The 112,334-nt window shown below is 66.4% G+C and carries 100 protein-coding genes and 1 pseudogene (2 of these 101 running past the window's edge); 40 read left to right on the top strand and 61 right to left on the bottom strand.

Features of this window, described 5'->3' with window-relative positions; genetic code table 11:
* Positions 1 to 7,292, top strand: the 3' portion of a protein-coding gene (locus ACQY8M_RS22775) for a GH36-type glycosyl hydrolase domain-containing protein (protein WP_428660090.1). The gene continues 1,432 nt to the left of window position 1, outside the view; only the last 7,292 of its 8,724 coding nucleotides appear in the window; its start codon lies off the left edge, out of view; the stop codon is at positions 7,290 to 7,292.
* Here ACQY8M_RS22775 and ACQY8M_RS22770 read toward each other — a convergent pair.
* The 4 genes from ACQY8M_RS22770 to ACQY8M_RS22755 are packed head-to-tail and all read right to left on the bottom strand — an operon-like array spanning position 7,289 to position 11,687.
* Positions 7,289 to 8,059 (bottom strand): ABC transporter ATP-binding protein, encoded by a 771-nt coding sequence (locus ACQY8M_RS22770; protein ID WP_428660087.1) that lies wholly within the window; start codon positions 8,057 to 8,059, stop codon positions 7,289 to 7,291. The two genes, ACQY8M_RS22775 and ACQY8M_RS22770, sit on opposite strands and share 4 nt — an antisense overlap.
* Positions 8,049 to 8,939, bottom strand: a complete 891-nt coding sequence (locus ACQY8M_RS22765) for an ABC transporter permease (protein ID WP_428660084.1) — start codon at positions 8,937 to 8,939, stop codon at positions 8,049 to 8,051. Before ACQY8M_RS22765 ends, ACQY8M_RS22770 begins: the two co-directional genes overlap by 11 nt.
* Before the next feature lie 53 nt (positions 8,940 to 8,992).
* The gene (locus tag ACQY8M_RS22760; RefSeq protein WP_428660081.1) at positions 8,993 to 10,567 is read right to left on the bottom strand and encodes a hypothetical protein; all 1,575 of its coding nucleotides are present in this window, start codon (positions 10,565 to 10,567) and stop codon (positions 8,993 to 8,995) included.
* A gap of 16 nt (positions 10,568 to 10,583) precedes the next feature.
* Entirely contained in the window at positions 10,584 to 11,687 is a 1,104-nt protein-coding gene (locus ACQY8M_RS22755; RefSeq protein ID WP_428660078.1) for a tetratricopeptide repeat protein, read from the bottom strand.
* 108 nt (positions 11,688 to 11,795) lie between these two features.
* On the opposite strand from ACQY8M_RS22755, the gene ACQY8M_RS22750 reads away from it, so the two are divergent.
* Positions 11,796 to 12,995: an HAD-IIIA family hydrolase gene (locus tag ACQY8M_RS22750; RefSeq protein WP_428660075.1), complete on the top strand. Its 1,200-nt coding sequence runs from the start codon at positions 11,796 to 11,798 to the stop codon at positions 12,993 to 12,995.
* A 105-nt stretch (positions 12,996 to 13,100) separates the two neighbouring features.
* On the opposite strand, the gene ACQY8M_RS22745 is transcribed toward ACQY8M_RS22750, so the two are convergent.
* The 3 genes from ACQY8M_RS22745 to ACQY8M_RS22735 form a co-directional block, all read right to left on the bottom strand.
* Positions 13,101 to 13,691 (bottom strand): hypothetical protein, encoded by a 591-nt coding sequence (locus ACQY8M_RS22745; RefSeq protein ID WP_428660072.1) that lies wholly within the window; start codon positions 13,689 to 13,691, stop codon positions 13,101 to 13,103.
* Positions 13,688 to 14,200, bottom strand: a complete 513-nt coding sequence (locus ACQY8M_RS22740) for a hypothetical protein (protein ID WP_428660069.1) — start codon at positions 14,198 to 14,200, stop codon at positions 13,688 to 13,690. Before ACQY8M_RS22740 ends, ACQY8M_RS22745 begins: the two co-directional genes overlap by 4 nt.
* A 150-nt stretch (positions 14,201 to 14,350) precedes the next feature.
* Positions 14,351 to 16,324 carry a B12-binding domain-containing radical SAM protein gene (locus ACQY8M_RS22735; RefSeq protein WP_428660066.1) on the bottom strand — a complete coding sequence of 658 codons (1,974 nt, stop codon included), beginning with the start codon at positions 16,322 to 16,324 and terminating at the stop codon, positions 14,351 to 14,353.
* Between the two features lie 247 nt (positions 16,325 to 16,571).
* Between ACQY8M_RS22735 and ACQY8M_RS22730 the strand changes: the two genes are divergently transcribed.
* Positions 16,572 to 17,588: a lysylphosphatidylglycerol synthase transmembrane domain-containing protein gene (locus ACQY8M_RS22730; RefSeq protein WP_428660063.1), complete on the top strand. Its 1,017-nt coding sequence runs from the start codon at positions 16,572 to 16,574 to the stop codon at positions 17,586 to 17,588.
* Positions 17,589 to 17,590: 2 nt separating this feature from the next.
* Here the strand turns inward: ACQY8M_RS22730 and ACQY8M_RS22725 are convergent, their stop codons facing one another.
* The 3 genes from ACQY8M_RS22725 to ACQY8M_RS22715 all read right to left on the bottom strand — a co-directional run bounded on the left by ACQY8M_RS22725 (position 17,591) and on the right by ACQY8M_RS22715 (position 20,798).
* Positions 17,591 to 19,168, bottom strand: a complete 1,578-nt coding sequence (locus ACQY8M_RS22725; protein ID WP_428660060.1) for a B12-binding domain-containing radical SAM protein — start codon at positions 19,166 to 19,168, stop codon at positions 17,591 to 17,593.
* Positions 19,169 to 19,279: 111 nt separating this feature from the next.
* Positions 19,280 to 20,257, bottom strand: coding sequence for a Rieske (2Fe-2S) protein (locus ACQY8M_RS22720; protein WP_428660057.1), 978 nt, complete (start codon positions 20,255 to 20,257; stop codon positions 19,280 to 19,282).
* A complete protein-coding gene (locus ACQY8M_RS22715; RefSeq protein WP_428660054.1) occupies positions 20,226 to 20,798 on the bottom strand; it encodes a hypothetical protein in 573 nt (190 codons plus the stop codon). The genes ACQY8M_RS22720 and ACQY8M_RS22715 overlap by 32 nt, the downstream gene beginning before the upstream one ends.
* 98 nt (positions 20,799 to 20,896) lie before the next feature.
* Between ACQY8M_RS22715 and ACQY8M_RS22710 the strand changes: the two genes are divergently transcribed.
* Positions 20,897 to 21,475, top strand: coding sequence for a hypothetical protein (locus tag ACQY8M_RS22710; RefSeq protein WP_428660051.1), 579 nt, complete (start codon positions 20,897 to 20,899; stop codon positions 21,473 to 21,475).
* Complete coding sequence (locus ACQY8M_RS22705) at positions 21,472 to 21,708, top strand: hypothetical protein (protein ID WP_428660048.1); 237 nt, start codon at positions 21,472 to 21,474, stop codon at positions 21,706 to 21,708. Before ACQY8M_RS22710 ends, ACQY8M_RS22705 begins: the two co-directional genes overlap by 4 nt.
* Here ACQY8M_RS22705 and ACQY8M_RS22700 read toward each other — a convergent pair.
* Positions 21,705 to 23,576, bottom strand: coding sequence for a hypothetical protein (locus ACQY8M_RS22700; protein ID WP_428660045.1), 1,872 nt, complete (start codon positions 23,574 to 23,576; stop codon positions 21,705 to 21,707). The two genes, ACQY8M_RS22705 and ACQY8M_RS22700, sit on opposite strands and share 4 nt — an antisense overlap.
* A 187-nt stretch (positions 23,577 to 23,763) precedes the next feature.
* On the opposite strand from ACQY8M_RS22700, the gene ACQY8M_RS22695 reads away from it, so the two are divergent.
* From ACQY8M_RS22695 to ACQY8M_RS22685, 3 genes are all read left to right on the top strand, one after another.
* Positions 23,764 to 24,513 (top strand): glycosyltransferase family 2 protein, encoded by a 750-nt coding sequence (locus ACQY8M_RS22695; protein WP_428660042.1) that lies wholly within the window; start codon positions 23,764 to 23,766, stop codon positions 24,511 to 24,513.
* 54 nt (positions 24,514 to 24,567) lie between these two features.
* The gene (locus tag ACQY8M_RS22690) at positions 24,568 to 25,683 is read left to right on the top strand and encodes a hypothetical protein (protein ID WP_428660039.1); all 1,116 of its coding nucleotides are present in this window, start codon (positions 24,568 to 24,570) and stop codon (positions 25,681 to 25,683) included.
* A gap of 97 nt (positions 25,684 to 25,780) precedes the next feature.
* Complete coding sequence (locus ACQY8M_RS22685) at positions 25,781 to 26,860, top strand: hypothetical protein (RefSeq protein ID WP_428660036.1); 1,080 nt, start codon at positions 25,781 to 25,783, stop codon at positions 26,858 to 26,860.
* On the opposite strand, the gene ACQY8M_RS22680 is transcribed toward ACQY8M_RS22685, so the two are convergent.
* The 7 genes from ACQY8M_RS22680 to ACQY8M_RS22650 are packed head-to-tail and all read right to left on the bottom strand — an operon-like array spanning position 26,857 to position 34,027.
* Positions 26,857 to 27,831, bottom strand: coding sequence for an aldo/keto reductase (locus tag ACQY8M_RS22680; RefSeq protein ID WP_428660033.1), 975 nt, complete (start codon positions 27,829 to 27,831; stop codon positions 26,857 to 26,859). The two genes, ACQY8M_RS22685 and ACQY8M_RS22680, sit on opposite strands and share 4 nt — an antisense overlap.
* Positions 27,828 to 28,796 carry an NAD-dependent epimerase/dehydratase family protein gene (locus ACQY8M_RS22675; protein ID WP_428660031.1) on the bottom strand — a complete coding sequence of 323 codons (969 nt, stop codon included), beginning with the start codon at positions 28,794 to 28,796 and terminating at the stop codon, positions 27,828 to 27,830. The genes ACQY8M_RS22680 and ACQY8M_RS22675 overlap by 4 nt, the downstream gene beginning before the upstream one ends.
* Positions 28,796 to 29,797: a galactokinase gene (locus ACQY8M_RS22670; protein WP_428660028.1), complete on the bottom strand. Its 1,002-nt coding sequence runs from the start codon at positions 29,795 to 29,797 to the stop codon at positions 28,796 to 28,798. The genes ACQY8M_RS22675 and ACQY8M_RS22670 overlap by 1 nt, the downstream gene beginning before the upstream one ends.
* 10 nt (positions 29,798 to 29,807) lie before the next feature.
* Complete coding sequence (locus tag ACQY8M_RS22665; protein WP_428660025.1) at positions 29,808 to 31,094, bottom strand: DegT/DnrJ/EryC1/StrS family aminotransferase; 1,287 nt, start codon at positions 31,092 to 31,094, stop codon at positions 29,808 to 29,810.
* 32 nt (positions 31,095 to 31,126) lie between these two features.
* A complete protein-coding gene (locus tag ACQY8M_RS22660; RefSeq protein WP_428660022.1) occupies positions 31,127 to 32,191 on the bottom strand; it encodes an alpha-ketoacid dehydrogenase subunit beta in 1,065 nt (354 codons plus the stop codon).
* Positions 32,175 to 33,131 carry a thiamine pyrophosphate-dependent dehydrogenase E1 component subunit alpha gene (locus tag ACQY8M_RS22655; protein ID WP_428660019.1) on the bottom strand — a complete coding sequence of 319 codons (957 nt, stop codon included), beginning with the start codon at positions 33,129 to 33,131 and terminating at the stop codon, positions 32,175 to 32,177. Before ACQY8M_RS22655 ends, ACQY8M_RS22660 begins: the two co-directional genes overlap by 17 nt.
* Positions 33,131 to 34,027 carry a GDP-L-fucose synthase family protein gene (locus ACQY8M_RS22650; protein WP_428675448.1) on the bottom strand — a complete coding sequence of 299 codons (897 nt, stop codon included), beginning with the start codon at positions 34,025 to 34,027 and terminating at the stop codon, positions 33,131 to 33,133. Before ACQY8M_RS22650 ends, ACQY8M_RS22655 begins: the two co-directional genes overlap by 1 nt.
* A 218-nt stretch (positions 34,028 to 34,245) precedes the next feature.
* On the opposite strand from ACQY8M_RS22650, the gene ACQY8M_RS22645 reads away from it, so the two are divergent.
* Positions 34,246 to 35,226, top strand: a complete 981-nt coding sequence (locus ACQY8M_RS22645) for a GDP-mannose 4,6-dehydratase (protein WP_428660016.1) — start codon at positions 34,246 to 34,248, stop codon at positions 35,224 to 35,226.
* Here ACQY8M_RS22645 and ACQY8M_RS22640 read toward each other — a convergent pair.
* From ACQY8M_RS22640 to ACQY8M_RS22630, 3 genes are read right to left on the bottom strand one after another with little or no spacing between them, the layout of a single operon-like run.
* Complete coding sequence (locus ACQY8M_RS22640; protein WP_428660013.1) at positions 35,215 to 36,177, bottom strand: NAD-dependent epimerase/dehydratase family protein; 963 nt, start codon at positions 36,175 to 36,177, stop codon at positions 35,215 to 35,217. The genes ACQY8M_RS22645 and ACQY8M_RS22640 overlap by 12 nt on opposite strands.
* Positions 36,174 to 37,307, bottom strand: a complete 1,134-nt coding sequence (locus ACQY8M_RS22635) for an AGE family epimerase/isomerase (protein ID WP_428660010.1) — start codon at positions 37,305 to 37,307, stop codon at positions 36,174 to 36,176. The genes ACQY8M_RS22640 and ACQY8M_RS22635 overlap by 4 nt, the downstream gene beginning before the upstream one ends.
* Positions 37,308 to 37,313: 6 nt before the next feature.
* The gene (locus ACQY8M_RS22630; RefSeq protein WP_428660007.1) at positions 37,314 to 38,312 is read right to left on the bottom strand and encodes an FkbM family methyltransferase; all 999 of its coding nucleotides are present in this window, start codon (positions 38,310 to 38,312) and stop codon (positions 37,314 to 37,316) included.
* A 199-nt stretch (positions 38,313 to 38,511) separates the two neighbouring features.
* Here ACQY8M_RS22630 and ACQY8M_RS22625 point away from each other — a divergent pair, with 199 nt between their 5' ends.
* Genes ACQY8M_RS22625 through ACQY8M_RS22610 form a run of 4 tightly spaced genes read left to right on the top strand, consistent with a single transcriptional unit; the run spans position 38,512 to position 42,457 of the window.
* Positions 38,512 to 39,777, top strand: coding sequence for a peptidylprolyl isomerase (locus ACQY8M_RS22625; protein WP_428660005.1), 1,266 nt, complete (start codon positions 38,512 to 38,514; stop codon positions 39,775 to 39,777).
* Between the two features lie 26 nt (positions 39,778 to 39,803).
* The gene (pdxA, locus tag ACQY8M_RS22620) at positions 39,804 to 40,769 is read left to right on the top strand and encodes a 4-hydroxythreonine-4-phosphate dehydrogenase PdxA (protein ID WP_428675446.1); all 966 of its coding nucleotides are present in this window, start codon (positions 39,804 to 39,806) and stop codon (positions 40,767 to 40,769) included.
* A 2-nt stretch (positions 40,770 to 40,771) separates the two neighbouring features.
* Positions 40,772 to 41,605: a 16S rRNA (adenine(1518)-N(6)/adenine(1519)-N(6))-dimethyltransferase RsmA gene (rsmA, locus tag ACQY8M_RS22615; RefSeq protein WP_428660002.1), complete on the top strand. Its 834-nt coding sequence runs from the start codon at positions 40,772 to 40,774 to the stop codon at positions 41,603 to 41,605.
* Between the two features lie 21 nt (positions 41,606 to 41,626).
* Positions 41,627 to 42,457: a lysophospholipid acyltransferase family protein gene (locus tag ACQY8M_RS22610; RefSeq protein ID WP_428659999.1), complete on the top strand. Its 831-nt coding sequence runs from the start codon at positions 41,627 to 41,629 to the stop codon at positions 42,455 to 42,457.
* On the opposite strand, the gene gmk is transcribed toward ACQY8M_RS22610, so the two are convergent.
* The gene (gene gmk / locus ACQY8M_RS22605) at positions 42,422 to 43,072 is read right to left on the bottom strand and encodes a guanylate kinase (RefSeq protein WP_428659996.1); all 651 of its coding nucleotides are present in this window, start codon (positions 43,070 to 43,072) and stop codon (positions 42,422 to 42,424) included. The two genes, ACQY8M_RS22610 and gmk, sit on opposite strands and share 36 nt — an antisense overlap.
* Positions 43,062 to 43,946 carry a YicC/YloC family endoribonuclease gene (locus tag ACQY8M_RS22600; protein WP_428659993.1) on the bottom strand — a complete coding sequence of 295 codons (885 nt, stop codon included), beginning with the start codon at positions 43,944 to 43,946 and terminating at the stop codon, positions 43,062 to 43,064. Before ACQY8M_RS22600 ends, gmk begins: the two co-directional genes overlap by 11 nt.
* A 61-nt stretch (positions 43,947 to 44,007) precedes the next feature.
* Here ACQY8M_RS22600 and ACQY8M_RS22595 point away from each other — a divergent pair, with 61 nt between their 5' ends.
* On the top strand, positions 44,008 to 44,760 hold the full coding sequence (locus tag ACQY8M_RS22595) for an SDR family NAD(P)-dependent oxidoreductase (protein WP_428659991.1): 753 nt from the start codon (positions 44,008 to 44,010) through the stop codon (positions 44,758 to 44,760).
* An 81-nt stretch (positions 44,761 to 44,841) separates the two neighbouring features.
* Here the strand turns inward: ACQY8M_RS22595 and ACQY8M_RS22590 are convergent, their stop codons facing one another.
* Positions 44,842 to 45,522: a VWA domain-containing protein gene (locus ACQY8M_RS22590; RefSeq protein WP_428659988.1), complete on the bottom strand. Its 681-nt coding sequence runs from the start codon at positions 45,520 to 45,522 to the stop codon at positions 44,842 to 44,844.
* Between the two features lie 61 nt (positions 45,523 to 45,583).
* Between ACQY8M_RS22590 and ACQY8M_RS22585 the strand changes: the two genes are divergently transcribed.
* Positions 45,584 to 47,116, top strand: a complete 1,533-nt coding sequence (locus ACQY8M_RS22585) for a hypothetical protein (protein WP_428659985.1) — start codon at positions 45,584 to 45,586, stop codon at positions 47,114 to 47,116.
* 213 nt (positions 47,117 to 47,329) lie between these two features.
* Here the strand turns inward: ACQY8M_RS22585 and ACQY8M_RS22580 are convergent, their stop codons facing one another.
* From ACQY8M_RS22580 to ACQY8M_RS22565, 4 genes are read right to left on the bottom strand one after another with little or no spacing between them, the layout of a single operon-like run.
* Positions 47,330 to 50,422, bottom strand: coding sequence for an efflux RND transporter permease subunit (locus ACQY8M_RS22580; RefSeq protein ID WP_428659982.1), 3,093 nt, complete (start codon positions 50,420 to 50,422; stop codon positions 47,330 to 47,332).
* A 60-nt stretch (positions 50,423 to 50,482) separates the two neighbouring features.
* Positions 50,483 to 51,613 carry an efflux RND transporter periplasmic adaptor subunit gene (locus ACQY8M_RS22575; protein WP_428659979.1) on the bottom strand — a complete coding sequence of 377 codons (1,131 nt, stop codon included), beginning with the start codon at positions 51,611 to 51,613 and terminating at the stop codon, positions 50,483 to 50,485.
* Positions 51,614 to 51,638: 25 nt separating this feature from the next.
* Entirely contained in the window at positions 51,639 to 53,174 is a 1,536-nt protein-coding gene (locus ACQY8M_RS22570; protein ID WP_428659977.1) for an efflux transporter outer membrane subunit, read from the bottom strand.
* Positions 53,175 to 53,192: 18 nt separating this feature from the next.
* Positions 53,193 to 53,891 (bottom strand): TetR/AcrR family transcriptional regulator, encoded by a 699-nt coding sequence (locus tag ACQY8M_RS22565; protein ID WP_428659974.1) that lies wholly within the window; start codon positions 53,889 to 53,891, stop codon positions 53,193 to 53,195.
* A 402-nt stretch (positions 53,892 to 54,293) separates the two neighbouring features.
* On the opposite strand from ACQY8M_RS22565, the gene ACQY8M_RS22560 reads away from it, so the two are divergent.
* Complete coding sequence (locus tag ACQY8M_RS22560; RefSeq protein WP_428659971.1) at positions 54,294 to 55,556, top strand: MFS transporter; 1,263 nt, start codon at positions 54,294 to 54,296, stop codon at positions 55,554 to 55,556.
* Here ACQY8M_RS22560 and ACQY8M_RS22555 read toward each other — a convergent pair.
* Together ACQY8M_RS22555 and ACQY8M_RS22550 are read right to left on the bottom strand one after the other, a co-directional pair.
* Positions 55,471 to 56,388: a division plane positioning ATPase MipZ gene (locus ACQY8M_RS22555; RefSeq protein WP_428659968.1), complete on the bottom strand. Its 918-nt coding sequence runs from the start codon at positions 56,386 to 56,388 to the stop codon at positions 55,471 to 55,473. The genes ACQY8M_RS22560 and ACQY8M_RS22555 overlap by 86 nt on opposite strands.
* A gap of 124 nt (positions 56,389 to 56,512) precedes the next feature.
* Entirely contained in the window at positions 56,513 to 58,636 is a 2,124-nt protein-coding gene (locus ACQY8M_RS22550) for a molybdopterin-containing oxidoreductase family protein (protein ID WP_428659966.1), read from the bottom strand.
* Between ACQY8M_RS22550 and ACQY8M_RS22545 the strand changes: the two genes are divergently transcribed.
* The 5 genes from ACQY8M_RS22545 (at position 58,637) to ACQY8M_RS22525 (ending at position 66,630) form a co-directional block, all read left to right on the top strand.
* The gene (locus tag ACQY8M_RS22545; protein ID WP_428659963.1) at positions 58,637 to 59,875 is read left to right on the top strand and encodes a hypothetical protein; all 1,239 of its coding nucleotides are present in this window, start codon (positions 58,637 to 58,639) and stop codon (positions 59,873 to 59,875) included.
* Positions 59,872 to 61,506 carry an AMP-binding protein gene (locus ACQY8M_RS22540; RefSeq protein ID WP_428659960.1) on the top strand — a complete coding sequence of 545 codons (1,635 nt, stop codon included), beginning with the start codon at positions 59,872 to 59,874 and terminating at the stop codon, positions 61,504 to 61,506. The genes ACQY8M_RS22545 and ACQY8M_RS22540 overlap by 4 nt, the downstream gene beginning before the upstream one ends.
* 439 nt (positions 61,507 to 61,945) lie before the next feature.
* On the top strand, positions 61,946 to 63,067 hold the full coding sequence (locus tag ACQY8M_RS22535) for a sugar ABC transporter substrate-binding protein (RefSeq protein WP_428659957.1): 1,122 nt from the start codon (positions 61,946 to 61,948) through the stop codon (positions 63,065 to 63,067).
* Between the two features lie 11 nt (positions 63,068 to 63,078).
* Entirely contained in the window at positions 63,079 to 64,617 is a 1,539-nt protein-coding gene (locus ACQY8M_RS22530) for a sugar ABC transporter ATP-binding protein (RefSeq protein WP_428659954.1), read from the top strand.
* A 27-nt stretch (positions 64,618 to 64,644) separates the two neighbouring features.
* Positions 64,645 to 66,630 (top strand): ABC transporter permease, encoded by a 1,986-nt coding sequence (locus ACQY8M_RS22525; protein ID WP_428659951.1) that lies wholly within the window; start codon positions 64,645 to 64,647, stop codon positions 66,628 to 66,630.
* A 186-nt stretch (positions 66,631 to 66,816) separates the two neighbouring features.
* On the opposite strand, the gene ACQY8M_RS22520 is transcribed toward ACQY8M_RS22525, so the two are convergent.
* From ACQY8M_RS22520 to cyaY, 3 genes are all read right to left on the bottom strand, one after another.
* The gene (locus ACQY8M_RS22520; protein ID WP_428659948.1) at positions 66,817 to 66,969 is read right to left on the bottom strand and encodes a hypothetical protein; all 153 of its coding nucleotides are present in this window, start codon (positions 66,967 to 66,969) and stop codon (positions 66,817 to 66,819) included.
* 143 nt (positions 66,970 to 67,112) lie between these two features.
* On the bottom strand, positions 67,113 to 68,867 hold the full coding sequence (locus tag ACQY8M_RS22515; protein WP_428659945.1) for an ABC transporter transmembrane domain-containing protein: 1,755 nt from the start codon (positions 68,865 to 68,867) through the stop codon (positions 67,113 to 67,115).
* A complete protein-coding gene (gene cyaY, locus ACQY8M_RS22510; RefSeq protein ID WP_428659943.1) occupies positions 68,864 to 69,181 on the bottom strand; it encodes an iron donor protein CyaY in 318 nt (105 codons plus the stop codon). The genes ACQY8M_RS22515 and cyaY overlap by 4 nt, the downstream gene beginning before the upstream one ends.
* Positions 69,182 to 69,312: 131 nt before the next feature.
* Between cyaY and rpmE the strand changes: the two are divergent.
* Together rpmE and ACQY8M_RS22500 are read left to right on the top strand one after the other, a co-directional pair.
* Positions 69,313 to 69,516 (top strand): annotated as a pseudogene (gene rpmE, locus ACQY8M_RS22505) (50S ribosomal protein L31); the annotation flags it as partial.
* A 144-nt stretch (positions 69,517 to 69,660) separates the two neighbouring features.
* Positions 69,661 to 71,706 (top strand): molybdopterin-containing oxidoreductase family protein, encoded by a 2,046-nt coding sequence (locus ACQY8M_RS22500; RefSeq protein WP_428659940.1) that lies wholly within the window; start codon positions 69,661 to 69,663, stop codon positions 71,704 to 71,706.
* Positions 71,707 to 71,793: 87 nt separating this feature from the next.
* On the opposite strand, the gene ACQY8M_RS22495 is transcribed toward ACQY8M_RS22500, so the two are convergent.
* The 4 genes from ACQY8M_RS22495 to ACQY8M_RS22480 form a co-directional block, all read right to left on the bottom strand.
* A complete protein-coding gene (locus ACQY8M_RS22495; RefSeq protein ID WP_428659937.1) occupies positions 71,794 to 73,203 on the bottom strand; it encodes an MFS transporter in 1,410 nt (469 codons plus the stop codon).
* A 16-nt stretch (positions 73,204 to 73,219) separates the two neighbouring features.
* On the bottom strand, positions 73,220 to 73,630 hold the full coding sequence (locus tag ACQY8M_RS22490) for a nuclear transport factor 2 family protein (protein ID WP_428659934.1): 411 nt from the start codon (positions 73,628 to 73,630) through the stop codon (positions 73,220 to 73,222).
* Positions 73,631 to 73,759: 129 nt separating this feature from the next.
* Complete coding sequence (locus tag ACQY8M_RS22485; RefSeq protein WP_428659931.1) at positions 73,760 to 74,071, bottom strand: putative quinol monooxygenase; 312 nt, start codon at positions 74,069 to 74,071, stop codon at positions 73,760 to 73,762.
* Positions 74,072 to 74,145: 74 nt separating this feature from the next.
* A complete protein-coding gene (locus ACQY8M_RS22480) occupies positions 74,146 to 75,711 on the bottom strand; it encodes an ABC transporter substrate-binding protein (protein ID WP_428659929.1) in 1,566 nt (521 codons plus the stop codon).
* A gap of 60 nt (positions 75,712 to 75,771) precedes the next feature.
* Between ACQY8M_RS22480 and ACQY8M_RS22475 the strand changes: the two genes are divergently transcribed.
* Entirely contained in the window at positions 75,772 to 77,229 is a 1,458-nt protein-coding gene (locus ACQY8M_RS22475) for an amidohydrolase family protein (protein ID WP_428659926.1), read from the top strand.
* A 154-nt stretch (positions 77,230 to 77,383) separates the two neighbouring features.
* Here the strand turns inward: ACQY8M_RS22475 and ACQY8M_RS22470 are convergent, their stop codons facing one another.
* The 3 genes from ACQY8M_RS22470 to ACQY8M_RS22460 form a co-directional block, all read right to left on the bottom strand.
* Positions 77,384 to 77,548, bottom strand: a complete 165-nt coding sequence (locus ACQY8M_RS22470; RefSeq protein ID WP_428659923.1) for a DUF3309 family protein — start codon at positions 77,546 to 77,548, stop codon at positions 77,384 to 77,386.
* Between the two features lie 86 nt (positions 77,549 to 77,634).
* A complete protein-coding gene (locus ACQY8M_RS22465) occupies positions 77,635 to 77,898 on the bottom strand; it encodes a DUF1488 domain-containing protein (RefSeq protein ID WP_428659920.1) in 264 nt (87 codons plus the stop codon).
* Positions 77,898 to 78,962, bottom strand: coding sequence for a sensor histidine kinase (locus ACQY8M_RS22460; RefSeq protein WP_428659918.1), 1,065 nt, complete (start codon positions 78,960 to 78,962; stop codon positions 77,898 to 77,900). The genes ACQY8M_RS22465 and ACQY8M_RS22460 overlap by 1 nt, the downstream gene beginning before the upstream one ends.
* A 315-nt stretch (positions 78,963 to 79,277) precedes the next feature.
* On the opposite strand from ACQY8M_RS22460, the gene ACQY8M_RS22455 reads away from it, so the two are divergent.
* From ACQY8M_RS22455 to ACQY8M_RS22430, 6 genes are all read left to right on the top strand, one after another.
* Entirely contained in the window at positions 79,278 to 79,490 is a 213-nt protein-coding gene (locus ACQY8M_RS22455; protein WP_428659915.1) for a hypothetical protein, read from the top strand.
* Between the two features lie 70 nt (positions 79,491 to 79,560).
* Positions 79,561 to 80,634 carry a bifunctional transcriptional activator/DNA repair enzyme AdaA gene (locus ACQY8M_RS22450; protein WP_428659913.1) on the top strand — a complete coding sequence of 358 codons (1,074 nt, stop codon included), beginning with the start codon at positions 79,561 to 79,563 and terminating at the stop codon, positions 80,632 to 80,634.
* Positions 80,627 to 81,148 carry a methylated-DNA--[protein]-cysteine S-methyltransferase gene (ogt, locus tag ACQY8M_RS22445; protein WP_428659910.1) on the top strand — a complete coding sequence of 174 codons (522 nt, stop codon included), beginning with the start codon at positions 80,627 to 80,629 and terminating at the stop codon, positions 81,146 to 81,148. Before ACQY8M_RS22450 ends, ogt begins: the two co-directional genes overlap by 8 nt.
* Positions 81,145 to 81,498, top strand: coding sequence for a nuclear transport factor 2 family protein (locus ACQY8M_RS22440; protein ID WP_428659908.1), 354 nt, complete (start codon positions 81,145 to 81,147; stop codon positions 81,496 to 81,498). Before ogt ends, ACQY8M_RS22440 begins: the two co-directional genes overlap by 4 nt.
* Before the next feature lie 47 nt (positions 81,499 to 81,545).
* Positions 81,546 to 81,914 carry a hypothetical protein gene (locus ACQY8M_RS22435; protein ID WP_428659905.1) on the top strand — a complete coding sequence of 123 codons (369 nt, stop codon included), beginning with the start codon at positions 81,546 to 81,548 and terminating at the stop codon, positions 81,912 to 81,914.
* A 75-nt stretch (positions 81,915 to 81,989) separates the two neighbouring features.
* On the top strand, positions 81,990 to 82,361 hold the full coding sequence (locus ACQY8M_RS22430) for a hypothetical protein (protein WP_428659902.1): 372 nt from the start codon (positions 81,990 to 81,992) through the stop codon (positions 82,359 to 82,361).
* Positions 82,362 to 82,406: 45 nt separating this feature from the next.
* Here ACQY8M_RS22430 and ACQY8M_RS22425 read toward each other — a convergent pair whose 3' ends face one another.
* Genes ACQY8M_RS22425 through cysG form a run of 4 tightly spaced genes read right to left on the bottom strand, consistent with a single transcriptional unit; the run spans position 82,407 to position 86,115 of the window.
* Positions 82,407 to 82,808, bottom strand: coding sequence for a DUF934 domain-containing protein (locus tag ACQY8M_RS22425; protein ID WP_428659900.1), 402 nt, complete (start codon positions 82,806 to 82,808; stop codon positions 82,407 to 82,409).
* Entirely contained in the window at positions 82,795 to 84,468 is a 1,674-nt protein-coding gene (locus tag ACQY8M_RS22420) for a nitrite/sulfite reductase (protein WP_428659897.1), read from the bottom strand. Before ACQY8M_RS22420 ends, ACQY8M_RS22425 begins: the two co-directional genes overlap by 14 nt.
* Positions 84,461 to 84,775, bottom strand: a complete 315-nt coding sequence (locus tag ACQY8M_RS22415) for a DUF2849 domain-containing protein (RefSeq protein WP_428659894.1) — start codon at positions 84,773 to 84,775, stop codon at positions 84,461 to 84,463. Before ACQY8M_RS22415 ends, ACQY8M_RS22420 begins: the two co-directional genes overlap by 8 nt.
* Positions 84,775 to 86,115 (bottom strand): siroheme synthase CysG, encoded by a 1,341-nt coding sequence (cysG, locus tag ACQY8M_RS22410; RefSeq protein ID WP_428659892.1) that lies wholly within the window; start codon positions 86,113 to 86,115, stop codon positions 84,775 to 84,777. Before cysG ends, ACQY8M_RS22415 begins: the two co-directional genes overlap by 1 nt.
* Positions 86,116 to 86,452: 337 nt before the next feature.
* On the opposite strand from cysG, the gene ACQY8M_RS22405 reads away from it, so the two are divergent.
* The 3 genes from ACQY8M_RS22405 (at position 86,453) to ACQY8M_RS22395 (ending at position 87,981) form a co-directional block, all read left to right on the top strand.
* Positions 86,453 to 86,902, top strand: a complete 450-nt coding sequence (locus ACQY8M_RS22405; RefSeq protein WP_428659889.1) for an Hsp20 family protein — start codon at positions 86,453 to 86,455, stop codon at positions 86,900 to 86,902.
* A gap of 129 nt (positions 86,903 to 87,031) precedes the next feature.
* Entirely contained in the window at positions 87,032 to 87,223 is a 192-nt protein-coding gene (locus ACQY8M_RS22400) for a hypothetical protein (protein ID WP_428659886.1), read from the top strand.
* A 2-nt stretch (positions 87,224 to 87,225) separates the two neighbouring features.
* A complete protein-coding gene (locus ACQY8M_RS22395) occupies positions 87,226 to 87,981 on the top strand; it encodes a Hint domain-containing protein (protein WP_428659883.1) in 756 nt (251 codons plus the stop codon).
* Positions 87,982 to 88,095: 114 nt separating this feature from the next.
* On the opposite strand, the gene ACQY8M_RS22390 is transcribed toward ACQY8M_RS22395, so the two are convergent.
* The gene (locus tag ACQY8M_RS22390; protein WP_428659880.1) at positions 88,096 to 89,028 is read right to left on the bottom strand and encodes a fumarylacetoacetate hydrolase family protein; all 933 of its coding nucleotides are present in this window, start codon (positions 89,026 to 89,028) and stop codon (positions 88,096 to 88,098) included.
* On the bottom strand, positions 89,025 to 89,363 hold the full coding sequence (locus ACQY8M_RS22385) for a carboxymuconolactone decarboxylase family protein (RefSeq protein WP_428659878.1): 339 nt from the start codon (positions 89,361 to 89,363) through the stop codon (positions 89,025 to 89,027). The genes ACQY8M_RS22390 and ACQY8M_RS22385 overlap by 4 nt, the downstream gene beginning before the upstream one ends.
* 53 nt (positions 89,364 to 89,416) lie before the next feature.
* On the opposite strand from ACQY8M_RS22385, the gene ACQY8M_RS22380 reads away from it, so the two are divergent.
* A complete protein-coding gene (locus ACQY8M_RS22380; protein WP_428659875.1) occupies positions 89,417 to 90,364 on the top strand; it encodes a hypothetical protein in 948 nt (315 codons plus the stop codon).
* A 107-nt stretch (positions 90,365 to 90,471) separates the two neighbouring features.
* On the opposite strand, the gene ACQY8M_RS22375 is transcribed toward ACQY8M_RS22380, so the two are convergent.
* The 14 genes from ACQY8M_RS22375 to ACQY8M_RS22310 form a co-directional block, all read right to left on the bottom strand.
* The gene (locus tag ACQY8M_RS22375) at positions 90,472 to 91,338 is read right to left on the bottom strand and encodes a fumarylacetoacetate hydrolase family protein (RefSeq protein ID WP_428659872.1); all 867 of its coding nucleotides are present in this window, start codon (positions 91,336 to 91,338) and stop codon (positions 90,472 to 90,474) included.
* A 30-nt stretch (positions 91,339 to 91,368) separates the two neighbouring features.
* Positions 91,369 to 93,702 carry a xanthine dehydrogenase family protein molybdopterin-binding subunit gene (locus ACQY8M_RS22370; RefSeq protein ID WP_428659869.1) on the bottom strand — a complete coding sequence of 778 codons (2,334 nt, stop codon included), beginning with the start codon at positions 93,700 to 93,702 and terminating at the stop codon, positions 91,369 to 91,371.
* Positions 93,703 to 93,711: 9 nt separating this feature from the next.
* Positions 93,712 to 94,680 (bottom strand): Bug family tripartite tricarboxylate transporter substrate binding protein, encoded by a 969-nt coding sequence (locus tag ACQY8M_RS22365; protein WP_428659866.1) that lies wholly within the window; start codon positions 94,678 to 94,680, stop codon positions 93,712 to 93,714.
* Between the two features lie 105 nt (positions 94,681 to 94,785).
* Positions 94,786 to 96,018 carry a VOC family protein gene (locus tag ACQY8M_RS22360; RefSeq protein WP_428659863.1) on the bottom strand — a complete coding sequence of 411 codons (1,233 nt, stop codon included), beginning with the start codon at positions 96,016 to 96,018 and terminating at the stop codon, positions 94,786 to 94,788.
* Between the two features lie 109 nt (positions 96,019 to 96,127).
* The gene (locus ACQY8M_RS22355) at positions 96,128 to 96,889 is read right to left on the bottom strand and encodes an FCD domain-containing protein (protein ID WP_428659860.1); all 762 of its coding nucleotides are present in this window, start codon (positions 96,887 to 96,889) and stop codon (positions 96,128 to 96,130) included.
* Between the two features lie 4 nt (positions 96,890 to 96,893).
* Positions 96,894 to 97,601: an ABC transporter ATP-binding protein gene (locus tag ACQY8M_RS22350; RefSeq protein WP_428659857.1), complete on the bottom strand. Its 708-nt coding sequence runs from the start codon at positions 97,599 to 97,601 to the stop codon at positions 96,894 to 96,896.
* On the bottom strand, positions 97,591 to 99,339 hold the full coding sequence (locus tag ACQY8M_RS22345; protein WP_428659854.1) for an ABC transporter permease subunit: 1,749 nt from the start codon (positions 99,337 to 99,339) through the stop codon (positions 97,591 to 97,593). The genes ACQY8M_RS22350 and ACQY8M_RS22345 overlap by 11 nt, the downstream gene beginning before the upstream one ends.
* Positions 99,336 to 100,187, bottom strand: coding sequence for a branched-chain amino acid ABC transporter permease (locus ACQY8M_RS22340; protein WP_428659851.1), 852 nt, complete (start codon positions 100,185 to 100,187; stop codon positions 99,336 to 99,338). Before ACQY8M_RS22340 ends, ACQY8M_RS22345 begins: the two co-directional genes overlap by 4 nt.
* A gap of 190 nt (positions 100,188 to 100,377) precedes the next feature.
* A complete protein-coding gene (locus ACQY8M_RS22335) occupies positions 100,378 to 101,601 on the bottom strand; it encodes an amino acid ABC transporter substrate-binding protein (protein WP_428659849.1) in 1,224 nt (407 codons plus the stop codon).
* 190 nt (positions 101,602 to 101,791) lie between these two features.
* Positions 101,792 to 102,514: an ABC transporter ATP-binding protein gene (locus ACQY8M_RS22330; RefSeq protein ID WP_428659845.1), complete on the bottom strand. Its 723-nt coding sequence runs from the start codon at positions 102,512 to 102,514 to the stop codon at positions 101,792 to 101,794.
* Positions 102,507 to 103,256: an ABC transporter ATP-binding protein gene (locus tag ACQY8M_RS22325; protein WP_428659843.1), complete on the bottom strand. Its 750-nt coding sequence runs from the start codon at positions 103,254 to 103,256 to the stop codon at positions 102,507 to 102,509. The genes ACQY8M_RS22330 and ACQY8M_RS22325 overlap by 8 nt, the downstream gene beginning before the upstream one ends.
* A complete protein-coding gene (locus ACQY8M_RS22320) occupies positions 103,256 to 104,221 on the bottom strand; it encodes a branched-chain amino acid ABC transporter permease (RefSeq protein WP_428659841.1) in 966 nt (321 codons plus the stop codon). The genes ACQY8M_RS22325 and ACQY8M_RS22320 overlap by 1 nt, the downstream gene beginning before the upstream one ends.
* A gap of 10 nt (positions 104,222 to 104,231) precedes the next feature.
* Positions 104,232 to 105,089, bottom strand: a complete 858-nt coding sequence (locus ACQY8M_RS22315; RefSeq protein WP_428659838.1) for a branched-chain amino acid ABC transporter permease — start codon at positions 105,087 to 105,089, stop codon at positions 104,232 to 104,234.
* A gap of 107 nt (positions 105,090 to 105,196) precedes the next feature.
* On the bottom strand, positions 105,197 to 106,363 hold the full coding sequence (locus tag ACQY8M_RS22310; RefSeq protein WP_428659836.1) for an ABC transporter substrate-binding protein: 1,167 nt from the start codon (positions 106,361 to 106,363) through the stop codon (positions 105,197 to 105,199).
* 51 nt (positions 106,364 to 106,414) lie between these two features.
* Between ACQY8M_RS22310 and ACQY8M_RS22305 the strand changes: the two genes are divergently transcribed.
* The 4 genes from ACQY8M_RS22305 (at position 106,415) to ACQY8M_RS22290 (ending at position 110,344) form a co-directional block, all read left to right on the top strand.
* Entirely contained in the window at positions 106,415 to 107,467 is a 1,053-nt protein-coding gene (locus tag ACQY8M_RS22305; protein ID WP_428659833.1) for an alcohol dehydrogenase, read from the top strand.
* Positions 107,468 to 107,663: 196 nt separating this feature from the next.
* Positions 107,664 to 108,671, top strand: coding sequence for a class I SAM-dependent methyltransferase (locus ACQY8M_RS22300; RefSeq protein WP_428659831.1), 1,008 nt, complete (start codon positions 107,664 to 107,666; stop codon positions 108,669 to 108,671).
* Positions 108,672 to 108,694: 23 nt separating this feature from the next.
* The gene (locus ACQY8M_RS22295; RefSeq protein WP_428659828.1) at positions 108,695 to 109,501 is read left to right on the top strand and encodes a class I SAM-dependent methyltransferase; all 807 of its coding nucleotides are present in this window, start codon (positions 108,695 to 108,697) and stop codon (positions 109,499 to 109,501) included.
* A 54-nt stretch (positions 109,502 to 109,555) separates the two neighbouring features.
* Positions 109,556 to 110,344: a class I SAM-dependent methyltransferase gene (locus tag ACQY8M_RS22290; RefSeq protein ID WP_428659825.1), complete on the top strand. Its 789-nt coding sequence runs from the start codon at positions 109,556 to 109,558 to the stop codon at positions 110,342 to 110,344.
* A gap of 8 nt (positions 110,345 to 110,352) precedes the next feature.
* Here the strand turns inward: ACQY8M_RS22290 and ACQY8M_RS22285 are convergent, their stop codons facing one another.
* Positions 110,353 to 111,096: a TlyA family RNA methyltransferase gene (locus ACQY8M_RS22285; protein WP_428659822.1), complete on the bottom strand. Its 744-nt coding sequence runs from the start codon at positions 111,094 to 111,096 to the stop codon at positions 110,353 to 110,355.
* Between the two features lie 24 nt (positions 111,097 to 111,120).
* On the opposite strand from ACQY8M_RS22285, the gene ACQY8M_RS22280 reads away from it, so the two are divergent.
* Together ACQY8M_RS22280 and ACQY8M_RS22275 are read left to right on the top strand one after the other, a co-directional pair.
* Positions 111,121 to 111,864, top strand: coding sequence for an SDR family NAD(P)-dependent oxidoreductase (locus tag ACQY8M_RS22280; RefSeq protein WP_428659819.1), 744 nt, complete (start codon positions 111,121 to 111,123; stop codon positions 111,862 to 111,864).
* Between the two features lie 56 nt (positions 111,865 to 111,920).
* Positions 111,921 to 112,334: the 5' portion of a peroxiredoxin gene (locus ACQY8M_RS22275; RefSeq protein WP_428659816.1), read on the top strand. The gene runs 246 nt beyond the window's last position; the window shows 414 of its 660 coding nt (coding positions 1-414); the start codon lies at positions 111,921 to 111,923; its stop codon lies off the right edge, out of view.

The raw sequence follows: 112,334 nt of genomic DNA, 5'->3' as shown, positions 1-112,334 counted from the left end.
GGCTCGGCGTCAAAGGATGGCCCCTCGCGGTCCTGGCCTTCGTGGGTATCCTGCCGGCGATCGATGCGGCCCTGATGCTGGTCAACCGGGCGATCACCGGCGGCTTCGGCGCGACACAGCTGCCGGCAATGGCCCTGCGCGACGGGGTACCGCCCGAGTCTCGCACCATGGTCGCGATACCGATCCTGCTGTCGACCCGCGCCGCGATCGACGAGCAGATCGGGCGGCTCGAGGTTCATCATCTTTCCAATCCGGCCGGCGAGATCTATTTCGCGCTGCTGTCCGACTGGACCGATGCGCTTACCGAATCGACGGTGGATGACGCTGGCCTGCTTGGCGCGGTCACGGACGGCATCACCCGACTGAATGCCCGCTATCCGAATCCTTCCGGTCCGGACCGCTTTTTCCTGCTCCATCGCCGCCGCGGCTGGAACGAGGCGCAGCGACGGTGGATCGGCTGGGAACGAAAGCGCGGCAAGCTCCATGAGCTCAATCATCTGCTGCGCGGCTCGAGCGAAACGACGTTTCTCGAAGCGAGCGACAGATCGTTGCCTGCCGACGTGCGCTACGTGGTGACGCTCGATTCCGACACAAGGCTGCCGCGCGACACGATCTCGCGCCTGGTCGGCAAGATGGCACACCCGCTCAACCGGCCGCGCCTCGATCCGCGCGAGCACCGCGTGACCGAGGGCTATGGCGTACTGCAGCCCCGCGTCACACCCTCGCTGCCGGTCGGCGCGGAAGGCTCGCTGTTCCAGCGCATCTTCTCGAGCAACAACGGGATCGATCCCTATTCGTCGGCGGTCTCCGACGTCTATCAGGACCTGTTCGGCGAGGGCTCCTACTCGGGAAAGGGCATCTACGACATCGATGCTTTCGAGAGCGCCCTGCAGGGCCGCGTCCCCGACAGCACGATGCTGAGCCACGATCTGTTCGAAGGCGTGTTCGCCCGCTCCGGTCTCGCGTCCGATATCGAGGTGGTCGAGGAATTCCCCGCCCGCTACGACGTGGCCGCGGCGCGCCAGCATCGTTGGGCGCGGGGCGACTGGCAGCTTCTGCCGTGGATGCTCGGCCTGATGAAGGGAACCGGCCGGCACGAGCGCCCGGGCTTCGTGCCCGCCATCGGCTTCTGGAAGATGTTCGACAATCTCCGGCGCACCGTGTCGCCGCCCGCCGCGATCGTGGCGCTACTGGGAGGCTGGACCTTGCCTCTGCCGGCTGCCCTGCTCTGGACGGGTTTCGTGCTGCTCGTCATCGGCCTGCCGACTCTCCTGCCCGTTATCGCCGCGCTGCTGCCTCGGCATACCGGCATTACCGCACGCAGCCACATCTCGGCCCTCGGCACGGATATCGCGTCGGCGTTGAGCCAGACAGCGCTTCTCGTCGTTTTCCTGGCCCACCATGCCTGGCTGATGATCGATGCGATCGGCCGAACGCTGTTCCGTCTGCTCGTCACCCAGCGGCGGATGCTCGAATGGATCACCGCCGCCCAATCCAAGAGCAGCCTGCGCGCCGGCTGGTTCGGTCTCTATGTCCAGATGGCGGGAAGCGTCGCGATCGGCATTCTTGCCGCACTCTTCGTGTGGTACTTCGGCGCCGCGGCCGCGCCGATCGCTGTTCCGTTCGTCCTTGCCTGGCTCTTCGCCCCGGCGATCGCACGCTGGGTGAGCCTGCCGCCTGGAGACGCTGGCAGTCTTTCAATGTCCGCGGCCGATGCCCTGTCGCTTCGGCTGATCGCCCGGCGGACATGGCGCTACTTCGAGACCTTCGTCACCGAGACAACCAACATGCTGCCGCCGGACAACTTCCAGGAGGATCCGAAGCCTGTCATTGCCCAGCGGACATCGCCAACCAATCTCGGCCTGTTGCTCCTGTCGACCGTCGCCGCCCGGGATTTCGGCTGGATAGGTACTCTGGAGACTGTGGAGCGGCTCGAGGGAACGTTGGCAACAATGGGGCGTCTGAGGCGCTTTCGCGGACACTTCTTCAATTGGTATGACACCAGCGATCTTCGCCCGCTGGAACCGCCCTACATCTCGTCCGTCGACAGCGGAAATCTCGCCGGCCACCTCATCGCCCTCGCCAACGCTTGCGCGGACTGGCGCAGCAGGCCTGTCGACGCGTCGCGAGTCGCTGCCGGCGCCGCCGACAGCCTGACGCTCGCCCGCGAGGTGCTGTTCGCGTTGCCCGACGACCGCCGAACGCATCTCGTGTCTTCGTCCGAGCTCGACCATGCGCTCAAGGGTATTGCCGCGGCCCTGTCGGGCCCGCTCGACGAGCTCTCGCGGCACGCCGAGACGGCCGCCGACCTCGCCCGGGCGCTCGGCAGCGAACGCGGCGATGAAGGCAGCGCCGACATGCTGTTCTGGGTCGAGGCCACGCAACGATCGGTCGAGAGCTGCCGTCGCGACATCGCGCAGACCGCGGCCGCGACGGCAGCGCTCCAATCCCGGCTGCAGGCGATCGAGACGACGGCGCGGGCCTTCGCCGACGAGATGGAGTTCGCGTTTCTGCTCGATCCGGAGCGCAGGCTGCTGTCGATCGGCTATCTCTGCGCCGAGGACCGGCTCGACCACAATTGCTACGACCTGCTCGCCTCGGAGGCGCGGCTCGCGAGTTTCGTGGCCATCGCCAAAGGGGAGATCCCGGCCCGGCACTGGTTCCGCCTGGGACGCGAGGTGACGCCGGTAGGACGCGGCGCAGCTCTCGTCTCGTGGTCGGGCTCGATGTTCGAGTACCTCATGCCGTCGCTGATCATGCGCGCGCCGCACGGCAGCCTGATCGAAAAGACCAACGACCTCGTCGTGCAAAGGCAGATCGACTACGCGCGCGGCCTCGGTCTGCCCTGGGGCATCTCCGAGTCGGCCTACAACGCACGCGACAAGGAATTCACCTACCAGTATTCAAATTTCGGCGTGCCCGGCCTCGGCTTCAAGCGAGGCTTGGGCGAAAATGCCGTCATCGCGCCCTATGCGACGGCGCTCGCCGCCATGGTCGATCCCGCGGCCGCCACGATCAACTTCGCCTTGCTGGCGCAGAAAGGCGGGCGCGGCCGGTACGGCTTCTACGAGGCGCTCGATTTCACGCCCACGCGCGTCCCCGATGGCCAGTCCCAGGCGATCGTGCGGGCCTACATGGCGCACCATCAGGGCATGACGGTGGTCGCCATCGCCAACGCCCTGCTCGACGGGATCATGCGCACCCGCTTCCACGCCGAGCCGATGGTCCAGGCGACCGAGCTGCTGTTGCAGGAGCGCACCCCGCGCGACGTCGCGGTGGCCCATCCGCGAGCCGAGGAAGTCAGCGCCGGCGCAACAGGAAGCGATCTCGAACCGACGCCTGTGCGTCGCCTGCGCAATCCAAACGCCGCCAGCCCGTCGGTGCACCTGCTGTCCAACGGCCGCTACGCCGTGATGCTGACCGCGGCCGGCTCGGGCTACAGCCGCTGGAATGATCGCGCCGTCACGCGCTGGCGCGAGGACACGACTCGCGACGATTGGGGCAGCTACATCTTCCTGCGCGATGTCGAGCGTCATGAGGCATGGTCCGCGACCTGGCAGCCGTGTGGCCAACGGCCCGATAGCTACGACGTCATGTTCGCCGAGGACCGCGCGGAATTCATCCGGCACGACGGCAGCCTCACCACCACTCTGGATGTCGTTGTGTCCCCCGAGGACGACGCCGAGGTGCGCCGCGTGTCGATCGCCAATTCGGGCGCCGGCGCACGCAACATAGAGCTCACCTCCTATGCCGAGATCGTGCTCGCCCAGCCGGCAGCCGACCAGGCCCACCAGGCGTTCTCCAAGCTCTTCGTCGAGACCGAGTACCTCGTGGGGGCGGACGCCATCCTGGCCACACGCCGGCGGCGCGGCGCGGACGAGCCCGAGCTTTGGGCCGCCCACCTGGCGGTCGTCGAAGGCGAGGCGATCGGCGACTTCGAATTCGAGACCGACCGCGCCCGCTTCCTCGGCCGCGGCAACGACATCGGCAACGCAATCGCCGCGAACGACGGGAGGCGATTGTCCAATACGGTGGGCCATGTGCTCGATCCCGTGTTCGCGCTGCGCCGGCGGCTGCGAATTCCCGCAGGCGGCACGGTGCGGGTTGCGTTCTGGACCATGGTCGCCTCCTCGCGTGAAGCGCTGCTCGACGCCGTCGACAAGCACAAGGATGCCAATGCCTTCGAACGCGCTGCCACGCTGGCCTGGACGCAAGCACAGGTGCAGCTGCGCCACCTCGGCATCGGTCCGAGCCAGGCGAGCCTCTACCAGCGCCTGGCGGGGCATGTCGTCTATGCCAACCCCGCGCTGCGTTCGTCGTCCGACACGATCCGCCGCGGCCTGGCGCCACCGCCGGCCCTGTGGGCGCAGGGCATCTCGGGCGACGTGCCGATCGTGCTCGTGCGGATCGACGAACTCCAGGATGCCGACATCGTGCGCGACATGCTGCGTGCCCACGAATACTGGGGACTGAAGGGCTTGCCGGTCGACCTCGTCATCCTCAACGAGCACGGTGCCTCGTATGCCCAGGATCTGCAGATCGCCATCGAGACGCAGGTACGGATCCGCCAGTCGACGATCCATCCCGCCGCCGAGCGGCAGCCGGGCGGCGTGTTCGTCCTGCGCAGCGATCTGATTTCAGCCGACACCCGCACCTTGCTGTATGCCGTGGCGCGCGTCGTCCTGCTCGGCCGTCGCGGCAGCCTGGCCGATCAGCTCGGCCGGCTGCAGACGCCGCGCGGCGTGCTGCCCTCGCCGCCGCTCAAGCAGGTGACCGATGCTGCGGCCAAAGCCGATGCGCCGCCGCCGCCGCCGCCCGATCTGCAGTTCTTCAACGGACTGGGCGGATTCTCTCCCGATGGCCGGGAGTACATAATCGTGCTCGGCCCCGGCCAGTCGACGCCCACGCCGTGGATCAACGTCGTCTCCAACGCCTCGTTCGGCTTCCAGGTCGCCGCCGACGGCGGCGGCTACACGTGGTCGCAGAACAGCCGCGACAACCAGCTCACACCGTGGTCGAACGATCCGGTCGGCGATCGGCCCGGCGAGATCCTGTATGTGCGCGATCTCGATACGGGTGACGTCTGGACTCCGACGGCGCTGCCGATTCGCCTCGAGCCGGCACGCTACATCGCGCGTCACGGACGGGGTTACAGCCGTTTCGAGGTTGCCGCCAACGGGGTCGCGCTCGAGCTGCTGCAGTACGTGGCACTCGACGATCCGATCAAGATCTCGCGCCTCACCTTGCGCAACATCTCGGGCCGATCGCGCCGCCTGTCGGTCACAGCCTACGTCGAATGGGTCCTCGGCCTCGCCCGCGGCGTGGCCGGACCGACCATCGTGACCGAACGCGACTCCGTCACCGGCGCGATCTTTGCCCGCAATCCGTGGAACATCCATCAGGGAACCCGCGTGGCCTTCGCCGACCTCGCCGGCAAGCAGACGGGGTGGACCGGAGACCGCGGCGAATTCATCGGCCGCAACGGCACCACCGGAAGTCCCGCGGCCCTGAGCGGCACCCACTCGCTTTCGCAGCGAGTCGGCGCCGGCCTCGATCCGTGCGCCGCGCTGCAGACCACGATCGAGCTCGAGCGCGACGGCATCACCGAGATCGTTTTCTTTCTCGGTCAGGCAGGCGGCGCGGCCGAAGCGCAGGCCTTGATCGCACGCTATCGCGACATCGACCTCGCCTCAGTGCATCGCGACGGCACGGGCTTCTGGGATGAAACGCTGGGTACCATCCAGGTGAAGACGCCCGACCCGGCTCTGGACATTATGCTGAACGGCTGGCTGCTCTACCAGACGCTCGCCTGCCGCTACTGGGCACGCTCCGCCTTCTACCAGGCGAGCGGCGCCTACGGTTTTCGCGACCAGCTCCAGGACGTCATGTCGCTGATGGTCGCCAAGCCGGACCTCGCGCGCATGCACATCCTGCGCGCCGCGGCCCGCCAGTTCGTCGAAGGCGACGTCCAGCATTGGTGGTTCCCACCGGCCGGACAGGGTGTCCGCACGCACATCTCCGACGATCGGGCATGGCTCGCCACGGTTGCGGCGCACTATGTCGCAACCACCGGCGACGCATCCATCCTCGACGAGCACGTGCCGTTCCTCGATGGACCGCCGGTTCGCCCGGGCGAGCACGACCTCTATTTCCAGCCCAACCCGGCCGATGAATCAGGGTCGTTGTTCGAGCATTGCGCGCGCGGCCTCGATCTCAGCCTCGCCACCGGCATCCATGGCCTGCCCTTGATCGGTACCGGCGACTGGAACGACGGCATGAACCGCGTCGGCGAAGCGGGCAAAGGCGAGAGCGTCTGGCTGGGCTGGTTCCTGCACGCCGCCCTCAGCGCCTTCATCCCGATCGCATCGTCACGTGGCGAGGCCGCCCGCGCCGCCACCTGGGCCGCGCATGCCGCTGCGTTGAGCAGCGCGCTCGACCGCGACGGCTGGGACGGCGACTGGTATCGCCGAGGCTATTACGACGACGGAACTCCCCTCGGCTCCGCGGCGAGCGAGGAATGCCGCATCGACTCGATCGCACAGTCCTGGGCTGCGATTTCCGGTGCCGGCGATCCGGCGCGCGCCGTCCATGCAATGGCCGCCCTCGATCGCCTCCTGGTGCACCGCGGTGACCGGTTGGCGCCGCTGTTCACGCCGCCGTTCGACAAGACCGCGCTCGATCCCGGGTACATCAAGGGCTATCCCCCCGGCATCCGCGAGAACGGCGGTCAGTACACCCATGCCGCCGCCTGGTCGATCATGGGCTTCACCGCGCTCGGCCAGGGCGACAAGGCGGTTGAGCTGTTCTCGCTGATCAATCCCATCAACCACACCGCCACGCGCGCCGGCGTGCTGCGCTACAAGGTCGAACCCTACGTCGTCGCCGCGGACGTCTATTCGGTGGCGCCGCATGTCGGGCGCGGCGGCTGGACGTGGTACACCGGCTCGGCCGGCTGGCTTTACCGCGCCGGCATCGAGTCCATCCTGGGCCTTGTCATCAAAGGCGACACGCTGCTGGTCGATCCCTGCATTCCCACCGCATGGCCGGGATTCGGGATGACGTTGCGGTATCGCGGAGCGGTCTACGAGATCTCGGTCGGCAATCCGGCCGGTGTGAACCGTGGGGTTGTTGCTGCCCTGATGGACGGCGTGCCGCAGCCTGTTGCCAATGGCGCGGCCCGAATCGAGCTGAGCCAAGTTCCGGGCACCCATGAGATAAGCATCGTCCTGGGGGCGACCGGAAGCCCGGCAATGCCCGAAAGCGACTCTCGACGTCGCGCCGCGCTGGCCTAGACCGCCGTGAAGCGCTTCATGTCGTCCGGTTCAGTCTCCATCGCGCGGGCGTAGGAGCGCGCGACGTCGACCGGCTTGCCGTCCTCACGGATGCGGCCGTCGTCGATCCAGATGGCGCGGCGGCAGAGACGCATGACGTCGGCCTTGGCGTGGCTGACGAAGAGCAGCGTGCCGTGCTCGCGGAAGCCCTCGATCCAGTCCATGCACTTGCGCTGGAAGGCGGCGTCGCCGACCGCCAGCGCCTCGTCGACGATCAGGATGTCGGCCTCCAGGTGGGCGCACAGCGCAAAGGCGAGGCGCGCGCGCATGCCGGTCGAATAGTGCTTGATCGGCTGCTCAATGAACGCGCCGACGCCCGCGAAGTCGACGATCGAGTCGAACTTGGCGAGCACCTCCGGCCGCCGCATGCCAAGCACGGCGCCGCCGATCATGACGTTCTCGCGTCCGGTCGATTCGAGGTCGAAGGTGGAGCCCAGCGCCAGCACCGGGGCGATCCGGCCCTTGACCCAGAGCTCGCCCTTGGTCGGTCGAAGGATGCCGCAGATCATCTGCAGGAGGGTCGACTTGCCGCAGCCGTTGCGCCCGACCAGGGCGACGGCTTCACCGCGCTTGACCTCGAAGGTGACGTCCTTCAGCGCCCAGAACGAACGGTAGTAGGTGTGGAACGCGCCGAGCAGCACCTGCTTCGACCACTGGCTCCGGTTGTCGTAGAGCTGGTAGGCCTTCCCGAGGTTCCGCGCGCGGATGACGGTGTCGCTAGATGACATCGGCGATCCGGTCGCGCTGCCGGCGGAAGAACCAGAAGCCGAAATAAAAGCTCACCAGCGACAGCAGCAGCGTCCAGCCGACGACCGGCAGGCGCGGCAAGGTGCCCAGCACGGTGAGATGGCGGATGATCTCGATGAAGCCGGTCAGCGGGTTGAGGTACATCAGCAGCCGCACGTTCGGCGAAAATCCATCGATGCTCCAGAACACCGGCGTGGCGAACATCAGGATCGGCGCCAGGGTCATCATCAGGTAGGCGGCATCGCGCGTGAAGGCGCCCAGCGCGGCCAGGAACCAGGTCATGCCGATCAGGAAGGCGAGGAACGGAACCAGCCAGAGCGGCAGCAGGATCAGCGTCCAATGGATCGTGCCCGTGAGCACGATCTGGGCAGCCAGCATCACGACCAGCCCGATCAGCACATAGACGGTCGCCCGCAGGGTCGAGATGATCGGCAGCATCTCGGCCGGGAACATGGTCTGCTTGATGAAATGGGCATATTCGTGCAGCAGCGAGGGGCCGCGGAACGCCATCTCGGAGAAGAAGCTGTAGGCGATCAGGCCGCCGAAGATGAACAGGGCGTAGTCGAACTGCGACGTCGCCTCGACGTGGTTGGGCAGCTTCACGACACCGCTGAAGGCAATGGTGTAGGTCGCGAGCGCCAGGAACGGCGCTACGATCGCCCACACCCAGCCGGCCATCGATCCCTTGAAGCGCTCGTTCAGCTCGCGGCGCAGGATCGCCATGATCAGGTCGCGGTGGTGCCAGGCCGAGCGCATCGGCTCGCCGAACCAGTGCAGCAGGCCGGCCAGCGCGCCGCGCTTCTCGGTCACCACCACCTCGCCGTCGACGATATGCAGCAGCGGCTCGTCGTCCCCCCGCATGTGCGGCGCCGGGCGCGTTCCTGGCCGCAGTTCTGGGCTCTGCGCCACGTCCGTCAGCCCGCCCGCTTGCGGAACTTCAGGATCTTCTCCTTCATGGTCACCGGCACCTCTAGGGCAAAGCCGGCCAGCACCTGGCTGCAGAAGGGATTGATGTTGGCCCCGACATAGTCGGTGAAGATCGGCCAATATTTGTTGTAGATCACGTTCACGCCGATGAAGCGGCGCGGCATGCGCCGGCCGGCGGGACGGGTCGCGGACTCGGTCGACGCGGCCTGCCGGAACAGGCGCTCGACGATCTTGAGCTGCTTGCGGTCGGCCGGCGAAGCTTCGCGGCCGGTCCTGACCGGATCGCCATCCTTCTGGGTGGTGAGGCCAAATTCGAACAGGAACAGGTCGGTCCGGCGCAGGAGATCGGCAAACCGGCCCGTCTCGATCGCCGGATGGTCGAGGTCGAGCTGGCATTCGCGAGGGACCAGGACCGGACCGGTCAGGCCCATCCCTCGCCACGCGGTGGCGAAGCGCGACACGAACTCCGCACGCGAGCCCACGACCATGACCGCGGTCGACCGCGGATAGGTCAGCATCTGGTCGCAGACGAACGGCAGGGTGTGGCTGAGGTCGTAGGTCAGGTCGTCGAACAGGTGCCATTCGCAGCTCGTGCTCGTGAACGGCACCGTGGCCGGCTCGATCGCCTTGGAAAGGCCGGCGGTATAGCGCTCGTAGGAGGTGTCGCGGTCGAGCCGGACCTCCTCGATCTCGACGTCGGGCCAGCCCCAGGTCTCCGCCTGCTCGGGGATGTAGGGCGACGAGACGTTCCAGATGTACTTGTCATGGCTGTTCATCGTCGTCTTGCGGCCCTTGTTGTTGGCCGCCGCGACGCGGGTGTGGTCGCAATGGTAGCCGAACGCCTTGTCCATCAGCGTGTCGACCCGGCCGCGATACAGCGCCAGACGTGCCGCCAGGTTCGAATCGCAATGCCAGCCGAGGATCATCGATTCGTCGAAGCCGTGGATCGCGAACATATCGTCGCGCAGCACCGCCTGGAAGTCACCGAGCGCGTCGTACTTCATAGGCATGAAGTTGTGCACCACCTGGTTCAGGTGGAAGCGCATCGACCAGTCGCGCAGCTTGGCGAGGTTGCCGGCGGGATCCTTGCGGTCGAAGGCGGCCTCCCACAGCATCTCGGGGATCTCGAAGCGCGGGACCTGATAGAAGCCGTCCGGCAGGGCGCCCAGGATGTCGCTGAGCGATTCGCCCTCGGTGCGCGACAACAAGAGCATGTCGGTGTTGGTGTAGAGGATCCAGCGGTTCTTCGGGTTGGAGCGCCGCAGCGCCACGTTGCGCGACTGCGATTCGAGCGCGACGAGATGCGTCTTCGACTTCAGGTGCGCGTGCTGCTCGGGCCGCACCCGAAGGATGCGCATGTGCTTCTTGGCCTTTTCGGTCAGCGTGTCGTGGATCGCCTCGGGGAAGGTCGGATGATCGTCCGGCGTGTTGTAGTCGACGAACAGGATCTCGTCGTCCGGGTCGGACATCACCTCGGCCAGCGCATTGAAGCTGATCGCGGCGCGCTTGTGCAGGTTGTAGCCGTGGCTGTCGTTGCGGCCGTAGATGATGACGGAGAACATCGGTTCCTCGGGGCTTCTAGCGGCGCTGCGAAAGTTCGTTGCGCGCTGCGGCGTATTCGATCATGGCCGGCGGGGCCCGCTCGGCGACTTCCTTGAAGCGCTCCATCTGGAAGAGGGCTTCGGCGCGGCGGCCGTCCGTGGTCGCCGCCGCCAGGACGGCATCGGCCGTCGCCCGGCCGGCCAGCAGATCGAACAGCGGGCCGGGCCAGGCAGCAGCGCTTTCGCGCGGCATCCCCACCGCATCCAGCGGGCGTCCCAGCCGCTTCAGCGCGGTCAGACGATACAGCCGCCAATAGGGATCGTCCGGCGCCTTGGCAATGGCGCGCTCGAGTTCCGGCAGAGCCGCCTCGTAGTCGGCCAGGCGTAGCGCCACGCAGGCCCGTGCGGCCGATTGCATCTCGGGCAGCAGGGAAAGCTGCTGGCGCCAGTCGTCGTTGGCCTTGTCGAGCCGGCCCATGGCGGCGAAGGCGATCGCCCGGCCGCTCAGCGTCTCGGGCGCCCTGGGATTGGCGTGGAGCGATGAGTTGAACGCATCGACCGCCTGCCGGTAGCGACCCAGCATCGACAACGCCTCGCCTTTCAGCGCCAGGATGGCTGAGTCCTTCTCCTTGAACTTCAGCCCTTGATCGTAGAAGCGCAGCGCTTCCTCGGCCCGGCCGCGCGCCAGGAGCGCGTTGCCGCTCGCCGACAGAGGGAAGGATCCGGTCTTGATCCGCTGCAACGCCAGCTCGTAGGACTCGACCTCGAAAGTGAGCCGGCCCTGTTGGCGGAACAGGTAGCAGCGGTCCGGCGCCCCGACCCGCTGCTCCGCCCACAGCTGGCGAGCCTTCTCATATTCCGGCCGCGCCGGAGCGACCCGGCCCAGCATGTCGAGACACTCGGCGTGCGAAGCGACGGCCTCGGCGAAATCCGGCAGCAGTTCGATGGCGTGCTCGAAATCCTCCAGCGCCGACTCGATCTCGCCGGACCGCATGCGATGGCGGCCGCGACGAAACAGCGCCTGGCCCCGGCGCTCGGGATCGGCGGCGTCGACATCCGGAAAACCCGGGTGGCGTGCCCGCTTCTGCCAAAGGCCGCTGGCGCCGGCGAGGGCGGATTTCAGAAAACCTGGCTTGCTCAAAAAGTCCTCGGGCTGGGGCGGCGTGACCGGCTAAACCACCTGCCTTGATGCGTCAAGGCGGCTAGCATATGGCGTTTGCCCCTGCCTACCGTATATATCGAGTCCAAGATGGCCGTTGCACAAGCTGTATGTCTGGTTGGAGGCCGCGGTACGCGGCTGGGGGCCCTCACGGACGAGACGCCCAAACCGGTTCTTCCGGTGGGCGGGCGGCCGTTCCTCGACTATATCGTCCATGAAGCCCGCCGTTTCGGCCTGCAGCGGCTGACACTGCTGACCGGCTATAAATCGCGTGAAATCGAGAGTCTTTACGCTGGCAAGACATTCGGCCAGCTCACGGTCGAGGTCGTGGCCGAGGCGAGCCCGGCCGGTACCGCGGGCGCCCTGCTCAATGCCGCCGACCGGCTCGACGAAACGTTCTTCCTGCTGAACGGCGATTCCTATTTCGATTTCAACTGGCTGTCGCTGGCGACCGCGCTCGACCACCGGCCCGGCTGGACGATGCATGCCGCGCTTGCCACCGGCATCGCGGGCAGCCGTTACGGCCGGGTCCGGCTGGAGGACGGCCAGGTGCGCGGCTTCCGGGCGGAAGGCAGCAGCGATCAGCCGATCAATGCCGGCATCTACTTGGTGCGACGCCGGGTACTTGACAACGTCAAATCCATCCCCTGCTCGCTCGAGCGCGAGATCCTGCCGGGACTGGCTGAAAGCGGGCAGCTCCTCGGCACCGCGGCGCGGGGCTCGTTCATCGATATCGGCATTCCCGACGACCTCGCGCGGGCGCAGGAGCTGCTGCCGTCCTTCATGCACCGCCCGGCCGCCTTCTTCGATCGCGACGGAATCCTCAACCGCGACGACGGCTATGTGCATCGCCCCGAGCAGATCGTCTGGATGGACGGGGCGATCGAGGCGGTACGCTGGCTGAACGAGGCCGGCTTCTACTGCTTCGTCATCACCAATCAGGGCGGCGTGGCACACGGCTACTACGAGGAACGGCACGTCCATGACCTGCACGCCTGGATGCAGCAGGAGATGCAGAGGCACGGCGCCCACATCGATTCGTTCGAGCATTGCCCGTTCCATCCCCAGGGCGTGGTCGAGGGCTACAGTGTGGAGTCCGAATTCCGTAAGCCGCAGCCGGGCATGATCCTGAAGCTGCAGCGCGAGTGGACCACCGATCCGTCGAGGTCCTTCGTCGTCGGCGACCGCGACACAGACGTCGAAGCGGCGATCGCCGCCGGCGTGGCGGGCTACAAGTTCGAGGGCGGCAACCTGCTGCACTTCCTGCAGGAGCGCGTTCGTACTCGGTGATCTGAGTTCCTGTGACGCCTCCGCCGTGGATAGGACTCCTTCGCGCTTTGCGCGAAAGAGTCGACGCGACGCTTCCCCGGCTTCGCCAAGGAGGAAATCGCGATGTCAGGGGACGCGGATGCCCGCCAGTTCCCAGCTCGTCGGCGAGGAAGTGAGGGCCCGTCCGGTGGCACCGACGACCTCGAACTTCGCGCTGTACTTGGCGACGAATTCCAGCGACGGGCAGTACCACCACCGACGCTCCCACCGCCCCTGCCCGCTGGGTTCGGTCCACAGCAGGACGAAGCAGTTCAACCGGCCGACCGGCACCTCGACGGACTCGTATTTTTCCACCGAGACGTTGGCCTGCCAGCCTCTATCGGCCGGACCGGCGCGGGTCAGATGCACCGCCTTGCCGACTTGCAGCGGCAGCAGGGTCGTCAGGACATCGATGTTCGCCTGGACGATCGGCGAGGCGGCGCTGAAGGCGCCGAGGAACAGGTCGACCTGCTGCCCGCCGTTGACGTTCGCGAAGCGGCAGAACGGGGCCGGCGCTCCGGGCAGCGCCTGGATGCTGCTGGAGTCCGTGAATGTGTAGATCGTCCTCGGCGGCGGACACGAGCTCTGGTCGCTCTGCGCCGCGGCATTCGTAACGCCCGCCAAGCCGACAACGAGCATGAGGCACAGAGCCTTGGCGCTGGTGGAAAACGAGATCATCGCGCCCGTGTCCAGCCGGCGGGACAGCCCGAACCCATCATGCGTACGCGTGACCCGTCGGAAGAGGCGCAGTCGACCTGGGGCAAGGCCGGCGCCGCGACAGGTGCGACGACCGTGGGCGCCTGCGGCGGCGGGCCTCCCCTCGACCGCGGAGCGGCGACGGTGGAGACGGGCCCGTATGCGGGCGGCGGAGAATCCCGTTCAATGGGCACGGCCATCCCGCTGGGAACCAGCGACAGTGCGATCTCTCCCTCGTACTTGTTGTCGGCGCCCCGACTCGAGTCGACGGCCCAGGCCAGTCCCAGGGTCAGTACATTGGCATACGTCGCCATGGCCAGGCCGGACCTGTTGACATAGGTCGCACTGCTGTAGCCCGCCTTGTCGCAGACGACGAACAGGTCGACCTTGGTCTTCTCAACGGTCACCACCCCCGGTGTCGACGGGATATCGGCCACCAGACCGCCGTTTCGCCAGAAGGTACAGCGCGCGCCTGGCGGCGTGGTCTTCACGGCGATCTGCTGTGAGGTTCCCTCAAATATGGAGGCGCAGCCTGCCAACAGGGCGCAGGACGCCAGAATTGCACTTGCTCGCAAATATGCCAATCGGCGGGGCCCCCCGATGCGCTCGTTGGCTTTAGTGTAACACGACAGAGCAGCAGGTCAGTAGTGACCGGCGAGCTCCGGGGTGATCTCCTTGGCGGTCGGCGAATAGAGATAGGCGCCCTTCTTGTTGCCCCACCAGACGATCTCGCGGCACCACTTCTGGAAATCGTCGTAGCGCTTGCCCAGGCGGTCGATCTCGACGAGCACCGGCACTTCGCGGAGCAATGCCTGCTCACCGTTGCGCACCGCATGCCAGTAGCCCAGCAGGTCGTAGCGCAGCCGGATGGTGCGGTTCTCGGTCGCGAAGGGCTGGTTGACCAGGGCGTGGTTCAGCCGCACCGCCTCGTCGATCACCTCCATCGGCAGCGAGCCGTAGCGCGCGCTCAGCGTCTCGGCCAGGAGCCTGCCGGCCTCGGCATAGAAGGCGTCGAACGTTCCCTCGGCGGTCAGCTTGACGAAAATGTACTCGTCGGCCGGCCAGTAGATGTTGAGATAGTCCTTCGAGAAGACGTACTCCGAGCCGCCTTGCTGGATCGACCTGGCTTCACTCTCGAAGAAGTCATTGATCCCGGCGATCAGCGGGAAGCGCGCCGGATCGGCGGCCATGAAGGCCTCGATCATGTCCCGGTAGGAGATGCCCGAGATGCCGTGCGCCAGGATCAGCGGGATCTGGAACAGCTTGTCGAAATGCAGCAGCGCGGTCATCCAGCAGAAGACACGGGTGCGACGCCAGTCGGCGAGCGGCGTGGCCGCCGTGGCGATGACGAGGTCCTGGACCTCCGGCACGTCGTCGTCGAGCTCGATACGCTCGCCGTGGATGTTGATGATCTTGGACTCGACCGTGACCATGCCGTATTTCGCCTGGTAAGATGGAGCTCCCATCTCAGCGTTGGGCAGGATCGACAGGTTGTTGAACTGGATACGGTTGTGCTGGCCGTTCTCCATGAGCTGGTCGACGCCCTTGACGAACGATTCATAGGTCTCGCCGGGCAGGCCGAGGATGAGGTCCGAGTAGGTCTCGACCTTGTCCCTGGTGAAGCGGCGCTGCAGCTCCATGTAGGTGCCGAGCGAGATGTTGTCGCGCTTGATCGCCTCGAGCGTGGTCATGTCGACGCTCTGCATCGACAGGGCCACGCCCTTGTTGAGCCCGGCATCGGACAGGATCTTCTGCGTCAGATAGGCGCGCTCGGTGGCGTTCTTGGTATTCTGTACCGACAGGGCAACGGGATAGCCGGTCGCCTTCTTGGCGTCGGCGACGTAATAGGCGATGTCGACGTCGCGCTTTTGGATGCCGAAATTGGCGTCGCAGCAGAAAATGTACTCGATCTTCTTTTCGGCAAACCAGTCGACCTCACGAAACAGCCGCTCCTCGCCGAACTTGGTGACCTTTCCGGCCGTGGCCGAGCCCCAGTCGCAGAAAGTGCAGCGGAACGGGCAGCCACGGTTGGTTTCCCACAGGCCGATCCAGCTCTCGTCGGGATTGGCGGCCATGATCGAGTCGAATGCGCCCTCCAGGAAGGGCGACGGGATCTCGTCGAGGTCGCGCACGCGGTCGATGTTGGGATTGCGCACGAAGGAGCCGTCCGGCCGGACCATGCTGATGCCGGGCATCGACGCCCAGGCGTCACGGTCCGGCCAGGCATCGAGCAGCTTCAGGAAGGTGCGCTCGCCTTCGTTATGGACGGCGACGTCGATCTGCGGATTGGCACGCAGGAAGGCCTCGGGCTGGTCGGGCACGTGCGGCCCGCCGAACACGATGACCATACCGGGCTTCAGCACCTTCAGCCGCCGCGCAATCTCGAGTGAGATGCGGCCGTTCCAGACATAGGTCGAGAAGCCGACCAGGTCGGCGTCCTTCAGGGCCTCGACGGCATCGGCGATGCGCACGCGCTTGTAGAGCGGCGTGAGGAAGCGATAGCGTTCGGGACGCGTCGCGAACTTCTGCACGTAGGTCTGCAGCAGCGCGATCGAGTACGGCAGGTAGTTCTGCCCGGAGAAGGAGTTGTTGATCTGGACGAGGCCGACGTTCATAGCTGCGCCCGGCGGCAACTCGCCGATAGCCTCTGGTTGGTTTCGGCCAAGGCCCGACATTCAGGAGCTCTTCAAGTAATTCGCTGATGCGCGCGGCGAGAAGACGACGGGGAAGTGTTCCGCCGTGAGATAAGGAATATCCAGTCATATTGCAACCACGTAGGACGGCACAAGTCTTGCCCGATCGCCCCTGTGTCCGCTTCGAGGCCGCGCGCATCTCGCGTGTCCCGCCTTCCCCGAGCTCAAAGTGAGCTCCAGGCTGGCCGCACGCCTCGTCGTCCTCGCTGTTTTTTGCGCCGGCGCCGCCTGGACGCTCTCGCATGTCGACTGGGGCGATCTCCAGCGCCGCGTCCTCGGGGCCTCCGCGCCGGATCTGGCGTTGATGCTGGCCGCCTGGACGGCGTCGCTGTTCCTGCGGCCGCTGCGCTTCCAGTTCCTGCTGTGCGTCCTGGGTCCCGCCCCGCGCGCCAGATACGTGCCGATCTGGGCAGCGACGATGCTCGGCATGGCGGTGAACTCCTTCACCGCCATGCGGGCGGGAGACGTGGTCGTGACGCTCCTGTTGCGCCACCGCCTCGGCATCGAGATCCATCGCAGCTTGACGGCCATCATCGCCGACGCATTCTGTGATTTCGTCTTCGTCTCGCTGCTCTTCCTCACCGCCCTCGCCTTCGCGCCGATCTCCGCCGGCTGGGTGGGCCAGGCCGCTCCAATCCTGGCAGCCGCGACCGCTGTCGCGGTGCTGGGGATCGTGGTTGTCGTGGCATTCCGGCGCCCTCTGCTGGGCATGGCCGAGCGCCTCCTGAACCGGCTGAATGTCTCGTGGGGACGCAAGCTGCACGCCATCGCCGCCGACGTCCTGACGGCGGCTGCCGCGATCGCCCACTGGAGAGTGTTCCTGCCGCTGATCCTCCTGACGGCGATGATCTGGGCGGTCGTCGGGCTATCCTACTGGCTGGGCATGCGCGCGGTGTCGATCGAACCGACCATCGCCAGCACATCCTTCGTCATGGCCGCAATCACGCTGAGCTTCGTCATCCCGCTGGGTCCGGGCGGGCTGGGCGCCTTCGAGGCGGCGGCCGTCGTCGCCCTGTCGCTGTTCAAGGTCCCGCTCGAGGCTGCGATCCCCTTCGCGATCATCGCGCACACGTTTCAGCTCGGGGCTGCGCTCCTGATCGCCGGCATCGCCGTGACGACGCAGAAGATCAATTACAGAGACCTGCTGTCGGCCGCGGAGAAGCGCGCCACGGCAAGCCGTTCCTGAGCTCAGGCTGGGTCGGCCTGAGCCACTCGCCCACGACGAATCCTCATCACGCGCTCAATCAGCAGGCGCAGAGTGCGCTCGCCTCGCGTCGTTGGGGTGTTGCGGATCACGTTGCGCAGGTTGGTGAAGACGCGATACGGCCGGAACAGGTAGCTGGACGAGTAGAACAGCGACAGGAAAGCGAGCCTCAGCCACTGCACCTGCCGTGCCGAGAAACGCGGATTGTGCGATTTCGCCGTGGTGATGTCTGAGTGGGTCAGCAGGCTGATGAAGTATTCCTCGCCCAGGCCCGGCAGCCGGCCCTCGCGCACCAGTCGATCATAGAGCTCGGCCCCCGGATACGGCACGTATGGCACAAAGGTGATGTCGTGCAGGCCGGCCCAGGAGCAGCGCAGCATGAATTTGAAAGTTTCCCACACATCGCGACCGGTATCGTCGGGAAAGAGGATGATGTTCACCATCACCTTGAGGCGATTCCGGCAGGCGCCACGAAGGGACTGCTCCAGCCTTGGAAGCTTCACTTTCTTCTTGATGCGCTCCAGCGTCGCTGCCGAGCCTGTTTCCGGCGCGTAGTTCATCTGCCGGCAACCCGAGCGGTAGAGAATTTCAGCGACCTCCTCGTCGATCGCCTCGCTGCGCGTACCGCTCGGCAGCTGATACTCGATCTTCATGCCTCGCCGCAGGATCTCGCTCGCGAAATCCATGATCCAGTTCTTCTTGATGATCGCCGTGAGATCGTAGAGATCGAAATTCTGCGCGCCGTATCGCTCTATGTAGGCCTGCATCTCGTCCACGACCATCGATGGCGTCCGGGCCATCCAACGGGTAGTCCACATCTGCGGGCTGGAGCAAAACGTGCATTGGTAAGGGCAGCCGCGCGTGGCCATCAAGGGCATGCTGCGCAAGGTCGAGGAACCGTGGCCCAATCCCTTCGCCATGTACTTGTCGATCGGGACTTGATCCCAGGCAGGCACCGGGATGCCGTCGATATCGCGAATGCGCTTGCGCGCCTCCGTGAAATGCGGCTGCCCGTCGCGCCGAAAAGCCAATCCGGGGAGCGCGTCGAGATCGCCCCTGTCCCGCAAGGTCCGCACGAGCGCGAGGAACGTCTCCTCGCCCTCGCCACGCACGCAGATATCCACGCTGTTGCAGGTCTCGAGGATGTAGCGCGCGCAGGCCGTGGCGTGCTCGCCTCCCAGCACGATTGTCGCCTTCGGAAAGCGCTCCCGGATCTTGTCGACCAGCCGGCGATCGTAGGGCCACGAGGAAGAGAACATGCACGACAGGCCGATAATGTCCGCGCGCTCGTCGATGCGGGCGACAATCTCGTCCATCGTAAGACCGATGGCGTAGGCATCGCAGAAGTCGAGCGGAACGATCTGATCGATCGCCTCGCCGACGGCATCGACCACCTGATAGGCGATTCCGGCATCCCTGAGCGTTCCCGCGAGATAGGCGATGCCGATTGGCGGGGCGGTCAGCGTGCTGAGGGCAAAGGCGTTCAGCAGCGCTGGAGACTTCAGCAGGCAAACGACCGCAGCAGGGCCGCGATCGACGTTAGCCAATCCGCAGTCAGGCATGAAAAACCCATTTTCGACGAAGGCAAAGTGACCGATCAGAAGCGCTACTTATATCGCGCGCAATCCCGCGACTTCAATGGCATGAAATCCTGCCGGCCGCGGCGGGCCAGGTCAGCCCGGTGCGGCGCCGACAATCAGGGAGGCGTCCTTGAATTCCACTCGAGCGCCACACATCGTCACCCCCGGCGAGCCCGGCCGCAGCAACCTCATGCCGAACTCCAAGCCGTGCCAAGGGCACTTTACGCCATTGGCGCGCACATGCTCCGGTCCAATCGCAGCGCCTTCATGCGGACAGATTGCGGGCCAAACCTGAACCGCCTCCCCTGCGCGCCGCACGAGATAGGCTCGCCGGTCGACGTCGATGCGGCGAACCTCTCCGTCCCGTAGATCGGCAAGAGAGACGGCTTGCGGCATTAGAACAGGTGGAAAGATCACATTGTTGCTGACGACGTTCGAGTTCACGAAATCCGGATTGTCGGTTTGGAAACGATACCCGTCCGCCCTGAGTGCGACGCGCCGGTCGCGCACGCCCTCGTCTTCGACGTTCTGAACCTCGTTCAGGCGCCGCAACCTGCGATCGAGCGCGGGATGCAGGAAGCGCAGCAGGCGATGCGACGCAATCGCCCAATCGATCTCCATATATGTCCGCTGGCCGTCCGCGCGGGCTGCGATGAAATTGATGACGACGAACAACCCGAACAGGCACACTACCTGATAGAAGCCGTTGTCCTTGTAGTGGCCGTCGAAGACCGGCACGACCATCGGCCACTTCCCGAACCGCGTCAGCGAGAATGCAGCCTCCTCGCCGATGTGAACGCGCATCGCGTCGCTATAGGTCCGATGGATGAACGGCCTATGGTTCTGGTCCATGTGGTTCCAGGCCAAATCCCGCAGTTCGGCATGCGCTGGATGAACGTAGCGGCCCTTGGTGATGTGGACGTTCGGGATCAGACGACCGAGCGCATTGTCGATCTGGTCCTCACGAATGAACGCCACACCATTGCGTTCGATCAACGTCGGGTCAAAGAAGGAACGCATGCGGATCAGGTCGCCTCCATCATGGCCTGGCTGGCGGATTGCGCCACGCATCGACGATGGGCTCGATCTCTCGCGCTATCTCGCCTACGCTTTGGCGGAGCGACTCCTTCTCCTCTCTCGTCAGAGACTTGATGTCCTTGACGATGTCGGCAGCCTTGCGCGAAACGTCAGCCAGAGAGATCGACGCCGAGGCGCCCAACGTCCGGTTGACCGCACCGCTCACGCCTTCGGCAGCGCGCATGACGACCAGCCCTCCAATCCCTGCAACGAGTGCCAGGCCAATCAGCAGCTTGGCGGCGAAAAGACCGAGTTCCGCCGCCACCCCCCTGCCCTGAGGCACGGAAATGCCGCTCCGCCGCAGGGGGGCGGTCGAATCCGGCGTCGCCGGCTCTCCGCGGTCAGCGGCAGTCAAGCCAGCGGCGTTCGCCTCCTGCCAAAATGCGCGCCGAGCACCGAGAAATTTCTCATACGCCCCCTCGATGCCATTGTCGGACGCGATCACGCCGATATCGGGTTGAAAAAAGAAGAATCTGCCGTTCTTTTCCAGCAGATTGACGATGGGTTCCGGTCGATCGATCGACTGTTGCGACATCAAAGCCTCGGCGCCGTCGCATGGTATATTGAAGGGGCGAACTTACCGTCCGGACTGCCAATGTCTACAAGCTTTCACCTCGGGGAACGAGACCATCGATGTTCACGGATTTGTTGCTCTTTGCGTCAGTGCTCGTGATCAGCGGGATCGTCTTCTTGCCGCTGCATGTAATCGCAGTCCGGGTGCTCCGAGGAAGGAATATCCTTTCCACAGTTAACATCATGGTCGGCGCGTCGGCAGTGATTGGCAGCGCGATCGGCTGGTTGGTGCTGGGCGGGTCCTTCTCCTCGGAGGGAGCCAAAGCGGTTGCATGCGTGGGCGCCGGCTTCGCCTTTCTCGGTTTCGGCGCGCTGTACAATCTGCTCGGTCCGACGAGCGTCGATCGATCGATCTCTGCGCACATCCTCAACCTCATCTACCAGGCTCCCGGGCACCGGATGACGAAAGATGATCTTTTCAGCTTCTACACCCATTCGGACGTGCTCGAAAAACGCCTCGTGGAATGTGCCGAGATCGGCGTCATCGAGCGCACCGGATCGCAACTCGCCCTGACCCCGAGCGGCCGCCGGATCGGACAGTTCTATGCCATCCTCGGCAGAGTGCTCGGCATGCGCATCTGGTACCTCGATCGCTACCATGCCCGAGCAACGACAGCGCCGGGAACGAAACCGACATGACCGACGACGAGCGCCTTCATCGCTACACCATCCACGTCACGTACCGCGGCGGGATGTACAGCCTCCACATTCCCGAGTTGCTTCTCGCCGCCAGGGCCACCGACCTGCACGACGGCTACGAGCGCCTGCGCAAGCGTCAACAGGAATTGGTCGATTTCGCCCGCAGCATGGACGCGCTCGACGAGCTGCCTCCCCCCGCGAAACCGCCGGCCCTGGGCTCGTTCTTTCGCTAGTGGCCGAGATCCTTTCCGACATCGTGCCAATCGAGGCTATACGGCATGCAGGTCAACGGCGCGAGCGAGCGATACCATTTGATCGAAGCACGGGCCTGCGGCGTGGCAGTCGTTGGCACGGGGATCTTTTCGTCCGCCAGGGCCGCGCAGCTCATGCCCTCGATCGCCCGCCCGCCACGTGCGCTGAAGACGTTGAACGCGCCTCGCGGATAGCCCAGTTCCCCCGCCGCGATCTGGGCGATCGAGCCGCTCTGCATGCAGTAGCCGGAGAGGCATCCAAGCTCGTAGGGCGGGACGGCCCGACCGGCCCGGTCGTAGACCACCGGAATGTCCTCAGGGAGGCTGAACGGCCGCGGATCGACGATGACGACGGTCTTCGACCCCGTCTCGACAGCGTGGCGCACGACAGCGGTGAAGTAGGCGAATTCATTGCGAACAAGTCGCAACGTCAAGTAGTTCATGTAGAAGTTCGCCCCAACCGCAGCCAGCGCCAGCAAACCCATCGCCGCGTCGGCCACCCGCTCCGACAGGGACGGCGAGCCGCCAACGATCCGCCAGCCCCATTCGACGACGCCTCGGACGGCAAAGAGCGAGACGACGGCAAGGATGGCGGTGGGCACGGCGATGGTGCGGTAGGTGATGAAGCCGGTCGCCGACGCCAGGATCGCCGAGCCGGCCACGACGAAGCACGCGATGCAAACCCCGATCGCCAGCAGGGCGGACAGCCCGCTCTCCCTGAGGTTGAGCCGGTGCAGCAAGGGCTCGGCTTCGAGTCTCGCCGTCGGTGTTTTCGTGCCGCGTCCCGGGAGGGTCGAAAGCTGCGCCAGGATCAGCGCTAGAACCATGACGATCCCCAACGCGACATGGAATCCGGTCTGCGGCAGAAACCAGAGGTCTCCGGCCACCGAGAACAGGTTTCCGAGGCGCTCCAGAGCGACGCGCGGGTCAAGATTGAAGGCGAAATTGTACGTCGTCGTCAGCCGCTCCGCCAGCGGATCGGCGTCCGCGGGGTTCGGCGCGCCACTGCCCAGGGACGTGAACAGACGGGCGACCGGCAGGTAGATCAGCTTGGCGCCGATGGCGAATAGGACGAGGTTGGCGCCGGCAAAGGCGATGTCGCGCAAGGCGACGATGCCGCGATAAAATGCCGGAGCGCGCGAAAAAAGCACCATGATGACGGGACACAGGACCAGCATCATGGCATTCGGCGGATAGTCGTAGAGCGCAACCTGATAGACGATGCTCGCCGACCATACCGGCTTCAGCCGCGCATAGGCCGGCGCCTGGACCAGCAGCATCCGATAGTCCCGCCGGTCGACGGCCTCGCGAAAGGAAAGAAGGAGCAGATTGGACCGGCTCAGGATCGCGTAGGCTACGAGCACGAGAAAGACGCAGAACAGATGCGGCGACCAGGCGGTGGCGTTCAGGACCGAGTAGATGAAAGGCGGAACCAGGAATGCCGCCAGTGCAATGGCGACGGCGTCCGGCACCCTCGTACGCAAGCGGTGGAGGCAGATGGCCATCAATTGGTAGCCGAGGACGCAAACGGTCAACAACGAGAAGATGCGCGTCCATCGATAGTCCGACAGCGTCTCAACGGGCAGCATCGTGAGGTTGGTCAGCAGCGCCGCCACCGGCCGTACGATGGCGAACAGGGCCTCGGCCTCGGGGTGGAAGAAGCCCGCGCTCTTGAAGTTCAGCATCTCATAGTCGTTATGGATGCCGTAAACCTGCAGGATGTTGGGTGAGAAGGCGAACGCCACCCCGATCGAGAACAACACGATCGCCACCAGCGGAACCTGCCGCGGCGAGGCGCGTTTCCCAAGCCAACCTCCCAGGGTGCCGCCTTCCGGATGCGCGACCGTCATGGTGGCAATCGATTGCTCCTGTCGTCCGACACGCTGCCTCCCCGACGTCCCGCGCCGCTCCGCTGCGCGCGGATTCTAGGAGAAGCCATGGCGGATTGCACGGCGGATATCGGACCGCCGCGGCAGAGAGCGAGTTGCAGCCCCCATGGCCGAAGACTAGAAAGAGATGAACCGCTGAGAGCAATTAATGGATTTACATGTGCCCGTGGGCAGCACGGGAGCGACAATTGAGACCGAAACGCGGCGCCTTACCATCGCCCTTCTTCTTCCCACCCTGAACGAGCTCAGGGGCCTCGAGGCGGTCATCCCCTTCATCGACCGTTCCCTGGTCGACGACATCGTCGTCATCGATGGCGGCTCGAAAGACGGCACTACCGAGTACGCCATGTCGATGGGACTGACGGTAGCCACGCAGCTGCGCCGCGGTCTTCACTACGCGATCTTCGACGTAGCACGCGCCCTGCCACATGACTATGTGATCGAGTTCAGCCCGGACGGGAACTGCAAGGTGGAACAGCTTCCAGAGCTGGTTGCAAAACTGCGCGAGGGCTTCGATCACGTAGTCGTTTCCCGTTATCTGGACCATGCCGTATCGGAGGACGATCACGCCATTTCCGCCCTCGGCAACTGGATGTTCTCGCGGCTGATGCGCCCTCTGGCGCGCTTTCCGGTGACGGATGCGCTCAACATCTACCGTGGCTACCGCCGCGAGATCATGCTCGATCCCGACCTCGAGTTCTATATGAAGGGGCCGGTGCTCGAGCCACTGATCACCGGTATCTGCGCGCTGCGTGGTTTGAGCGCCGCGGAAATTCCCGGCGATGAGCCATTGCGGATCGGAGGGGTGACCAAACGATCGATCGTCTACAATGGTTCGCTGGTTCTCTTGATGATCGTACGGCTCTACCTCCGCAAGTTTCTCGGGCTGCGCCTGTGAGTGCCCGCTCGCCAGCAAGTGTCCTTCCGGCGTGATCATCGGCAAGCACGGAAGATGATCGCGGCTCCGTACGTCACCTTCGTCACCTATGCCCGCAACGACGGCTATACGCCCGGCTACATCCAGCGCGTGCGACGGGCAATGCAATGCCTGGCCGGACAGCTCGACCGAGCGGGCGTCGACGCGGAGATCATCATCACGGAATGGAATCCGCCGCCCGACCGCCCGCATATTCTCGAGGTGGTGAATCTGCCGAAGGCGCTGAAGCACGTCAGCATCTGGGGTGTCATCGTCGGTGCAGAGCATCACGCAGGATTCGCTGGCGCAGCGGAGCGCGGCTTTCATGCCGGGGAAGCAGCGAATATCGGCCTCCGCAGAGCACGTGGACGATTTGTCGTGCCAAAGTCGAGCGACACGTTTCTCTCGGCGCAAACGATCGAAAGAATCGCCAGGAGAGACCTCGATGTCGACACGATGTACCGCGTTTGCCGTCATGACGTGACGATAACGGACGAGCACATATGGGGCCTCGACGACGAGGCCTTGCTTGCGGCTTTTGCGACCTTGCCATCCTCGATTAACGCCATGATCACGCAGCCGGCGGAATGGGACATCCGGGATCTCCACACGAATGCCTGCGGTGATTTCATGTTGATGAGTGGCGCCTACTGGCACTATCTCCGCGGCTATCCCAGGGATCCCTCCGTGCTGGTGCTGGATGGCGACTCCCTGATCATGCATGCCGCTGCGGCCCTCGGCGTACGCGAGTGCCGTTGGCCGGACGACTGCCGCATCTATAAGCCCAGCCACGGCAACCTTGCCAACGAACGCGTCAAGCAGGTCTGGCGTCGCTGGCAACGCTGGCTCGACAGGATCCTGTCGGAAAAGGTCGATGCACAGGCAGCCTACTGGGCGCGTAAATCGTTCAATTACCCACGGCGTGAAGTGCGCGGGGTCGAATCGGTCCTTGGACCGTCGATCGAGCGTAATTTCGTGGTGCCTGCAACTCGTTGGGCGCATGGCACGATGCCTGAGCAAACCCAACCCGCGAACTGGGGGCTGGCGGAAGTGCCGCTCGAGCGGCGGGTCTTATGCCGTGCCGAATGGGACGCCGCCCTGGCGTTCGACGGTCCGGGAAGCGCTGGGCTGCAGGGCGCAGCATCTTCGTAGCGCCGGCGGGCCAGTCGGAATTGATGGAGCGAGGATCGTCCATAGTGCACGCCGGCAATCTCATGCCCCTCTGTCTCTCTGGCGGTAAACTGCGCTGATGGGCGTCGACGCCGGACCTTACGTCACCTTCGTCACCTATGGCCGCAACGATGGCTACGCGCCTTCCTACGTTCAAAGGGTCAGCCGCGCCACCGCCTGCCTCGCGGGCCAGCTCGAACGCGCCGGCATCGATGCCGAGATCATCATCGCCGACTGGAATCCGCCGCCCGACCGGCCCCGGCTGCTCGAGGTCATCGCCGTTCCAGAAGCCTTGCGCCATGTCGCCATCCGAGGCCTCGTCGTCGACCCCAGCCATCACGAGCGCTTCATCGGGGCGCAGGAGCGCGGCTTCCACGCCGGCGAAGCGGCCAACGTGGGCATCCGCCGCGCCCGCGGCCGGTTCGTCACCCCCAAGGCCAGCGACACCTTCTTCTCGCCGCCGACGATTGCGATGCTGGCGCGCCGCGACCTCGATGAGAATACGATGTATCGCATCGATCGCCACGACGTCGCGATCGACGACGAGTCGATCTGGGACCTCGACGACGCGGCCCTGCTCACCCGGCTGGCGCAGCTGCCCTCCAAGTCGCACGCCTGGATCGAGCAGTCGGCCCATTGGAACCTGCGGAACCTGCATACTAACGCCTGTGGCGATTTCACCCTGATGGACGTCCGCCACTGGCAGCGCCTGCGCGGCCATCCGCGCGACGACACCGCCCTCACCCTCGATATCGATTCGCTGGTCATGCATGCCGCCGCGGCCATTGGGGTCCGCGAACACCGCTGGCAGGACGACTGCCGCGTCTACAAGCCGTCGCATGGCAACCTGAACAATGCGCGCATCATCCCGATGTGGGCCGGTTGGCAGCGCGTCCTCGACAAGTTCCTGTCGGAGAAAGTCAGCCAGCGGGCAGCCTATCGGGCGCGGCTGCTGTTCGACTATCCCCGGCGAAAAATCCGCGGCGTCGAATCCGTCATCGGACCTTCCATCGAGCGCAACTTCGTGCAGCCGGCGAGGGGCTGGGCGCGCGGCAGTGGATTCCAGCCCTCCCAGCCGGAGAACTGGGGACTCGCCGACGTGGCGCTGGAGGAGCGCGTCCTGTGCCGCGCCGCCTGGGAGCCCGCCGGCAAGGCTTAAGTCGCGGCCGTCGGCCTCACGAAGAACTGGCGCCGGCGATTGATCTCCAGCACGGCCTCGATGGCCCGCTCCGGCAACGGCCCCAGATCGCTCGCCGCTGCGTCGTCATCGGCTTCCGCCGGCGTCAGGATTCCCGGAATCACCGTGGAGATCGCCTGGAAGGCCAGGCAGAAGCGCAACGCGCTTTGCGCGCCGCCGGTGCCTCGATCCGCCCCGATCGCCGCCAGCAGCTCCGCTGCGCCTTCGATCCAGTTCGCCAGCTGAGCCTTCGACCAGCCGAGCCGGTGGTCGCCGGGCGGAAAGACGGTGTCACTCGTGATCGTGCCCGACAGGAAGCCGAAGCAGAGCGGCGTGCGGCCGATCAGCCCTGCCCGGCGGCGTTCGACGGCCGCGAACAGCCCGCTCTCGACCGCGCGCACATCCATCATGTTGAAATTGGCTTGCACGACCGGCGCATCGAGCTCGGTCACCGCCGCGATCGCCTCCGCCGGACTCTTTGCCGAAAAGCCCCAGGCGCGGATCTTGCCCGCCGCCTCGAGCCCGGCCAGCGCCTCGCGCAGGCCGCCCGTCCGCACCGCTTCGATCGGTGCGTTATGGAGCTGCAGCAGATCGATGTAGTCGGTGCGCAGCCGCGCCAGGCTGCGCTCAACCGAGGCCACGATGGCCGACGGCGAGAAGTCCGGCGCCCGATCCCAGGAATCGTAACCCGCCTTGGTCGCGATGACGACGCTCGGGCGACGGTGCTCGAAGGCCTGCCCGATCAACTCCTCGCTGTGGCCGTCGCCGTAGGCGCTCGACGTGTCGAAGAAGGCGATGCCCCTGTCGAGCGCCCGACCGAGCGCGGCAAGGGAGGTGCGGTCGTCGGTGTCGCCGTAGGACGTCGTGCCCGCCGTGCGCCCCCCGATACCCCACGCGCCGAATCCGATCTCCGAGACGCGAAGACCGGTCCGGCCGAGCGTCCGGTACTTCACGGCCGTCGAGCCCCGCCATGGGCGTCACGCCACCACTCGACAGTGCGGCGCACGCCCTCCTCGAACGGTACCTCGGGCCTCCAGCCGATCACTTCCGCGGCCAGGCTGCTGTCCAACGCGAACGACGTCTTGATCGTGGGGCCGGCCAGGTCGTGCTCGATGCGCAGGTCGCGTCCGGAGGCCGCGACGACGCTGGCGACGATATCCTTGATTCGAATCGCATTGCCGGAACTCGCATGCAGCATCCGGTAGGGCGCCTGCTGGCGCTCGAGACAGAGCTCGACGAAGCGGACGAGGTCGTCGACATGGATCAGGTCGCGCGCCTCCTCGCCCGTTCCCCAGACGGTGATGCTGCCGGTCGTGCTGGTCATCGCCTTGGTCACTGTCGCGCCGAACACGTGGCTGCGCTCGAGATCGAACTTGTCGTGCGGCCCGAAGACGTTGGTATGGCGGATCACGGTGTGGCGCGTGACGCCCAGCCGGCTGAAGAACTCGCACATCTTCTCGATGTAGATCTTGGTCCAGCCCGAGCCGAAGTAGTTGCGGTGCAGCTCTTCCGCCGGATCCCATTCCTCCTCACGCCACGGCACCGCGCGCGGCTGGTACATCACCGAGCAGCTGAAGAAGACGAAGTGCCCGACCTTCCGGTCGTAGCAGGCACGCAACAGCAGCGAGTTCATGACGGCATTGTCCGTCACGTGGATATGGGGCGTGCTGACGATGTCCTTCGATCCCGACGTCGTGGCGGCCGCCTGAATCACCACGTCCATCCCGTCGACCAGGCGATGAACGACAGCCGGATCGCGCAGGTCGCCCCGGTGCCAGGTGACGCCGGGACATTCGTAGGCCGGCCGCGTGAAGCGCAGCGCATGGACCTCGATGTCGGTGCGGCGGCTCAGTGCCTCGACCAGGTTCCGGCCGATGAAGCCGGTGGCGCCGCAGACCAGGACGCGCGTCCGCTTCATCAGTGACCGTTCTGCGTCGTCGGTTCGTAGAGGACGATCTGGGTGCCGCCGCGCTCGAACTGGAAGGGCACAGGCAGGAGCTTGGCGAGCGCCTGGATCACCGCGCCGCGCCGCTCGGGCTCGACGAAAATCAGCATGAAGCCGCCGCCCCCGGCGCCCAGCAGCTTGCCGCCGTCGGCTCCGGCCTGAAGCGCGGTGTCGTAGATCTCGTTCACGAATGCCGGCGCGATCTTCGTCGACAGGGCGCGCTTCAGTGTCCAGCTCTCGTGCAACAGACGGCCGAAATCGCGCAGATCCCCATTGCCCACCAGGATGCGCTCGCCCTCGTCGACCATGGCCCGCATGGCCTTGAGCTCGGCCGTCTTGCTGCCCATGGTCGAGACCTGCTCGGCGGCGATCTCCGAGGCATGGCGCGACAGGCCGGTGTAGAGCAGCAGCAGATGCTTCTGCAGGGCCGCCAGCCGCCCGGCGCGCACGACCAGCGGCGAGACCTCGAACGAGCCATCGGTCCGGATGTCGATGCGGTTCAAGCCACCGAAAGCCGACTGGATCTGGTCCTGCACGCCGACGTTCTCCTGCAGCACCTGCTGCTCGACGTAGATCGCCTCCTCGGCGAGCTTGCGCTTGGACACCAGCTCGCCGCGCAGGGCATGCAGTGCGTGCAGGAGCCCGACCGAGAAGGACGAGCTCGAGCCCAGGCCGGTGCGCGCCGGCAGGTCGCCGTGATGGTGGATTTCGACGCCCTCGCCGATCTTCAGCCATTGCAGGATGCCGCGGATCGCCGGATGCGCGATCTCGCTTGGGTCCTGCACGCGTTCGATCTGCGACCAGACGATACGGCTGCGGAAATCGAAGAACGGCGGCAGGTAGCGGCAGTGCAGGTAGAGGTACTTGTCGATCGTCGTCGCCAGCACAGCGCCGCCATGCTCCCGGAACCAGGCCGGGTAGTCCGTGCCGCCCCCGAAGAAGGAGACGCGAAGCGGGGTGCGCGTGATGATCATCGGACGTCTGTCAGATCAGCGAACGCGAACGCAGGAAAGCCCGGACCTGCTCGGCGACATAGGCGCGGGCGCCCGAGTCGACGTCCTGGTGGTTGCCGAACGAGAATGCGCCGTCCATCACCGCGTTGGAGTGCTTCATGTCGCCGACCACACGATGGTCGTACAACTTGAGCGCCGGTTGGCGTGCGATGTTGCCGGCAATGATCGGTCGTGTCTCGACATGGTTGGCGTTCAGCGCCCGGGTGAGCTCGGTCACGGTGAAGCCCGCGTTGGCCTTCACCCGCATCGGGAAGCCGAACCACGAGTGCCGGCCCTTGGGTTGCTCCTCCTGGAAGTCGAAGAAGTCGCCGTACTGCGCGAACTCGCGGCGGAACCAGGCCGAGTTGGTGCGGCGCGTGTCGACGAACTCCGCGAGCTTGGGCAGCTGCACCAGGCCCATCGCGCCGCTGAGCTCCATCGGGCGCAGGTTGTAGCCGACGTTGACGAACAGGAACTTCGGATCGAACTCGGGATACTTCTTCAGCCAGCGGTCGCGGTCCTTCACCTCGCGCACCCAGCCGTGCGCGCGCAGGATGCGCATCAGCTCGGCTAGCTCGAAATCGTCGGTGACGGTGATGCCGCCCTCGAGCGTCGTCAGGTGGTGCGAGAAGTAGAAGCTGAAGGTGCCGACCCGGCCGAACTTGCCGACCGCCTTGCCGTCGTAATAGGCGCCGAGCGCCTCGCAGCAATCCTCGATCAGGATCAGGTTGCGGCGCTTGCAGATCTCGACGATCGCGTCCATCGCACAGGGATTGCCGTAGACCGGCACGATCATGACGGCGCGGGTCTTCGGGCCGATCGCCTTCTCGATCTCGTTGGGATCGATGTTGAACGTCGCCGGATCGATATCGACGATCACCGGCTTCAGCCCGCACTGGATGATCGGCCACACCGTCGTCGACCAAGAGAGCGCCGGCACGATCACCTCGTCGCCCGGCCGGAGCCCGTCCTCGGTGGCGGGATTGGCCAGCGCCGCCACGGCCAGCAGGTTGGCCGAGGAGCCGGAGTTGTTCATCACGCCGTCGGTCCAGCCGAAGCTCGAGGCGAACACCTCCTCGAATTTCTTCACCTTCGGGCCCATCGTGACGTAGGTCGACAGCAGGCACTCAAGCGCGGCGTTGATCTCGCCGGCCGAGAACGTCGGCTCATGCAGCCGCACGATCGGGTTCTTCGGGTCGAAGGAATAGCCGAAATCGGCGGCGCAGTAGTCCTCGACTGCCTTGAATACCGCGGCGCGCAAAGCGTCTTTGTCGGCCATCGACTCCTCGGGTGTTTGAATGACGTTTGACTTCAGAACGGGCCGCGGAACTCGGCGACTTCGCTGCTGTCCACCTTGCCCGGCTGCCAGGCCGGCGCATCGGCGCCCCGCACGAGCCGGTAGGTCGCTTCGGCGATCGATTGAGGCGATGGATAGTACAGGTTCTCGAGGATCCTGGTCGTCGGGCACGGCGTCGGCAGATATCCCAGACGGCGCGCGACGAACGGCCGGCGATGGCCGATCTTCTCGAACACCTCGGCGAGGATCTCCGACGAAGCGCCGCAGCTCAGCCAGCCGGTGTCGACCACCAGCAGCCGGCCGGTGCGCTCGACCGATTTCGAGATCGTGTCGATATCGAGCGGCGATAGCGACACCGGATCGATCACCTCGGCATCGATTCCCGCTGCCTCGAGCAGGTGCTTGGCGCGCACGCATTCCAGCGCCATGTGGCTGATGCCGACGATGGTGACGTCCCTGCCGGGGCTCAGGATGCGCGCCTTGCCGTAGGGGATCTCGTAACTTTCCTCAGGCACAACACCGCGCACGTTATGCAGCATGCGGTGCTCGATCATGACGACCGGATTGTCGTCGCGGATCGCGGCAATCAGGCAGCCCTTGGCATCATGCGGCGTGGTCGGCGCCACGACCCGCAGCCCGGGAATATGCATGAAGTAGGAATGAAAGGCCTGGCTGTGCTGGGCGCCCTGTCCCCAGCTCCGCCCGATGATCGCCCGCACGACCATCGGCACGCGATGGGCGCCCGAGAACATGTAGCTCATCTTTGCGGCCATGTTCACGAGCTGGTTCATGCAGAGCAGCGCGAAGTCCATGCGCTGGTGAACCTGGATCGGCCGCATACCCATCAGGGCGGCGCCGATGCCGATGCCGGTCATGGCATCCTCGGCCAGCGGCACGTCGAAGCTGCGCTCCGCCCCGAATTCCTTATGCAGCCCGAGCGTCGTACCGAACATGCCGCGCGCGTCGTCGACGCCCTGCCCCATGACGAAGACCTTGGAATCGCGTGCCATCTCCGACCGCGTCGCCTCGAACACGGCCTCGCCATAGGTGAGGGTCCGATTGTCAGCTGGCGAAGACATGGTCATGGATCTCCTTGTCCTCGGGGAAGGTACTTGCCTCGGCAAAGGCGATGGCCTCGGCTACCCGCTTCTCCTCGGCATCCTCGATCGATCTACGGAGATCGGCCGACAGCAGGTCGCCGACGATCCGAAGATTGTCGCCTTCGATCTTGGCGTCGAGCTCGGCGTCGGGCCGGTACTTGTGCACGCGATCCTCCGTCGGACCGACATGATCGCGCCAGCGGTAGGTCATGCACTCGATGAAGCGCGGCCCCTCGCCGCGACGCACCGCGGCCACGGCGGCGCCGGCGCGTTCGTGCAGCGTCATCGGTACATGGTCCTCGATCAGCTCCGCCTCGATGCCGTAGGCACGCGAGCGCGCGCCGAGGCCGGGCCCGGCCAGGCGATCCTTCACGTGGCTGTAGATCGCGTAGAAATTGTTCTCGCAGACGAACAGGATCGGCAGCTTCCGGAGCGAGGCGAAGTTCATGCTCTCGTGCCAGGCGCCTTCGTCGGTCGCGCCCTCGCCGAAGAAACAGACCACGATCGCCTTCGACCTCTGCATCTTGAGCGCGAGCGCCGCGCCGACCGCATTGGAGATGCCGGTCGCGACGACCGCCGAAGTCCCCATCATGTTGACCTCGGGATCGACGAGATGCATCGACCCGGCCTTGCCGCGCGCGCAGCCGTCGACCTTGCCGTAAAGCTCGGCCATCATGCGCGGCACGTCACCGCCCTTGGCGAGATAAAGCGCGTGGCCGCGGTAGGTGCCGAACACCACGTCGCTCTTGTCCAGGTGATCGCAAACGGCGGCGGAAACCGCCTCCTGCCCGATGCTGAGATGGACCGGGCTCTTGATCTTGTCCGTGGGATAGAGGCGGATGATCTCTTCCTCGACACGCCGGATCAGGTACATCGACCGATAGAGGCGGGCCGCAGGGTTGTTGGTACGCTCTTCCATCAGGCGGCCACGTCAACCTTTTGTTTGCAGTACCAGCGATACATCTCGTCCAGACCATCGGCAAGCGGTGTCCGAGCGCGCCAGCCGAGATCCGCGAGCCGGCCGTTGTCGAGCAGCCGGCGCGGCGCGCCGTCGGGCTTGCTGGCATCGAACGCCAGCTCGCCGCGATAGCCGACCACCTTGGCAACCAGCTCCGCCAGCTCGCGAATCGAGACATCGACACCGATGCCGACATTGATCGGCTCCGCCGCCGAATAGTTCTCGAGCACGAACACGATGGCGTCGGCCGCATCGTCCACGAACATCAGCTCGCGGCGCGGCTTGCCCGATCCCCAGATCTCGACCCGTGGGGCGCCGGCGTCGCGCGCCTCGATCATGCGCCTCATCAAGGCAGGCGCGACGTGGCTCATCATCGGGTCGAAATTGTCACCGGGACCATAGAGATTGGTCGGGATCACCGTGACGTAATCTGCGCCGAACTGCTTGCGATAGCTCGCCGCCAGGCTTGCCGTCGCGAGCTTCGCCACGGCATAGGCCTCGTTGGTCGGCTCTGGCCGGCCATCGCCGATGCTCGCCTCGGAAATCGGTTGCGACGCGCCGACCGGATACATGCAGCTGCTGCCGAGATTGACCAGCCGCTTCACGCCAGCGGCGTGCGCGGCGTTCACGACATTGGCCCCGATCATCAGGTTGACGAACAGGAAGTCGGCGGGCAGCGTCGAATTGGCGTGGATGCCGCCCACCCGCGCGGCGGCCATGATCACGGCATCGGGCCGTGCCTGGTCGAGCCAGCGCTCGACCTCGGCCTGGCGCGTCAGGTCGACCTGCTCGCGGCCAACCGTGAGGATATCGCAGCCCGCGCGCCCGAGTCGGCGCACGATGGCTGCACCGACCATGCCGCGATGGCCGGCCACCCAGATGCGCTTGCCTGTCGTGTCGAAAACCTTGGAGTCCACGTCCTCTCCGGAAAAGGCGGCGGAATGTGGCGGGTCGGTCCTGTCCGGTCAAGGACTGCTCGCGGGTGGCATATATGTCCCTCCTGCACTAGTTTGCGCGCCTCCAACGGGGTCGGGAAATGGCGCATCCGCGGGTTTTGATCACAGGCATCACGGGAATGGTGGGGTCGCACCTCGCCGACTTCCTGCTGGAAAATACCGACTGGGACATCGTCGGCATGTGCCGCTGGCGCAGCCCGATGGACAATCTCGGCCATATCGCCCACCGCATAAATGCCGGCGACCGGGTCTTCCTCCAGTATGGCGACTTGCGCGACACCCTGTCGATCCGCGACGTGGTGGTGAAGGCCCGGCCCGACTACGTCTTCCACCTCGCGGCCCAGAGCTTCCCGCGCACCAGCTTCGACTCGCCGCTCGACACCATGGACACCAACGTCCAGGGAACGGTGCGCGTGCTGGACGCCCTGCGCGAGCATGCGCCCAAGGCGGTGATCCATGTCTGCGCCTCGTCCGAGGTGTTCGGCCGGGTGCCCAAGGAGAAGCTGCCGATCGACGAGGAATGCTCGTTCCACCCGGCCTCGCCCTACGCGATCTCCAAGGTCGGGACCGACCTGGTGGGCCGTTTCTATGCCGAGGCCTACGGCATGACGATCATGACCACGCGCATGTTCACCCATACCGGGCCGCGGCGCGGCGACGTGTTTGCCGAATCGACTTTCGCCAAGCAGATCGCCATGATCGAGCGCAACCTCATCCCGCCCGTGGTGAAGGTCGGCAACCTCCAATCGCTGCGCACCGTCGCCGACGTGCGCGACGCGGTGCGCGCCTACTACATGCTGGTCACCGTGAACCCGATCGCGGGCGCCTACTACAATATCGGCGGCACCCATTCCTGCACGATCGGGCAGCTGCTCGACACGCTGCTGTCCTATTCGCCACTCAAGGACGACATCAGTATCGAGATCGATCCCGACCGGCTGCGGCCGATCGATGCCGACTTGCAAGTGCCGAACACCGCCAAGTTCCAGGCCCATACCGGTTGGAAGCCGGTGATCCCCTACGAAACGACGCTGCGTGACCTGCTCGACTATTGGCGCCAGCGCATCGCCACGGAAGGCGACCGCTTCCTAACGCGTTGAGCGGTGCCAGGCGAGCGTGCCTGCGAGGCCCTCGCGCAGCGGCATCGCGGGGCGCCAGCCGTAGCGCCCTGTGAAGGCGCGCGCCGAGACTTCGAGCGCTGCCGCCCCCGTCGCCCGATCGAGCCGGCGAACGACTTCCGCATCCGCGAACCCGTCCAGCTCGATCAGCAGTTGCAGCACGTCGTTCACGCTGGCGCTCTGCTCGGCCGCGACGTTGAAGGCGCTGAATCCTTCGTCCGTGCCCGACAGCCCCGCCAGGATGGCCGAGGCGACGTCGGACGCGTGAATGAGATTGCGCGTCTGGCTGCCGTCACCCCAGATCTCGATCGGCCGTTCGCGCTCGACGACCCGGCGGATGAAGGACGGCACGAAATGCGCCGAAGCGGGGTCGAAATCGTCGTGTGGCCCGTAGACCAGCGTCGGCCGGAGAACGATCCCCGCACCAATACGCCTCAGCCGGGCGCAGTACCATTCGAGCTGCTTCTCGAGGAACCGATGCGTCCAGCCGACGCCGAACCAGGCGTCCGGCGGATCGCCGACGAACAGGGCCTCCTCGGTCTTCGCCCCGGCGCCGGCAGGATAGGCCGTGGTCGAGCTCACCAGCACGACCCGTTCGACGCCCTCCTGCGCCGCCGCCTCCAGGGCGTTGACCCCGATCCGCAGCGTCGCCGTCACCGAGGCGACAGGATCGCGCTTCAGTTCCGCCGCCGTGGAGAGACGACCGGCGCAAATCACCGCCAGACGCGCGCCCTTCAGGGCCTCCCGAGCGCCTTCCGGCACGGCAAGATCCGCCTGGCACCATCGCACATCGGGCGCATCGAAGGGCGGCCGGCGATGATGCGTCGCGACGATCGGCCCTGTCCCGGCTTGACGCAACGCCTCCAGGACATGGCGCCCGATCAAGCCGGTCCCGCCCAGCACAGCGACGGGGCCCGCCAGGTTCTTCGTCATCGGGTCAGCTCGTCGATCGCACCCAGCAGATGGTAGAGCGAGCTTGCCGGCATGAAATCGACGGCGGGACTGCCGGCGGCATCGAGCCTGTCGATCCATCCGCCGGCAGTTGCGCCGGACAGGAACCGCTCGAACAGCAGATCGGCGAGAGCCTTCGCCTTGGCTGCCGCCCCCAGCCGGCCCAGGCGGGCCTCGACAAGATGCGCCCTGATCGCTTCCGTCATTGGCCACAGGCGATGCGATGCCGTCTTCACGGAGCCGTCGACCAGGAGTTCGTCGACAATCAGGCCGGCATGATCGCTGCCGTAGCGGTCGGCATGGCTGTAGAGCGCGTCGACATGGCTGCCCACGGCGGTTCCGCTTTCGCGCTCGTACCAGCGCAGCAGCCAGATCCATTCGAAATGATGGCCAGGCTCGACGATCCAGCCGGCGGCACCGGATGCCGGCATGAGCCGGTCGTCGAAATATTCGATCAGCACACCTGGAACGGCCTGGAAGAAGCGTCGCGCTAGAAGCTCGAACAGCTCGCCTGCGCGCTCGAGATACCGAGCCTCGTGCGAATGAGACCAAAGGTTCAGCAGCGCTTCGAAGAGATGCATGTGCGGATTCTGCCGCCGCATCGCGTCGATCGGCGGAATCGCGTCGACGTAGCCGCCGTGTGCCGCCCGCATGTCGCGGTCAAGCCAGGCGAGCGTCTCGTCGGCCAGCGCCAGCGCCGCGCGATCGCCCGTGGCGCCGACATAGGAGCCGATCGCCAGAAGAACGAAGGCATGACCATAAAGATCGCGCTGCGTCCCCGCCGGCCGCCCGTCGCGATCGATCGAGAAAAGCCAGCCCGGCGCGCCGTCGCCCCGATGGTAGTCGCGCACCATGGCGCCGTAGGCTAGCCGCACGAGGCTTTCGGCGTCGCGATACCATCCTCTTCGCCCGGCCAGCGCATAGGAATGGATCTGCCGCGCCTGGACCATCACGCGGATCGGAACGTCGGGAAGCCGTGCGCCGCCCAGGGTGAGGCGCTCCTCGAACCGTTCATGCTCCCGGTCGAAACCGGCCTGGGCCCAGACCGGCAGCGCCTGCTCGACCGCCCATCGAAGCAGCCGCGCCGCAATGGGCTCGATTGGCTCTGCCAACGGTCCTCACCGTCCCGCGATTTCCGGCACCCGGTCGCGCGGCATCGCCAGGACGTTGGACGAAAGATTGCCGCCCTCGCCGAGAATCTCGATCCTTCCCGATTTCACCGAGAAGATCCCGATTTCGTAGCCCAGATCGCGGCGCAGGGCATCGATCAGCGCCCGGGCATCGCTGCCCTGTGCGCGCAATGCCTTGTCGCTGATCTCCAGGAGTATGAGGGGCCGCGTCGCCTCGATCACACGGCGCGCGCCGAGGATGACGGCGGCTTCCGCGCCTTCGACATCGATCTTCATGAAGTCGATTCGATCGAGCCCGATCTCGTCGGCCACCTCGTCGAGCGTGCGCATCGTCACGCGCTCGACGCTCTCCGCCTTCACGCCGTCATTGGCGAAACGGCCGAGTGTGTTGTGACCGGAATGGACACCTTGCGCGAGCTGAAGGTCGGCGGTGCCGCAGGTCGCGCCGAGCGCCGCCGGAATCACGGTGACATTGACGAGTCCGTTGCGCGCAATGTTGCGCTTCAGGTTGATCCGCTCGCGCGTGCTCGGCTCGACGGCGATCACCCGGCCGGCCGCGCCGATCCGCCGCGCGGCGAATAGCGTATAATAGCCATCATTCGCCCCTACATCCACGAACACCATGCCGGGCCGGAGGGTCCTGTCGAGCAGGGCGAACTCATTCGGCTCGAACGAGCCGCAGACGTACAGGCAAAGGCTGTTGTCGTTGCCGAGCATCACGTCGACAACGGTCCCGTAGTACCATCGAAGCGTGACCGGCACGGTGATCGCCTGCCGCGCCGCCGCTTCCCACAAGGCGCCGCGCCGGCAAGCGAGCCAGCGCCTTTGTTCGTAATATTCCTGTGCAAAACGCCAGCTCGGCTGCGTCTGCGGATGTGGCTCGGCGGGCGCGAGAAGCGCAGCATAGGCGCTGCCGATCCTGGGAGAGGAGCCGATCAGCCAGCGTCCAAAATTGTCCAGATGATAGCCGACACCGGAAGCGACCATCCCCCACAAGTTGGCCTTCCCGATCGGTCGCGGGCCGTCTGGCACGAAAGCTGAGCCTCCCAATATGGCTACCCGGCTAAACTACCGGCCGGAACGCGTCAAGGCGGGACGCCGCGGCGCGCCGCCCCTGGAGCGCATCGTTGCGGCGACTGCCGCGTGGCATATAATGCAGTCCCCTCAAGTGCAAACATACGGTTCAATGTCAGCGCTGTTCATTCGCGCCTTCCTCGCCGTCATCCTCGTCCTCGCGCCCGGCCTCGCCTCGGCGCAAGCGCTGCGTGTGGTGGCCCGTGTCAACGACGAAGCGATCACCGATTTCGAGCTGAAACAGCGCATCACTTTCGCCATCCGCAGCGCCGGCATGCAGGAGACGCCCGAGCTCCAGCAGCGGCTCGCGCCGCAGCTCCTGCGCCAGATGATCGACGAGCGCCTGCAGATCCAGAACTCCAAGGGTCTCGGCGTCCGTCCGACCGAGGCCGAGGTCAACCAGCGCATCGCCGAGATCGAGCGCTCGGCCGGCATGCAGCACGGACAGTTCAGGCAATATCTGCAGAGCATCGGCGTCCCCTACGACATTGCCGCGCAGCAGATCGAAGCCGGCATCGCTTGGGCCAAGATCGTGCGCCGTCGCGTGCGCCCGCAGGTCGAGGTTTCGGACGCCGAGATCGACGACGCGCTGTCGCGCATCCGGGTCAACGTCGGCAAGACCGAATCGCGGGTAGCGGAGATATTCATACCGATCGACAAGGTCGATCAGTCCGACGAAGCCAAGCGCAGCGCCGACCGGGTGGTCGAGCAGCTCCGTCGCGGCGCCCCCTTCGGCGCCCTGGCGCAGCAGTTCTCCCAAGGCGCGACGGCGCGCGCCGGCGGCGATCTCGGCTGGATCCTGCCCGGCTCGCTCGACTCCGCTCTCGATGCGGCGATCGAGAAGATCCCGCTGCGCCAGGCGTCGGAGCCGATTCGCACGCCCGCCGGCTACCACATCCTCTATGTCGTCGACCGGCGCCCCTTTGCCACGTCGCGGCCGGACGACGTGCGCCTCAACTTGGTGCAGCTCACGCTCGCCTTGCCGATCAACGCTTCGGCCGACGAAGTGGCCCGTGCCACGGCCGAGGCCCAGAAAGCGATGAGCGGCGTTCGCCAGTGCTCCGACCTGCACACCCAGGCGCGCCAGCTCAAAGGCGCGACCTCGGGCGATCTTTCGGGCATACGGGCCGGCGACCTCGCCGCCAATCCCCAGATGTACCAGGAGATCCCGAAGCTCTCGGCGGGAGGCACCGCCGGACCCTTCCGCGTCGCCGAAGGCATGCAGATCGTCTCCCTGTGCAGCAAGGAGGGCGCCAGCGGCATGCCGACCCGCGATACCGTCGGCCAGCAGATCCTGCTGCAGAAGCTGGAGGCCGCAGGCCGGCGCTACATGCGCGATATGCGCCGGGTCGCGACCATCGACATCAAGCGGCCGTGACAGCGCGGCTGCCGCTCGCCGTCACGATGGGCGAGCCGGCCGGCGTGGGCGGCGAACTCAGCCTCAAGGCATGGCTCGCGCGCAACGCGACGCGCCCGTTCTTCGCGATCGACGATCCCGCCCGGCTCGCGGCCCTCGCCGAAACGCTCGGCCTGGCCGTGCCGGTGCGGGAGATCGCAGCCCCCCATGAGGCCGCCTCGGTGTTCGCGACAGCGCTGCCCGTTCTGTCCGTGAAGCTCGAGGTGCCGGCCCGGCCCGGCCATCCGGATCCCGCCAACGCCGCGGCGACGCTGGCCGCCATCGAACGCGCCGTACAGATGGCACAGGCCGGCACGATCGCCGGTTTCGCCACCAACCCGATCCAGAAGAAGACGCTGCAGGATGCCGGATTCAAGCATCCCGGCCACACCGAGTTCCTGGCCGAGCTGGCCGGCGGCACCGATGTCGCGATGATGCTCGCCTGCCCCGCCCTGCGCGTCGTGCCCGTCACCATCCACCTCTCGCTCGCCGACGCGGTTCAGGCGCTGCAGCCCGCCGTCATCGTGCGGGCCGGCCGTATCGCCGCTGCCGGCCTCAAGTCGCTGTTCGGCATCGCGCGGCCGCGCCTGGCGGTCGCCGCCCTCAATCCGCATGCCGGCGAGCAGGGCGCGATGGGCGACGAGGAGATCCGCGTGATCCTGCCCGCGATCGAGACGCTGCGCGCCGAGGGCATCGAGGTCCGCGGTCCCGCGCCGGCGGACACGCTGTTCCATCCTGCCGCGCGCGCGACCTACGACGCGGCGCTCTGCATGTATCACGACCAGGCGCTTATCCCGATCAAGACCATCGACTTCTCGGGCGGCGTCAACGTCACGCTCGGCCTGCCCTTCGTGCGCACCTCGCCGGACCATGGCACCGCGCTCGACATCGCCGGAACCGGCCGCGCCGACCCGACCAGCCTGATCGCCGCCCTCGCCATGGCCGACGACATGGCCCGCCGCCGCGGGAGCTGAGGATGGACGGCGTGGCGGCCCTGCCGCCGCTGCGCGAAACCATCGCCCGGCATGAGCTCGATGCGCGCAAGCGCTTCGGCCAGCACTTCCTTCTCGATCTCAACCTGACGCGCCGCATCGCGCGCGCGGCAGCACCGCTCGATCAAGGCACCACCATCGAAATCGGCCCCGGGCCCGGCGGGCTGACCCGTGCGCTGCTGCTCGAAGGAGCGGCAAGAGTGGTTGCCGTCGAGGTCGATCCGCGCGCCCTGGGCGCCCTCGCCGAATTGCAGATCGCCGCGCCGGGCCGCCTCGAGGTGATCGAGGGCGACGCCCTCGGGATCGATCCGGCGAGTCTCGGCCCCGCCCCGCGCCGCATCGTCGCCAACCTGCCGTACAACATTTCCACGGCCTTGCTGGTGCGCTGGCTGAAGTCTGCCGACGCGCTCGCCGACATGGTGCTGATGTTCCAGAAGGAGGTCGTCGACCGTCTGGTCGCCGTGCCGCGCACCAAGGACTATGGCCGCCTGTCGGTGCTGGCCCAGCATGTCTGCGAGGTGCGGCGGCTGTTCGACGTCGCGCCCTCCGCCTTCGTGCCGCCGCCCAAGGTCGTCTCATCCGTGGCGCACCTGACGCCGCGGCCGGCCGGTGAGAGGCTGGCCAATCTCACTTCGCTCGAAAAGGTCACAGCCGCAGCCTTCGGGCAGCGCCGCAAGATGTTGCGCGGATCGCTGTCCGGGCTGTTCGGCAATCCGGTCGCCGCTCTGGAGGGCCTCGGGCTTTCGCCGACTGCCCGGGCCGAAGAGCTGGCTGTCGCCGATTTCGTGCGCCTGGCAGAGGCCTTGACAAATGAGTGAGTGCTCACAAATAATCAACCCATGATCCGTTCCCTCGCCTTCAACGTCTACTTCTACGTCCTCACCGTGCTGGCGGCATTGATCGGCATCGTGATGGTGCCGGTTCCGACGCCGGTGCTGCTGCGCGCCCTGCTGCATCGCTGGGCGCAGGCCGTGGTGTGGGGCATGCACCGGATCGGCGGCATGAAGGTCGAGGTCCGCGGGCGCGAGTTCCTCCCGAACAAGGGCCCGGTGCTGCTGGCCAACAAGCATCACGCCGAGGTCGATGGCGTCCTGCTCGCGGCCCTGATCCCCGGTATCGCCTTCGTCGCCATGCAGGAGCTGTTTCGCATTCCCGTGATCGGCACGATCCTCTACCGGCTGCAGATGATCCGCGTCGACACCTGCGGCGGCGGCAAGGAGCGCGAGAATCTCGCCCAGTTCGCCAAGCGCGCCTACGACAGCAGCCGCCATATCGCGATCTATCCCGAAGGCAACCTGATGGCCCCGGGCGAGCGCGAGCGCTATCGCTCCGGCATCTACTATCTGTCGCGCGACCTCGACCTGCCGGTGACCCCGGTGGCGACGTCCGTCGGCCTGCTGTGGAACCGTCGCGACTGGCACAAGAAGGCCGGCCGCGCCGCGATCGAATTCCTGCCGCCGATCGAGACCGGCCTCGACAAGCAGACCTTCATGCGCCGTCTCGAGGATACGATCGAGACGGCGAGCGACAGGTTGATCGCGGAGTTTTCCGGCCGCCCTTACACGCCGTCGCGGCTCGTGCTGCGCTCGCAGGGCCAGACTGGTATCGACAAGACCGGCGTCGGCGAGCTGCCTTCAGCGCCCCTCGCGCAGCGCCTTCACGAAGGCTGACAGGCCGAGCTGGCGCTCGCGCTTCAACCGCTCGGCGGTCAGGATCGACTTCAGCTCGGTCAGGCTGGTGGCGATGTCCCGGTTTACGATGACGTAATCGTACTCGGCGTAGTGGCTCATCTCGTCCGCCGACTTGGCCATGCGCCTGGCGACGATATCCGGCGAATCCTGGGCACGGGTGATCAGCCGGCGCTCGAGGTCGCGTGTCGAGGGCGGCAGGATGAAGACCGTCACCAGGTCGTCGCGGCCCTTCTCCTTGAGCTGCTGCGTGCCCTGCCAGTCGATGTCGAACAGCACGTCCCGGCCGCTCTTCAGCGCCGCTTCGACCGGAGCCCGGGGCGTGCCGTAGAAGTGGTCGAAGACGCGGGCGTGCTCGAGGAACTCGCTGCGCTGGATCATCCCGCTGAAGGTCGCGGTGTCGACGAAGCGATAGTCGACGCCATCCCTCTCGCTCGCCCGGCGTGCGCGCGTGGTGCACGAAACGCTGAGCTGAATCTGCTTGTCGTTGTCGAGCAGCTGCCGTGACAAAGTCGTCTTGCCCGCGCCCGAGGGCGACGACAGGACCAGCATCAGGCCGCGCCGATGGATCTCCGGCGTCGCCGCCTCATTCGACATTCTGGACCTGCTCCCGCATGCGTTCGATGGCGCCCTTCAGGTCGATGCCGATGCGCGTCAGCTCGATGTCGGCCGACTTCGAGCACAGCGTGTTGGCCTCGCGGTTGAACTCCTGGCAGAGGAAGTCGAACTTGCGGCCGACCGGATTGTCCGGCCGCGCCTCCTTCAGCAGGCTGCGCGCCTGGGCGATGTGGGCGGCCAGCCGATCCAGCTCCTCGCGCACGTCGGCCTTGCCGACCAGCAGCGCCACTTCCTGGGCGAAGCGCTCCTCCGACAAAGGCGGCGCCCGTTCCAGGAGGTCGGAAAGCTGGCTCTCGAACCTCGAGCGGATGACACCGGTCTGCGCCGCGGCACGCTCCGCGGCGCGCCGGCAGAGCCCCTCGATCTCGACGACATGGCCCGTGATCACGCCGGCCAGCGCCTTGCCCTCGCCTGCCCGCGACTCGGCCAGCCCGCGCAGCACCTCGTCGAGCGAGCGCATCAACGCCTTGTCGAGGGCGGCCACGACCTCCTCGCTCTCCTGGCTCTCGTCTTCCTCCTCGATGACGCCGCGCACGCGCAGCAGCCCGTCGGCTGCCGGCGCCGCGGCGCCGGTGCTCTTGCGTACTTCCTCGACCAATATGCCGAGTTCCGCGAGCAGCGCGCGGTTGATGCGCAGTGGCTTGGACTGGCGTTCGCTGCCGATCGTAAGCGAAAGCGCGACGTTGCCGCGCTTCAGCCTGGCACCGGCCGCCGTGCGGGCCGGATTCTCCAGGCGCTCGAAGCCCTGCGGCACCCGGCAGCGGACCTCCAGATTGCGCCCATTGACGCTGCGCGCCTCCCAAACCCAGCGCCGGCTTTCATCCGCTCCCTGCGCCCGGGCGTACCCCGTCATGCTGGCAATCAAACCGATCCACTCCACTGGCAGCGCTACGTCGAGCCGGTAATATTATCCCATGGCAAAAACTTTCGCGAGCATCGTCATCACCGGTGCCTCGAGCGGCATCGGCGAGGCCCTGGCGCTCGAATATGCCGCCCCCGGAATCGCCCTCGCCCTGAATGGCCGCGATGCAGCGCGCCTGCAAGCCGTCGCCGAGGCCTGCCGGGCAAAGGGCGCCACGGTCGATGCCGGGCAGATCGACGTCGTGGACAGGGAGGCGCTGGCGGCCTGGCTGACGCGGTTCGACGAGGCTCATCCGGTCGACCTGGTGATCGCCAATGCCGGCGTCTCGATCGACAAGGACAATTCCTCGATCGACGATTTCTCGATCATCCGTCAGACCATGGCAGTCAACGTCGACGGCGTGCTCAACACCGTCGAGCCGCTGGTCGGCCGCATGATCGCGCGCGGGCGCGGCCAGATCGCCGTGGTGTCGTCGCTGGCGGGCTTCATCGGCCTGCCCTACTCGGCCTCCTACAATGCCAGCAAGGCGGCCGTTCGTGTGTGGGGCGAGAGCCTGCGCTACGTGCTGAGGAAGAACGGCATCGGCGTCAGCGTGATCTGCCCCGGCTTCGTGGTCAGCCGCCTGACCGCCAGCGCACCCTTCCCGATGCCCTTCCTGATGTCCGCCGCGCGCGCCGCCGCAATCATCCGCAGAGGCCTTGCGCGCAATCAGGCACGGATCGCATTCCCGATCGGCACGAAGGCCGCGGTGTGGCTCGGCACCGTGCTGCCGGGCCGCTGGACGGCGAAACTGCTCGGAGCGTGATTCATGCTCTTCCGGACCGCGAGCGTCTCGCTCGCTCATGAGCTTGAGCGAGCGAGACGCTCGCGGTCCGGAAGAGCATGACTACCTGATCTGATGCGTCAGCCGGGCGGCCGCGCCACCCTTTTCGCGCCCGTACTTCAGGAGTGCATCGCGGCCACCGGCGGCGTAGGCGGCGACGGCGCCGAGCAGGCGCTTCAGCTCGTCGGGGCTGTTGCGGTCGAACTTGCAATGGGCGCCGCGCGTCAGCCTGGCGATCTGCGGAAACAGGCGCGAGGCGGTGCGATCGTTCCCCTCCTGGAATACGAAGACCGGCAGGCCGAGGAGCCCGAGCTGGCCCGCCTCGTGGCCGACCTGGTCGACATCCTCCTCGCAGCAGTCGCCGACGAACACGAGGGCGTCGATCCGACTCTCCCGGCGCTGCTCGCCGGCATAGCGCAACAGCCGGCCGATCTGGGTGCGGCCGGCCAGGCAGCGCACCGCGCCCATCAACCGGGCCAGCTCACGTCCGTCGGACGTCCAGCGGCTCACCTTGAATTCGTCGAAGCCCCGGTAGAAGCCGAGCCGGACGTCGAGCCCGCCCAAGGCGTCGGCGGCGACGAACATTTCACCCTGGATGCCGCAGGCATGGTCCCAAGTCGGCTCGCGGCTGGCCGTCGCATCCATCGCGAACAGCAGCCGGCCCCGCGTGCCGGAGGGCCGCGCCGGAAGGCGGCCGACCTGCTCGACGAAGGCATCGGCCGTCGTGGTGACCGCGCGTGTCATACCCGACGATATGGGCTGCTTTCTTTGCGGGCGCAATCGCGTCGGCTATAAGGCCGGCCGCATGGCCACCGCCCCTGGAAAACGCCGCTCGTCGCCGCTCGCCGATACACTCCTTATCGTCGTGTCTCTGCTGGTCAGCTTCGCCTTTGCAGAGGGAGTCGTCCGCGTGCTGAACGGGCAGCCGCTGTTCGCCTTCCCCCTGCCCGACCCGGTCGGCACAGCGAGCGTCAAGCCAGGCCAGCTCGAGAGCATCCCGCTGGCGCCGGGCGTCAACCCTGCCTGGTTCGAGAAGGATCCGCCGCCGCTGCCCAACCGCGGCACGCCGCCGGCGGAATGGCAGAAGACCTTCGACGAGATGAAACGGCATCCGATCAACAACGAATTCCAGCCGTTCGATGCCTTCAAGGCGTGGAACAGCGTGTTCGCCGGCGATCCCTGCAAGCACCGCTTCCTCAAGCTCGCGCCCGGCCAGCTCTATCTCTACGATCCGCCGGACGGCCAGCCGACGCCGCCCTATCGCTTCCCGCCGAACAGCACCTTCCCCGACAGGCTGGTGACCAACCAGATGGGCTGGCGCGGCCCGCCGATCGAGGTGCCGCGCGGACCGAAGACGATCCGCATCGTCTTCGTCGGCTCCTCGACGGTGATCGAAGGTCACTTCGTGCCGTATTCCTATCCGGAATTCGTCGGCTACTGGCTGAACCTCTGGGCCGAGGCGAAGAACCTCGACGTACGCTTCGAGGTGCTGAACTCGGCGCGCGAGAGCAACGTCTCGACCGATCTTGCAGCGATCGTGAAGACCGAGGTGCTGCCGCTCCATCCCGATCTCGTCGTCTATTACGAAGGCGGCAACCAGTTCCGACCCGAGTCGATCGTCGAGAAGGTGCCCGAAGGCAAGGCTGAACGGCCGCCCGGCAGCGGCGCGAGCGTCTCGCCGGAGTGGCTGCGTGCAGCATCGCGCTGGTCGGCGCTGCTCGGCCGCGTGCAGGCGGCGATCGGCTTGGCGGCCTCCGACATGGACGGCAGGGAATGGCCGAAGCCGGACTACAAGGTGGTGTGGCCTCCCGGGCTCGACGAGCAGAACCCCGACCTCGCCTATCCCAACCTGCCGGTCAGCCTGAATGTCATCCAGCGCGACCTCGATGCGATCCGCGCCGACCTGGCCACAATCGGCAGCGACTTCGCCCTGAGCTCCTTCGCCTGGATGGTGAAGGACGGCTTGGTGCTCGATCCGATCCGCCACCGTTATATCCTCGAGCAGCTCAACGTCTCGAACTATCCCTACCGCTATCGCGACCTCGAGCGGCTGGCCAAGTTCGAGAACCGGCTGTTCGCGAAGTACGCAGCGACACACGGCCTCACCTTCGTCGACATCGCGGGCCAGCTGCCGTTCGATCCCGACCTGTTCCTCGACGCCGTCCATACCAGCTATGCCGGCACGCGCATGCGCGGCTGGATCACGCTCAACGCGCTGATCCCGCTGATCGAGAAGCACCTCGCCGACAAGTCCTGGCCGCGGCCGATGCCGAACCCCGCGCCCGCGCTGCCGACGATCACCCCGCGCAAGGTTACGCTCGATTGCAAGTCGTCCTGAGCCGACACGAAGCGCCTGCATTGCCTCCCGCCATGGCCGCCGGCGCGATAACATTCGAATCAATCCATGCGGCCGATCCCGAGCTGAACTACGACATGCTTGCCATCGCGCAGCCGGTGCCGGCTCCGCCCTCGACAGCAGCAGTGCCCTGGCGTCGTCGCCCAGCGATGCCGCGGCAACGCCCGCGCGACAACGGCGAGTTCGGTGATCAGGTCAATCGCCTGCCGTTGCATCAAGCTGCTCGCTGGCCTCTCGCCTCTTCGAATGGTCTTCGGCCAACATCAGGTAGACCGCCGGCACCACGAACAGCGTGAACAGCGTGCCAATCGACAGGCCGCTCGCGATCACCAGGCCCATGCTGAAGCGGGACAGCGCGCCCGCGCCGGTAGCGACGATCAGCGGGACGACGCCCAGCACCATGGCGGCAGTGGTCATCAGGATGGGTCGCAGCCGGATCGCCGCAGCCTGCGTGATGGCTTCACGCCTTGATTTGCCGGCCATCTGCAGCTCGTTGGCGACCTCGACGATGAGGATGCCGTGCTTGCTGATCAGGCCCATCAGCGTGACCAGCCCGACCTGGGTGTAGATGTTGAGCGTGGCACCGGGCCAGGCCACTGTGCTGAGCCCCATCAGGAAGACAAGGGCGCCCGCGATCGACATCGGCACCGAGAACAGGATGATCAGCGGGTCGCGGAAGCTCTCGAACAGCGCCGCCAGCGACAGGTAAATGATGATCAGCGCGAACGCGAAGGTGACGATGAAGCCGCCGCTCTCCTGGATGTACTGGCGCGAGGCGCCGCCATAGTCGATCGAGTAGCCCTGCGGCAGCGTCCGCGCCGCCAGCTCCTGCAGGGTCTGCAGCGCCTCGGCTTGCGACGCGCCGGGGAAGGCCACGCCCTGGATGGTGGCGCTGTTGAGCTGCTGGAAGTGGTTCAGCGACTGCGGGATCGCCTTGGTGACGATTCTGGCCACTGTCGACAGGGGCACCGACGAGCCGTCGGCGGCGCGGATGTGGTAGTCGAGGATCTGGTCGACATTCTGCCTGGAACTCTGCTGGACCTGCGGAATGACCTTGTAGGACCGGCCGTCGAGGGCGAAGTAGTTGACGTAGCCGCCGCCCAGCATCGAGCCCAGCGCAGCGCCGATGTCGCTCATCTTCAGGCCGAGCTGCGCGGCCTTCTCGCGGTCGATCACCACCGTGGCCTGCGGCGAATCGATCTTGAGATCGGTGTTGAGGAAGATGAAGCGGCCCGTCGCCAGCGCCTCGCGCAGGAAGGTCTGCGCCACCTCGTTCAAGGGCTCGAACGAGCCGGTCGTGCTGATCACGAACTGAATGGGCAGGCCCTGGCTGCCCGGCAGCGGCGGCGGCTGGAAGGCGACGACCTGGGCGCCGGCGATACCCGCCAGCTCGCCCTGAATGAGCGGCGCCAGCTGGTTGGAGGTCTTGCTGCGCGCGTCCCACGGCTTCAGCACGTAACCCGCGATCGACTGGCCGGGCACGTCGAGCTGGAACACGTGGTCGACCTCGGGATGGCCGGCGCCGATCAGGTACATCTGACGGGCATAGAGCTGGCGCTGGTCGATGGTCGAGTTCGGAGCGGACGTCGCGAGCGCGATGATGACGCCCTGGTCTTCCTGCGGCGCCAGCTCGCTGCTGGTGGCGTTGTAGAGGAAGTAGATGCTGCCCAGCACCAGCACGGCGAAAGTGGCCGTGACCGGCAGGTTGTCGAGGCTGCCGCCGAGCCACCGCTCGTAGCCGCGGCGCAGGCGGTCGAACACGCGGTCGATGCCGCGGATCAGGCGCGCCTCCCAACCCCGATCGCTCGCGGAATGCGGTTTCAGCATGCGCGAGCACATCATAGGCGACAGCGTGAGGGCCACGATCGCCGAGACCGTGACAGCACCCACCAGGGTGAAGGCGAACTCGGTGAAGAGCGCGCCGGTCAGGCCGCGCTGGAAGCCGATCGGGACGTATACCGCGACCAGCACGACCGTCATGGCGATGATCGGCCCTGCCAGCTCGCGCGCGGCCTGGATCGCGGCCGGGAAGGGCTTCAGCCCCTCCTCGAGATGGCGGTTCACGTTCTCGACCACGATGATGGCGTCGTCGACCACCAGGCCGATCGCCAGCACCAGCGCCAGGAGCGTGAGCAGGTTTATCGAGAAGCCGAAGGCCGCCATCATCGCGAAGGTGCCGACCAGGGACAGCGGAATGGCGATGACGGGGATCAGCACCGAACGCACCGAGCCCAGGAAGGCGAACACGACCAGGGTCACGATCACCAGCGCCTCGACCAGGGTGTGGATCACCTCGTCGATCGAGCTGTTCACGAACTCGGTGGAGTCGTAGATGATCCGGCCATTCAGCCCCTGCGGCAGCTGTGCCTGGATCGCCGGGAAGACGTCGCGCACGCCCTGGATGACATCGAGCAGGTTGGCGGCTGGTGCCACCTGGATGCCGATATACACCGCCTTCTGGCCGTCGAAGCTCACCTCGGATTCATAATCGTCCGAGCCGAGCGTGACATTGGCGACGTCGCTCAGGCGCACGATCGCGCCGTCCTGCTGCTTCAGCACGAGGTTGCGGAACTCTCCGAGCGAGGTCAGCGCCGTCGAGGCCTTGAGGGTGACCTGGACCATCTGGCCCTTGGTCGTGCCTAGTCCCGCGATGTAGTCGTTGGCGGTCAGCGCCTGAGCCACGTCGGCTGCGGAGAGGCCGTAGGCAGCGAGCTTCTGCGGATCGAGCCAGGCGCGCAGAGCGAAGTTCTTGGCGCCCAGGAGCTCGGCCGTCTGCACGCCTTCGACGGCCTGCAGCCTCGGCTGCACGACCCGCACCAGGTAGTCGGTGATCTGGTTGGGCGCCAGCTCCTTGCTGCTGAAGCCGATATACATGGCATCGATGGTCTGGCCGACCTTGACCGTCAGCACCGGCTGCTGCGTGCCGGTCGGCAGGCGGTTCAGCACCGAGCTCACCTTGGTGTTGATCTCGGTCAGCGCCTTGCTCGAATCGTAGTTCAGCCGCAGGTTGACCGTGATGGTGCTGACGCCGCTTTGGCTGGTCGAGGTCATGTAGTCGATGCCGTTGGCCTGGGCGATCGCCTGCTCCAGCGGCGTGGTAATGAAACCCGCGATGACGTCGGGATCGGCGCCGTAGTAGGTCGTCGTCACGGTGACCACGGCATTCTCGGTGCGCGGATACTGCAGCACCGGCAGCGCGCCGATGGCGCGGAGCCCAACGACCAGGATCAGCAGGCTGACGACCGACGCCAGCACCGGGCGGCGGATGAAAAGGTCGGTGAACTTCATGGCGAGATATCCTCGAAAATCATCCCTCCCGGGGGAGGCAGGATCGGCCGTTTCATCGCATCACTGATCGACGATCTTCGGCGCCGGGTCGTTGGTCGGCACGACACGGTTGTCGACGACGATCGGCACGCCGTTGCGCAGCTTGATCTGGCCGGCGGTGACGACCGTGTCGCCCTCGGCGACGCCCTTCAGGATGGCGACCTGGTCGCCGCGCGTGGCACCCGTGGTCACGAAGACCTGCCGCGCGACAAGCTGCTGCTTGCCGTCGGGACCCTGGCCCTTGCCGTCGACCAGATAGACCAGCGAGCCGTAGGGATTGTAGCTCACCGCCGTCTGCGGCAACGTGACCAGCCGCTCGGCCGCGCCGGTCTCGAGCTGCACCGTGGCGAACATGCCGGGCAGCAGCTTCTGGTCGACGTTCGCCAGCGTGGCGCGCACCTGGACGTTGCGGCTCGCCGTCTCGATCTTGGGATTGATGGCGGTGATCTTGCCCGTGAACACGCGATCGGGGAAGGCATCGACCTTCGTCTCGACCTTGCTGCCGACGGCGAGCTGCGCCACCGTCTGCTGCGGCAGCAGGAAGTCGACGAAGATCGGATCGAGCGACTGCAGGGTGGCGATCACCGCGCCGGCAGCGAGGTACTGGCCGAGATCGACCTGGCGCAGGCCGAGCTTGCCGGCGAAGGGCGCGCGCAGCACCTTCTTCTCGACGATCGCCTTCTGCTGGGCGACCTGCGCCTTGGCGTTGCGCAGGTTGGCTTCGTCGTTGTCGACCACGGCCTGGCTGATCGCCTGTGCCTTGAGCTGCCTGACGTCGCGGTCGTACGTGATCTGGGCAAGCTGCGCCGTCGCCTCGAGCGACTGCAGCTTGGCGACCTCGTCGTCGGCGCGCAGGCGCAGCAGGATCTGCCCCGCCTGCACCTCGTCGCCCGACCGGAACCGGATCTCCTCGACCACACCCGGCACCTCGAGCGACAGGTCGGCGCCGCGCACGGCGCGCAGGCTGCCGACGGCGTCGATCGATGGCTGCCAGTCGCTGGCCGCCGCCTTGGCGGCCGAGACCGTCTGGGGCGTGTTGGCCATGCCGGCCATCGCTTCCTTGATCTTGCCGTTGACGAAGACCTTGAAGCCGAACAGGCCACCCAGGACCACACCGACCAGTACCAGCATAAGGAGCATTCGCTTGATCATTGCGTGCCTCTCAAAGAGCGCGATGTCAGTGGCCTGCGCGGGGGAGCTTGATGTCCTGGACGGGCGGCAAGGCGAAGTAGCCGGGCTTGCCCATGGATTTCGGGTCGACGTCGCCGCGGTTCCACCAGCCGCCGCCCAGCGCCTGGAACAGTGCCGCGGTGTCGGAGTAGCGCGTGGCCTGCGCCTTCAGGCGGTTGATGACCGCCGTCTGGTAGGTCTGCTGGGCGTTGAGCAACGTCAGATAGTTCACGGCGCCGAGCTGGTACTGCTGCTCGGAGAGCCTGAGGCTCGCGGCCGCCGTCTGCTCGGCCTGGACCTGGGTACGAAGCGCATCGGCGTCGGTCTGCAAGGCACGCAACGCGTTGGCGACGTCCTGGAAAGCCGACAGCACGGTGCCTTTGTACTGGGCGGCCGCGCGTTCGTAGGCCGCGATCGCGGCCTTGCGCTGATGGTCCAGCCTGGCGCCGTCGAGCAGCGTCTGGGCGATGCCGAGCCCAATGCTCCACACACCCGAGCCCGGCACGATCAGCGAGCTGATGCCGGCCGAGGTGAAGCCCAGCGCGCCGGTGATGGTGAACTGCGGCATCTGATTGGCCACGGCGGCTCCGATGTCGGCGCTGGCAGAGTGCAGCTGCGCCTCGGCGGCGCGTACGTCCGGCCGCTGCTCGACCAATTGCGAGGGCAGGCTGACCGGCAGTTCCTGCGGCAGCGTGAGCTTGCTGAGGTCGAAACTCTCGCCGCGATCCTGGTCGGGCGGGCGGCCAACGAGGCGCATCAGCTGGTTGCGCTGCTGGGCAAATTGCTTCTCCAGGGGCGGCAGCGTCGCCTGAGTCTGGGTGAGCGTCGCTTCCTGCGCCAGCACGTCCGCGCGCGATGCGCCGCCCAGATCGAACTGACGGCGGACCACGGTGAGCGAGTTCTGGAGGATGCGGATTATGTCGTGCGTGGCGTCGATCTGGGCCTGCAGCGAGGCGAGATTGATCGCCGCGACCACGACGTTGGAGGTGAGCGAGAGGTACGTCGCCTCGAGCTGGAAGCGCTGGACCTCGGCCAGTGCCTCCTTCGATTCGACCTGGCGGCGCACGCCGCCGAACACGTCCGGCGAGAAGGAGACGTTGAGCGAGGCTGAAGTGACACCGTAAATGACGCCCGCACCCGTCTGGCCTTGCGCAGCCGGCGAGGCGAGTTGCTGCTGGCCGGAACCGTTGGCGCTGAATGTCGGAAACAGCGAGCCCTGCTGAGCGTAGAAGTTCTCGCGCGCCTGGCGCAGGGCAGCCTGCGCCGCGTCGATGTCAGGGTTGGCGTGCAGCGCTTCCTTGACCAGGGTATCGAGCTGCGGCGAATGGAAGAGCGTCCACCAGTCGCCGGGAATGTCCCTGGCCGGCACGAAGGCCTGCGCCGTGCCGCCGGGTCCGCCGGCCGCGCTGGTCTGCAACGCCAGAGCCTCGGGCGTGTACGCGGTGGATGTGGGCTTGGCGGGGCTCTCGAAGTCGGGACCGGAGCTGCAACCGGCGAGAAGAGCGGCCACGAAGGCGACGGAAAAAGGCGAACGAATACGCATCCTGGATCCCGGCGAACCCTATTTGGCGGAGATGGCGAGAGCGGCGCGGCAGACGGCCTCGGTATGCTCGCGGACCACGAGCTTCATCAGCCGGACGCTCTCGGCGTCGAGACCGTTGCCGGCCAGCACGGGTCGCTTATGGTTGTTGCAGAAGATGACGACCTGACCGATCAGCGCCAGCGTGCGAACGGTCATCTCCGCCTCTGCGGTCGGCTTGCCGTGGATGCGGCTCAGCAGGCCGAGGCAGGGATTGAAGATCTGCCGCATGCCGTTCTCATGGAGGATGTCGAGGCCGGGCGTCTCCTCGACCTCGGCGCGCGCGAAGATGAGTCGCCGGCTCTCGACCTGCGCGCCGCTCGTCACCAGGCCGACGAAGGTCTCGAGCATCTCGCAGAGCAGCGAGGCAAGCTCCTCGCGCGGCGTGTCGGCGGCATCGAGCGCGGCACGCACGCGCGGCGCCACTGAGGCCATCTCCCGTTCCGTGTTGGCGACGATGTCCTCGATGATCGCCCGGTAGAGCCCTTCCTTGTTGCCGAAATAGTACTGGATGGCCGGCAGCTTCACACCAGCGCCCTCCGCGATCTGGCGGGTGCTTGCACCCTCGTATCCTTGAGTCGCGAACAGATTGAGCGCGGTTTCGAGGATGCGCCGGCGGGTGTCCTCGCCGCGGACTTGGACGGTCTGGCGACTCCGGACAGGAGGTGGGGTGTCGATCATGGGGTTTCGGGTCACTCGTCAAATTTCCACTATATCGTTCGATATAGTATGTCAATCGATAGATATAGTTCTGCATGACGCATGTTCCTGGACCACCCACGGAAGGGCGAGTTCCACGCGTCCTGCCGCATCTTCGGCGGTGCCCTCGCGCAGGCAGGTGACCGTCGCCGTGATGCTGCTCCCCATGGTCACGCCGTCGTCGAGCAGGTGAGCCGCAAGCGCCTCGTCCGTGGCCGCCAGCTCGGCGATGCGCAGCCGCAGGCGGGTCAGCGGCTGGAGCAGACGTGGCGATCGCCAGCAGGAAGTTGACGCGGATGGGTGTCCCGATTGGGACCGCCAGACTCTTTGACCCTCACGGGGGCTGTAGAATATGGTTGCGGCCGCGCTGCTGCGCCAAAAGAGATGACCGGAAACGCCGCCACCCCCTCGAAGCTGCTGCTGCTGCAGGTCTTTCTGCCGTTCGCCTTCGCCTATTTCCTTTCCTACATCTTCCGCGGCGTCAACGCGGTCATCTTCCCATACCTCGAGCGTGACATCGGGATCACCGCGGCAGATCTCGGGCTGCTGACCTCGGCCTTCTTTCTGTTCTTCGCCCTCATCCAGCCGCTGCAGGGCGTGGCACTCGACCGCTACGGACCGCGCAAGGTGCAGACCGTGCTGCTGATCGTGGCGGCGCTCGGCTCGGCGCTCTTTGGCTTCTGCACCTCGCTTCCCGAGCTGATCGTGGCGCGGGTGCTGATCGGCATCGGCTTCGCCGGCGGGCTGATGGCGGCGATCAAGGTCTTCACCCTGTGGTATCCGCCGCGGCAATGGGGGCTGGTCACCGGCTTCCACATGATGGCGGGCGGCGCGGGCTCGATGGCGGCGACCTGGCCGGTCCAGTGGTCGCTGTCGATGATGAGCTGGCAGGGCCTGTTCTTCTGGCTGGCTGGGATCTGCCTCGCCACGGCCGCGCTGCTGTTCGCCGTCGTGCCAGAAAGGCCCGCGACCGGCCGCGTGGGCAGCCTGCGTGAGCAGTTCCGCGTCACCGGCATCGTCCTGACCGACGGCTTCTACTGGCGCATCCAGCCGCTGCTCGCGGTCCAGCAGCTCGCCTTCATCGGCTGCATCAGCCTGTGGATCGGACCGTGGCTGCGCGATGTCGGAGGCCTCGCCGACACCGGCCTGCGCGCCGACATCCAGCTCTATGCCACAGCTGCCACGGCCCTTGGCTTTGGCGCAAGCGGGGTCATCTCCGGCTGGTGCCGGCGCATCGGCGTCAGCGATTTCACCTGCGCCGGCATCACCAGCCTGCTGTTCGCGCTTGTCTGCGGTTGGCTCGCCTTCCTGCCGACCCGCGATCCGGTGATCCCATGGATGCTGTTCGGCTTCCTCGGCGCCTGCCCGATCCAGTACATGCCGGTGATGGTCTCGTCTTTCCCGCCCGCCTATGCCGGCCGGGTCAGCACCAGCAGCAACCTCGTCGTCTTCCTCGTGATCTTCGCCGGCCAGTGGGCGATGGGCGAAGTCGTCGACCTGTGGCCCAGGACGGCAATCGGCTATGCGCCGGACGGATACACCTGGGCCTTCGGTTCGCTGTTCATACTGCAGCTTGCTGGTCTGGCGTGGCTTCTGCTGTCTCGGGGGCGGCCGATGGCGGCGCCGTATCTGGCGGCGGCAGATTGAGCGCCGCCACGAGGTCGCGCACCTCCTGGCGGGCGGCGACGTGGCTCATGGTGAGCGAGGGACCGGCGCCGCCGCGTTTCAGGTCGAGCAAGGTCAGGCCGTTCAGGAACAGCTCCTTGTAGATCACGCGCTCGCTGAGGCCGGCCGCGACGCGGAAGCCGATCCGTTTGGCCAGGGCCTCGATGACGCTCGCCATGTCACGCTTGTTGCGTGCGGCGAGCGACGACAGGCGATTGCGCATCACGATCCAGTCGACAGGTCGCGCGCCCTGCATGGAACGGATCTGGCGCTGCTTCCACACCGCCTCGGCATAGATCGAGGGCCGCACGATCTTGAGCGTGTCAGGATCGACACGCGCCAGCAGATCGAGATCGATAAAACTATCGTTGAGCGGTGTCAGCAGCGTGTCGGCCCAGGTGTGTGCCAGCCGGGAAAGATGCGTGTCGCTGCCCGGCGTGTCGATCACGACGAAGTCGGCGCCGAGGACCGCCGGTTCGAGCGCGGTCTCGAAGCGCGCCTTCTCGTCGGCTGGATCGCCCGAAGCCATCACGGGGGCATGCATCGGCATCGGCAGGTCGAAGCCCTTGCGCCTGGCGTAGGCCGAACGGTTCTCGATGTAGCGGGTGAGCGTGCCCTGACGGGCGTCGAGATCGATCGTGGCGACCGTGGCGCCATCGGTCAGCAATGACACAATGATATGCATCGCCGTGGTCGACTTGCCCGAGCCGCCCTTCTCGTTGCCAATGACGAGCACATGGGCGCGCCCCGGCTCGCGCCTGCTCTGCGCCTGCACGACGCTCGGATTGACCGCGGGCTGGAAGTCAGTGCTCATCGGCGCGCGCTGTTCGAATGACGTTCATGCTCTACAGGACCGCAAGCGTCCCGCTCGCTCAAGCTCATCAGCGAGCGGGACGCTCGCGGTCCGGAAGACGATGACAAGACCGCTCGTGGACGGGTCATAGCTTCCTGATCCAGACGGCGGTGTCGTGGAACACCGCGCCGCCGTTGGGCCAACCCGGCTCGGCGGAGGTCACGGCATTGATGCCGATGCCGGTCTCGAAGTTGCGGTTCGGCCAGATGCCCTCGACGATCACCACGCCGCGCTGCTGACCGCTCTTCGGCCTGGCCTTGACGATGGTCTTGCCGCGCTCGTTGCCGACCTCGACCCTGTCGCCCTCGGCGATACCCATTGCGGCGCAATCCTCCGGATTCATCAGTGCGGTCGGCCGGACCTCGCGCTTCTGCGACGACGGCGTCTCGGTGAAGGTCGAGTTCAGGAAGGTGCGCGCCGGCGCCGCGACCAGCCGGAACGGCTTCTCTTCCGTCGCATTGTCGATCACGTCGAAATGGTCGGGCAGCACCGGCATTTCCTTGCCGCGCGGGCCGTAGGCTGCCCAGTCGGGCTTGAAGCGGAACTTCTTGTCCGGCCAGGCGAAGCCGTCGAGGAAGTGCGAGGTCTCGAAGCCGAGATGGAAATCCTGGCCGCCCTTGCGCCAGTTGGTCTCGGCGTCCCACATGCCCGAGACCTTGAGCGCCTCGTCCATGATCTCCCACGGCGTCATGTCGAAGCCGCGATGTGTCGCGCCGAGGCGCCTGGCCAGCTCCGAGATCACGTAGTGGTTCTCGCGACACTCGCCCGGCGGCTCGATCACCGCCTTGGTCACCTGGAAGTAGGTGTGGCCGCTCGCGGTGTAGAAGTCGTCGTGCTCGAGGAACATGGTCGCCGGAAGCACGATGTCGGCATAAGCCGCCGTCTCGGTCAGGAACTGCTCGTGCACGCAGGTGAAGAGGTCCTCGCGCCTGAAGCCGGCATGGACCTTCTCCAGCTCCGGGCAGACCATCGCCGGGTTGGTGTTCTGGATCAGCATGCCGGTGACCGGCGGGCCGTTCTTCAGCGCCGCGGCATCGCCGGTCAGGATCTGCCCGAGGCGCGACTGGTCGAGCTCGCGGATCGACGGGTCGATCATGTCCTGGCCCTCGATCAGTTTCTTGCTGATCGGGTACATGCCGGTATGGCCGTACAGCGCGCCGCCGCCCTTGGCCTTCCACGCACCGGTCACCGCCGGCAGGCAGGTGACGGCATGCATGTTGTGCGCACCGTTGCGGCTGCGGCTGAAGCCGTGGTGGCAGCGGATGAAGGCGGCCTTGGCCTGGCCGTACAGCCGCGCGAAGGAGACGATCTCCTCGACCGACAGACCGGTGATCTTCGACGCCCATTCGGGTGTGCGCGTGGCGACGTGCGCAGCGAGCTCGTCCGGTGCGTCGGTGTATTTGCGGAGGTAGTCCCAGTCGGCATAGCCCTCCTTGAACAGGACATGCATGACGCCGACCGCGAGCGCGCCGTCGGTGCCGGGCCGCACCGCGAGATGGACGTCGGCCTGCTCCGCCGTGCCGGTGCGATAGGGATCGACCACCACGAGCTTGGCGCCACGCTTCTTGGCCTTCATGGCGTGGGTCATGACATTGACCTGGGTGTTCACGGGATTGCCGCCCCAGATCACCACCAGGTCCGAATGCTCGTCGACCTCGCGCACATCGGCACCGCGCTTGGCGCCGACGCCGGCGATCCAGCCGGTGTCGGACAGCGTCACGCAGATCGTGCCCATGAAGCGCGAATATTTCATCGCATTGCGCAGGCGGTTGATGCCGTCGCGCTGCACCAGGCCCATCGTGCCGGCATAGTAATAAGGCCAGATCGTCTCGCTGCCGTGCTGGCGGGCCTTCGCGATGAACTGCTCGGCCACGATGTCGAGTGCGTCGCTCCACGAAATCTCGGCGAACTGGCGCGAGCCCTTGGGACCGGTCCGGCGCATCGGCTTCATCAACCGGTCGGGGTGGTGGATGCGCTCGGCATAGCGCGCGACCTTCTCGCAGATCACGCCGGCGGTGTAGCCGTTGCGCATCGAGCCGCGGACGCGGCCGATGCGGGTCGGGCTCAGCCGTTCGACTTCCAGCGCACAGGTGCTGGTGCAGTCGTGCGGACAGACCGAGGGTACGGTGGTGATACCGGACTCCTGGTGCTTGGCCTGCGCACCCCCTTTGTCCGAATGGGGCACATAGGCATGGTCGTCGGGGGACATATGGACGCTCCGCGAGAAGTGCCGCAGCATACCGGCCAGCAGCCCATGGGAACACCCCACATCCGCCGCGCCTCTGAGGATGATTCAGGCGCCATTGCAGCCCTCGCGCCCGGCCTCGTCCCGTCCGCGACGGACGATCACCACGCGACTTTCGTGATCGACGGCGCAACCGGCCCCGTGGCGGTGCTCGATCTCCTGCAGGGCGAGCGGCATCTCGAGCTCCTGCATCTCGTGGCCCCTGACCTCGCACATGCGCGAACGATGAGCGACTTTGCAGAAGTCGCGGCGCGCAGCCTCGGCGCTCGCGAAATCCGTCTCCGCCCCGGCGCGATGAGCGACGATCAGTCGAGAGCGTTGGGCTTCCGCAACGGGATCAAGCGCGTGGCGCCCGACGGCGTGCCGCTGTGGCGCGACGGCACGGCACCCTTCTCGCAATCGCTCTATTACCGCGGCTCCTGGGCGGCACTTGCACTTCTGACCGGATTGGGCAGCGTCTCGCTCGCTGTGTTCAGCGGCAGCGGCATCACGCTCGCGCACATCGTCATCCCCGCCCTGCTCTGCGTCGTGGGAACGCTGTTCGCGCTATGGCAGATCCTGCTCGTGGTGATGGCCGCCGCCCGGCGCAGCACGCGGTCGCTCTTCGGCCTGTCGGCTGCAATCGCCGCTGCCGCCGCGGTGCTGATCGGCTCCCTGCTCTACGGCCGCGCCGTGCCGGCGCTGACCGAGCTGTGGAACATCCAGAGTGGCGATGCCAGGCTCGGGGATCTCGCCGTGACCGTCAGCCCCGACGGCCGAACCCTGTACGTCTCGGGCCCCTATGGCATTCGCAGCGAGGAGAAGGTGCGAAGGGCGCTGGAGCAGCACAAGTCGCTCCGCGAGGTCGTGCTCGAGGGGCCGGGCGGACGCGCCTCGGCGGGCTTCGAGATCTTCCGCATGATCCGCAGCGCCAAGCTCGCAACCCGGGTCGACACCGCCTGCGCCTCGGCCTGCACCCTCGCCTTCCTGGGCGGCGTCGAGCGCACCATCTCGCCCAGCGGACGATTGGGCTTCCATAGTGCGAGCTTTCCCGGCATGGACGACGACGACATGCACGAGAGCAATCGCGGCATCCGCAACTTCCTGGTCTACAGTGCCCGGCTGACGCCCGAGTTCGCCCGCCGGGTAATCGACACGCCGGCCGCGTCGATCTGGGTGCCGACGCGCGAGGAACTGCTGGCCGGCAAGGTGATCACCCGATGATCCCGCGCGGCCTGCCCTACGACGAGGCGATGCGAAAGTTCCGCTGGAACGTGCCGGAGCGCTTCAACATCGGCCGCGCGGTGTGCGAGCGGCACGAACCCAACACGCTGGCGATGATCGAGGAGAACGCCGACGGCGGCGTGCGCCACTGGACCTTCGGCCAGCTCCTCGCCGCCAGCTCCCGCCTCGCCAACGCCCTCGCTGCCCGCGGCATCACCAAAGGCGAAAGGGTCGCGGTGTTCCTGAGCCAGAGCGCCGAGCTCACGATCTGCCACCTCGCCGGCTACCGCATGGGTGCGGTCGTGCTGCCGCTGTTCACCCTGTTCGGCGAGGAAGCGGTCGAGTACCGCATGAACAATGCCGAGGCCTCGGCGATCATCACCGACATCACGCAGCTGCCGAAGGTGCTGGCGGTGCGGGAACGGCTGCCGCAGCTGAAGACGATCGTCGTCATCGGCGCCGGCAAGGACGGCACCCATTTCCTCGACTGGGACACGCTGCTGGGCGTGGCGTCCGACAGCTTCACGACACTCGACACCCACGCCGAGGACCCGGCACTGCTGATCTACACCTCGGGCACGACCGGCCAGCCGAAGGGCGCGCTGCATGCCCATCGCATGATGCTGGGTTCGGTGCCGCCGGTCGAGCAGTGGCTGAGCCACTGGCCGCGCGGCAACGAGATCATGTGGACGCCGGCCGAATGGGCCTGGATCGCCGGCTTGTATGACGCGCTGTTCCCGGCGTGGTTCTACGGCACGCCGGTGCTGGCCCATCGCTTCGCCAAGTTCGATCCCGAGCGGGCCTTCGCCATGCTCGCCAAGCATCGGGTCGGGGTCAGCTTCATCCCGCCGACCGCGCTCAAGATGATGCGTCAGGTGAACAAGCCGCGCGAGCGCTGGGCCTACGATATCCGCGCCATCTCGACCGGCGGCGAAGCGATGGGCGAGGAGCTGCTGGCCTGGGGCCGCGACACCTTCGGCACGACGATCTCCGAAGGCTACGGCCAGACCGAGATGAACCTGATGCTGCTGAACTCGCCCGACTGGTTCGAGGTCCGGCCCGGCTCGTGCGGCCGCGCCTGCCCCGGCCGCAAGGTCGCGATCGTCGACAGTCAGGGCAACCTCCTGCCGCCCGGCGAGGAAGGCCAGATCGCCGGCTGGCGGCACGACCCGATCGTCATGCTCGAGTACTGGCGCAATCCCGAAGCCACCGCGAAGAAGTTCGCCGGCGACTGGCTGCTGACCGGCGACCTCGGCCGGATCGACGAGGACGGCTACGTTTTCTTCAAGAGCCGCGACGACGATGTCATCACCTCGGGCGGTTACCGGATCGGGCCCGGGGAGATCGAGGAGTGCCTGATGAAGCACCCGGCGGTCGCCATGGTCGGGGTGGTCGGCGTGCCCGACAAGGTGCGCACCGAGATCGTGAAGGCCTTCGTCCAGCTGCGGCCCGAGGTGGCGCCCAGCGACGGATTGAAGGCCGACTTGGCGGCCTACGTGAAGACACGCCTCGCCGCTCACGAATATCCACGTGAAGTAGAATTCGTGACCGAGTTGCCGCTCACCACGACCGGCAAGATCTTGCGCCGCGAGCTGCGCCGGTTGGATTCAGAACGCAAATCGAGTGCATGAATCATGCAGTGATGGGGGATGCCACGATCAGGACGAGGCTTGGGCGCCATCCGCACGCGCACAGGCACCTCGCGCCGACCTCCGGTCATCACGACGAAGCCCGAGATATTCCTCTGGACCAAACCCGCCACCGACATTGTCGAAGACGCCGCGCAAAGCGACACGGTTGGTGTCGCCCACCATCGGCTCAACCACAGTTCCTCCCGCTTGCGCGCAGCACGCATGGGAACCTCGTATCGAAACATGCCGGCGACTTGCCCTTGCCAGAGTGGCTGGCAGGGGAAAATATCGAGCTTGGGAGCGCCTTGATCCCGTGAATGTCGATACGCAACGCGTCAACGTCCAGGCGCCATTGGCTTGGCGTCCACTGAGACCGGACAAGGCAGGGCGTTCACCGGATTGCTGCCATAAGAAAAAATAGATCAAGGAGGAAAGCTCAATGTTTTCGCTGTCACGACTTCGAATCGGGCGGTTCGGTGCCCTTGCCGTCCTGGCAGGGGCTTGGCTCGTCGCCGCCGCGACGCCCGCGGGTGCACAGGAGATGTTTCAACCCCAATGCTTCAAGCCGATGCCGGGGACAACGAAGACCATATCCTATCCCGCGAAGCCCGGCCCCTGGCGCCTGGCGCTGGTGAACGGCTTCGTCGGCAACAGCTGGCGCATCCAGATGATCCAGAGCCTCAAGGCCTGGGCCACTCGTCCCGAGAACGCCAAGAACTTCCGGGAACTCAAGATCGTCAGCACCGGAACCGACGTCGCCGCCCAGATCGCGGCGATCGATAACCTGATCGCGGCCGGCTACGACGGCATCATCTTCATCGCCGTGAGCCCGACGGCCTTCAAGCCCGTGATCGCCCGCGCCAAGCGCGCCGGCACGGTGCTCGCGTCCTTCGACAACGTCGTCGATTCCGAAGAAATCCTGCTGGTCAACGAACCGCAAGTCGAGTTCGAGCAGGTGAAGTCACAGTTCGTCTTCGACAATCTGACAACGAAGCAGGGAAAGGTGCTCGAGGTTCGCGGCCTGCCCGGCAATTCAGTCGATCGCGACCGTTCAATCGGCTTCCACAACGTCTTCGACAAGAAGCCCGGCATCGAATCCGTGACCGTCGTCGGCAACTGGGACGACGGCACCGTCCAGAAGGTCGTCTCCGACGCCGTCGCCACGCACGGACAGTTCATCGGCATGGTGACACAGCACGGCACGACTGGTCTCATGAACGCTTTGAAGGACGCCAAGCATCCCAAAATCCCGGTCGGTGGCGCGGGCGAGAACGGCTCGCTGCGCATGATCCACGACGGCGGCTGGACCAGCATCGCGCGCGTGCAGTCTCCGGCCCTGTCGGTCGTCGCCATGAAGGGTGTCATCGCCCTGCTCGAGGGCAAGAAGCTGCCTCAACACGTCGGCTTGCCAGTCCCGACCCTCTACTCCAAGGACCTGAAGGACGGCGTGAACTACTCCACGTCGTTGCCCGACAACTTCCAGGCGGGCGCCGACTTCAAGGACTGCGATGTCGTCCTGTCCTTCCAGGAACTGCTGAAGCAGACGCCAGACAACAACTGACATCCGCTTGAATGATGTCCGCCGGCTCGCAGCCGGACCACCCGCTGCTTGCGCTTGCCAATGTGGGCAAGCGCTATGGCGGCGTGGTCGCACTCGACGACATTGCCCTCGCCTTGCGCGGGCAGTCGATCCACGCCGTGCTCGGCGAGAACGGCGCGGGCAAGAGCACACTGATCAAGATCATTGGCGGGGTCGTCGCGCCGGACTCGGGCCGGATCAGGATCGACGGCAAGGATGCGGCCTTCCTGGCGCCACGGGACGCGATCGCGAACGGCATCGTATGCGTCTTCCAGGAGCTGTCGCTGATCCCCGATCTTACGGTAGCAGACAACATCTGCATCACGGACCCACCCCGGCGGCTGGGCCTGATCGACCGCCGCGCGCAACTGCGCCGCTCCGAGGAATTGCTGGCGACGATCGGCTGCGAGGACATCAACCCGCGCCTCACCATCAAGGACCTGCCGCTGTCGCGGCGCCAACTCATCGAGATCGCCAAGGCGCTCGGGCGCAACCCGCGCCTGCTCGTCCTCGACGAGGCGACCTCGGCGCTGACGGCAGCGGACGCCCAGCGCGTCTATCGCATCGTCCGCAATCTCCGCGAACGCGGGCTGGCCGTCGTCTACATTTCGCATCGCATGCACGAGATCGAGGAGCTCGCCGATACCTGCACGGTGCTTCGCGGTGGCCGTCTCATCGCAACCTTCGAGAACGGCGAAAGGCGCCCCGAGGAGATTCTGCAGATGATGATCGGCCGCGAGCTCAGCCGCATTTATCCACCGAAGCCCGCGCCGGCCGTCGCGAGGCAAACCATGCTCGATGTTTCGGGCTTCACCTGGACCAACCGGCTCGCCGACGTGACGCTCACGATTGGCCGCGGCGAAATCGTCGGCCTCGGCGGACTCGATGGGCAAGGCCAGCGCGAGCTGCTGCTCGGTCTTTTTGGCGTGCTGCGCGAGACGCGCGGCACGATCAGGGTGGAGGGGCAGGACGTCGCCCTGCGCAGCCCGGCAGATGCGAAGGCCGCCGGGCTGTCGCTCGCTCTGGTGCCCGAGGACCGCAAGAGCGAAGGGCTCATGCTGTCGATGTCGGTGCGCGAGAACATGACGCTCGCTTCCCTGCGACGCGTCTCACGCGGCCTCCTGATCGACCTTGCCGAGGAGACTCGGATCGCGACGCAGGCTGTCCGTGATCTCGCCATCAAGGCCCCTTCCCTCGACAGTCCGGTCGGAAGCCTTTCCGGCGGCAACCAGCAAAAGGTCGTGCTGGCGAAATGGCTGATCAACGAGCCGCGCATCATCCTTCTCAACGATCCGATGCGCGGCATCGACGTCGGCACCAAGCAGGAACTGTATCGCGTGCTGCGCACACTGGCAGACCAGGGCGTCAGCATCCTGTTCTACAGCACGGACCATGATGAGCTGATCGGCATGTGCGACAAGGTCGTCGTGCTCTACCAGGGTCGCGTCGTACGTGAGCTCTCGGGCGAGGCGATAACGGAGGCCAACATCATGGCCGCCTCGTTCAGCCTGCAGCAACCGGCCGTCAACTGAGCCTTGCCCACGAGCGGAGGAGCGCCGGTGCTGAACGATCGGACAAAGGACGGCGGCTTCCCTGCAGGGCATTCCGGTCTCGGCATCTGGCTGCGGCGCTCGCAGGGCCCCGTGCTGGCGTTTGGGTTGTTCATCACGCTCTTCATCGTCTTTCTCACGCTGCATCCGCGCGGGCTGTCGCCGCTCGTCCTCCAGACCGCGGCCAATGAAGGGGCCGCCCTCGCCCTGGTCGCGATGGGGCAAACCTTGCCGGTTCTGACCGGCGGGCTCGATCTCTCGATCGGTCCGATACTCGCGCTCACCAACTGCCTCGCCTCCAATGTCGTCAGCGGATCGCCTGCCGAGGTCGCGCTGGGCATCCTCCTCGTGCTCGCGACCGGCGGGGCCTGTGGCCTGCTGAACGGATTGATCGTGGTCCATGGGCGCATCCAGCCGATCATCGCCACGCTCGCGACGGGCGCCGCCTACACCGGCATCGCCTATCTGTTGCGACCCGTGCCGGGTGGGGAGATCGATGACGCTCTTGGCGAGTTCATGACCGGTACGGTCGCGGGCGTCGTGCCGGTTTCCCTTCTCCTGCTCGCCGCGGCAGCCGGCCTCTGGTGGCTCTTCAAGAGCTCGCCTCTCGGTCGCACTGCCTACGCGGCAGGATCGTCGGAAGCGGCGGCCTACATGTCCGGACTCGACGTCGACAATGCGAAGCTCGCGGCCTATGCGCTGGGCGGGCTGTTCGCCGGCATGGGCGGGCTGTTCCTGGGATTTCAGACGTTGACCGGAGATGCCCAGATCGCCGGCGATTACACGCTGAAGTCCATCGCCGCCGTGGTGATCGGCGGGACCTCGCTGATCGGCGGCAGCGGGGGCGCCGTCGGCTCGATCTTCGGGGCCTATATGCTGCGGACCATAAACGGCGTGCTGTTCTTCGCCGGTGTGTCGCCGCTCACGCAGCCGCTCTACGAAGGTCTCGTGCTGCTGGCCGCCATCGGCATAGGCGGCGCGCGCATCTTCAACGTCAAGAACCGCCTGGAGCTCATGGCCACGCAGGAAGTGAGCCGCGGCGAGCCGACCCGGCGGATTCTTGCGGGCGTGGACAACTCAATCTTCGTCTCGCTTGCAGCGATCGTCCTCATCGTCGCCATCGGCAGCGTCTTCCTGCCTGATTTCCTGTCCGTCAAATACCTCATCCAGCAACTGCGCATTGCCTCGTTCCTGGGCATCATCGCGACCGGGGCGATGGTCGTGATCCTGCTCGGTCACATCGACCTCTCGATACCCTGGACGATGACTGTCGCCGCCATGGTAGCGACGACGGTCACGGGCTTGGGCGGGCCATGGGTCGATTTTGCCATCCCCGCGGGCCTTCTCGTCGGCGTCCTGGTTGGCTTGATCAACGGCATCGGCGTCGGCGTCATCCGCTTGCCATCGATGATCCTGACGCTCGCCGTGAACGCGGTGCTGCTTGGACTGACGGTCGTCTACACTGGTGGCTTCGCGCCCCAGACCAAGGCGTCGCCCCTGATGCGTTGGCTCGGGCGGGAGAGTTCGCTGCTGGGCATACCGAACGTGCTGTGGGTGTGGCTCGCGCTCGGCGTGTTCGTCGTCATGGTGCTGCGCCGAACCGCATTGGGGCGCGCCATCTTCGCCGTCGGCAATCGCGAGATCGCGAGCTATCTGTCGGGTATCCGGACAGGACGGGTGATTTGCACCGCCTTCGTCTTTGCCGGTTTCGCCAGTGCGCTCGGCGGCATCCTGCTCGCCGGCCGTTTCGATCAATCCTATCAGGGCATGGGCAACGACTTCCTGCTGCCCGGCATCGCTGCCGTTGTGATCGGTGGGACGCACATCCTCGGCGGCCGCGGCACCTATCTCGGCACGGTCGCCGGCGTCCTCGTCATCACGCTTTTATCGAGCGTGCTTGCGGTGATGCAGATGCCGGAGGCGAGCCGGCAGATCATCTACGGTGTGGTGATCATCGTGATGCTGCTGCTGACTGCTGCGAGACCAAAGAAGTGACACCATGAAGCTCTAGTCTATTCATGTGTCCCTGCACGACCCGCAGCGGGACCACACCCGGGTGTTTCGGGAGCACCGCGAGGCCATTCTTCTGGCAGCCCATCTTCGGTCAGATAACCGGCGATCGCATCCGATGTGGCGTGTTCAGCAGCGTCGCCGAGGTCGAGGCGCGTTAGAATCGGTGCACTAGAACAGGCCGCCGAACAGCGTTTGGGCGTTGCTTTCGGGTGCAGCGCCAATCAGCGCCACCAGGCCGACAAGAGCAGCCGGCCACCAATCGGCGAGCCGGATGAAGCGGACACGGGGACGTTCCAGCTGAAGCGAAAAGTGAGCGAACATGGCTTGCTTCGTCCCGTCAGTGCCGACTTCAGCTTAACTATCGCTAGAGGAATACATCTCAATAGACTGTTATTCAACAGAAAAAGAAGTTCGAGATAAATACGCCGGCCTGTCGGCAGCCGACGTTAGTCACGTTGCCAGGATCAACTGGCCGCCGCCGAGATGTTGAACTGCAGCTCGGCCAGCCGGGCATAAAGCCCGCCGCGGCGAACCAGCTCGGCGTGGGTGCCGACATCGACCACCCGGCCGCCATCGACGACCACGATCCGATCGGCCTTCTGAACTGTCGCCAGCCGGTGGGCGATCACCAGCGTCGTGCGCCGGTGCATTGCTCGGTCGAGCGCCTGCTGGACAGCAAGCTCGCTCTCGGCGTCGAGGGCGCTGGTCGCTTCGTCGAGCAGCAGGACGACAGGATCGCAGAGGAGCGCCCGGGCCACGGCGATGCGCTGCCGTTGTCCGCCGGACAGGCGCACACCACGTGTGCCGAGATCGGTCGCGAAGCCCTGCGGCAGCGCCTCGATGAAGGCCAGCGCCGAGGCCGCGGCAGCCGCCTCCTTCACCTCCGCGTCGCTCGCGTCGGGCCGGCCATAACGGATGTTCTCGGCGACGCTGGCGGTGAACAGCACCGGCTCCTGCGGGACAATCGCCATGGCCTGCCGCAGGTCGGCTAGGCGCAGGTCCCGGATATTGACGCCGTCAAGACGGATTGCGCCCTTCTCGGGGTCGTAGAAGCGGAGCAGCAAGTTGAAGACCGTCGTCTTGCCCGCCCCCGACGGTCCGACGATCGCCACCGTCTCGCCCGGCGCGATCCTGAGGTCGAAGCCGTCGAGTGCCAGCGATTCCGGCCGTGTGGGATAGCGGAACGACACGTCCTCGAAGGCCACCGCCCCTTGTCCCGGCTTGGGCAGGACCTTGGCCTGCACCGGCTCCAGGATGACCGGCTGCTCGGCACGCAGCTCGGCCAGGCGTTCGGCCGCGCCCGAGGCGCGCTGCAGGTCGCCGATCGTCTCGCTGATCGCGCCGCCCGAGCTTGCCACCAGCACGGCATAGAACACGAAAGCGGACAGGTCGCCCGCCGAGATCTCGCCCGCGATCACGTCCTGGCCGCCCATCCAGAGCAGGAAGCCGACCGCGGCGAAAACGATGAAGATCACCAGCGTGGTCATCAACCCGCGCTGGCCGGTGCGGGCGATGGCGGCATCGAACGCGCGCTCGGTGGCCTGCGCAAACCGTTCGCCGGCGCGGCCCTCCTGCGCGAAGGCCTGGACGGTGCGCACGGCGTCGAGGGTCTCGCCACCTTCCGAGACCATGTCGGCGACGCGCGCCTGGGCCTCGCGCGACAGCTTCCGCACCTTGCGGCCGAAGATGATGATCGGCGCCACCACGATCGGCACCAGTGCCAGCACCCAAAGGGCCAGCTTCGGATTGGTGACGACGAGCATGACGATGCCGCCGACGCACATCAGCGTGTTGCGCAGCGCCACCGAGGCGGAGGAGCCGATCACCTGCTCGATCAGCTGCGCATCCGAGGAGATGCGGCTCATCACATCACCCGAGCGCTTGATCTCGAACCAGGCAGGGCCGAGCCGCACGACATGCGCGAAAAGATCGCGCCGCAGGTCGCCGACCACCCGCTCGCCGAGCCACGACACCAGATAGAAGCGCGTGCCCGAGGCGATCGCCAGCACCAGGGCCACGACCAGCAGCGAGGCCAGCGCGTAATTCAGGATGTCCGGACGGCCTTGCGCGAAGCCGCGGTCGATCAGGGCGCGCAGGCAGGCGCCGAAGGCCAGCACCGTTCCCGCCGCCACCAGCAACGACAGCAGGGCCAACACCAGCCGGCCGCGATGCGGCCGAAGATACGGCCCGAGCAACGCCAGGCCGGCGAAACGGTTCATGCGGGCCGCCATTCCAGGGCGACGCCCAGCTCGTCCGACAGGGTCGACAGCAGGTCGCCCGCGCCGCGCGTGTCCTTCCACAGGCCCGACTCATTGTCGAACGCATAATGCCGGGCGCCCGACTTGGGCGAGCTCAGCCAGATTTGCCGCGTGGGTGCATGTTTATTGACCAGCCAGGTGCCGGCGTCGCCTTGTACGGTCAGCACGCCGCCCTGCAGCTCCGCGTCGCCCTCGGTGCCGATGGCTTCCTCGAGGGACTCCAACAGGCTGTCGGCGAGGCTTGCGAAGGCTTGCTCGGTCACTGGCTCGGTCATGGGCGAAGCCGGTCTACAGGCCCGGCCGGGGCCGGACAACCGGCTTGTAGACGCAGCGTCGGGCCTGTATACCCGCCGCCTTATCGCCCGGGCCGGTCGGAATCGGCCCCTTAAAGGCGCAGGAGTTGGTGATGAAAGACAAGATCCACCCGGATTACCACAAGATCACCGTGTTGATGACGGACGGCACGTCCTTCGAGACGCGGTCGACCTGGGGCAAGGAAGGCGCACAGATGCGTCTCGATATCGACCCCAAGACCCATGCGGCATGGACCGGCGTGCGCCAGAGCATCGATCGCGGCGGCCGCGTGCAGCGCTTCAAGGATCGCTTCGGCGCCGGCGCGGGCTCCCGGTCGGCCAGCAAGCCTGCCGCCGCCGCGCCCGCGACGCCCGCTAAGGACGCCGCCAAGAAGAACTAAGGCGGGGCTTCGGCCCGCCTCTGCTACAGTACCGTTTCCGGAATTTGGGGAGACGGTCTGGTGACATCCGTTCGAGTCGTTTGTGCGCACGATTGCCCCGACATGTGCTCGCTGATCGCGAGCGTCGAGGACGGCAAGGTCGTGCGCGTGCAGGGCGATCCCGACCATCCCTACACGGCGGGCTTCGCCTGCGGGAAGGTCAACCGCGACGCCGACCTGGTGAATTCGCCCGAGCGCATCGCCACGCCGCTGAAGCGCACCGGTCCCAAGGGCGCGGGCCAATTCAAGTCGATCACCTGGGACGAGGCGCTCGACGAGATCACCTCGAAGTGGAAGGCGATCATCGCCGAGAGCGGGCCGCAGGCGATCCTGGGCTACGCCTACTCCGCCCATCAGGGGCTGATGAACCGCGGCCTGGTGAACGGCCTGTTCCATGCGCTCGGCACCTCGCGGCTGCAGGCCGGCACGGTGTGCGACACCTGCTGCGAGGAAGCCTGGAACGTCACGGTCGGCCCGGTCGGCGGCGCCGATCCGGAGGACGTCGTGCATTCCGACCTGGTGATCTCGTGGGGCGCCGATCTCGCCGCGACCAACGTCCACTTCTGGTCGCTGGTCGAGCACACCAAGAAGGCGCGCGCCCTTCCTGTGGTGGTGATCGATCCGCGCCGCACGCGCAGCGCCAAGGCGGCCGATCTCTACCTGCCGATCCGCATCGGCACCGACGCCGCCCTCGCACTCGGCGTGATGCACATCCTAGTGCGCGACAAGCTCGCCGATCGCAACTATCTCTCCAGCCACACCATCGGCTTCGACCGGGTCGAGCGCGACATCCTGCCGAAGTTCACGCCGGCGAAGACGGCAGAGATCACCGGCCTGGCGGTCGCCGACATCGAGAAGCTTGCAGCGATGTACGGCAATGCGAAGGCCGCCCTCATTCGTCTCGGCGAGGGCATGACCCGGCTCGCGAATGGCGGCCAGGCGCTGCGCACCGTCGTGCTGCTGCCGGGCGTCACCGGTCATTATGCCGCGAAGGGCGGCGGCGCCCTCCTCCTCACCGCGGCATCGTGCGATCTCAACTACGGCGCGGTGCGCAAGCCGTCGGGCCCGGCGAGCTCGCGCATGGTGAACCATCTGCGGCTGGGCGAAGAGCTGCTCAACATGAAGGACCCGCCGATCCGCGCGCTTTACGTCTCCGCCAACAACCCGGCGGTGACGTGTCCCGAGGTGCACAAGGTGCAGAAGGGCTTGATGCGCGAGGACCTGTTCACCGTGGTGCACGATCCCTTCCTGACCGACACGGCAAAGTTCGCCGACATCGTGCTGCCGGCGGCGAGCTATCTCGAGACCGACGATCTCTACCGGGCCTACGGTGCCTACTGGATGCAATGGGGCCGCCAGGCCGCCAAGCCACGCGGCGAGGCTCGTTCCAACTTCGACGTGGCGCAGGCGCTCGCCCAGCGCATGGGCCTGACCGACACCATCTTCACCTTGTCGCCCGAGGACGCGGCGAAGGAGCTGTTCAAGGGCTCGACAGGCCCGGCCTCCAAGGCCGAGCCCGCGAAGCTCTTCGCCGGCGAGCCCATCCACATCAAGCACGACTGGAAGGGCCAGCCCTTCGCCACGCCGTCGGGCAAGCTCGAATTCTTCTCCGAGCAGCTCGCCAACATGGGCCTCTCGCCCGTGCCCGACTGGAACCCGGATCCGATCGAAGTGGCCGACGCCGCCCGGTGGCCGCTCCGTCTGCTCACCGCGCCCGGCTACTTCCAGGCGCACACGGCGTTCTCGGGTGTCGGCTTCCTGCGCCAGCGCGAGGGCAAGCCGTTCTGCATCCTGCATCCCGAGGACGCCGCCGCGCGCAACCTCGCCGACGGCGCCACCGTCCGCCTGTTCAACGACCGCGGCGAGATCGGCCTGATCTTGCGCATCAGCGACGAGATCCAGCCCGGCGTCGTGCTCGTGCCCGGCCAACGCCCGATCGGCGAGGCGGTCAGCGGCACGATCAACATGCTGTGCTCCGACCGTTACACCGACATGGGCGAGGGTGCCACGTATCAGAGCACCTTTCTCGATGTCGGAGCGTGGCAGGGTGTACAAGCCGCGGAGTAGAAATTTCTGTCGTCCTGAGCGCAGCGAAGGACCTAGCGCCAAGTCAAAAGGCGTTCTCTGAAGCGGGCGTGAGGTCCTTCGCTACGCTCAGGACGACAGGGTTTGCGCCGCGAGTGCGTTCAACCGCAGCGCCACCACGCAGCCGATGGCGGCCGACACCGCGAAACAGACCGGCACGACGAACGCCACATGCGCCATTGCCTCATGCGGCAATCCGACAGCGAAGCCGGCCGTGTTGGCCGCGAGCCCCGAGAGCGCGGCGCCGAGGGCGAAGCCCATCTGCTGCATCGTGGGGACCGACGACGCGGCGATCGCCTCGTCGCCCTTGCGGGCGCCGCTCATGATGCGTTGCGCGACGAATGCCCAGCAGACGCCGATGCCGACGCCGATCCCGAAGATCGCAAGGTAGAGCACGAGCAGGACGCTATCGGCGAACAGGCCCGCCGCGACAAGCGACACGGCCATCGTGAGCGGGCCGATCAGAATGAAGCGGGCGCGCCACACCTCGGGTGCTCCCGCCGCCAGCAGCGCTGCTGCTGTCCACCCGAGCGAGGCGCAAGCCACGCCGTAACCCGCCGACAGCGGATCGAGGCCGTGCAGGCTCTGCAGAAAGATCGGGATGAAGATCTGCAGCGGGCTGTAGGCGACGGCCACCAGCAGGATCAGCCACATGCCGACTCCGGTCGGCGTCGAGAGGGAGAAGGCGTCGCTCGGGAGCAGCGGCGCCGACGCCTTGCGGTCGAGCCGCAACATCGCCGCGAGCAGAGCGACGGCCAGCGCGATCAGGCCGGCCTTGGCGAGCGGCAGCGACGTGACGGCAGCCGACGAGGCGCTGGCAATCGCCGCGCAGATGAAGGCGAGACGCACACCGGGAAAGCGCGCCCTCCCCGTCGTCACGGGGCGCGTGGACGGCAGCCATCGGAAAGCGCCCACGGTCAGCACGACGGCAATTACCGAAACGGCCACGAACGCGCCGCGCCAGTGGCCGTAGCGCGCGAACACGCCGCCGACCAGCGGACCGACCAGGATCGAGACGCTCCACATGCCCGAGAGCAGCGAGATGGCGCGCGCCCAGGCCGCCTCGGGAAAGGTCGAGCGGACCAGAACGTAGGCGACGCCCGCGATCAGGCCGCCGCCGAAGCCCTGCACGAAGCGGCCCGCGATCACCCAGCCCATCGCCGGCGCGAGCGAGATGAGCACGGCGCCGGCACTGAAGATGGCCGCGCCGGTGCAGTAGGTGTTGCGCGCGCCGAAGGTCGCCGTGATCAGCCCGGCGCAGGTCGCCGCGACGATCGACGAGGCCAGGAACGCAGTGCTCGGCAGGCTCATCAGCGCGGCACCGCCCAACTCGCCGACGATGGTCGGCAGCACGGTGGCCAGCATCAGCACGTTCATCGAATGCAGCAGGATGCCGCCCAGCAGCACGGCAAGAGCTGCCAGCCATTCGCGCCGAAGCAGCACGCCCCAGCCCTGTCGTTCCTCCACGCCCTCTTTCATGGGCGCGGACTATGCCTCAGGCTGGGAGCGCTATCACCGGAGTTGGAGTAAGGCCTTCCGCTGCCGCGCGAAGGGGCGCTGTGTCCATATACACGCGCTCTTCTGCGATCTTCCCGTCGCGCAAACGGAACTTGTCGACGCCGCGCCAGTCGAAACGCCGCCCGCCAGCGGTGCGCGTGTTCTGCCATTCGACGATCACCGTGTCGCCACGCGCCGTCCAGTCGAGCAGCTGCCACACACTGTCGGGCGCGCGCTCCTTCACGAGCTCGGTGAGCCGGCCGAGCTCTTTACCGAGGACCGGCCGGTCGTAGAGCGGCGAGTGCAGCACGCCATCAGGATGCCACAGCGCGAGAAACGCCTCGCCGTCACGCGAGGCCCACGCGGCGGCGAAGCGGGTGATGAAGTCTTGGATTTCAATGTCGGTCATGGCCGCTTCGATAATCCTTGCAGCAATGACCGGCTGGCGACTTTCGGACTCAACGTCTTCTGGGCCGCGAGCATCTCGCTCCCGCATGAGCCTGAGCGAGCGGAACGCTCGCGATCCGGAAGAGCAGGATCAAACGAACCGGTGCTGCGCTCGCTCGCGCTTGGCGAGCTTCGGGACGGCCTGCTCGAGGATCAGGGTCTTGAAGTGCGTCGACTGGCTGTGCTCGGCGAATGCCGCCTCGTCCCGGAAGACTTCGTAGAAGAAGAACTTCGTCGGCTCGATGAGCGACTGGTGGATCTGGAAGGCGAGCACGCCGGGCTCGGCCTGGGCCTGCGGCTGGAACTTCTTGATGATGCCGACGAGCGCGTCGACCTCACCGGGCTGGGCTTCCCAGAATGCGGTGACGATGAGTCCGCTCTTCAGCGTATTGATATCGGCCATGGGACCCTCCTGTTGGTGACGGGAGGGATATAGGTCTGACGCGCCCGCCGTCGTTTCGGCCGGCGCCGAAGCGCTCAGGGCGCTTTCTTCACGTTCCAGAACACCGTCGCCGGCGCTTCCATGTTACCCGACACGTTGGTGCGCATCGCGACCGGCATGTTGAACTGGCCGAGCGGCACGTAGGTCGGATACTCGGACAGCCGCACCTGCAGCGTCTCGGCAATCTCCTTGCGCTTGGCCGGATCGGTGGTGCGCGCGAAGTCGTCGCGCAGCTTCTCGATCTTTTCGTCGCACGGCCAACCGATCGACGCCTTCTCGCACGCCGCGCCGGCGAAGAAGGAGACGACGGGATCGAGGATATCGGTGGTCGCCAGCGTCGTCGTGAAGGCCGACCAGCCACCGGCTGACGGCGGCTCCTTGCGCGAGCGCCGCGCCAGGACGGTCTGCCAATCCGTCGCGATCATCTCGACCTTGAAGCCGCCGCGCTCGAGCGCCGCCTTGGCGACCGGCGCCAACACGCCGGCCGACGTATCCGTTGCATGGAGCAGCACGACCGGCGAGCCGTCATAGCCGGCGGCCTTGAGCAGTTCCTTCGACTTGGCCGCGTCGCCATTGAGCTTGTCCTCCCACCCTTTGAGGGTCGCGAGCGGCGTGCCGCAGCCGAACAGCGCCTTGCACTCCTTCTCGAACTTCGGATTGCCGACGCCGGCGGCAAGGGAGTCCTTCTGGCTCAGCGCATAGAGCACCGCCTGCCGGATCCGCGGATCGTCGAACGGCTTGTGCAGCGTGTTGAAGCGCAAGGCGAAGTGGGTGCCGAGCGGATTGAGGTCGACGATCTTCACGCCCTTGCTCGCCTCGAGCAGCGGCAGCATGTCGAACGGCGGCTGCTGCATCATGTCGATCTCGCCCGCGATCAGCGCATTGATCGAGGTCTGCTTGTCGGGCAGCACCACCCATTCGACGCGATCGAGATAGGGGATCTTGCCGCCGGCCAGGCCGGACGCCGGCTCGGGCCGCGGCTTGTAGTCGGCGAATTTCTCGTAGACCACCTTCTCGCCCGGCCGCCACAGCTCTTTCTTGAAGACGAACGGGCCCGAACCGATGAACTCGGATATCTGCTTCTCCGGCGGCGTCTCGGCGATGCGCTTGGGCATGATGAACGGCACCGACGAGCTGGGCTTGCCCAGCGATTCGAGCACCATGCCGTACGGCTCTTTCAGGATCAGCGCGAAGGTCTTGGCATCGACGACCGCCAGTTCCTTCGTGAACTGCATGAGCTTCTGGCCCATGGCGTCGCGCGCGCCCCAGCGCTTGAGCGAGGCGACGCAATCGTCCGCCGTCACCGGCTGGCCGTCGTGAAACCTGAGCCCGTCGCGCAGCACGAAGGTGTAGGTCAGCTTGTCGTCGCTCACCGTCCACGAGTCCGCCATCTGCGGCTTGACGTTGAGCTCGGCGTCCATCGCCAGCAGCGTGTCGTAGACCATGTAGCCGTGGTCGCGCACGATGTAGGCCGTGGTCCAGATCGGATCGAGGATCTTGAGATCCGACAGCATGACCACGCGCAATGTCGACTGCGCCGACGCCGTGCCCGCCGCCAGCAGCACCGCGATCGCGGTCAGAATCCGAACCAAAGCGCGCATCGGCTTGTCCTCCCTCGGCCCCTCAGCGACTATGCAATCGGCATGCCCGTGGGGGAGTGAATGGCGTCTCGACCGCAATCGATCCGGAACCTGTCGTGGGCCGTCGTGCGCGACGGCGCGGCACGGCGCCATGTCTATCGCCGCGAGGTCGATATCCACCTCAAGGACAGCAAGATCACGGAAATCACGCCGGCCGGTGCGCGTCCCTCCGGCCCGGGCGAGGAGGTGATCGACGGCACGGGCATGCTCGCCCTGCCCGGCCTGATCAACATCCACTCCCATCCGTCGACCGAGCCCGGCTATCGCGGCGTGCGCGAGGACCATGGCGTGCCCGAGCAGCAGATGACCGGGCTGATGGAGCGGCTGCAGGCCTTTCGCCTGGGCAACGACGGACGCCAGGCGGCCGCCACCCTCGCCTACTCCGAGATGATGCGGGCCGGCACGACGATGGCGTGCGACGTCACGGTGCCGTTCGACGGCTGGCTCGAGACCATGGCACAAAGCGGCATGCGCTTCTACGCGGCGCCGACTTTCGCCTCGGCGCGTTGGGGCATGAGCGCGCCGCAGACCGTCACCTGGAAATGGGACGAGGCGCGCGGCCTGGCCGAGTTCGAGACCGCCAAGCGTGTGATGGATGACGCCGAGGCACACAATTCGCGGCGGCTCGATGCGATGGTCTTTCCGGCGCAGATCGACACGGTGACGCCCGCGCTGTTCGCCGCCGGCCGCCAGCATGCCGACGAGTCGGGGCGCGGCTTCTCGACCCACATCTGCCAGTCCGTGGTCGAGGTGCGCGAGATGATCCGTCGCCACAACATGACACCTATCCAATGGGCCGCCGCCAACGGCCTGATGAAGAGCGACACGGTGCTGGCGCACTGCATCCTGCTCGATGATCATCCGCAGATCCGCTGGCACACGTCGAAGGACCTCGACCTGATCGCCGAGTCGGGTGCCTCGGTGGCGCATTGTCCGCAACCCTTCGCGCGCTACGGCCTCGCCATGGATCACGTCGGCCGCTACCGCGCGCGCGGTGTGAATGTCGGGCTGGGCACCGACTGCGCGCCGCACAATCTGATCGAGGAGATGCGGCTGGCGATCGTCGCCGGCCGGCTGATGAGCGAGGACATCCGCAGCCTCGACACCGCCGGCGCCTTCGAGGCGGCGACCTTCGCCGGCGCGGCGGCACTCGGCCGCGACGACATCGGCGCCCTTGCGCCCGGCATGATGGCGGACATCGTGCTGGTCGACATCAACCATCCACTGATGCAGCCGGCGCGCGATCCGCTGCGCTCCTTCGTCTTCCACGCCGCCGATCGCGCCGTGCGCACCGTGCTGGTCGACGGCGAGGTCGTGCTGGCCGAGGGCGAGCCCGTCCATCTCGATCCGAAGGCCGCGATGGAGACGCTCGCCGAAGCCCAGGCACGCATGATCCGGGATGCCCCGAAGATCGATTACGCGCAGCGCGCTGGCGACCAGATCTCGCCCCTGTCGCTCGGAATGTCCTCCGGCGATTGAATCAAAACTTTCCTCCCCAGCGAAGTTGGGGAGGTGGCGCGGTAATCCGCGACGGAGGGTCATGAGCCACAGCATCGGTGCGGCCCATGCCCCCCCGCCCTTCGGGCAGCTCCCCGGCTTCGCCAGGGAGGAATCTCTGGTCCGCTCTGCGTCGCTAGATTCGTCCGAGCAGCATCAGGATGACGATGATGATCAGGATCACGCCGATGACCCCCATGCCGCCGTGGCCATAGCCGTAGCCGTAGCCGCCGAACCGGCCGCTGAAGCCGCCGAGCAGGAAAATGACGAGCAGGATGACGACGATGAGGCCGATGGACATGGCATATTCCTTAGACCGAGGTGGATCACGCGGTGCGCGCGATATACGCGCTCGCGCCCCGAACGTTCCCTCCGGCCGTCGCCTTTCTAGAAATCAGCTGGCAAAAGGTCGTACGCCCCCCTGCGGCCGCGGCCGTAGACCTTGATGGCGGTCCGGTAGATCACATCACGATGGGCATCGAAGGCGCCCAACAGACCAGTCTCGTCGGTCGGCATGCCGGGCTGAAGCTTCGTCAGCGCCTCTTCGCCGACAAAGAACGAGGCTTCCATTGCTCCGTCATGTCCCCAGAAACGGACGGCATGCATCGCCTCGTCGTAGTGGCGGCTCTCGTTGGGAAAACCGAGGGCCATCAGGCGGCGTCCCGCAGGCGCGTCGGAAAGGCCCCGTGGGTTATCGACACCGTCATGCCATGGGGCACCGTCCCGGAGATCTCGACATGACCGCCGAGCTGCTTGGCGAGCGCCTCGACGATGCTCGTCCCGAGGCCCGCGGTCGCCTTATGGGCGCCGCTCGCAGGAGCTCCGACGCCGTCATCCGAAACCGTGAGCCGCCAGCTCGCTTTGGCGACCTCGTAAGAGACGACGATCAGTCCGGTTTCCGAGGGTTGGCCGAAGGCGTGCTTGAGTGCGTTGATCACCAGTTCGGTGACGATCAAGCCGATGCTGACTGCTTTGGTCGACGAGACGTCGGCCTCTCCTGCCTGGACCTCGACCCGTACGTGGCGTTCCTCGCCGATCATCGATGCGGCGAGGGTTTCGCACAGCCGCGAGAGATATGGAGCGATCGGGAATTGCTCGCCGTGTCCGGTGGCCTGCAGGTGCTGCTGCACCGCCGCCACCGACATGACACGCCGGTGAGCGTCATGCAGATGCAGCCGTGTCTCGTCGGACTGTACTGTCCGGGCCTTCAGAAGGAGAATGCTCGCGATGATCTGCAGGCTGTTGGCGACCCTGTGCTGCATCTCCTGCAGCAGCGTCTCCTTCTGCGCCAGCAGGTCGGCCAGGCCGCGCTCGTGGTTACGCCGCTGCGTGATGTCCTCGATCGACAGCAGGATCAGCGCCTGCCCGCTGCCCTCGTAGAACACCGTCCGGGCGTTGAGCACCATGTTGCGCCGGCCGATGGTCGAGAAGACGAGCTCGACCTCGTAGTCTTCCATCACGGTATGCTGGGGCAGAATGCGGTCGAGCAGCAAGCGCAGCTCGGGAATGTCCCATTGACCGTTCCCGAGGACATAGATCGGTCGGCCCTGAACATCGGGGCGGTTCATCTTGAAGGTCGAATAAAACGAGCGGCTCGCCGCGACGACGCGGAGATCCTTGTCGAGCACGAGCAACGGCTCTCGAATCGTGTCCACGATGGCCTGCGCCAGAGCGCGGCTGTCTTCGATACTGCTGAACGGGTCCGGGTCGCTCATGGGATGCCTCCAAATTCGACAAGTACCCGCGCCCGCGCCGCACCCCCGTGCTGGGCAGATTCGCCGGTACCGACGACCTTTGAAGATCCCCGGCCTCCGAGGGGAGGAAAAGGAGCGAGGCCGTGTTTGTCCTAAGGCATACAGGCCCAACGCACGACAGTGTGCGTCAAGCTGATGTGACCCTGCGCTCACCGGCCGATGGAGTCCACCTCTATCGTCAGTGGAAGCTTATGATTGTCGGGGCGCAACTTTGTGACGAACGAGTCGTTGCCCCCCAATACCTTCACATCTTTCATCCCTCGCGAGGATCGATATATGTCGCCTAAGGAACAACAAGAAGAACAAGTCCTGGTCGACGCCGCGGCGCGTGCGGAACGGCGGAGCTACGCGGTCAGCATGGCCGCCGTCGTCAAAAGCCTCACCTCCGCCGAAGCCGCCACAGTCGAGGAACTGGCCGAGGTGAAGGCGGCTGAAGCGGAATCCCGCGCAGCCATCAAGGCTCTGGAAGATTTCCAGCACCACCACTGACGAATCGCCTCCGCCATACGCGTCCGAAAACCGCGAGCGTCTGACCGCCGGCCGTGGAAAAATCCCCGGCATGGAAATACTGGATCGCGAAGCCTGCTATCGGGTCTTCCAGACCCACGATGCCCGTTTCGACGGCCGCATCTTCGTCGGCGTGACCTCGACCGGAATTTACTGCCGGCCAATCTGCCCGGCGCGCACGCCCAAGTTCGAGAATTGCCGCTACTTCGCCTCGGCTGCCGCCGCTCAGGAGGCGGGCTTCCGCCCCTGCCTGCGCTGCCGGCCGGAAACCGCGCCCGAGCTGGCATTCTGGCGCGGCTCGTCCAACACCGTGTCGCGCGCCATGAAACTGATCGCCGAGGGCGCGCTCGACGAGAGCGAGGCCGGCGTCGAGGCGCTGGCCGAGCGGCTGGGCGTCGGCGGCCGCCAGCTGCGGCGGCTGTTCCAGCAGCATCTCGGCGCCTCGCCGATCGCCGTCGCGCAAACCCGGCGCGTGCTGTTCGCCAAGCACCTGATCCACGACACGCGCCTGCCAATGACCGAGGTCGCGCTTTCGGCCGGCTTCGGCAGCGTGCGGCGCTTCAACGAGATCTTCCGCAAGATGTTCGGCCGGCCCCCCAGCGCGCTGCGCCGCGCCAGGAAAGGAAAACGGGGCGGCAGCCCAGCAGCCCACACCGTGGGCGATGCCGTGACGCTCCGCCTCTCCTATCGTCCGCCCTACGACTGGCCCGGCATGCTCGATGCGCTGGGGCTGCGTGCCGACAAGCGGCTCGAATGGATCGAGGACGGGGAGTGGCATCGCCGAATCGAGCTCGACGGCAAGACCGGCAATGTCGCGGTCGCGCATCTGCCGGAACGCCACGCCGTCGCCGTCACCATCGAGTTTCCCGACGTCCGCGCCCTGCCCGCCATTGTCGCACGCGTGAAGCGCGTGTTCGATCTCGGTGCCGACATCGCCACCATCGGCAGCCATCTCGCGCGCGACCCCAGGCTCGCGCCGCTGATCGCCAAGCGGCCTGGCCTGCGCGCGCCGGGCGACTGGGACCGCGAGACGACGGGCGCCTCGCTCGATTCAGATGCGCCACCGGCCTGGCGACCGTGGCACGCCTACGCCGCACAGCATCTCCGGATGGCCAACCATGGTTGAGCCGCTCGACTTCCTGATCGACAGGATCGCGACGCCGATCGGCGAATTGATCGTCATCGCCGATCACGACGGAAGGCTGCGCACCATCGACTGGACCGACCACGAGGCGCGCATGACGCTGCTGCTCGACCGCTATTACGGCAAGGGCGGCTACACGCTGACGCCGAAGCGCGATCCAAGTGGGCTCAGCTCGACGATGCGGCGCTATTTCAAGGACGACATCGGCGTGCTGGCCGACCTGCCGGTCGCCACCACCGGCACGCCCTTCCAGACCAGCGTCTGGCAAGCGCTGCGCAAGATCGAGGGTGGCACCACGATCTCCTATGCCGAGCTCGCGCGCCGCATCGACAAGCCCAGGGCGGTACGGGCGGCGGGTCTGGCCAACGGCCAGAACCCGATCAGCATCGTCGTGCCCTGCCACCGCGTGATCGGCTCTAACGGCAGCCTGACCGGCTACGGCGGCGGGCTCGAGCGAAAGCAATGGCTTCTCAAGCATGAAGGGGTGGCACGATGAGCGACCGGGAAACGCTCGAACAACTGAACCGTGAGTACATCGCCTCGGTCCAGAACGGTGACGTGAAGCGCTTCGGCGAAATCCTGTCCGACGACTTCCTCAACACCAATCCCGATGGCAGCCTGGTCGACAAGGCGGGATTCCTGAAGCAGATCGCGCCTCCGGCCAAGGTCGCAAACCTCGCCTGCCATGACGTGAACGTGCGCGTGATGGGCGATTTCGCGATCATTCACGCCCGGACCAGCTACATCCTGCCGGACGGACGGGCGGGAAATGGCCGCTATACGGACATCTGGGCCCGCCGCGGGGGCCAGTGGTTGTGCGTCGCGGCACAGGTGGCGCGCACCTGACGATCGGCTAATCTGCTCTCCGGATCGGGGAACCGGGGAGCCGAGGAGTGCCTGTCCAGTTCGAGATCGACCATACCGCGCGTTTCGTGACCGTGAGGGCGTATGGCGTCGTGCGTCTTGCGGAAATCCTGGACTACTTCGATGCGCTGGTCGTGCAGAACGCGATGCCCTATCCGAAGCTGTTCGATGCGCGCGAAGCGGACCCCGATCTGACCAACGACGACGTCATGACCCTGGGCGCACGGGTCAGCGCCTATGCCGCTATGGACCCGCGCGGCCCGGTCGCCGCCGTGGCGGTCACGAAGAAGGCCAGCGCCATCCTCCAACGCTTCATGAATCTCGGCGGCGCGCAACGGCCGATGAGGCTCTTCTCGACCATCGAGGAAGCGCGCGCCTGGCTCGTGTCGTTGGGTTAGCTGCGCCGCGAACGCGACATCGCGGGTTGTTCGTGGACCGACGCTCGGCATAATAGCCGCCGAGATTCCAGCCCGATGCCGATTCGCTTTACGATCGATCACGCCAAACGCTTCGTCCATGCCCGCGCCGAAGGTGAGATCTCGTTGATCGATATCGAGGGCTTCTCCGACGCCGTAATGGTCGACAACGCGATGCCCTACCGCAAGCTGTTCGACGGCCGGGGCGCTTACGGCAAATACGATGACCACGACATGATGATGCTGGCTGCGCGGGTCAGCGCCTATGCCGCCGTCGAGAAACGCGGCGCGCTCGCCCTCGTGCCGTCTCCCGAGTATTTGGAGATGGCGGCCCGCTTCATCAATCTCGGCAAGTCGGGCCGCCCGGCTCGCGCGTTCCTCGACCCCGACGAAGCCCTGCGCTGGCTCGAAGCGCAACCCGAAGCGTGATCACGTTCCTCCTTGAGCGCAGCGCAGCGCGGAAGAACTCATAGGCTACGCCGCGACGGCGTTCCGGCGTTTGAGGCGGAGTTGGTTGGCGGTGGCGCGGCCGTCGCCGGTCGGCTGGTAGACGACGCTGAACAGCGTGCGCGCCTTGGCCAGTGCCTCGCCGAAGCCCTTCTGGGTGCTGGAGAAGGAGTCGAAGCCGCAGCGCAGCAGGAACGGCAGCTGATCGATGAGGACCGCGCCGGCCGCCCGCAGCTCAGCGGTATAGCCCAGCCGCTCGCGCAGCAGGCGCGCCTGGGTGTAGGCGCGGCCGTCGGTAAACTTCGGGAAGTCGAGAATGATCAGTCCCACCCCGTCGAGCCGATCGCCGAGCTTCAGCACGTCCTCGGTGTTGGGCAGCATGAGCGTCGGCACTTCGGGCGGCAACGGTTCTTCCCTAAGAATTTCCATAGACGCGCTCCTTGAATGGCCGGGCGCCGATGCGCCGATAGGTGTCGACGAAACGCTCGCCGTCGGCGCGAGCCTCGAGATAGGTGGCGACCAGCGCATCGACGGCCTCGACGACCTTGTCGGCCTCGACGGCCGGCCCGAGGATCGTGCCGAGCGCCGTCCTGCCGAAGTCGACGTCGCCGCCGAGGCTGATCTGGTAGAGTTCGACGCCGTTCTTGTCGACGCCGAGGATGCCGATGTGGCCGACGTGATGATGGCCGCAGGCGTTGATGCAGCCGGAGATCTTGATCTTGAGGTCGCCGATGTCGTGCTGGCGCGCCAGCGACGCGAAGTGATTCGAGATGCTCTGCGCCACCGGGATCGACCGCGCATTGGCCAGCGCGCAGTAGTCGAGCCCGGGGCAGGCGATGATGTCGGTGATCTTGCCGATATTGGCCTCGGCGAAGCCCAGCCGCTCGAGCGCGCGGTAAACCTCCGGCAGGCTCTCGATCGCAACATGCGGGAACACCAAGTTCTGCTCATGGCTCACCCGCAGCTCGCCCTGGCTGTAGGCCTCGGCGATGTCGGCGACTCCCTCCATCTGGATCGCGCTGGCATCGCCCGGCGGCGCGCCGGCAGGCTTCAGAGATGCGGTCACGATGGCATGGCCCGGCACGCGATGCGGCGCGACGTTGGACTTGAGCCACAGCGCGAACGCCCGGTTCTCGAGTCTCAGCGCCTCCACTTCCGGCACTCGGGTCCGCTTGGGGCGAAGCGGCGGCGGCGCGAACTGCCGCGCGATCGACTCGATCGTCTCGGGCGCAAGCTTCAACGCGCTGTCCCTGGTCGCGGCATATTCGGCCTCGACCTCCTCGCGCATCTTCTCGACGCCGACCTCGTGCACCAGGATCTTGATGCGCGCCTTGTAGAGATTGTCGCGCCGGCCGTAGCGGTTGTAGACGCGCAAGGTCGCCTCGAGATAGGCGAGCAGCTCGTCCTTGGGCAGGAACTCGCGCAGCGTCTTGCCGATCATCGGGGTGCGGCCGAGCCCGCCGCCCACGATCACCTCGAAGCCGACCTCACCCTGGTCGTTCTTCCACAAGCGCAACCCGACGTCATGCACCCGCACCGCGGCGCGGTCGTTGGGCGAGCCGGTGATGGCGATCTTGAACTTGCGCGGCAGGAAGCTGAACTCCGGATGCAAGGTCGACCACTGGCGCACGATCTCGCACCAGATGCGCGGGTCCTCGATCTCGTCGACCGCCGCGCCGGCGAAATGATCGGCGGTGACGTTGCGGATCACGTTGCCCGACGTCTGCATGGCATGCATGTCGACTTCGGCCAGTGCGGCAAGCGCGTCCGGCGCGTCCTCGAGCTTGATCCAGTTGAGCTGCAGGTTCTGGCGTGTTGTGAAGTGGCCGTAGCCGCGGTCGTACTTGCGCGCGATCTCGGCCAGCTTGCGCAGCTGGCGCGACGAAAGCGTGCCGTACGGAATGGCGATGCGCAGCATGTAGGCGTGGAGCTGCAGATAAAGGCCGTTGGTGAGGCGCAGCGGCTTGAACTGCTCCTCGGTCAGCTCGCCGGCGATGCGGCGACGGACCTGATCGCGAAACTGCTCGACCCGCTCGCCGACCAGCGCCCGGTCATAGTCGTCGTAGCGGTAGAAATGGGTGTCAGGCATAGCGGACGGCCTCGGAGGCAATGGCGTCGAAGGTAAGGCCCGCGGAACGGATCTTCTCCCGCAGCGACAGCGGCTCGATCGTGCCGTCGTCGTCCTCGGTCACCGCGACCAGGAAAGGATCGACCACGGAGAAGGCCTCGGCGCGGGCCCGCTCGAGCAGGATCGCGCTCTCGTTCTTGTCCCGGGCGAGCGCGGCACGGTCGAGGCGCGGCGTCCACTGGCCGGCGTCGTCGAGGTAGACGACGAGGCCATCGACGAGACGGTTGGCGGAGGCGACCTGCAGGTCGCCACTGAGATTCTTGGCCATTACGACACCTCGGCAAGCGCCTGGCGGGCAACGGCGGCGCGTGCCGCCACCTCGCCCACGATGATGAGACTGGGACCGGCGTCGCCTCGCGCCGATACATGCGTGGCGGCGAGCCGCGCCAGGTCGGCCAGACGGCCGGTCGTGACCCGTTCGTCGGGCCGCGTGCCGTTCTCGACGATGGCCACCGGCATGCCGGGAGCGGCACCGGCGTCCAGCAGACGATCGCGCACGGAAGCCGCTTCCGTCGCGCCCATGTAGATGGCGAGCGTGTTGCCTTGCACGGCGAGCGACGGCCATGCGGGGCCGTTGCCGTCGGCGTTCTGGCCGGTGACGAAGGTCACGGCCGATGCGTAGCGGCGATCGGTCAACGGGATGCCGGCGGAAGCCGCGCACCCTAGCGCGGCCGTGATGCCGGGGACCACCGTGACCGGCAGGCCGGCGGCGCGCAGGGCATCGACTTCCTCGGCGCCGCGGCCGAACACGAACGGATCACCGGCTTTCAACCGTACGACGGTCTGGCCGGCACGCACCCGCCGAACCAGCTCGGCCTCGATGTCGGCCTGGGCCCAGCTCGGCTGGCCCTTGCGCTTGCCGACCGGGACGAACTCGGCATCGCGCCGCGCGCGCTTCAGGATCGCCTCGGGCACCAGCGCGTCGTGCAGGATCGCGTCGGCCTCCTGCAGGAGCTGGGCGGCCTTCAAGGTGAGAAGATCGGGATCGCCCGGACCCGCGCCGACGATATGGGCAATGCCGACCGGCTTCAGCTTGCGGCGGGTGGCGTCGAGCTCGCTCAGGGCGATACGGCGAGCCCCCGCCTCATCGCCACTCAGGGCGAGGCCCGCGGCTGGTCCCTCGACCAGGCGACGCCAGAAGCCGCGCCGTGCCGCCGGCTCGAGAATCAGCGCATTGGCCTGAGCGCGAAAAGTCTTGGCAAGCTGTGCCAGCGCACCAAAGCGCTCGGGCAACGACGCTTCGATACGGCCGCGCAACATCGTCGCCAGGGTCGGCGAGGAACCGCCGGAGGAAATCGCCACCACGACATCGCCACGATCGACGATCGCCGGCATGATGAAATCGCTGAGCGCTGGCCGGTCGGCGACATTGACCGGCACGCCCGCCGCCTTGGCCGCGTGCTGGGCTTCGATGTCCCGATCGAGATCGCCGGTGGCAATGAATACGGCGGCGGCGCCCTTGAGCTCGTCGGCAGAAGCCATGTCGACCTGATAGACGGCGGCGCCGGCAGAGCGCGCCAGATCGGCCCGCCGGTCCGCCGCAGGCCCCTTGCCTACGACCACCACCCGCCGACCTTCGAGATCGAAAAACAGCGGAAGATGTTTCACGACACCAGCACGCGCAGGGCGACGTTGAGGGCCAGCATCCCCAGACCTTGAGCGACGGAAAACAGCCAGAGCGAGCCTTGGGTCATGACGCGAACTCCCGATCGATCTTCTTCCTTCGATCTGGCGACTCATCGCACATAAGCCATGAGCGGGTTTTCCGAAGGTCTTGTCGGGAACGGCAAATCCTTTTGCGAAGAACAACAGGAACAGAATTTTTCTCTTTTCGGCCCTTTTCGCCCCTCTTGAAGGCGGGCCGGCGCTTCCTAGATTCCGACCTGTCAGCCGCGCCCATCCCGGGGCGGCGACCTCGACATCGCTCAACAGGAGGATGACTAAAATGCGTGGATTCGATTATTCGCCGTTCTATCGCGCCACCGTCGGCTTCGACCGTGTGTTCGACCTGCTCGACAATGTGGCGGGCCAGACCGCCGGCAACGGCTACCCCCCGTACAACATCGAGAAGGCCGGCGACAACGCCTACCGGATCGTGATGGCGGTTGCGGGCTTCGCCGAGAGCGAGCTCGGCCTGACCCAGAAGGAGAACGAGCTCCTGGTCACCGGCCAGACCGCTCCGAACGCGGAAGGCGACAAGCAGTACCTCTATCGCGGCATCGCCGGCCGTAACTTCGAGCGCCGCTTCCAGCTCGCCGACCATGTGAAGGTCACGGGTGCGAAGCTCGCCAACGGCCTGCTCACGATCGAGCTGCAGCGCGAGATCCCGGAAGAGAAGAAGCCCCGCGCCATCGAGATCCAGGCCGAGGCGGGCAAGCCGGCTCTGACGCACTGATCGAAATGCAGTGAAGCAGCTTGCAGCCAGGCTGCTCCTGGGAGAAGGGCGTCGCGGGCAACTGCGACGCCCTTTTCTTTGTGTGACACTTGTCTATCGGACTCCTCTCAGCTCCCCAACGCTCCAGGGATGCCCGACGACGACGCTGAGGCGGGCAGCCTTCAGGACAGTGGCAAGGTCGTCGATTTGTTCCCGCTGCACCGATCGCCCCTGCCATACAAGCATGAGCAATCGGCCAGATATCGAACCAGCGCGATTCATCTGGAAATTTTGCTCGATCCATGCGAAACGGCGGCCGGGGTTCTGATGGGTTTGGGGTAAAGATGTCCAAAGCTGTGAAAATCAACCGCTCGCGTCGCAATGCGCTCAAGGCGGCCAGCATCACGCTGGGTGCCGCTCTGGCCTCGGTCGTTCCGCGCCGAACGGCATCGGCCGACCCCGGCAACGGCAACCAGAATGGCAACGGCAATGGTGGCAATGGCAACCATTATGGTTGGGGAAGCTGCTTCCTGCGCGGCACGCGGATTTTGACCGGCGATGGCTATCGGCCGATCGAAGACCTGGCTGTCGGCGAGGTCGTGGCGACGCGCTTCGGCGGCTTCGCGCCGATCAAGGCCGTCGACAGCTTTACCCTGGACCGCGAGGCTGGCGCCTGGGTCGGCGCATCGCGTCCGGTTCGCGTGAAGCGCGGTGCTCTCGGTGAGAATGTGCCCGAGGCGGATTTGTGCCTGACGGCGTCACATGCCCTCTTCGTCGACGGCTTCCTGGTGCCGGCGGGCAATCTGGTGAACGGCCTCAGCATCGTCTTCGAGACGGCCGACGGCCAGGACGCGCTCGACTTCTTCCATATCGCTCTCGAGCGGCACGAGGTGATCGACGCCGAGGGCGCGCCGTGCGAATCGCTCCGCGCGCCGGCGGCCGAGCCCTGTGTCCCGCTGCTCGGCTTCAACGGTGGCAAGAGCGAAGTGCGCTCGCGCGTGCGGAGCGCCCTGTCATTGATCGTCGACCGGCGCCAGCCGATCGACATCATCCGCGATGGCCTCGAGGAGCGCGCTCGCGAGCTGGCCCAGGCGGCCTGACCCGTAGCGCCCGCAACCGTTCACGCCGGCACGTCGATCGGTTCATCGACGCGCCACCTCCCCGCGTTGCGCACGGGGAGGAATTGCTTCTTGCAGATGTGATCGCAATGCGGATCAGCCCGCGGCGTACTTGCCGGTGAGCTGGGGCGTATGGGCGCCCTCCTTGCCGCTTTCCTTGTGCTGCAGGCGCGTCGTGCGCGCCCACGTCCGCTTCAGCTCGTCCTTCACGTTGAACTTCAGCGTGCCGATCTTCTCCACGGTCAGCTCGATCTTGTCGCCATCCATGAAGGAATTCAGTCCCCGGTGATTGGTGCCGGTGGCAAGGATGTCGCCCGGCTCCAGCGTGTGGATCGACGACACCCATTCGATGCAGCGCGGGATCTGGTGCGCCATGTCGTTGGTGTTGAACTTCTGCATCACCACCCCGTTATTGGTAAGCGTGATGTCGAGGTTCTGCGGATCGGCGATCTCGTCGGCGGTGACGATGCAGGGACCGATCGGCGCGAAGGTGTCGCGCGACTTCATCTGGAAGAAGACATTCCCCGGCGGCGGCAGGCCGCGCGCCGAGCCGTCGATGAAGCAGGTGTAGCCGAAGATGTACTTCATCGCCTCGGACTGCGGCACGCGCGTCGCGCGCTTGCCGATGACCAGCGCCATCTCCGCCTCGCCCTCGAAGATCGAGGCCGGCACGTCGGGCAGCACCATCGTGTCGCCGTCGCCGATCACCGCCGTCGCCGCCTTGTGGAAGGCATTGATCGCCGGCTTCTGGGGCAGCGTTCCGTCCTCCATGTAGTTGACAGCCATGCAGACGATGTTGCCGGGCTTCGGCACCGGCGGCCGCAGCCGCACACTCGACAGGGCCACGCCCTTGCCTTCGTTTGCCGCCTTCTCGACCTTGGCCTTGTAGCTGTCCCACTTCGCGATCAGGCCGATGATGAGGTCGCGCGCCTCGAGGTGCGGGACGTCCTTGACGGCGTCGGTCACATCGACGACCTGGTCGCCCTTGATGACGCCCAGGCGATAGTCGTTGAAATAGCAGATCTTCACTTCTTGTCTCCTCCTTCGAACACTTTCTTGGCGACATTGGCCGCCGACATCGACACCGGCCATCCGCCATAGAAGGCGAGATGGGTGATCATCTCGATGATCTCGTCCTTCGTGACGCCGTTGTCGAGCGCGCGCTGGAAATGGCCGACCTGCTGCTCGGTACGATTGAGCGCAATCAGGGCTGCGCAGGTGATCATGCTGCGGTCGCGCTTGGAGAGCCCGGGCCGCTCCCAGACGTCGCCAAACAGCACATCGTCTGTAAGTCCGACGAATTTGGGCGCGAAGGCCCGGAGCGCGTCGCGTGCGGCCGACGATGATACCGGTGGCTTGGACATTGTTTCCCTCCCATTGGAGCGTTAGCGTTGCAGCCAAAGTTTCGGAGGAAACCATGGCTTCGATCAAGGTTGCAGATTTCGCCTTTCCGCGCATGGAAGCGCCCGACCTCGACGAAATGGAGGAGTTTCTCACCCATTTCGGTCTGATCCGCGCCGAGCGCACACCGGATGCGCTCTATATGCGGGGCACCGACAGCCACCATCATCTGCATGTCACACACAAGGCCGGCACGAAGTTCATCGGCTTCGCCTATCACGCGGCCGACGAGGACGACCTCAAGCGGCTCGCCAAGCTGCCCGGCGCCTCGGGCATCGAGACCATCAACGAGCCGGGCGGCGGCAAGCGGGTGCGGCTGACCGAGCCGAACGGCTACCAGATCGAGGTCATCGCCGGCATGCAGAGCGTGGCGCCGATCGCAATCGCCCGCGACGAGCTCAACAGCGCCCGCGAGCCCCTGCGCCGCGCCGGGAAGGTCATGCGTCTGTCGAAGTCGCCGACGTCCATCCAGCGCATCGGCCACGGCGTGCTCTCCACCCCCAAGGTCAAGGAGACGGTGGCGTGGTTCCGCGACACGCTGGGCATGATCCGATCCGACGACGTCTATGCCGGCGACAAGGACAACGTGATCGGCGCCTTCAGCCGACTCGACCGCGGCGAGGACTATGTCGATCATCACGTGCTGTTCTGCGTGCACAACCAGAAGACCGGGCTGAACCACGTCTCCTACGAGGTCCAGGACATGGATTGCGTCTTCCAGGACCATCAGTATCTCAAGGCGCTCGGCAAATACGACCATATGTGGGGAATCGGCCGCCACCTGCTCGGCAGCCAGGTCTACGACTACTGGAGCGACCCGTGGGGCCGCGTCCATGAGCGCTGGGCCGACACCGACCGCCTCAACGCCGCCAACGGCGGCAACCTCGTGAGCGCCGAGGAAGGCTTGCAGTCGCAATGGGGCGACCGCCCGCCCGAGCGCTTCATGGGCCACGCGAGTCCCTGATCCATCGGAGCGACCTCATGTTCTTCCGGACCGCGAGCGTCTCGCTCGCTCAAGCTCATGAGCGAGCGGGACGCTCGCGGTCCGGAGGAGGTTGAACAAGAGCCCCACTACGCCTTGAACTTGTCGGGGAGGCGTTCCTCGTTACCGAGCGCCACGCGGCGGACGCCGTCGCTGTCGGGGCTGGCGGGAAAGCCTTCCGTGGCACGCGGTGCAGGAATCTCGACGACCTTGTTCGACAACCGCCCGACGCCGGTCACCTCGACAGCGATCGTGTCGCCAGCCTCGAGCGGGCGCGAGTTGGCGGGCGTGCCGGTCAGCAGGATGTCGCCGGGCAGGAAGGTCATGTGCCGCGCGAGGTCGGCGATCAGGTAGCCGCAGTCGAAGATCTGCTCGCTGACCGCGCCTTCCTGCACCATCTTACCGTTCTTGTAGGAGCGTAAAGTCGACTGGCGCACGTCGACACCGGACACCAGCCCCGGCCCGATCGGGCAGAAGCCGTCCATGCCCTTCACCCGAAGCATCGAGCCCGCGTCGGTATCGCGGAAGTCATGGCAGCCAAAATCGTTCGACGGCGCGAAGCCGGCGATGCAGTCCCACGCTTCCTCGCGCGTGACGTTGCGTGTCACCTTGCCGAACACGAGCGCCATCTCGCCTTCGTAGTTCACGTACCGGTAGCCGGCCGGCTTGATCAGCTCGCCCTTGTGCGCGTTGAGCGCGGTCAGCGGCTTCTGGAAGTAGGTCGGCGCCTTGGGCGGCACACGCGTGTTGTTGAACTCGTAGTAGCGCGAGATGTAGTTCACGTGGACGCAGATGATCTTGGTCGGCAGGCAGGGCGGCAGGTGCACGACCTCGTCCTCCGAGCAGGTGCGGCCGTCGGCGAAGACGATCCGCCCGTCCCTGAACTCGACCCAATGCTCGCTGCCGTCCTTGATGACACGCCGCACCTCCCTGCGCGGCCCTTCGAGTACGCTCATTTCTCTCCCCTTGATATTCATTGACCGCGACTACTTGGCTTTTGCCGCCTCGATCGCGCGCCAGACATTGAGTGGCGATGCCGGCATCAACACGTCGGTGACACCGAGCGGCGCCAGCGCGTCCATCACCGCGTTCATCACCACCGGCATGGCGCCGACGGTGCCCGCCTCGCCCGCACCCTTGGCGCCGAGCGGGTTGAACTTGGTCGGCACCGGATTGCTCTTCACTTCCATGTTCGGGATCATCTGGGCGTGCGGCATGGCGTAGTCGAGGAAGCTCGCCGTCAGCAACTGACCGCTCTCGCGGTCCCACACGACCTGCTCGCACAGGATCTGGCCGATGCCCTGCGCGACTCCGCCATGGATCTGGCCCTTCAGCCCGATCGGATTCATCACGGTGCCGACATCGTCGACCACCGCATAGCGATCGAGCGTCACGTCGCCCGTCTCCGGGTCGACCTCGAGCTCGCAGATATGGCAGCCGTTGGGATAGGTGTCCCTCTCGGCCTTGAAGGTCGCGTTCTCGTACAGCCCGCCCTCGAAGTTCTTCGGCCACTTGACCGGGTTAAAGGCCGCCTTGGCGATCTCCTTCAGGGGCAGCGTCTTGTCCGTCCCCTTGACCGTGAAGTGGCCGTCCTTGAACTCGATGTCCTGCTCGCCCGCCTCGAGAATGTGGCCGGCGAGGAGCTTGCCCTTGGCGATCACCTTGTCGGCCGCCTTGAACACCGCCGAGCCGCCCAGCACGGTCGAGCGCGAGCCGTTGGTGCCCATGCCGAAGGCAACCCTGTCCGTGTCACCGTCGATGTATTGCACCTCGGCCGGATCGATCCCGAGCTTCTCGTTCAGGATCTGCTTGAACATGGTCTCGTGGCCCTGCCCCTGGTTTTTCGTGCCCATCAGCAGCGCCGCGGTACCGCTCGGATTGAAGCGGATCTCGGCATATTCAGGCTGCGCCGGGCCGGCGGCCTGCTCGATCGCATTCACGATCCCCAGGCCCCGCAGCCGGCCGCGCTTCTTCGACTCCGCCTTGCGCGCCTCGAAGCCTGCCACGTCGGCAAGCTTCAGCGCCATGTCCAGGTTCTTCTCGAACTCGCCGCAGTCGTAGTACGGCCCGACCGGGCTCTGGTAGGGCAGTGCCGATTCCGGAATCATGTTTTGGCGCCTGAGCTCGATCCGATCGACGCCCAATTCGCGCGACGCATCGTCGATCAGCCGCTCGATGAGGTAGATCGCCTCCGGCCGCCCCGCGCCGCGATACGGCGCCGTCGGGTTGGTGTTGCTGAGCACGCCCACCACGTTGATGTAGGCCTTGGGGATCAGGTAGACGCCCAGCACCGTGCCGATCATGCCGAACGGCGACAGCAGGTTGCGGTCGGAGCCGACATAGGCGCCGATGTTGGCCAGCATCTCGAGCTTGAGCGCGACGAACCTGTTGTCCTTATCGAGCGCGAGCGTGATCTCACCGACATTGTCGCGGCCGTGCTCGTCGGCCATCACCGCCTCGGAGCGCTCGCAGGTCCACTTGACCGGGCGCAGCAGCTTGCGCGCCGCCCACAAGGTCAGGCGATGCTCGATATATTGCCAGCCTTTGGTGCCGAAGCCGCCGCCCACGTCCTGGGCGATCACGCGCATCTTGCTCTCGGGCACCTTGAAGACGCTCTGCGCGAGCATGTTGCGCACCCTGTGGGGATACTGCACGTCGGCGTAGAGCGTCAGCCGATCCTCGCCCGGATCGTAGGTGCCGAGCGTGCCGCGCGGCTCCATGTACTGGGCATGCACACGGGTGATCACGTAGCGCCGCTTGACCACCTTGGCGGCGGTCCTGATCGCCTCCTCGGTGTCGGCCTTCTTGCCGCGCTCGACGTTGTTGGAGATGTTGTCGAGGCATTCGTCCCACACCACCGGCGCACCGGGCTTCACCGTGTCCTCGGTGAGCGTCACCGACGGCAGAGGCTCATAGTCGATCTCGACCAGCTCCGCGGCATCCTTGGCCTGGGCCAGCGTCTCGGCGATCACCATCACCATCGGATCGCCGACATAGCGCACCCGGTCGGTGACCAGCGGCGGACGCTGCGGCGCGAACATCGGCTTACCGTCCGGCCGCTTGCGCGGCATGTTTGCCTTGGGCATGCCGAGCCCGTCTGCCTTCACGTCGTGGCCGGTATAGGCCGCCAGCACCCCCGGCGCCGCCTTGGCGGCCTCGACGTTGATCGACTTGATCTTCGCGTGCGCGTGCGGCGAGCGCACGAACACCGCGTAGGTCTGCCCCGGCAGGTTGACGTCGTTGATGTAGCGTCCCTGTCCGCGCAGCAGGCGCGGGTCCTCGAAACGCAGGACTGGTTGACCGATTCCGTACTTGCTCATAACCCCACCTTACGACTGGTTCACGACATGCGCGAGCAGTCGCCAGCGACTCATGTCCGCCTCGACTCGCGCGCGAAATTCGGCCGGCGTGCTGACCCGTGTGTCGTTGCCCAGCTCCTCGAGCTTGGCCTTGATCGCAGGCTGCGCCATCGCCTGCACGAAGGCCGCATGCCAGCGATCGCGAATTGCCGGCGGCAGGCCGGCCGGTGCGGTGAAACCGAGCCACGACACCACGTCGTAGTCCGGCACGATCTTCTCGGCGATCGCCGGCACGTCGGGGAAGCCGGGATGGCGCTCCCTGGAAGTGACCGCGAGTGCCCGCAGCTTCTCCGTCTTGATCAGCGGCTGGGCGTTGGAGAAGGTCACGACATGCATGTCGAGCCGGCCGCCCACCAGGTCGTTGTACGGCGCGCCGATGCCGCCCTTGTAGGGCACGTGCGTCATCCTGATGTCGAGCTTCGACAGCAGCAGCTCCATCGCCATGTGCAGGGTCGAGCCGACGCCCGAGGTGCCGTAGGTGAGCTTGCCCGGCTGCTTCCGGGCTTCGTCGAGATAGGCGTCCATGGTCGTGAAGCGCGAGTCGGGTGCGACCGTGAAGACGAACGGGAAACGCGTGACGATGGCGATGAAATCGAAGTCGCGCAGCAGGTCGTAGGACAGGCTCTTGTCGGTGGCCGACACCACCGCCTGCCCGCCGGTCATCAGATACAGCACGCTCCCGTCGGGCTTGAGCCGCGCAACCTGCGCGGCTGCCAGCCGCTCGGCCGCGCCCGGCTTGGGCTCGATCACGATCTGCGCGCCGACGATCTCGGTCAGCGACGGCGCGAGGTGGCGCGCGATCGTGTCCGGGTTGGACCCGGCATCGTAGCCGTGGATCAGCCGCACAGGACCGGCCGGAAGGGCCTGCGCCCGCACGACGGCCGGCGCCGCGAGAGTCGCTGCGGCCGAGAAGAGGATCGTCCGTCGAGGTATGTTCATCGCTTCAATCTCCAAGCCTTCATGCTCTTCCGGACCGCGAGCCTCCGGCTCGCTCAAGCTCATGAGCGAGCCGGAGGCTCGCGGTCCGGAAGACGATGACGTCCATCAGCCCAGCGGTCCCATGAAGGCGGGATCGGCATAGGTGTCCGACATCGGCTCGAGGGTCTCGGGCCAGTCCTTGCCGACCACACGGCGCTGGCTGGCGGGGCGCGGCTGGCCGTCCCAGCCGACCCGCTCCATGTAATAGTAGAGCATCAGAGCATGGCCGGCGGGATCGAGGATGTGCGCGGCGTAGTCGATGCCGGGATAGAGCTCCGAGGGAATTGCGTCGCTGAAGCGCACGCCCTTCTTCTTCAGGAAGGCGATGGCATCGCGCAGCTGGCGGTAGCTGCCGACCTGCATGCCCATCGAGGCGACCGTCGTGTCGGGATTGAGGCCGAGCTCGCCGCGCAGCGCCTTGGGGAACAGCGACAGGCTGTGGTGCTCGCCGCCGTTACGCAGGTAGACGCAGCGGTGGCCCCTGTACGTGACGGCCTCGGTGCGCACGAAGCCCATGGTCTGCACGTAGAACGCCTCGGACGCGCCGACATCCGACACGAACAGGCTCATCGGCCCGATGTTGGTGATCTTGAACGGCCGCGGCAGCTTCACACCGGCGACGATGTATTCCTCCTCGCCGCGATCGCGGATCGTGTTGCCGGCATTGATGTCGATACCCTTGGCGACGGCGTCCCGCACTTCCTGCTCTTCGGACATTTGCGGCAGCTCGGGCCGCTCGCGGAAAGCGCGGTAGTACAACGTCTCAGGCTTGGAGCGGCCGTCCCAGCCGATCTGCTCCATGCCGTAATAGAGCTCGACAGTGTGGCCGTCGGGATCGCGGATGTAGGTGTGCCAGTTGCTGCCCGGCATGTCGCGCCCGACCCTGCGGATCTCGACCTGCTTCTCCTGGAAATAGTCCGCGGCGGCAAAGACCTCCTCCATCGTGCCGACCTGCCAGGTGATCTGGTTGACCGTGATGTCCTTGCTCACAGCGTCGTCGCCGAAGATGGCGCCAAGCGACTTGTGCGCCAGCAGGAAGGCGTGGTGGTCGGAATTGTGGCTCATGAAGACGATGCGCCCGTCCTCGAGCCGCTTGGCCATCTCCTCGCGGCCGGGAATCTTCTTCAGGTCGCGCGTATCGGTGATGCGGAAGCCGAGCAGCTTCGAATAGAAATCGATGCCGCCCTGCAGGTCGGCGACGTTGAAGCCGAAATGCCCGAGCCGGCGGATCTTGAACGGCTGCGGATAACGCACGCCGCCGATGTCGTAGCTCGCAGTCGTCTTGGTGATCGTGTCCATGCGTTCCCCTCCTAGCTGGGAGCGCGGCTCTCCAGAGCCGCTCTTCCTTCGACTTCCGACATCCCATGAGCGGCTCTGGAGAGCCGCGCTCCCAGCGGGCAAGACATTCTCAGCCTTTCCGCCGTTTGCTTCCGCGCGCCATGTCCAATGTCAGGCCGGGCACTTCCGAGGCCGCCTGCTCGACGGTCGTGCGGATGTGCGCTTCGATCAGCCCGCAAGCCGTATCGACATCGCGCGCCAGCACGGCGTCGCGCAGGTCGAGATGCTCGTTCTTCCGCCGCGAGCGGGCATGAATCATGGTCAGCCAGTGGTAGCGCTGCGCCTGGTCGAACAGTTCGCTGCGGAAATGCAGCGACCACGGCGAGGTGCAGGTCGCGACCAGGGAATCGTGGTACCGCTTGTGCCGCTTGCGCCATTCCCGCTTGACGCTGACCGGGTCGTCCTGGCGCGGCGCGGCGAGCTTGCTGAGCAGGAAGTACGAGCTGACGATCTCGGCTTCCCAGGCGTCGGTGCCGTGACGGATCGCATCGGCCAGCGTGCGGGTCTCGAGATAGACGCGCAGCTCGGAGAGATCGAGGAAATCGGCGAGCGAGATCGGCGCCACGGTGAAGCCCCTTCCTGCCTCGGTGCGCGCCAGCCCTTCCGACACGAGATGCGACAGCGCCTCGCGCAGGGTGCCGACCGACGTGTCGTAGCGCTGCCGCAGCTCGCCGAAGCGCATCCGCTCGTTGGGCTTCAGCACGCAGCACAGGATGTCCTCGCGCATCTGGCGCAGCACGTCGAAGGTCGCGGCGTCCTCGCGCAGCACATCCTGCGGCGCGGTCGTCGCCGACCGGTCGGGCGCTTCGGGCATCTTCAGGATCTTCGCCATACGGTCAGACTCCGAGATAGGCTTCGCGAATTTGGGGCTGCTTCAGCAGGTCGTCGGGCAAGCCCTGCGCCACGATCCGCCCCTGCTCCAGAACGTAGGCACGGTCGGCGATTCCGAGCGCCTTCAGGACGTTCTGCTCGACCAGCAGCACGGCGGCACCGTCGTCGCGCACCTTGACGATGATGTCGAACATGTCGTCGACGATGGTCGGCGCCAGCCCGAGCGACGGCTCGTCGAACAGCACGATGCGCGGCCGCGCCATCAGCGCCCGACCGATCGCGACCATCTGCTGCTGGCCGCCCGACAGCTCGCCGGCAGGCTGGCGGCGCTTGTCGCGCAGGATCGGAAACAGGCCGTACACCCGCTCGAGCGACTGCGTCCGCGCCGCACGCGCTGACGGCAGATAGCATCCGAGCTCTAGGTTCTCCTCGACAGACATTTTGGGAAACAGGCGCCGCCCCTCCGGCACCAGCGCGATGCCGTGACTGCAATAGGCGTGCGCCTTGACCGTTGTCATGTCGGCGCCGTCGAAGCGCAATGTCCCCTGCCGGCAGCGCAGCAGGCCCGCGATCGCGTTGATGAGCGTCGTCTTGCCCGCGCCGTTTGGGCCGATGACCGAGACAATCTCGCCGCCGTCGACGTCGAGCGAGGCATCCCACACCGCGGGCGCATCGCCATAGCCGATATGAAGGTTTCGGGCTTCAAGCAGCATAGGCTTTGCCCAGATAGATGCTGACGACGCGGGGGTCGCGCATCACCTCGCGCGGCGCGCCCAGCGCGAACATCTTGCCTTCGTTCAGGACGGCAACCCGGTCGGAGAGCTCGACCACCGCCCGCATCAGATGCTCGACGAACACAATGGTGGCGCCCTGCGCGCGGATCGCCCGTACCAGGCGGATGGCGTTGTCGACCTCTGCCGGATTGAGGCCCGACAGCACCTCGTCGAGCAGCAGCAGCTTGGGCTTGGCGGCGAGCGCGCGGGCCAGCTCGAGGAACTTGCGCTCGTGCAGGTTCAGCCCGGCCGGCAGCACGTCCTCCTTGCCGGACAGGCCGGTGAAGCCGATCCAGTGCAGCGCCTCGCTGCGGATATCCGCGGCGGGCCGAGCCGGGCTGCCGAAAGTCGCGGCCAGCACGACGTTCTCCAGAACCGTCATGTTCACGAACGGTCTCGGGATTTGGTAGGTGCGCGCCACGCCGCGCATCGCTATCTCATGCGCCGGAAGATTGCCGACCTCCACGCCCGCCACGGTCACGCTGCCCGAGGTCAGCGGATAGAAGCCCGAGATAACGTTGATCAGCGTCGTCTTGCCCGAGCCGTTGGGGCCGACCAGCCCCAGTATCTCGCCCTCGCGTACGTCCAGGTCGACGCCGCCCAGTGCCTGCAGGCCGCCGAAGCGCTTGGTCGCGCCACGCACCTGCAGCAGCACGCGGTCGCTGACCGGCTTGGCCGGCGGCACGACCGGCGCCACCTCGGCGCTTGCCGGGCGGACCTGCGCGCGCCGGCGCTTGGCCAAGAACTTCTGCGCCGCCGGTACCGCTCCGTCGGGCAGCCAGAGGATCGCAGAGATCAGGATCACGCCGACAATCGCGCGGCCGACCATCGCCTCGCCGCCGCTGATGAAGGCATAGAGCAGCGAAGTGATGACCGCGGCGCCGATCGCCGGCCCGAACCAGCTGCGCGATCCGCCGAGCACGCTCATCAGCACGACATAGAGCGGCACGGTGAGCTCGAAGGTGCCGGACACGGTGATGAATCCGACATACATCGCATGCACGCCGCCCACAGCGCCGGCGATCCCGGCCGACAGAGCGAAGGCGATCAGCTTGTAGCGCAGCGTCGGCACGCCCTTGGCCTCGGCCACGTCCTCGTCGTCATGGATGGCGAACAGGCCCATGCCGAGCCGCGAATGCGCCACTGCCCAGGCGATCGCCAGGGTCGCCACGCAGAGCACGAAGCCCAGCACGTAGATCGTGCCGTTGGGGGTCGCCACGATCGCGGGCAGCGGCACGGCGCTCATGAAGATGCCGCCGCCGCCGTCGATCGGCGTGTTGAGGATGATTGTCGCGATCACGAAGGTGACGGCGAGCGTCAGCAGGGCGAACAGCTCGCCACGCAGGCGGCGCAGGCGGAAGACGATGGCGCCGATGCCGACCGCCAGCAGCGCGGGGATCGCGGCGGCGACCGGCAAGGTCGGCAGGAACGGCCAGCCGAACTTGGTCGTCAGCACGGCGGTCGTGTACAGGCCGGTGCCGAAGAAGGCGGCATGGCCCAGGCTGAAGTAGCCCGCGAAGCCGCTCAGCAGCGCCCAGCTCGTCGACAGCGAGACCCAGAAGAAGACCAGGTAGAAGAACGAATCATAGAACGCCGGCAGCCGCGCCATCGGCAGGAACGCCAGCACGCCGATGCCGATCACGGCGCCGAGCCTCGGGAGATCGCGCGCCGCGTTCATAGCCAGTCCGGATCCCACAGCAGGATGACGATCAGCACCGAGAAGGACACCACCGGCGCCCAAGCCGGGCTCAGCACCGCCATGGCGATCGATTCGCTGGCGCCGATCAGCATGCCGGCGATCAGCGCACCCAGCGGATTGCCCAGCCGGCCGATGATGACGACGGCGAAGACGACGCCGAGATAGGCCCAGATCTGGGCCGGGGCGAGCGTCGCGATCAGCGCGATGAAGGTGCCCGCGACGCCGGCATAGGCTGCGCCGATGCCGGACAGCAGGTAGGCCAGCTTCTTGTGGTCGACACCGTAGGCCGCGGCGATTTCGGGATCCTCGGCCGCCGCGCGCAGCGCCTTGCCGACGTAGGTCCGGCGCAGCCACAGCCAGGTGCCCCACGCGATGATGCCGGCCACGATGCAGAGGATCAGCTCCATCACCGGGATGTAGAACGGTCCCGCCTTGATCGAGCGCGTGGCGTACTCGGTCTCGTAGCGGCGGAAGTCGGCGGTCCAGTAGAGCTGGATGCCGACCTCGACGATCACCGCGAAGCTGAAGGTGATCAGCAGCGAGGCGAGCTCGTTGACCTTGAACCTGTCGAACAGCCAGTGCTGGCCCGCGCCGATGACGAACATCAGCGGCACGACCATCGCCGCCGACCACCAGGGCTCGACGTGGTAGCTCGTGCCGAGCTCGTAGACGATGTAGGCGGCGAGGAAAGCCAGCGCGAAATGGCTGAGATTGACCAGCCGCAGCAGGCCCCAGCTCAGGCTGAGGCCCATCGCGAGCAGGCCATACAGCCCGCCGGCCAGCACGCCCGAGATCAGCGCCTGACCGAGAAGCGTCGCGCTGGGCATTTATTTGGTGTCCTTCCTGCGTGCAGGAAGGAAATTCCCTCCCCCGCTTCGCGGGGGAGGTGTCAGCGTCTTACGCTGACGGAGGGGGCGTGACGCGAGATGGTGCGTCACGCCCCCTCCGTCGCCGTATGACGGCGCCACCTCCCCCGCAAGCGGGGGAGGGAAGCGGAGCTCGTCATGAGTCATCTCGCTACGACGCCATCAGCTTCACGCCGGGCGCGGCGAACTCGGTCGGCCAGACGACCTTCCATTCCTTGTTCTGGACCTGCTTGATGAGCTGGGCCGCATCGCCGTGATTGAACGGCCCGTCGAAGCGCATGCTGCCGTAGATGGTGGTGACCTTGTTCTTCTTCAGCCAGGCCGCGATCTTCTCGTCGTCGAGGCTGCCCGCACCGTTCACGCCGGCCTCGAGGATCTGCCACTCCGAGACCATGCCGCAGGCCTGCGCATCGATCGTCGTGTAGGGCAGGTTCGCCTTGGTCGCCTTGTCCTTGAACTCCTGGGCGATGCGCTTCATGCCGGGACGGCTCATGAACGGCTCGTCGGGCTCGAGGAAAGTCGAGCACAGCGCCTTGTCGCCATCGGGCGAGAGCGCGAGCGGACCGGGCGCCGGATAGAGATGGAAAGAGTTCTTCGGCGCGTAGTCGAGCTTGCGCAGCGACTCGAGCAACAAGTTGCTCTCCAGACCGAGCGAGCCCACCCACAGGAAGTCGGCATTGGCTTCCTTCACACGGGCCGCGATGGCGCCGAAGTCTCGATTACCCGATTCGTATTCGAGATAAAGCGGGACCTTCACGCCTCTCTTTTCCGCCTGCTCCTTCATGCCGAGGGCCATGAACTGCGCCGACGGGAACTTCGACGTCAGGATCACCATCGACTTCGGCGGCGTCGGAAACTTCGCCATCGCGTCGAGGATGACGTTTGGATAGGTCTTGTCCGGCTCCGGCCCGAACGGCGTCGCCGGAAAGGCCCGGTCGTAGGTCTGCAGCTTGGGAATGCCCATGCTGCTCTGGACCATCACCTTGCCGTAGCGCTGCGCCACGCCCATCGCCGCCAGGATAGGTGCGGTGGCGTAAGGCCCCTGGATCAGGTCGACCTTGTCGACGGTAATCAGCTTCTCATAGAGACTGCGCGCCACCTCGGGCTTGGACTGGTCGTCGAGCAGCACGTATTCGACCGGACGGCCGAGGAAGCCGTTCCGGCCGTTGATCTCCTCGACCATGATCTCCGAGGCGATCTTGTGGATCACCGCCGTCTGGGCGAGGAAGCCGGTCAGCGACAGCGTGCCGCCCACCCGCACCGGCTTGCCCGATGGCGCCGCGCGCAGGATCGACGGTGCTGCAAGCGCCGCGGCTCCTCCCATCATTCCGGCCAAGACACGACGACGGCGCCAAGCGCCCATCCGATCGATCATCATTTCCTCCGATCGGCGCATTATTGGAGAGCGCCGTTATCCGGATGTTGGGATAACGCTGGGCGGCTGTAAACGCTTTTTTCGAAAGTTTCGAAAGTTTCGAATCCTATTGTCATCCTGAGCGCAGCGAAGGATCTCGCCGAACGATCAGACACGGGCCGCGTCGCTGGCGTGAGGTCCTTCGCTGCGCTCAGGACGACGGCAGGCGGGAGCCCGCGACGCCGAGATGCTGCTCGAGCGGCGAGCCGTCCGCGAGCAGCGCAGCGCACGACGATTCGAGAACGATGCGGCCGCGGTCGAGGACGATCGCCCGGTCCGTGATCGGCAGGATCTTGCGTGCCTGCTGCTCCACCACGATACCCGCCATGCCCTCTTCGACGAACAGCTTGCGCAAGGCGCGCAGCAGCTCCTCGATGATGATCGGCGCCAGGCCTTCTGTCGGCTCGTCGAGCAGCAGCAGCCGCGGATTGATCGCCAGCGCGCGGCCGATCGCCAGCATCTGCTGCTCGCCGCCGGACAGCGACCCGCCGGATTGCGTGCGACGCTCCCTGAGGCGCGGGAACAGCCCGAAGATGCGGTCGAGCGTCCACGGACCCGACCGGGCCACCGCCGTGATGTTCTCCTGCACCGTCAGCGAGCGGAAGATGTTGCGCTCCTGCGGCACCCAGCCGATGCCCAGCGCCGCGCGCGTCTCGGGCGCCAGCGTCCCGATCTCGCGGCCGCCAAAGGTCAGCGAGCCGCGGAAGCGGTGCGTCACGCCGATGATGCTGTCGATCAGCGTGGTCTTGCCGACGCCGTTGCGGCCCAGCACCGCGAGCGCCTCGCCCTCGCCCAGCCGAAACCCGATGTCCGAGAGCACGACCGCCCGGCCGTAGCCAACGGACAGTCCGCTGACGGCGAGCAGGTCAGCCATGACCGCCTTCGCCCAGATAGACCGCCCTCACCCGTGGATCGGATTCGATCTCGGCCGGCGTGCCCTCGACCAGCAGCGCGCCATCGACCAGCACCGAGATGCGCTGCGCGAAGCTGAACACCAGGTCCATGTCGTGCTCGATGAGCAGCACGGACACGTCGGCCGGAAGCGCCGCGATGGCATCGAGGATGTCCTGCCGCTCGGCCGCCGGCACGCCGGCCGCGGGCTCGTCGAGCAGCAGCACCCGCGGCGCGCAGGCGAAGGCCACGGCAATCTCGAGCAGCCGCTGCTTGCCGTAGGGCAAGGTGTCGGTGCGGAGGTCGAGCACGTCGGTGAGGCCGAAGCGGCCAGCCACATGATCGACCTCGCGGGCAACGGTCTTGCCGCCGACCCGATGCCACCATTGATCGCCGTGGCCGAGCCGCTCGCTGACGGCAAGCGCCAGGGTCTCAAGCGGGGTCAGGTCGGCGAAGAGCTGGTTGATCTGGAAGGTGCGCACCAGGCCGCGCCGGGCCCTCGCTTCGGGGCGCAGGCGGGTGATGTCCTCGCCGCCCAGCAGGACGCGGCCGGCCGAAGGCGCCAGCACGCCGGTCAGCAGGTTCACGAACGTCGTCTTGCCCGCGCCGTTCGGTCCGATCAGCGCATGGCGCGCGCCGCGTTCGAGCCGGAACGTCACGTCCTTGGTCGCCATCAAGCCGCCGAAGCGCTTGCCGAGGCCCCGGGTCTCGAGCGCCGCATCCATTACGGCGCGACCTTCGCGATCAGCCCGCGCACACCGCGCGCCAGCCGCTCGCGGCCGACCAGCGCGAGGGCCACGAGGAAGATGCCCATCCAGAACATCCAGAACTGCGGTGCGCTGGAGGACAGCACGTCCTGCAGGATCTTGAAGGCGATGGCGCCGGCGATGCCGCCGTAGAGCCAGCCGGTGCCGCCGATGATCAGGGTGAGGAGAACGTCGGCGGAGCGCTGGAACTCCAGCATCTCGAGCGAGACGTAGGCCGTCGTCTGTGCCAGCAGTGCTCCCGCGGCGCCGGCATAGGCCGCGGAGAGCGTGTAGACCGCGATCAGGCGCGGCCGGGTCGGCACGCCGAGCGCCGCCGCGCGAAGCGGATTGCACCGGATCGCCATCAGCGACAGGCCGAACGGCGAATGGACGATCCGGCGCGCCAGCAGGAACAGCACGAACAAGGTGACCAGGCTGTAGGCGTAAGCGGTGCGGCCGTAGAGATCGAAGTCGAAATGGCCGAGCAACGGACCGACCGACATGCCCTGCAACCCGTCGGCGCCGCCGGTCCATTGCGGCAACGCGTTGGCAACCTCGTGCAACACCAGCGCAACGGCCAGGGTCACCATCAGCCGCGTGAGATCGCTGCCGCGCAGCACCAGCAGGCTGGTGAGCGCACCCAGCGCCGCCGCGACAGCGATGGCGACCACCAGGCCGGTGTGCGGGTCCGGCGTCACCAGCTTGCAGAAGATGCCGGCGGCGTAGGCGCCCGCGCCGAAGAAGGCGGCATGGCCCAGCGAGATGATGCCGGCATAGCCCAGGATCAGGTCGAGCGAGAGTGCGAACAGGGCGAGGATCGCAATCTCGTTCAGCAGCAGGTGCCTGCCGGGCGGCAGGAGCAGAGCGGCGAAGGCCAGCAGCCAGAACACGATCTCGGGCAGCCGCCAGCGGGCGCGGCGGGAGAGGCTTGCCTCGACGCTCACCGGGCAGCGCTCATCGGGCACGCGCGAACAGGCCGTGCGGCCGCAGCACCAGCACGACGATCAGCACGACATAGATGACGAAGCCGCCCAGTGACGCCGAGAGATAATACTTGCCGGCGACGTCGGCGACGCCCAGCAGCAACGCGGCGAGGAACGGTCCCATGATCCCCGACGTGCCGCCGACCGCGACCACGATCAGGAAGTAGATCAGGAACTTCATCGGGAAATACGGATCGAGCCCGAGCAGCTCGACGCCGAGCGCGCCGCCCAGGCCCGCGAGGCCCGAGCCGACGGCGAAGGTCGCGGCGAACACCGTGCCGACGGGGATGCCGAGCCCACGCGCCACCCGCGCGTCGTCGACGGCGGCGCGCAGGCGGCTGCCGAAGCGCGTGTAGGTCAGCCCGAGCTGCAGGCAGAGCGCCAGCGCGCCGCAGACCACGATCAGGAACGATCGGTAGAGGCCGATGTTGACGCCGAGCACCTCGCGCCGCCCCTGCAGCCACGACGGCAGGGTGATGTTGCGCTGGCTCGATCCCATCAAATAGTCGGTCATCGCCACGGCGATGAACACCAGCCCGATCGAGAACAGCACGTGCTCGAGATGGCCGCGGCCGTACATGTGCCGGTAGAGCGTGCGTTCCATCACGAGCCCGAGGACGGCGGCGGCGGCGAAGGCCGCCGGCAGGCAGGCGAGGAACGGCACGCCCCAGCGGTCCATCAGCGTCACGGTGACGTAGCCGCCCGCCATGGCGAAGGCACCATGCGCCAGGTTCACGAAGTTCATCAGCCCGAGCGTCACCGCCAGCCCGCAGGCCAGCATGAACATCAGCATGCCGTACGCCACGCCATCGAACAGGATCGTGGCCAAGGGTCAGCTCTTCCGCTGGGAGCGCGGCTCTCCAGAGCCGCTCTTTTTCGGGTCGTCGGATCCCATGAGCGGCTCTGGAGAGCCGCGCTCCCAGCAAGGCATGACAGCTACTTCTTCGCCGCCTTCACCGGGTCCTTGACGTTCGGGATGGTCGCGAACTCGACATTGTAGAGCTCGCCGCCGACCTTCTCGACCTTGCGGATGTAGATGTTCTGCACGATGTCGCGCGTATCGGGATCGATCGAGATCGGGCCGCGTGGGCTCTCCCAGGCGAAACCCTTCATCGCCGCGATCAGCTTCTCGCCGTTGGCATCGCCGCCGGTCTTCTTCAGCGCCTCGTAGATCAGGTGCATGCCGTCGTAGCCGCCGACCGACATGAAGTTCGGCCGCAAGCCTCCGTTGGCCTTCCTGAAGGCCTCGACATAGCTCTTGTTCAGCGCGCTGTCGTGGTTGGCCGAGTAGTTGTGCGCGTTGATCACGCCCACGACGGCATCGCCCATGCCATTGAGCTGGTCGTCGTCGGTCACGTCGCCGGTGGCGATGAGCTTCATGCCGCTCTTGTCCAGGCCGCGCTCGATGAACTGCTTAACGAACTGCGCGCCCGTGCCCGACGGCACGAAGACGAACAGCGCGTCGGCCTTGGTGTCGGCCGCCTTCTGCAGCACCGGCGCGAAGTCCGGACTGCGCATCGGCACGCGCAGGTTCTCGATGATCGTGCCGCCGTCGGCCTTGAACTTGTCGCTGAACGACTTCTCGGCATCGATTCCGGGTCCGTAGTCGCTGACCATGGTCACGACCTTCCTGATGCCGTTCTTGACCGACCACTCGGCCATCGGCACCGCCGACTGCGCAAGCGTGAAGGAGGTGCGCACGACGAACGGAGACGCCTCGGTGATCGAGGAGGTGCCGGCTGCCATCACCACCTCCGGCACCTTGGCCTGGGTGGCGATCGGCGCGGTCGCCATCGCCGACGGCGTGATGCCGAAGCCCGCCAGCACGGCGACCTTGTCGTTGACCACCAGCTCCTGCGCCAGCCGCTTGGTGACATCGGGCACGCTGGTGTCGTCCTTGAGGATGACCTCGATCTTCTTGCCGGCGACGGTGGTGCCGTGCTGGGCGAGATAGAGCTTGACCGCAGCGTCGATCTGCTTGCCTGTCGAGGCCTGCTGGCCGGTCATCGGGAGGATCAGGCCGATCTTGACGGTATCCTGCGCGGACGCGACGCTCGGCAGGAAAGTCAGCGCAGCGATCGCGAGAATTTCACGCCTTAACATCGACAGCCCTCCCAGACTAATTTGGAGGCCTTCTACCACAAGGAAACGCCCATGAAGAGCTACAAGGTCGTCGAGTTCGGTCAGCCGCTGCAGAGGATCGAGGAGACCAATCCCGCGCCGAAGGGCACCGAGGTGCTGGTCCGGATCACCGCCGCCGGCGTGTGCCACAGCGACGTCCATTTGTGGGAAGGCTTCTTCGACATGGGCGGCGGCAACAAGTATTCGACCGCCAAGACGATGAACCCGCCGCGCACCATGGGGCACGAGATCGTGGGCGAGGTCGTGGCGGTCGGCCCGGAGTCCAAGGGCGCCAAGGTCGGCGACAAGGCGGTGGTCTATCCCTGGATCGGCTGCGGCAAGTGCTGGTACTGCGAGCACGGGACCGAGAACCTCTGCCCGACGCCGCATGCGCTGGGCGTCAACGAGGACGGCGGCTTCGCCGATCACGTGCTCGTGCCGCATGCGAAGTATCTCTATCCCTACGGCAACCTGCCGGTCGAGCTCGCCTGCCTCTACGCCTGCTCGGGCATCACCGCCTTCGGCGCCGTCAAGAAGGCGCAGGGTCATGATGCCGGCCGGCCGATCCTGGTGATCGGCGCGGGCGGCGTCGGGCTGATGGGCGTGCGCTTCGCCAAGGCGGTGCTCGGCCGCGAGCCGATCGTGGCCGACATCGACGAGAACAAGCGCAAGCTCGCGCTGGCGAACGGCGCGTCGGCGGTCGTCGATCCGCGCGACAAGGAAGCGCGCAAGGAGATCATGGCGCTGACCGGCGGCGTGGGCGTCGCCGCGGCGATCGATTTCGTGGGCGCCGAGTCCTCGGCGCAGTTCGGCTGGCGCGCGTTGGGCCGCGGCGGCCGGCTGATCGTCGTCGGCCTGTTCGGCGGCACCTTCTCGACGCCGATGCCGATGTTCGCCTTCACCGGCAACCAGATCATGGGCTCGGTCACCGGCACGCCGGCCGAGATGAAGGAGATGATGGATCTCGTCACCGCCGGCAAGGCCGAGCCGGTGCCCGTGATCAAGCGCAAGCTCGACGAGGCCGACGCGACGCTCCAGGAGCTGCGCAAGGGCCTGATCATGGGACGCGCCGTGCTCGTGCCGTGAGCCGGCGTGCCTTTTTCCTCCCTGGCGAAGCCGGGGAGGTGCCCCGCAGGGGCGGAGAGGTCATGGGCCACAGCATTGGTGCGGCTCATGACCCCTCCGTCGCGGATAGGACTCTTTCGCGCGAAGCGCGAAAGAGTCGACGCGCCACCTCCCCGCGCTCGCGCGCAGGGAGGAACGTGAATCCGAGGAGAAGGGCGTGAGTCAGGCATCGCGCGCCCTCGCCTACGCCTTCGAAACCGGAGCGCTCGCCGAACGGCGGGCGCTCTTCCTGCGCGCCGAGGATCCGCCGTTCGCGGAGATCGATTGCGAGCAGTCTTTCCGGCCGGATTTCCTGAAGCTGAAGCGCGCAAAGCCCCGGATCGAGAGCGGCACGTGGCCGCTCGGCCTCGTGCTGCTGACCAAGCACAAGGAAGAGAACTTCGCCAATATCGCGCGCGCCTGGGCACTGCTCGAACCCGGCGGCATGCTGGTCTGCAGCGGCTCCAACGACGACGGTGCAGCCAGCCTGGAGAAGCAGGTCGGCAAGGCCTTCGGCCTCGGCGGCACCTTGTCGAAGTTCCATTGCCGCGTTTTCTGGATCACCAAGGGCGAAGCCGAGCCGCCGGCCTATTGGCGCGGCCTTGCCGGCCTGCAGCCGGTCGGCGACAGCACCTGGCTCAGCCGGCCCGGCATCTTCGCCTGGGACAAGGTCGACGACGGCTCGGCCCTGCTCGCCGCCCACGTGCCGGGCGACCTCGCAGGCCACGTCGCCGACTTCGGCTGCGGCTGGGGCTATCTCGCGCGCCGGATGCTGCAGCCGGCCGTCACCCATATCGACCTGATCGACGCCGAGCATCTCGCGCTCGATGCGGCGCGTGCCAACGTCACCGATCCGCGCGCGTCGTTCCACTGGCTCGACCTGACGCGCGAGCCCGCACCCGCGACCTACGACACGATCGTCTGCAATCCGCCCTTCCACACCGGCCGCGCGTCGACCCCGGCGCTCGGCCAAAGCGTGATCGAAGCGGCAGCGCGCGCGCTGAAGCCGGGCGGGCGGTTCTACATGGTCGCCAACCGCGGCCTGCCCTACGAGCCGATGCTGAAAGCCAACTTCGCCTCCTTCGAGACGCTGGCAGACAACAACAAGTTCAAGGTGACGAAGGCGATTGCGGCATCGGCGCCATCGTCCAAAGCGGAGCCTCTCCGGCGCCGTCATTCGCGATAGCGCTTGCTGATGCGGGGATCTCAATGACTTCATCGACATTCGTATCTTCGAGCGGAGATGGGTATGAGATTCAGATGGGGCGGTGGAGCCGTCGGCTCGCGCCCCTGCTCATCGAATTCGCGGGTGTCGATCAGGGAGCGAGCGTCCTGGATGTCGGTTGCGGAACCGGGAATCTGGCGCTTGCCCTGCTGCAGAACCCAAGGTTTGGAAAGGTCTGCGGGATAGACTTCTCACAGGCCTATATCGACCATGCCGCTCGCCAAAGTTCCGATCCTCGCGTCGAGTTCAGGGTCGGGGACGCCTGCGCACTCCCCTTCGGCGATGCCTCGTTCGATCACGCCCTTTCGATGCTGGTGCTGCAGTTCATCCCCCAGGCCGATCGCGCCATTCGCGAGATGAGGCGAGTCCTGCGCCCGGGCGGGATCATGGCTGCAGCAACCTGGGACGCGCGCGGCGGCCTCGTGTTCCAGCGGATGTTTCTCGACACTGCGGCGATGCTCGATCCCGGCGCCGTGGAACGCCGCGCAAGGGCGTTCAGCAGGCCACTGTCGCGGCCCGGAGAGCTGGCCCAGGCCTGGCAGGACGCGGGGCTTCAGGAGGTGGTTCAGGACATGCGGACAATTCGCATGGATTTCGCCTCGTTCGACGATTTCTGGGCTCCCAGCGAAGGCAAGGACGGACCGATTGCCGAGTACGTCGGCGCGCTGAACGGCGACATGAAGCGACGCATCAGGGACGCGGTCCGTATGGCCTACGTCGACGGCGAGCCCGACGGCCCGAGATCATATGCGGCGACGGCCTGGGTCGTGAGGGGCCGGGTCCCGGCATAGGCGGCTAGGATCAGGAACCGGGCCAGGCGCCGGTAACGGAAGGAAATCGCATCGATGGCCGACGCGAAAATCAGCTTCACTGACGGTGCCGCCTATGAACGGCTGATGGGGGTCTGGAGCCGGTTCGCCGGCGAGATATTCCTTGATTGGCTGGAACCACCCTCGGATTTGCGCTGGATCGACATCGGCTGCGGCAACGGGGCCTTCACCGAAGTATTGGTTGACCGATGCAACCCAGTGGAAGTCCAGGGCATCGATCCATCCGAAGAGCAGCTCATTTTCGCCCGTACGCGTCCAGCGTCGCGGGTCGCGGAGTTTCGCCGGGGCGATGCCATGGCGCTTCCCTTTCCCGCGGGCAGGTTCGATGCGGCCGTGATGGCACTGGTCGTCGTGTTCGTTCCCGATCCGGCAAGAGGTGTCGAGGAAATGGTTCGGGTCGTTCGCCCGGGCGGCATCGTCGCAACCTACGTGTGGGACATGGTGGGCGGTGGCTTTCCCCTCGATCCGATTCTCGGGGAGATGCGCGCCATGGGCCTGGCGCCACCGCGACCTCCGCAGGTGGATGTGTCACGACTGAAGGCGCTGCAGGACTTGTGGACAGGGGCCGGGCTCGAAGCTGTCGAGGTGCGCGAGATTGCCGTGACCAGGACCTTCGCGGATTTCGACGACTTCTGGGCGATCAACACCAAATCCCCCATGCTTGCTCCCACGCTCGCAGCGATGCCTTCAGTCGACGTCGAGCGGTTGAAAAGCCGCGTGCGCACGGGCCTGCCGGCCGATTCCCAGAGGCACATCACCTGCGCTGCACGCGCGCATGCGGTGAAGGGGCGCCGGTTGAAGTAGCCTCGTCATCATTGGCGATAGCGGGCGCCGATCAGGAACTCCTTGTTGCCCTCCGCACCGGTGATCGGGCTTTCGGTCACGCCGAGCACGTGCCAGCCGGGCTGCTCGGCCAGCCACGACGAGATCGTATCGACGACCTCCTGATGCAGCTCCGGCTCGCGCACGATGCCGCCCTTCCCCACCCGGCCCTTGCCGACCTCGAACTGCGGCTTGATCAGCGCCGCCAGATGCGCGCCGGGCGCCGCCAGCGCGAGCGCCGGCGGCAGCACGAGGCGCAGGCCGACGAACGAGGCGTCGCAGACGACGAGATCGATCGGCTCGGGGATCTGGGTGCGGCCGACGTCGCGGATGTTGGTCTTCTCCATCGACACCACGCGCGGGTCGGTGCGCAGCTTCCAGGCGAGCTGGTTGGTGCCGACATCGACGGCATAGACCTTCTCAGCTCCACGCTGCAGCAGGCAGTCGGTGAAGCCGCCGGTCGAGGAGCCGACATCGAGAGCGATGCGGCCGGCAACCGGAATGGAAAAATGGTCGAGTGCCTTTTCGAGCTTCAGCCCGCCGCGCGAGACATAGGGGTGCGGCTGGCCGCGCACCTCGAGCGGCACGTCCGTGGCGATACCCTGCCCCGCCTTGTCCAGTCGCCTGTCGTTGGAGAACACCAGCCCGGCCATGATCATTCGTTGTGCCGCCGCGCGCGTCTCCGCCAGGCCGCGTTCGACCAGCGCCACATCCAATCGGGTCTTGGCCGCCATTCGTCACCTGCTAGCATGGCCGCCATGAGCATGAAACTTCTCGAGGGCGAACGCGCCCTGGTCACCGGCTGCGCCGGCGGCATTGGACGCGGCATCGCCAAGGCGCTGATGGCCGAGGGCGCCACGGTGCTGGGCAGCGACATCGTCGCCCCGCCGGCCGAGGACGGCATCGACTTCCTTGCCGGCGACCTCTCCAAACGGGACGGCTGGCGCACGCTGCTCGACAGCGCGGTCTCGAAGCTCGGCTCGATCACCCTGTTCGTGCATGCTGCCAGCCCGCGCCGCCTCGAAGCCGACACGCCGCTGTCGGTCAGCGAGGAAACCTGGGATTCGATGACCGACATCAACCTGCGCTCGGGCTTCTTCCTGGCGCGCGAGGTCGGCCGGCACATGATCGCGCACGAAGCCAAGGGGCGTATCCTGCTGATCACCTCGCAGCATCGCGAGACGGCGCGCAACCTGCCGCACTACAGCGCCTCGAAGGCAGGCATGACCATGGTGATGAAGGAGCTGGCCCGCGTGCTGGCGCCGAGTGGCATCCGGGTCAATGCGATCGCGCCCGGCGCCATCCCGGGCGGCGGCTTCGTCGCCGGCAATCTCGGCGAACTGGTGGCACAAATCCCTCTCGGCCGTGCGGGAACTCCCGACGACATCGCGCAGGTCGCCGTCGCGATCTTGTCAGAAAGATTTGGTCGTTACGTCGTGGGAACCACGGTAGAAGTCGATGGCGGGCTCGGCCTGATGAGCTGGATTCCCGCCAAGGCTTGACCCGTTAAGAGTCGCGTGTGTCAGCGGTTACACTCCAGCAGCCAAGGGAGGCTTCCATGACTCTCCGCATCAACTCCACCGCCCCGGACTTCACCGCCGAGACGACCCAGGGCCCGATCGAGTTCCACAAGTGGATCGGCGACGGTTGGGCGATCCTGTTCTCGCACCCCAAGGACTTCACGCCGGTCTGCACGACCGAGCTCGGCTACATGGCCGGCCTGAAGCCCCGGTTCGACGCGATGAACACCAAGATCATCGGCCTGTCGGTCGATCCGGTGACCAACCACGCCAAGTGGGCCAAGGACATCGAGGAGACGCAGGGTCACGCCGTGACCTACCCGATGATCGGCGATCCGGAGCTCAAGGTCGCGACCGCCTACGACATGCTGCCCGAGGGCGCCGGCACGACGTCGGAAGGCCGCACCGCAGCCGACAACGCCACCGTGCGCTCGGTGTTCATCATCGGTCCG

Origin of the sequence: Reyranella sp. (assembly GCF_965279465.1) — a bacterium.
In the GTDB taxonomy this organism is placed as follows: domain Bacteria; phylum Pseudomonadota; class Alphaproteobacteria; order Reyranellales; family Reyranellaceae; genus Reyranella.
The sequence above is the reverse complement of the archived record's forward strand: the minus strand, read 5'-3'. Positions and strand labels throughout refer to the sequence as shown.

What these genes read in the sequence shown, in the direction of transcription:
- ACQY8M_RS22440 (WP_428659908.1), top strand. Translation starts at nt 81,145, where the DNA reads ATGAGCGACCGGGAAACGCTCGAACAACTGAACCGTGAGTACATCGCC.
- ACQY8M_RS22760 (WP_428660081.1), bottom strand. Translation starts at nt 10,567, where the DNA reads ATGTTCTCCGTCATCATCTACGGCCGCAACGACAGCCACGGCTACAAC.
- ACQY8M_RS22415 (WP_428659894.1), bottom strand. Translation starts at nt 84,775, where the DNA reads ATGGCCAAGAATCTCAGTGGCGACCTGCAGGTCGCCTCCGCCAACCGT.
- ACQY8M_RS22305 (WP_428659833.1), top strand. Translation starts at nt 106,415, where the DNA reads ATGAAGAGCTACAAGGTCGTCGAGTTCGGTCAGCCGCTGCAGAGGATC.
- ACQY8M_RS22570 (WP_428659977.1), bottom strand. Translation starts at nt 53,174, where the DNA reads ATGCGTATTCGTTCGCCTTTTTCCGTCGCCTTCGTGGCCGCTCTTCTC.
- ACQY8M_RS22540 (WP_428659960.1), top strand. Translation starts at nt 59,872, where the DNA reads ATGATCCCGCGCGGCCTGCCCTACGACGAGGCGATGCGAAAGTTCCGC.
- ACQY8M_RS22280 (WP_428659819.1), top strand. Translation starts at nt 111,121, where the DNA reads ATGAGCATGAAACTTCTCGAGGGCGAACGCGCCCTGGTCACCGGCTGC.
- cyaY (WP_428659943.1), bottom strand. Translation starts at nt 69,181, where the DNA reads ATGACCGAGCCAGTGACCGAGCAAGCCTTCGCAAGCCTCGCCGACAGC.
- ACQY8M_RS22625 (WP_428660005.1), top strand. Translation starts at nt 38,512, where the DNA reads ATGTCAGCGCTGTTCATTCGCGCCTTCCTCGCCGTCATCCTCGTCCTC.
- rsmA (WP_428660002.1), top strand. Translation starts at nt 40,772, where the DNA reads ATGGACGGCGTGGCGGCCCTGCCGCCGCTGCGCGAAACCATCGCCCGG.
- ACQY8M_RS22735 (WP_428660066.1), bottom strand. Translation starts at nt 16,324, where the DNA reads ATGAACGTCGGCCTCGTCCAGATCAACAACTCCTTCTCCGGGCAGAAC.
- ACQY8M_RS22340 (WP_428659851.1), bottom strand. Translation starts at nt 100,187, where the DNA reads ATGCCCAGCGCGACGCTTCTCGGTCAGGCGCTGATCTCGGGCGTGCTG.
- ACQY8M_RS22530 (WP_428659954.1), top strand. Translation starts at nt 63,079, where the DNA reads ATGATGTCCGCCGGCTCGCAGCCGGACCACCCGCTGCTTGCGCTTGCC.
- ACQY8M_RS22430 (WP_428659902.1), top strand. Translation starts at nt 81,990, where the DNA reads ATGCCGATTCGCTTTACGATCGATCACGCCAAACGCTTCGTCCATGCC.
- ACQY8M_RS22580 (WP_428659982.1), bottom strand. Translation starts at nt 50,422, where the DNA reads ATGAAGTTCACCGACCTTTTCATCCGCCGCCCGGTGCTGGCGTCGGTC.
- ACQY8M_RS22650 (WP_428675448.1), bottom strand. Translation starts at nt 34,027, where the DNA reads ATGGTCGGTGCAGCCATCGTGCGCCGACTCGGGCGCGCGGGCTGCGAT.
- ACQY8M_RS22725 (WP_428660060.1), bottom strand. Translation starts at nt 19,168, where the DNA reads ATGCCTGACTGCGGATTGGCTAACGTCGATCGCGGCCCTGCTGCGGTC.
- ACQY8M_RS22460 (WP_428659918.1), bottom strand. Translation starts at nt 78,962, where the DNA reads ATGAGCGACCCGGACCCGTTCAGCAGTATCGAAGACAGCCGCGCTCTG.
- ACQY8M_RS22450 (WP_428659913.1), top strand. Translation starts at nt 79,561, where the DNA reads ATGGAAATACTGGATCGCGAAGCCTGCTATCGGGTCTTCCAGACCCAC.
- ACQY8M_RS22475 (WP_428659926.1), top strand. Translation starts at nt 75,772, where the DNA reads ATGGCGTCTCGACCGCAATCGATCCGGAACCTGTCGTGGGCCGTCGTG.
- ACQY8M_RS22285 (WP_428659822.1), bottom strand. Translation starts at nt 111,096, where the DNA reads ATGGCGGCCAAGACCCGATTGGATGTGGCGCTGGTCGAACGCGGCCTG.
- ACQY8M_RS22685 (WP_428660036.1), top strand. Translation starts at nt 25,781, where the DNA reads ATGGGCGTCGACGCCGGACCTTACGTCACCTTCGTCACCTATGGCCGC.
- ACQY8M_RS22380 (WP_428659875.1), top strand. Translation starts at nt 89,417, where the DNA reads ATGGCTTCGATCAAGGTTGCAGATTTCGCCTTTCCGCGCATGGAAGCG.
- ACQY8M_RS22350 (WP_428659857.1), bottom strand. Translation starts at nt 97,601, where the DNA reads ATGCTGCTTGAAGCCCGAAACCTTCATATCGGCTATGGCGATGCGCCC.
- ACQY8M_RS22465 (WP_428659920.1), bottom strand. Translation starts at nt 77,898, where the DNA reads ATGGCCCTCGGTTTTCCCAACGAGAGCCGCCACTACGACGAGGCGATG.
- ACQY8M_RS22335 (WP_428659849.1), bottom strand. Translation starts at nt 101,601, where the DNA reads ATGATCGATCGGATGGGCGCTTGGCGCCGTCGTCGTGTCTTGGCCGGA.
- ACQY8M_RS22575 (WP_428659979.1), bottom strand. Translation starts at nt 51,613, where the DNA reads ATGATCAAGCGAATGCTCCTTATGCTGGTACTGGTCGGTGTGGTCCTG.
- ACQY8M_RS22590 (WP_428659988.1), bottom strand. Translation starts at nt 45,522, where the DNA reads ATGACACGCGCGGTCACCACGACGGCCGATGCCTTCGTCGAGCAGGTC.
- ACQY8M_RS22355 (WP_428659860.1), bottom strand. Translation starts at nt 96,889, where the DNA reads ATGGCGAAGATCCTGAAGATGCCCGAAGCGCCCGACCGGTCGGCGACG.
- ACQY8M_RS22490 (WP_428659934.1), bottom strand. Translation starts at nt 73,630, where the DNA reads ATGACCGACATTGAAATCCAAGACTTCATCACCCGCTTCGCCGCCGCG.
- pdxA (WP_428675446.1), top strand. Translation starts at nt 39,804, where the DNA reads ATGGGCGAGCCGGCCGGCGTGGGCGGCGAACTCAGCCTCAAGGCATGG.
- ACQY8M_RS22600 (WP_428659993.1), bottom strand. Translation starts at nt 43,946, where the DNA reads ATGACGGGGTACGCCCGGGCGCAGGGAGCGGATGAAAGCCGGCGCTGG.
- ACQY8M_RS22405 (WP_428659889.1), top strand. Translation starts at nt 86,453, where the DNA reads ATGCGTGGATTCGATTATTCGCCGTTCTATCGCGCCACCGTCGGCTTC.
- ACQY8M_RS22385 (WP_428659878.1), bottom strand. Translation starts at nt 89,363, where the DNA reads ATGTCCAAGCCACCGGTATCATCGTCGGCCGCACGCGACGCGCTCCGG.
- gmk (WP_428659996.1), bottom strand. Translation starts at nt 43,072, where the DNA reads ATGTCGAATGAGGCGGCGACGCCGGAGATCCATCGGCGCGGCCTGATG.
- ACQY8M_RS22665 (WP_428660025.1), bottom strand. Translation starts at nt 31,094, where the DNA reads ATGGCCGACAAAGACGCTTTGCGCGCCGCGGTATTCAAGGCAGTCGAG.
- ACQY8M_RS22470 (WP_428659923.1), bottom strand. Translation starts at nt 77,548, where the DNA reads ATGTCCATCGGCCTCATCGTCGTCATCCTGCTCGTCATTTTCCTGCTC.
- ACQY8M_RS22595 (WP_428659991.1), top strand. Translation starts at nt 44,008, where the DNA reads ATGGCAAAAACTTTCGCGAGCATCGTCATCACCGGTGCCTCGAGCGGC.
- ACQY8M_RS22560 (WP_428659971.1), top strand. Translation starts at nt 54,294, where the DNA reads ATGACCGGAAACGCCGCCACCCCCTCGAAGCTGCTGCTGCTGCAGGTC.
- ACQY8M_RS22655 (WP_428660019.1), bottom strand. Translation starts at nt 33,131, where the DNA reads ATGGAAGAGCGTACCAACAACCCTGCGGCCCGCCTCTATCGGTCGATG.
- ACQY8M_RS22485 (WP_428659931.1), bottom strand. Translation starts at nt 74,071, where the DNA reads ATGGCCGATATCAATACGCTGAAGAGCGGACTCATCGTCACCGCATTC.
- ACQY8M_RS22770 (WP_428660087.1), bottom strand. Translation starts at nt 8,059, where the DNA reads ATGTCATCTAGCGACACCGTCATCCGCGCGCGGAACCTCGGGAAGGCC.
- ACQY8M_RS22325 (WP_428659843.1), bottom strand. Translation starts at nt 103,256, where the DNA reads ATGGATGCGGCGCTCGAGACCCGGGGCCTCGGCAAGCGCTTCGGCGGC.
- ACQY8M_RS22695 (WP_428660042.1), top strand. Translation starts at nt 23,764, where the DNA reads ATGGATTTACATGTGCCCGTGGGCAGCACGGGAGCGACAATTGAGACC.
- ACQY8M_RS22395 (WP_428659883.1), top strand. Translation starts at nt 87,226, where the DNA reads ATGTCCAAAGCTGTGAAAATCAACCGCTCGCGTCGCAATGCGCTCAAG.
- ACQY8M_RS22630 (WP_428660007.1), bottom strand. Translation starts at nt 38,312, where the DNA reads ATGGTCGCTTCCGGTGTCGGCTATCATCTGGACAATTTTGGACGCTGG.
- ACQY8M_RS22495 (WP_428659937.1), bottom strand. Translation starts at nt 73,203, where the DNA reads ATGAAAGAGGGCGTGGAGGAACGACAGGGCTGGGGCGTGCTGCTTCGG.
- ACQY8M_RS22295 (WP_428659828.1), top strand. Translation starts at nt 108,695, where the DNA reads ATGACTTCATCGACATTCGTATCTTCGAGCGGAGATGGGTATGAGATT.
- ogt (WP_428659910.1), top strand. Translation starts at nt 80,627, where the DNA reads ATGGTTGAGCCGCTCGACTTCCTGATCGACAGGATCGCGACGCCGATC.
- ACQY8M_RS22700 (WP_428660045.1), bottom strand. Translation starts at nt 23,576, where the DNA reads ATGACGGTCGCGCATCCGGAAGGCGGCACCCTGGGAGGTTGGCTTGGG.
- ACQY8M_RS22640 (WP_428660013.1), bottom strand. Translation starts at nt 36,177, where the DNA reads ATGACGAAGAACCTGGCGGGCCCCGTCGCTGTGCTGGGCGGGACCGGC.
- ACQY8M_RS22710 (WP_428660051.1), top strand. Translation starts at nt 20,897, where the DNA reads ATGTTCACGGATTTGTTGCTCTTTGCGTCAGTGCTCGTGATCAGCGGG.
- ACQY8M_RS22670 (WP_428660028.1), bottom strand. Translation starts at nt 29,797, where the DNA reads ATGATCATCACGCGCACCCCGCTTCGCGTCTCCTTCTTCGGGGGCGGC.
- ACQY8M_RS22705 (WP_428660048.1), top strand. Translation starts at nt 21,472, where the DNA reads ATGACCGACGACGAGCGCCTTCATCGCTACACCATCCACGTCACGTAC.
- ACQY8M_RS22545 (WP_428659963.1), top strand. Translation starts at nt 58,637, where the DNA reads ATGGACGCTCCGCGAGAAGTGCCGCAGCATACCGGCCAGCAGCCCATG.
- ACQY8M_RS22375 (WP_428659872.1), bottom strand. Translation starts at nt 91,338, where the DNA reads ATGAGCGTACTCGAAGGGCCGCGCAGGGAGGTGCGGCGTGTCATCAAG.
- ACQY8M_RS22455 (WP_428659915.1), top strand. Translation starts at nt 79,278, where the DNA reads ATGTCGCCTAAGGAACAACAAGAAGAACAAGTCCTGGTCGACGCCGCG.
- ACQY8M_RS22660 (WP_428660022.1), bottom strand. Translation starts at nt 32,191, where the DNA reads ATGTCTTCGCCAGCTGACAATCGGACCCTCACCTATGGCGAGGCCGTG.
- ACQY8M_RS22330 (WP_428659845.1), bottom strand. Translation starts at nt 102,514, where the DNA reads ATGGCTGACCTGCTCGCCGTCAGCGGACTGTCCGTTGGCTACGGCCGG.
- ACQY8M_RS22645 (WP_428660016.1), top strand. Translation starts at nt 34,246, where the DNA reads ATGGTGGGGTCGCACCTCGCCGACTTCCTGCTGGAAAATACCGACTGG.
- ACQY8M_RS22690 (WP_428660039.1), top strand. Translation starts at nt 24,568, where the DNA reads ATGATCGCGGCTCCGTACGTCACCTTCGTCACCTATGCCCGCAACGAC.
- ACQY8M_RS22360 (WP_428659863.1), bottom strand. Translation starts at nt 96,018, where the DNA reads ATGGACACGATCACCAAGACGACTGCGAGCTACGACATCGGCGGCGTG.
- ACQY8M_RS22515 (WP_428659945.1), bottom strand. Translation starts at nt 68,867, where the DNA reads ATGAACCGTTTCGCCGGCCTGGCGTTGCTCGGGCCGTATCTTCGGCCG.
- ACQY8M_RS22400 (WP_428659886.1), top strand. Translation starts at nt 87,032, where the DNA reads ATGCCCGACGACGACGCTGAGGCGGGCAGCCTTCAGGACAGTGGCAAG.
- ACQY8M_RS22765 (WP_428660084.1), bottom strand. Translation starts at nt 8,939, where the DNA reads ATGCGGGGGGACGACGAGCCGCTGCTGCATATCGTCGACGGCGAGGTG.
- ACQY8M_RS22425 (WP_428659900.1), bottom strand. Translation starts at nt 82,808, where the DNA reads ATGGAAATTCTTAGGGAAGAACCGTTGCCGCCCGAAGTGCCGACGCTC.
- ACQY8M_RS22750 (WP_428660075.1), top strand. Translation starts at nt 11,796, where the DNA reads ATGGCCGTTGCACAAGCTGTATGTCTGGTTGGAGGCCGCGGTACGCGG.
- ACQY8M_RS22420 (WP_428659897.1), bottom strand. Translation starts at nt 84,468, where the DNA reads ATGCCTGACACCCATTTCTACCGCTACGACGACTATGACCGGGCGCTG.
- ACQY8M_RS22370 (WP_428659869.1), bottom strand. Translation starts at nt 93,702, where the DNA reads ATGAGCAAGTACGGAATCGGTCAACCAGTCCTGCGTTTCGAGGACCCG.
- ACQY8M_RS22715 (WP_428660054.1), bottom strand. Translation starts at nt 20,798, where the DNA reads ATGTCGCAACAGTCGATCGATCGACCGGAACCCATCGTCAATCTGCTG.
- ACQY8M_RS22310 (WP_428659836.1), bottom strand. Translation starts at nt 106,363, where the DNA reads ATGTTAAGGCGTGAAATTCTCGCGATCGCTGCGCTGACTTTCCTGCCG.
- ACQY8M_RS22290 (WP_428659825.1), top strand. Translation starts at nt 109,556, where the DNA reads ATGGCCGACGCGAAAATCAGCTTCACTGACGGTGCCGCCTATGAACGG.
- ACQY8M_RS22365 (WP_428659866.1), bottom strand. Translation starts at nt 94,680, where the DNA reads ATGAACATACCTCGACGGACGATCCTCTTCTCGGCCGCAGCGACTCTC.
- ACQY8M_RS22345 (WP_428659854.1), bottom strand. Translation starts at nt 99,339, where the DNA reads ATGAACGCGGCGCGCGATCTCCCGAGGCTCGGCGCCGTGATCGGCATC.
- ACQY8M_RS22585 (WP_428659985.1), top strand. Translation starts at nt 45,584, where the DNA reads ATGGCCACCGCCCCTGGAAAACGCCGCTCGTCGCCGCTCGCCGATACA.
- ACQY8M_RS22480 (WP_428659929.1), bottom strand. Translation starts at nt 75,711, where the DNA reads ATGCGCGCTTTGGTTCGGATTCTGACCGCGATCGCGGTGCTGCTGGCG.
- ACQY8M_RS22550 (WP_428659966.1), bottom strand. Translation starts at nt 58,636, where the DNA reads ATGTCCCCCGACGACCATGCCTATGTGCCCCATTCGGACAAAGGGGGT.
- ACQY8M_RS22565 (WP_428659974.1), bottom strand. Translation starts at nt 53,891, where the DNA reads ATGATCGACACCCCACCTCCTGTCCGGAGTCGCCAGACCGTCCAAGTC.
- ACQY8M_RS22675 (WP_428660031.1), bottom strand. Translation starts at nt 28,796, where the DNA reads ATGAAGCGGACGCGCGTCCTGGTCTGCGGCGCCACCGGCTTCATCGGC.
- ACQY8M_RS22535 (WP_428659957.1), top strand. Translation starts at nt 61,946, where the DNA reads ATGTTTTCGCTGTCACGACTTCGAATCGGGCGGTTCGGTGCCCTTGCC.
- ACQY8M_RS22520 (WP_428659948.1), bottom strand. Translation starts at nt 66,969, where the DNA reads ATGTTCGCTCACTTTTCGCTTCAGCTGGAACGTCCCCGTGTCCGCTTC.
- ACQY8M_RS22555 (WP_428659968.1), bottom strand. Translation starts at nt 56,388, where the DNA reads ATGAGCACTGACTTCCAGCCCGCGGTCAATCCGAGCGTCGTGCAGGCG.
- ACQY8M_RS22720 (WP_428660057.1), bottom strand. Translation starts at nt 20,257, where the DNA reads ATGCGTGGCGCAATCCGCCAGCCAGGCCATGATGGAGGCGACCTGATC.
- ACQY8M_RS22610 (WP_428659999.1), top strand. Translation starts at nt 41,627, where the DNA reads ATGATCCGTTCCCTCGCCTTCAACGTCTACTTCTACGTCCTCACCGTG.
- ACQY8M_RS22745 (WP_428660072.1), bottom strand. Translation starts at nt 13,691, where the DNA reads ATGATCTCGTTTTCCACCAGCGCCAAGGCTCTGTGCCTCATGCTCGTT.